The organism is Variovorax sp. UC74_104 (assembly GCF_044055375.1).
Classification (GTDB): domain Bacteria; phylum Pseudomonadota; class Gammaproteobacteria; order Burkholderiales; family Burkholderiaceae_C; genus Variovorax.
Genome location: NZ_CP171978.1, coordinates 4932567 through 5044417 on the forward strand (window position 1 = coordinate 4932567; position 111851 = coordinate 5044417).

Here is a 111851-nt window from a genome sequence, read left to right on the forward strand (position 1 = left end):
AGTTCGAAAACCGCAATCGACTCGACGTGCGCCGTGTGCGGGAACATGTTGACCACCCCCGCATGGGTGCAGCGATAACCCGCCTGATGCACAAGCAGGCCCGCATCGCGCGCGAGCGTCGACGGGTTGCAGCTGACGTAGACGATGCGCTTCGGCGGCGTCCAGCCGTCGGTGCGCAATTCGGGTTGCTGGTGAAGATCGGCAATGGCCTTGGCCAGCGCGAATGCGCCTTCGCGCGGCGGGTCGACCAGCCATTTGTCGGCGCTGCCGTCGGCCACCAGCATCTCAGGCGTCATCTCGAACAGGTTGCGCGCCACGAAGGTCGCGGGCGACAACTCACGGCGAGCCGAAGTGGCTGGCTGATTCCTCTTGAAGTTGTCGGTCGCACGCGCCACCAGCGTGTCGCTGCCTTCGATGCCCAGCACCTCGCGCGCCCTGCTCGCCAATGGCAAGGTGAAATTGCCAAGGCCGCAGAACCAGTCGATCACGCGCTCGTCGGGCTGCACGTCGAGCAGGCGCAGCGCCTTGCCCACCAGCGCCCGGTTGATGTGCGGGTTGACCTGCGTGAAGTCGGTGGGCTTGAACGGCATCGTGACGCCGAACTCCGGCAGCCGGTACGCCAGCGGCGTGCCGCCCTCTTCCAGCAGCTTCACGGTGTCCGGCCCCTTGGGCTGCAGCCACCATTGCACGCCTTCGTTCCTGGCCGCAAATGCCTTCAGCTGGTCGATGTCGGCGCGCGAGAGCGGTTCCAGGTGCCGCAGCACCAGGGCGATCGTGCCGAGCCGCGTGGAATCGGGCGCGTCGCCGCAGGCCAGTTCGATCTGCGGGCAGGTGTCGCGCGCGTCCATCGAGCCGATCAGCTCGCGCAGCGGCATGAGCATTTCGCTGACCTGCTTCGGCAGCACCGGGCAGACCTGCATGTCGGCCAGGTAGCGGCTCTTGCGCTCGTGAAAGCCGATCAGCACCGTGCCCTTCTTGACCACGTGGCGCACCGAGAGGCGCGCACGGTAGCGGTAATGCCAGGCCGGGCCTTCGAGCGGCCGCAGCAGGTTCTCCGGCTTGACCTTGCCGAGGTGCCAGAGGTTGTCTTCCAGCGCACGCTGCTTCACCGCCACCTGTGCGGCCGCATCGAGGTGCTGCATCTTGCAGCCGCCGCACGCGCCCGTGTGCAGGCCGAAATGGGGGCAGCCCGGGCGCACCCGCTGCGACGATTCGCGGCGGATGGTGGTGACCGTGCCCTGCTCCCAGTTGTTCTTGCGGCGATGGACGTTGAACCGCACTTCCTCGAAAGGCAGCGCGCCTTCGATGAACACGACCATGCCGTCGGCCTTGTGCGCCACGCCCTGCGCGTCGAGGTCGAGGGACTCGACCTTCAGCCATTCTTCACCGGGATACGCGGGGATCGCGGGGACTTTCTTTTCTTCGATGGATTCCGTCATCCCCCGATTGTCTCAGCGTGGCCGGATGCCCCTAGAACAGCGCGTCGCGCCCCACGCCGGAGCGGGCCAACTGGCGCCGCATCTTGGCCAGTGCCTCGTTCTGGATCTGCCGCACGCGCTCCCGCGTGAGCCCCAGGCGCACGCTCAGCACCTCCAGCGTTTCGGGCTCGCGGTCGTGCAGGCCGTAGCGGCCCTCCAGCACTTCGCGCTCGCGTGCGTCGAGGGCATGCACCCACTGGTCGAGCAGGCGCTCCACCTCGCGCGTGTGCGCCACGCCGGTCGGGCTGCCGTGCTCGTCTTCGGACGCCACGGTGTCGGCCAGCGTGAAGCCCTCGTCGCCCCGGGAATCGCCCGCGTCCAGCGAGCGCGGGGCCTCGGAGAGGGCCAGCAGATCGGCCACCGCCTGCACGTCGCGGCCCAGCAGCGCGGCAATGTCTTCCACGCGCACGCCGTCGGGCCGCTGCGCGATGAATTCGGCGTCGCCCTCGAGCGTGCGGCGAGCCTTCAGCACCTGCTGCAGCTCGCGCACCACGTGCACTGGCAGCCGGATGGCGCGCGCCTGCGTCATGACCGCGCGCTCGACGGACTGGCGGATCCACCAGGTCGCATAGGTGGAAAAGCGGAAGCCGCGCTCGGGCTCGAACTTGGTGATCGCGTGCATCAGCCCGAGATTGCCCTCCTCGATGAGGTCGGACAGCGGCACGCCCCGCCCCAGGTAGCCCTTGGCGATGTTGACCACCAGCCGCAGGTTGTGCTCGATCATCGACTGCCGCGCGGCGAAGTCGCCCGCGCGTGCGGCGCATGCGGTCTGGTATTCCTCGGCAGGCGTGAAGAGCTCGGTGCGGCGGACCTGGCGCAGGTAGATGGTCAGCGCATCGGCGCCTTCGCCCCCGACCAGCTCGCCCGCGGCGCCCATGGCGCTGTTCGCGGGCAGCGCAGCGTCTGCCGCTGATGCGTCTACGTCTTCTTCGGGAGCGTGCGCACTCTCGCCGTCAGGCTCCGGATGGCCGTTGCCCGAAGGCATGCTGCCTCTGCCCGCCGACCCGCGCGCAGGCAACAGCGTGCGGCGGGAGCGGGAGGCAGCCATGGCATCACCGGCTGGGCAGGTAGCGCGAGGGATCGACGGGCTTGCCCTGGCGGCGGATCTCGAAATGCAGCTTCACGCGATCGGCATCGCTGTTGCCCATTTCGGCGATCTTCTGGCCCTTCTGAACCGACTGGTCTTCCTTCACGAGCAGCGCCTGGTTGTGCGCATACGCCGTGAGGTAGGTGTTGTTGTGCTTCAGGATGATGAGGTTGCCGTAGCCGCGCAGGCCCGCGCCCGCATAGACCACACGGCCATCGGCGGCAGCCAGCACGGGGTCGCCCGCCTTGCCGCTGATGTCGTAGCCCTTGTTCTTGGCTTCGTCGAAGCCTGCGATCAGCGAACCGCTCGCGGGCCAGATCCATCCGAGGTCTTCGTCACCCGAACCGCCGCTGCCGGGGCTGGCCGGCGAAGCCGTGACCGGCGGCGGCTTGGTCGCCCCGCTGGACGTCGAAGGCACCACCACGGGCTGCGGCGTTACAGGCCTCGTGACGGCACCGTCGGGAGAAGAAGCGCCGGGTGCCGATGCCGCGGGAGCCGCCGCAACGGCAGTTCCCGAGCCGGCGGGCGGAATCACGCGCAGCACCTGGCCGACTTCGATCAGGTCCGGGTTGTCGAGGTTGTTCCAGCGCACGAGGTCCTGCCAGCGCTGGCCGGTCTCGATGCCGATGCGGCGGATGGTGTCGCCGGGGCGCACGGCGTAGTAGCCGGGCTTGCCATAGTTCTCGATTCCGGCAAGCGGCTTGCCGTTGGCGTCGGTGGTGATGGGCGGGCCGCCGGGCACGGTCGCGCCTGGCGCGCGCGTCATGGTGCCGCGGTCTTCGACTGGTGCCGGCCCGCGAGGTGTGGAACAGCCCGCGATCACGAGCACAAAGGCCAACGTGACGCCAGCGAACCAACTCCGATTGCCAAAACCCTGCATTTGTTATTCCTTCAAGCGATTCCGGATTTTAGGGGGACAAAGTGAACGGCCTCAAGAATGAGCCGCTCCAGTCCGCGGGGGGTCTTGTCGATGACGACGAGGGCCTGGCCACCCTTCGCGGAATGGGTCGGCGCGACGATGCGTCCACCCACCGCGAGCTGCTCGATCCATGCCTGCGGCACCGCCTCGCCGCCTGCCGCGGCGATGATGCCGGCATAGGGCGCGCCCTTGGCGTAGCCGATCATCCCGTCGCCCAATATCAGGTGCACGGTCGCGAGCCGGAAGTGCCTCAGATTGGCCCGGGCCCGCTCGTGCAGACCGCGCAGGCGCTCGATGCTGTAGACCTCGGTCGCCACATGATTCAGCACGGCCGCCTGATAGCCACAGCCCGTGCCGATCTCGAGCACCCGGCCCAGCTTGGCCTCGGGCTTTCCCACGAGGGCGGGAGCGCCCATCAGCAGCTCGATCATGCGGGCCACCACGTTGGGCTTGGAAATGGTCTGCCCCAGGCCGATCGGCAGGCTGGTGTCTTCGTAGGCCTGGTTGACCAGGGCGCTGTCGACGAAGCGATGCCGCTCCACGGCGCCCATCGCGCGCAGCACACGGGCATCGGAAATACCCTGCGCCGCCAGCTTCTGCACCATGCGCGCGCGCACGGCGTCGGAGGCCATCGAGGGCGTGGACGCCACCACCGGCTTGACCGGCGCGGCAGGCATGCGCCCGCGCGTGGCGGCCGAGGCGGTGGGTGTCAGGCGAACGGGGAAACCGGGCCGCTGCGTGGCCATGTCAGTTGCCGAGACGGGCCACCGTCTCGCGCCATTGGCCAAGGTTGGCGTGGTCTGTCAGGTCGATCTGCAAGGGCGTCAGCGCGATGTGGCCGGCCGCGGTGGCATGGAAGTCGGTGCCTTCGCCGCTGTCCTTGGCGCCGCCGGCACCGGCGATCCAGTACATGGTCTCGCCGCGCGGGCTGTCCTGCGTGATCACCTTCTCCGCCGCATGGCGCCGGCCGAGCCGGCAGACCTTGACGGGCTTCAGCTCCTCGAAAGGCAAGTTCGGCACGTTCACGTTGAGCAGGAACGCGCCGCCTTCGAGCATACGCTCGCGCTCGATCTGCTGCACAAGCCGCCGCGCCACCTGGGCCGCGGCATCCACATGCGCCCAGCCCTTTTCGATCTGCGAGAAGGCAATCGCCGGAATGCCGAACAGGTAGGCCTCCATTGCCGCGCCCACGGTGCCCGAATAGATAGTGTCGTCACCCATGTTGGCACCATTGTTGATGCCGGAAACCACCAGGTCGGGTCGGTAGTCGAGCAGGCCCTTGAGCGCGATGTGCACGCAGTCGGCCGGCGTGCCGGTCACATAGCGGAAACCGTTGTGCGCCTCGCGCACGTAGAGCGGCGCCGCCAGGGTCAGCGCGTTCGACTTGGCGCTGTTGTTGTGCTCGGGTGCGACCACCTCGACTTCGGCGATGTCCTTGAGTGCGTCGTGCAGAGCGACGATGCCCGGCGCCTGGAAGCCGTCGTCGTTGGAAATAAGTATCTTCATGGTGCTTCTGGATGCACCGGATTGTAGGCTTCGGGTGCGTCGCAGCAGGGACAAGGCCACCCCGCCGCGGCCCCTATCATCGCCCGCTTCATTGCCCCAACATTACCTGTCTGAAGGAGACCCTGGCATGCACGCATGGCTTTGCGAGAACCCCGTTGGCGTCGACGCGCTGACCTGGAAGGAATTGCCCACCCCCACGCCCGGGCCGGGCCAGGTGCTCATCGAGATCAAGGCGGCCAGCCTGAATTTCCCCGACCTGCTGATCGTGCAGAACAAATACCAGATGAAGCCGCCACTGCCCTTCGTGCCCGGCTCCGAGTACGCGGGCGTCGTGCAGGCGGTCGGCGAAGGCGTGACGCACCTCAAGGTGGGACAGAACGTGGCCTGCCTTTCCGGCACCGGCGGCTTCGGCACCCATACGCTGGCGCCCGCGGCCCTGTGCATGCCGCTGCCGGAAGGCTTCGGTCATGTCGACGCGGCAGCCTTCATCATGATCTATGCCACTTCGTGGCACGCGCTGATGGACCGCGCACAGCTCAAGGCCGGCGAAACCGTGCTGGTGCTCGGTGCGGCGGGCGGCGTGGGCACGGCGGCCATCCAGATCGCGAAGGCGGCCGGAGCCAAGGTGATCGCGGCCGCCTCCACCGACGAGAAATGCGAGCTCTGCCGCTCCATTGGCGCCGACGCGACGATCAACTACACGACGCACGCACTGCCAAACGGTTTTCGCGACGCCGTCAAGGCCGCCACCGACGGCAAGGGACCCGATGTCATTTACGACCCGGTAGGCGGCGATTTTGCGGAGCCCGCGTTTCGCTCCATCGGGTGGCGCGGCCGTTATTTGGTCGTCGGTTTCGCATCGGGCCCGATTCCGTCCCTGCCATTGAATCTGATGCTGCTGAAAGGCGCCTCGCTCGTCGGCGTGTTCTGGGGCGATTTCGCGAAACGCGAGCCCAAGGCCAATGCGCAGATGATGGCGGAATTGGCACAGTGGTATGGCCAGGGAAAGATCAAACCGGTGATCGACAGCACGATGCCGATGGCGGAATTGAAGGCCGCGTACGCCCACATGGGTTCGCGCGGCGTCAAAGGAAAACTGGTGATGGTGAACTGAGCGCGCCACGCCGCTTCATCTCCAGCGCCCGATAAAAAAGCCCGCTCATGCGGGCTTTTTTTATTGGGCATCTGCCCAGAGGAAACAGGGCACTTACTTGATCTCGTAATCGGAAAGCGACTTGCCCGCGGCCAATGCCTCGGTCACCCAGCGCGGCTTGCGTCCGCGACCGCCAGACCAGGTTTCGCCGGTCGGGCTGCGATATTTAGCAGCCGCCTTGGCCGGCGCAGCAGTTGCGCTGCGCTTGGCGGAGCCCACGCGGCCGGTCAGCTTCAAGTCGGAAGCGGTCAAACCATATTCGGCAATCTTCCTGCGCAACTCCTCGATCACACCAGCGCGCTCCTGGTTACGCAGGTCTTCGGCCTGCTTGCGCAATTGCGCAATCTGCTCGTCATGCTTCTTGATCTGGGAATTGATATCGGCGAGGGTCGAAGCCATTGTTGGACTCCTGGAATTGAAAACGGGGCGATTTTAATTCAGTTTACATTTGCCACAAGTGCCTTACCACGCGAAAAAATTGGCGGCGCATTGCATTAGTGCAACAACTCGCAACGTAAAGTGCACGCCGCGGTTGACGTCTTATATGCAGGCAGGATGGAAAAAGAGTCTTCGGCGCGCAGGCAACAGGAGATGCGACGGCCGGAAATGACAACGCCGGGACAAGCCCGGCGTCGAGATCCTTTGAACGCCGCTATTGCGCAATAGCGGCAAGGAGATATTTTTTGGGGTGGCTGATGGGACTCGAACCCACGACGACCAGAATCACAATCTGGGACTCTACCAGCTGAGCTACAGCCACCGCAGAGCCTACGATTCTAGCGTCAAAAATCGCTGTTTTGGTTGGCCGCATCGATCAAACAGCTCGAAAGCCACATTTCGCCCCGCAAACACCGGGCCGCCCAGGGTCACTGCGACGTATTTGTAGGACACCAGGCAATGCACGCGCCACGAAGTCAGGCACAAATTCCCGCGCGCCCGCTCGATGTTCGCAGCCTTCGCTGACACGCGCATCGCTCCGCTATCATGAATGCGCCCTGCACAGACGGGGCGTGGCTTCCGGCCAACTCCCCCTTCACCACACCAAAGGAATTCTTCATGAGCATCGTCTGGACCATCCTGATCGGGTTCGTCGTAGGTCTTGTGGCACGGGCGGTCAAGCCGGGCGACGACTCGGCAGGCTTCATCGTCACCACCCTCATCGGCATCGCAGGCTCGCTGATCGTCACGTACGTCGGCCAGTCGCTGGGCTGGTACACCGCCGGACAGGGCGCGGGCTTCATCGCCTCGGTGCTGGGCGCGATCGTGCTGCTCTTCGTCTACGGCCTGATCAAGCGCAAGAGCTGATCGAAATAGAAGAATAGAGAAAAGGCCGTGCCGCGTGCCACTGCGCGCACATGGCCGCTGCTGTGATGCCCCGCAAGGCACGCGCCAAGCATCATGTCTATGTGGTCGAGCTGGACGACCGCGTATGGAACAACGGCCGCTTCAGGCGCGCCAACCCCGACTACCAGCTCGGCAAGCCTTTCGTCTACGTCGGCATGACCGGCCTGGACCCAGACATTCGTTTCGACAAGCACAAGGCCGGCATCCAGGCCAACAACTTCGTGCAGGAGTTCGGCCTGCGGCTGCTGCCGGCACTCTACGAACGCTACAACCCCATGACCTACGAGGACGCGCGCCTGATGGAGGTCGACCTCGGCATCGCGCTGCGCAAAGCCGGCTACGGCGTCTGGCAGGCCTGACGCCGGATGCCGCCGTCTTTCTTCAGGAGTAGGTGATCCAGTCCTCGTAGGCCGGACCGTCCAGGTGCGGCAGCGTGTTGTACGTCACGAGCATGTGCCGCTTGGGCGTGAAGGCGAACTCGGTCACCGATGTGTTGCGGATGCGCAGGTTGAGCTCGATCGTCGTCTCGGCGCTCGTGCCGAGCACGTGCCCCACCGCCGTGCTGATAGGCCCTCCGCTGGACACCACCAGTACCTTCGCGCCGTGATGCCTGTCTCGCACATGGTCCAGCGCCGTCGTCACTCCGGCCAGAAAGTCGACGTAGCTCGGCATTCCCACCGGCGCCGTCTTTCCCTGCATCCAGGCGCCCAGTCCTTCGCGCAGCAAGCGGAAGTGGTGCCTGTACATCTCGGGTGAATCGGGCTTCTCCAGCTTGCCCTCGTGGATGGTGGCAATGACCGCCTCGCTGTCGTACTCGTTGAGCCCGGGCCATGGCAGCACATCGTCGTGTTCGAGACCGAGCCCCTTGGCGATGCCTTCCCAGGTCTGCCGATGGCGCTTCAGCGTGCCGGTGATGACGGCATCGAACTTCATGCCGCGCTCGCGCCAGTACTCGCCGAGGCGAACGGACTGGCGGTGTCCGAGTTCGCTCAGGTTGTCATAGTCGGCGGCACCGAAGCTGGCCTGCCCGTGGCGCACGAGGTAGAGGGTTCCCATGGGCGGGATTCTGGCAAGAAGCCAACGCGCAAGTTGTCCCTCGTGCGACCTGCCTGCGCCCCATGAAAAAAGCCCGAGCCATCGGCTCGGGCCTTGCGTCTGGCGACGTACGGTGCGTGCGTCTCAGCGCGCAGCGGGAGGCAGCGTCTCCGCGGGCTTCGGCACCAGGATCTCTGCCTTGAAGCGGTCCTTCAGGAGGGCGTAGTAAGCGGCATCCTCGGCAGCCGCGATGGACTGGCCGACCTGCGACTGCTCCTGCTTGGCGAGTTCGGCCGGAGGCGGCGTGCGCGGCACGACCTTGGTCACGCGCACCACCGTGTAGCCCTGGGCGCCCAGGTCCACGCCGACGAGCACGGGCAGCTTGGCGGGGTCGGCACGCAGCGCGGCGTCGATGACCGGCAGCGGCTGCGATTGCGCGTCTCGACGCGACACCGTCACGGGCGCGCCGAAGGTCGCGCCATCGGCCTTCGCGGTCCAGGCAGCGAGCTTTGCTTCGCCTTCGGTCTTGGCCAGCACTGCGGCACGCTCCGCAACCAGCTGGGCGCGGATCTTGTCCTTCACGTCGGCCAGCGGCACCGGATGTGCCGGCGAGTACTTCGTCACGCGGCCCGACGCGAGCTGGCTGGGGCCGACTTCGATCGCCTCGGTGTTCTGCTTGCGTTCGAGCGAGTCGGCAGCGAACAGCGCATTCAGGAAGTTGCGGTTCGCCAGCGGACCGGTGGCGCCCGGCGCCGCGGTACGCGCGACGTTGTCGGCCGTCTTGATCGTGAGCTTGAGCTTCTCGGCCGCGGGCTTGAGGCTGTCGGGCGTCTGGTAGACCGCATCGGTGAAGGTCTCGGCAGCCTTCGCGAATTCCTGCGTCGCCTGCTGCGAGCGCATGTCGTTCTCGATGGTCGCGCGCACCTGCTCGAACGGAGGCACCACCGCCGGCTTGATATCGGTCAGGTGGATGATGTGATAGCCGAATTCGGTCTCGACGACGTTGCTGATCTCGCCCTTCTTGAGCGCGAACATCGCATCCTCGAAAGGCTTGACCATCGCGCCCTTGGTCACGAAGTCGAGGTCGCCGCCCTTCTCCGCCGAGCCCGGGTCCTGCGAATTCTTGCGAGCAACGTCGGCGAAGGTATTGGGGGCCTTCTTCACTTCGGCCAGCAGCTGCTCGGCCTTGGCCTTGGCCTTCTCGCGCTCGGCGGCAGGCGCGCTGGCCGGCGCGGTGATCAGGATGTGGCTCGCGCGACGCTCTTCCTTGGTGCCGAAGCGCGAGGCGTTCTGCTCGTAGTAGGTCTTGAGGTCTGCCTCGTTCACGACGACGTTCTTCTTCGCCGCATCGAGGTCGAGCACCAGGTATTCGATGCTGGCCTGCTCGGGCGCCTGGAACTGCGCGGCGTGGTCCTTGTAGTAGGCCTCGATGTCGGCATCGCTCACCGTCACCTTCGAGGCAAAGCTGTCGGGAGTGAAGCGGGCGACCTGGATCTCGCGCGTGTCGTAGAAGGCGTTGATGGTGGTGGCGGCCAGAGCGGGCGGCGTGAAGGCCGTGCTCGAGATGCCCAGCAGCACCTGCTGCGTCGCCATCTCGGCGCGGACGGAGGCTTCGTACTGTTCCGGCGTGCGGCCGGTCACGCGCTGGAAGGTCTCGCGGTCGAACTTGCCGTCGGGCGTGCGGAAGCTGGCCAGGCCCGGGTCCTGCGCGAAGATGCGCGACAGGCGGTCTTCGGACACCGTCATGTTGGCCTTGGCAGCCGCTGCGGCCAGCACGCGGTCGCGCACCATGCGCTCCAGCGTGGCATAGCGCAATGCATCGGACTCGAGGAGCGTCGGGTCGACGTTGGGCGACTGCTGGCGGATGCGATCCGTCTCGACGCGGTGCTGCTGATCCCACTCGGGCTTCGTGATGTCATGCCCTTCGACGCGTGCGACCTTCTCGTCGCGGCCGAAGCCCTGATAGCGCTCGACACCGAAGAACACGAACGAGGGAATGATCAGCAAGAACAAGAAAATCATCACGACTTTGTTGTACTTGCGGAAGGTATCAAACATGCTTGAACACTCTTTTTCGACAGCAGTCGGACGGCAATAAAAAAGGCGAACTTGTGGTTCGCCTTTGCATCGGGTGGTGGTGGGTGCTGAGGGGCTCGAACCCCCGACCTACGCCTTGTAAGGGCGCCGCTCTACCAACTGAGCTAAGCACCCCACCGGAAATACTCTCCGAGTCTAACGCCTCAGTTCAGCGCGTCTTTCAGCGCCTTGCCGGGACGGAACTTCGGAATCTTGGCTGCCTTGATTTTAATCGCGTCGCCCGTGCGGGGATTTCGGCCGGTGCGGGCCGCGCGTTTGCCTACTGCGAAAGTGCCGAAACCGACGAGCGAAACGGAGCCGCCCTTCTTGAGCGTGGTACGAATGGCGCCGATGGTGGATTCGAGCGCGCGGGTCGCTGCGGCTTTGGAAATGTCGGCGTTCTTTGCGATGTGCTCAATCAGTTCGGTCTTGTTCACAAGGGCCCCTTGTAGAAAAAAATGTTGGTCGGCTTTCGTCAGCTGCGACCTGGCCGCAAACGGTGCGACACAAGAACCCGGCAGGCCTGACGCCCCGGCAGCGCGCTGCCAGCGAGGATTACAACCACTGGTCTGCAGGGTGTCAATAAGACACGAGGCCATGCCGAGCAGCGGAGCGCGCGATTTTAGGGGCGTTTCGTGAAGTCCTTTTTCGTCGCGGCTCAAAGCGCATCGGCGATGGCCTTGCCCAGGTCGGCGGTGCTGGCGTTGCCGCCGATGTCGGGCGTGCGCGGTGCTCCGCTTTGGGGCGCGAGCACCTTCTCGATGGTCGACAGGATGGCGTCGTGCGCCTGCTTGTGGCCCAGGAACTCCAGCATCATCGCGCCGCACCAGATCTGCCCGATCGGGTTGGCGATGCCCTTGCCGGCGATGTCCGGCGCCGAGCCGTGCACCGGCTCGAAGAGCGACGGCATGGTGCGCTCGGGGTTGAGATTGGCGCTGGGCGCGATGCCGATGGTGCCCGTGCAGGCCGGCCCCAGGTCCGACAGGATGTCGCCGAACAGGTTGCTCGCGACCACCACGTCGAAGAAGTCGGGCCGCTGCACGAAGTGGGCGGTGAGGATGTCGATGTGGAACTTGTCGAGCCTGATGTCCGGGTAGCTCTTGCCCATCTCGGCCACGCGCTCGTCCCAGTACGGCATGGTGATGGAGATGCCATTCGACTTGGTGGCGCTCGTGAGATGCTTCTTCGGCCGCGACTGCGCGAGCTCGAACGCGAACTTCAGCACCCGGTCGACGCCCACGCGCGACATCACGGTTTCCTGCACCACGATCTCGCGCGGCGTGCCCTGGTACATGCGCCCGCCGATGCTGGAGTATTCGCCCTCGGTGTTCTCGCGCACGATGTACATGTCGATCTCGCCGGGCTCGCGCGGCGTGCCGTCGCGGCGCACCACGGGGGCGATGATGCCGGGCATCAGGCGCGCGGGACGCAGGTTGATGTACTGGTCGAACTCGCGGCGGAACATCAGCAGCGAGCCCCACAGCGACACGTGGTCGGGGATCTTCTCGGGCCAGCCCACCGCGCCGAAGAAGATGGCGTCGTGCCCGCCGATCTGGTCCTTCCAGTTGTCGGGCAGCATCTGGCCGTGCTTCTCGTAGTAGTCCCAGCTCGAGAAGTCGAAGTGGTCGAACTTCAGGTCGATTCCGAACTTGCGCGCCGCGGCATCCAGCACGCGCAGCCCTTCTGGCATGGTTTCCTTGCCGATGCCGTCGCCGGCGATGACTGCGATTCTGTGGGTGCTCATGGATTGGCTCCTGCGTGTGCTTGTTGCAAAGGTGAAAAGAAGGCCTGGGCTTCGGCGAGCAGCTCGTCCGGAGCCTCTTCGGGAACATAGTGGCCGCACGGCAGCGCGCGGCCCGACACCTCGGCGGCACGCTCGCGCCACAGCGCCAGCACGTCGAAGGCCTTGCCGACGGCGCCATGCTCGCCCCACAGCACGCGCAGCGGCAGCGCAAGCCGCCGGCCCGCGGCGATGTCGGCTCGGTCGTGCTCGAGGTCGATGGTGGCGGAGGCGCGGTAGTCCTCGCAGATGGATTCGGCCGTGCCCGCGATGGCGGCGCAGCGCTCGTATTCGGCCAGCACCTCGGGCGCGAAGGGCGCGAGGCCCGCGTGCCGCCCGCCCATCACACTGCGCACGTAGCGCACCGGGTCGGACGCGATCAGCGCCTCGGGCAGCGGCGGCGGCTGGATGAGAAAGAACCAGTGCCAGTAGGCTTTCGCGAAGGCTTCGGAAGTCTGCTCGTACATCGCGAGCGTGGGGGCGATGTCGAGCAGCAGCATGCGCTCGACGGCCCCGGGATGATCCGCCGCGAGCCTGTGCGCGACGCGCGCGCCCCGGTCATGCGCCAGCACGCCGAAGCGCTCGAAGCCGTGGTGCCGCATGGCGGCGAGCGCGTCGAACGCCATCTCGCGCTTGCTGTAGACAGCGTGTTCGGCATCGGGTGCCGGCCGGCCCGAATCGCCGTAGCCGCGCAGGTCGAGCGCAATAACCGTGAACTTCTCGGCCAGGGCGGGCGCCACGCGATGCCAGATCGCATGCGTCTGCGGATGGCCGTGCAGCATCAACAGGGGAGCCCCCTGTCCGCCGATGCGCCCATGGACGCGCACGCCGTCTCGCTCGATGTCGAAGGTGGGAAAGGATAGGAATGAGGCCGTCACGGCGCCGATTGTGCGTTGCGCCCTGCCGTCCATCAAGCAACAATCAGCCAATTCATACTTTCCGATCTGGCATGAATCAAGCTTCGATGGAACGCAGCGACTTGGCACTCGTGCTCGCGATCCGCGACCAAGGCAGCCTGGCGGGCGCGGCAGCCACGCTCGACGTCGTGCCCTCCGTCGTCACCAAGCGGCTCGGCGCGCTGGAGGCCCGCCTGGGCCAGCGCCTGTTCGAGCGCACCACCCGGCGCCTCAGCGCCACGGCCGAGGGCGAGGCGGTCTGCCTCCACGCAAGGACATTGCTCGACGGCTTCGCTGCGCTGGAAAGCGAATTGGGCGAGCGGCAGAACGAACTGAGCGGCACGGTCCGGCTGGCCGCCACCTTCGGCTTCGGCCGGCTCTGGCTCGGCCCGGCGCTGGCCGCCTTCCAGGCCCGGCACCCGGCGCTGCGGATCGAGCTGTCGCTCACCGAGCAACTTCCCGATCTCGGCGCCGAGGGCTACGACGGCGCGGTGTGGCTCTGGGCCGTGCAGCAGCGCCACGCGGCCGACTGGGTCTCGCGGCGCATCGCGCGCAACCAGCGCGTGCTCGCCGCCTCGCCCGGCTACCTGAAGCGCCGAGGCACACCGGCAACCGTCGAGGCACTGGCCTCTCACGACTGCCTGGTCGCACGCGAGAACGGCGAGGCCGGCCAGCGCCAGCACGCCGTGTGGACCCTGCGCCACGCGCGCGACGGCAGCACGGCGCGCGTGCGCGTGCAGGGGCCGCTGGCCAGCAACTCGGGCGAGATGGTGCGCGACTGGTGCCTGGCCGGACACGGGATCATGTTGCGCAGCCTCTGGGACATCGCACCGCAACTCGCCAGCGGCGAACTTGTGCGCTTGCTGCCGCAGTACGCGATGGCGGAAGCCGACATCCACTGGATCGCGCCCTGGCGCCCGAAGACGCCGCGCCGGGTGCGCCTGCTGGTCGATCACCTCGTCGAGCAGTTCCGCGGCGAGCCCTGGAAGCCGGGCAGGAACGGGGCGCGCTAGATAGATATAAGAAGGCAGCTCAGCGGCCGCCGCTGCGCACCACGAGGCTCACGCCCACGGCCGTGAGCCCGATGCCCAGCACCGTCATCAGCGTGATCGGCTCAGAGAACAGCAGCCAGGCCATCACCGCCGTGCAGGGCGGCACCAGGTAGAGCAGGCTGGTGACGGCGGTGGCGGTTCCGCGCTGGATCAGCATGTAGAGCAGCGAGCTGCCGCCCAGCGACAGCGCCAGCACCGACCAGGCCATCGCCCCGCCCGAATACAGGTTCCACTGGATGCCGTCCGTCTCCAGCGCCGCGAACGGCAAGGTGACGAGCACGGCAGCAGCCATCTGCACCGCGCTCGCGCTGCGCACGTCGCAGGGCGCGACAAAGCGCTTCTGGTACAGCGTGCCCGCGGTGATCGACACCAGCGCCATCAGCGCGAGCGCCATCGTCTGCACGCTAACCTCGCCGCCCTGCCCCAGCTTGCGCAGCACCACCAGCACGAGGCCGGCGAAACCCAGCCCCAGCCCGACCCACTGGCGCCCCGTGATGCGCCCGCCGGTGAACGAGAGCCAGACGGCCGTCAGCACAGGCTGGATGCCGACCAGCAGCGCCACCAGCCCGGCGCCCATGCCCTCGCGCACCGCAGCCCAGACACCGCCGAGGTAGCCCGCGTGCATCAGGACGCCGGTGACGGCCAGGTGCGCCCACTGGGCCCGCTGCTTCGGCCACTCGACCCGCGCCAGCGCGACCCATGCGGCAAAGCACGCAAGCGACAGCGCGAAGCGCACGGCGAGGAACTTGAGGGGCGGCGCGTACGGCATGCCGTAGCGCGCGACGATGAAGCCCGTGCTCCAGATCAGCACGAAGACCGCGGGCATCGCCCGCAGCCAGCCCGAGCCGCCGGCCGGGGTCGCGGGCGTCATTTGGTTCTGGCCCGGATTTCCGGAATGGCCTTCTGAAGGTAGTACACCATCGACCAGATGGTGAGCACGGCCGAGATCCAGATCAGCCACTGGCCCCAGGCGCCGGTGTCGATCACACCGAACAGGCGCCCGTCATAGAGCAGGAAGGGAATGGCGATCATCTGCACGGTCGTCTTGACCTTGCCGATCATGTGCACCGCCACGCTCTTGCTGGCGCCGATCTGCGCCATCCACTCGCGCAGCGCCGAGATGGCGATCTCGCGGCCGATGATGATCAGTGCCACGAACACGTCGGCCCGGTTCAGGTGCACCAACACCAGCAGCGACGCGCACACCAGGAACTTGTCGGCCACCGGATCGAGAAAGGCCCCGAAGGCCGAGGTCTGGTTGAGCCGGCGCGCCAGGAAGCCGTCGAGCCAGTCGGTGGCGGCGAAGACGATGAACATGACCGTGGCGATCAGGTTGCGCATCGGCTCGGCCATCGGCAGGTAGAACACACCGACGATCAAAGGGATCGCGACGATGCGCGTCCAGGTCATGATGGTCGGCAGGGTCCAGAACATCGCGTGATTGTGTCATGGCCGCGGTAACCCCCTGCGGGGGTCGCGCGATCGAGCGGTCAGTGCAGCGCCTTGTAGATTTCTTCCGCCAGGTCGGCGGCGATGCCCTCGACCGAGGCGATGTCCTCGATGCTCGCCGCCGCCACGCCCCGGATGCCGCCGAAGCGCTGCAGCAAGCGTGCGCGCCGCTTCGGCCCGATGCCCGGGATGTCCTCCAGCTGGCTGCCGCCCACCCGCACTTTGGCGCGCTTGGCCCGCATACCGGTGATGGCGAAGCGGTGCGCCTCGTCGCGGATCTGGGCCACCAGCATCAGCGCGGCCGAGTCCTTGCCGAGATAGACCTTCTCGCGGCCGTCGGCGAACACCAGTTCCTCGAGGCCGACCTTGCGGCCCTCGCCCTTCTCGACGCCGACGATCAGCGACAGCGGCAACCCCAGCTCGCCGAACACCTCGCGCGCCATCGACACCTGCCCCTTGCCACCGTCCACCAGCACCAGGTCGGGCATGCGCGCGGTGCGCGGCTTGGGCGGCGCCGCGCTGCCGTCGCTCTCGGCATCGCCCGGCGGCAGGGCGTCGGTCTCGGCTGCCATGGCCTCGGCCAGCTTGCCGTAGCGGCGGTGCAGCACCTGGCGCATCGCGGCGTAGTCGTCGCCGGGCGTGATGCCCTCGATGTTGTAGCGGCGGTATTCCTTGTTCTGCATCGCGTGGTGCTCGAACACAACGCACGAAGCCTGCGTCGCCTCGCCCGCGGTGTGCGAGATGTCGAAGCATTCGACGCGGAAGTTGTCGAGGTCGTCCGAGGCCAGTTCCAGCGCGTCGGCCAGCGCACGGGTGCGCGCCTGCTGCGAGCCCTCTTCGGCCAGCAGCCGGGCCAGCTGCAGCTTGGCGTTGGTCTCGGCCATCTCCAGCCAGTGGCGGCGCTGCTCGCGCGGCTGGAACACCGCCGTCACGCGCGAGCCGGCCTGCTGCGAGACCGCCTCGATCAGCTCGCGGCTCACCTGCTCGCTCAGCACCAGCGTGGCGGGCACGGGCACGTCGATGTAGTGCTGGGCGATGAAGGCCTCGAGCACCTGCACCTCGACCGGATCAGCGACCGCGGGCGGCGCGCCCTCCTCGTCGTCGAGCTCGCCGTGATGGATCTGCGCCGCGTCTTCCACGTGCACCGGGAAGTACGGCCGGTCGCCCAGGTGCCGGCCGCCGCGCACCATCGCGAGATTCACGCAGGCCTTGCCGCCCTGCACCTTCACGGCGAGGATGTCCACGTCCTTGTCGGATGCGATCTCGATGGACTGCTGGTGCAGCACGCGCGAGATCGCCGACATCTGGTTGCGCAGCTCGGCCGCCTGCTCGAACTCGAGCTTCTCTGCGTGCGCCGTCATGCGCTGCTCGAGCTTGGAGAGCACGAACTGCGTGTCTCCCATCAGGAAGGCCTCGGCGCTGGCGACGTCCTGGGCGTATGCCTCGGGCCCGATGTGGCCCACGCAGGGCCCGCTGCAGCGCTTGATCTGGTAGAGCAGGCAGGGCCGCGTGCGGTTGGCATACACCGTGTCCTCGCAGGTGCGCAGGCGGAACACCTTCTGCAGCAGCTGGATCGATTCCTTCACCGCCCAGGCGCTGGGATACGGTCCGAAATAGCGGTGCTTCTTGTCGACCGCGCCGCGGTAGTAGGCCAGCCGCGGAAACTGGTGCGAGGCGATCTTGAGGTAGGGATAGCTCTTGTCGTCGCGAAACAGGATGTTGTAGCGCGGCTTGAGCGTCTTGATGAGGTTGTTCTCCAGCAGCAGCGCCTCTGCCTCCGAGCGCACCACCGTGGTCTCCATGCGCACGATCTTCGAGATCATGTGCCCGATGCGTGTGCCGCCGTGGTTCTTCTGGAAGTAGTTGGCGACCCGCTTCTTCAGGTTGCGAGCCTTGCCCACATAGAGCACCGCCCCGGCCGCGTCGAAATAGCGGTACACGCCGGGCAGTTGCGGCAGGGCCGCGACTTCGCTGAGCAGTTGTTCGGAATGCACGTCTGACATGGCGGCTATTGTGGCGCGCGGCATGGGGCCCGGCAGCCACTCGCGCGCAAACCCTCGGGTGCCCGAGCCGGGCACCCGAGGACTCAGGCGAGAACTACTTCGCCAACTCGCTCACCAGCCTGTACAGGAACTCCCGCCCGTCGTACAGCCGCTGGATCTCGATGCGCTCGTCCAGCCCGTGCGCGCGGGCGTCGGACGGCTCGAGAAACATGCCGGTCACGCCGTACATCGGGATGCCGGCGTTGCGCATGAAGCGGCTGTCGGTGGCGCCGGTGCTCATGGCGGGCACCACCGGCACGCCGGGCCACATCTGCTGCGTGATCGATTCCACCGTCTTCACCAGGTCGCCGTTCAGCGGCGACGCCGGACTGCGCAGCGGCTTGCCCAGGTTGCGCACCACGATCTTGTCGTTGCCGACGGCCTGGGTCAGCAGGCGCTCCACCTCGTCCGGGTCGTCGTGCGGCAGGATGCGGCAGTTGACCGTGGCCTTGGCCGACTGCGGCAGCGCGTTCTCGGCATGGCCGGCCTGCACCATCGTCGCCACGCAGGTGGTGCGGAACTGGGCGCTGTAGGCCGGGTTGGCCGACATGCGCTCGATCACCGACGGATCGGGGTTGCCGTTGCCCACGGCGCGCATGTCGTCGGCGAGCTGGCCGGTGGCAAACGGTGCGCTGCGCGCGAAGTAGGTCCTGGTGACGTCCGCGAGCTTCACCGGGAAGCTGTAGTTGCCCAGCCGCTCCAGTGCCGCCGAGAGCGCATAGATGGGGTTGGTCTTGGTCGGCACCGAGCTGTGGCCGCCCACGTCGCGCGCCTCCAGCATGTAGGTGGTGTACATCTTCTCGGCCACCTGCATGCGGTGCAGGTTGGGCTTGCCGCCGCGCAGCTCGCCGCCGCCGCCTTCGTTGATGCCGAACTCGGCCTGCAGCAGCTCGGGCTTGTTGTTGATGAGCCAGAAGGCGCCGTTGCTCAGCGCGTCGCCTCGTTCCTCGTCGGCGGTCAGCACCAGGATCAGGTCGCGCTTGGGCTTGAAGCCTTCCTGCTTGAGCTGCCCCACCACGGAGACCAGCGACGCGGCCATCGCCTTGTCGTCGATGGCGCCACGGGCGGTGAAGTAGCCGCCGGTTTCCTGCAGCTTGAAGGGATCGGTCTTCCAGTCTTCGCGGCGGGCCTCGACCACGTCGATGTGGGCCAGCAGCAGCAGCGGCTTCTTGCTGCCGTCGCCCTTGAAGCGGAGCACCAGATTGCCCTTCTTCGGGAACGGTTCGAAGATCTGGATGTCCCCCGGGGCGAAGCCGTACTCGACCAGCCGCTTTTCCATGGCCCGCGCCGCCGCGGTGTTGTCGCCCACCGAATGGGTGGTGTTGATCTCGATCAGCTCCTTGTAGATGTCGTGGAAACGCTGCTGCTGCGGCGTGAGCGACGGCGGAGTCTGCGTCTGCGCCACGGCGGCGGCCATGCCGCAAAGCGCCAGGGAGACGGCGAGCACGGTTTTCGCGGCACGGAAGGTCTTCGTCCTCATGGGTTCTCTCTCTCCGGTGGTGGTTGTGCCGAACAGCATAGCAAGCGCCATCCGCGAACGCGGGCACACTCGCGACCATGCAATCCATGCGATGGGACATCTTCTGCAAGGTCATCGACAACCACGGCGACCTCGGCGTGTGCTGGCGGCTGGCCTCCCAGCTGGCCGGGCTCGGCGAACGGGTGCGGCTGTGGGTCGACGACGCGACGGCACTCGGCTGGATGGCGCCGTCGGGCCATGACGGCGTGGAAGTGGTCGACTGGCTCGATCCCTCGGCCCTGCGGGCGGCCGTGGCGCAGCCGGCGCCCGACGTGCTGATCGAAGGCTTCGGCTGCGACCCGGCGTCGGAGCTGGTCGCCCGTTTCGCCGAACGGCCGGGCATTGCCTGGATCAACCTCGAATACCTGTCTGCGGAGCCGTACGTGGAGCGGCTGCACGGCCTGCCCTCGCCCGTGTTCAAGGGTCCCGGCGCCGGACTGGCCAAGCGCTTCTTCTACCCCGGCTTCACGAGTGCCACCGGCGGCCTGCTGCGCGAGCCCGACCTGATGGAGCGAAGGTCGGGCTTCGATCGCGCATCCTGGCTGTCGGCACGACAGATCCCTTGGCGGCAGGACGAGCGCCTCGTCTCCCTCTTCTGCTACGAGCCCCCGGCGCTGGCCGGGCTGCTGGCGCGCCTCAGCGAAAGCGGCCAGCCCACGCGCCTGCTGGTGACGGCGGGCCGCGCCGCACGGGCAGTCCAGACTCTTTTCAACAATGCCCCTTTGCCTCATGGCCGCGGCGCGCTATCAATTTCATACCTGCCCTATCTCACGCAGCCGGATTTCGACCACCTGCTATGGGCCTGCGACCTGAACTTCGTGCGCGGCGAGGATTCGCTGGTGCGCGCCCTCTGGGCCGGCGCGCCGCTGGTCTGGCAGATCTACCCGCAGGACGACGACGCCCACCACGAGAAGCTGAACGCCTGGCTCGACTGGCTCGGCGCCCCGCCCTCGCTGAGGCTTTTCCACCACGCGTGGAACGGCTTCGGCGACGCTGCCCTGCCCGAGCCGGAAATGCACGGCCCGTGGCTGGAAACAGCCCTGGACGCCCGCGCGCGGCTGCTCGCCCAGGACGACCTGGTTACCCAGTTGCGGAAATTCGTCACCCAAAAAAGCTAAAATAGCGGGCTTTGCGGATTTCGACCCGGATTTCATCGATCCGGAATGTCTTCCGCTAAACCTGCCGCGGGACATGTACCGCGGGGCCAGCCGAACGGCAGACGAAAGCCCCGCGCACCGAGCGGCCAACATCCAGAGACCCTGTTATGAAAATCGCTCAAGAAATCCGCGCCGGCAACGTCATCATGCACGGCAAGGACCCGATGGTCGTCCTCAAGACCGAATACAGCCGCGGCGGCCGCAACTCCGCCACCGTGCGCATGAAGATGAAGAGCCTGATCGCCAACTTCAACACCGAAGTGGTCTTCAAGGCCGACGACAAGATCGACCAGATCGTGCTCGACAAGAAGGAGTGCACCTACTCCTACTTCGCAGACCCCATGTACGTCTGCATGGACACCGAATACAACCAGTACGAAGTCGAAGCCGAGAACATGGGCGACGCCCTGAACTACCTCGAGGACGGCATGGCCGTCGAAGTGGTGTTCTACGAAGGCAAGGCCATCTCGGTCGAACTGCCCACCAGCGTCGAGCGCGAAATCACCTGGACCGAGCCGGCCGTCAAGGGCGACACCTCGGGCAAGGTCATGAAGCCCGCCAAGATCGCCACCGGCTTCGAAGTGCCGGTTCCGCTCTTCGTCTCGCAAGGCGACAAGATCGAAATCGACACGCGCACCGGCGAATACCGCAAGCGCGTCTGAGTCCCGGTTTCCCGGCTGACCACCACCCCGACGAAGGCTCCGCAAGGAGCCTTTTTCGTTTCCGGGCATGATGGTTGCGACGCTGCACAATCACTCGGGACAACCTGTCCGTTTTCTCCATGAACAACACGCACAACCTTCACGACAAGCGCCTGGCCGATGCCTGGGCCACGCTCCAGGCCCATGCGGACCAGGGCCTCCCGCTCGATCCCGATCCCTCGCGCATCGCCTTCGCCGACCCCGAATTCCTGCTGCGCCGCGAAACGCGCGGCATCCGCATGCAGCTCGAGCTGATGAAGCCCGACATCGAGCAGCGCGCCCACGGCATCGAGAACACCGTGGTGGTCTTCGGCAGCGCGCGCTTTCGCAGCGAGGAAGACGCCGCAGCCATGATCGCGCAGGCCGAACTCAGCGGCGACACCGCCGCATCGGAGCGCTGGCGCCGTCTGGCGCGCAACTCGCACTACTACGAGAAGGCGCGCGCATTCGGCAAGCTGGTGGCCCAGTACAGCAACGACAAGGAACCGCAGGACAAGCTCTTCATCTGCACCGGCGGCGGCCCCGGCATCATGCAGGCGGCCAACCGCGGCGCGCACGAAGGCGGCGGGCTTTCGGTGGGCCTGGCCATCGCGCTGCCGATGGAAGAGGAAGCCAACCCCTACGTCACGCCCGCGCTGAGCTTCAAGTTCCACTACTTCGCCATCCGCAAGATGCACTTCATGATGCGTGCGAAGGCGCTGGTGGCGTTCCCCGGCGGCTTCGGCACGCTCGACGAGCTGTTCGAGGTGATCACCCTGGTGCAGACCAAGAAGTCGAAGCCGGTGCCGATCGTGCTCTTCGGCTCCGACTACTGGAAGCGCCTGATCGACTTCGACTTCCTGGTCGACGAGGGCGTGATCTCGCCGGGCGACGTGAAGCTCTTCGAGTACGTGGACGCGCCCGAGGATGCCTGGAGCGCGATCAAGCGCTTCTACAAGCTCTGAACCGGGCCCGCGACGGGGTCCGTCGCATCAGTCGGCGCTGTCGTCCTCATCCTCCGCGGGATGCAGCGCCTGCTCGAAGAACCTCGTGAGCGCCCGAGCGCGGCGCTTGCGCTCCGAAGCGCCGGTCTGCCCCGTCGCCACGGCATCGTCGGCCACGCCGTGCAGCGCATTGAAAAGGATCACGGCCGTGAGCGTCGCGTCCTCCACGTCCCAGAAGCCGGCGCCATCGCCCTGCTTCAGCAAGCCGGTCAGCTGCGCGATGACGGCGTTGTCGTTGCGCATGCGGCGGTCTTCGGGGCGGTATTCGTGGAAGACGACGTCGTGCAGCGCGACGTTGTCGAGGTAGATCTTCGAGCCCCGTCTCCACCCAGGCCTTCAGGCGGGCGTGATAGTTGCCGGGCCGCTGGCGGTCCATGGCTTCCTGCAGGCGCTCGCAGAAGATGTCGACGAAGCGCTGCTGCAAGGCGCCGAGCAGCGCCTCCTTCGATGGAAAGTACAGGTAGAAGGTGCCCTTTGCCACCTGCGCGCCGGTGGCGATGTCGTCGATGCTAGTGGCCGCGATGCCCTTGTCGATGAAGAGGCGCTGGGCCGCCTCCATCAGCGCGGCGGCGCGTGTCTCGGGGGCCTTGGTGCGCCGGCGCTGGGAAAGCCGCCATCGGCACCGGGGGGATTCGTGGCGGTGTCGCCGCTCGGGGTCATCTATCGTCGCCTTCAGGTCATTGATGAAGGCCCGGATACTGACTTCGAGTCAGTAAGTTGTCAAAGAGACGGGAAGTACTCGTGTCCCGGATGTGGATTACGCGCCCCGCGCCCGCCGGATCAAACCTTCAGCCCCCACGTCGCCCTCGCCCCGATCGCCACGACGCCGCCCACCACCCAGAACACACCGGCGATGCCGATCAGCGCGCCGAGAGAGCCGAACAGCATCGGCATCGCCACGCTCGACGCGTTGATGGTCATGAGCCGCAGGCCCAGCGCCTCGCCGTGGCGGGCGTGCGGCGTGATCTGGTGCAGCATGCTCATCACCATCGGCTGCACCGCGCCCAGCGCGAAGCCGAGCACCACCGAGCAGATGCCCATGGTCCAGGCCGAATCCAGCAGCGGATAGACCGCGAAGACCAGCGCCGTGACCGCCGTCGACGCGAGGATCACGTTGCGCTCCGAGGCGCGCGAGGCGATCACCGGCAGGATCACTCGGATCGCCGCCGCCGCGATGGCGAAGGCGCCGAGGATCGAGCCGATCACCGAGGCGCTGATGCCCCGGTCGTGGCCCAGGATCGGCAGCACGAAGGCATGCACGTCCCAGCTCGACGACTGCAGCCAGTTCACGAACAAGAGGCGCCGGAACATCGGCTCGCGAAGCAGGTCCCAGGCGCGCGTCGGCTTGGCACCCGCCACCGGCGGCGCGGGCGGCTGCTCATGCGCGCCGCGCGCGAGCAGCCAGCAAAGAATGGGCAGCGCCGCCATCACGCCGAAGGAGATGCGAAAGGCCAGCATGTCGGCAGGCGCACGGCCCGCGTGGTCGATCAGCATGCCCGCCAGGAAGGGCCCGACGAAGTTGGCCACGGCCGGCGCGATGGCCAGCCAGCTGAACACGCGCTTGAGCTGCGTCGGGTTGGTGGCTGAGCGGCCCACGTGCCGCTGCAGCGCGATCACCGTCGCGCCGGTGGCGCCGCCGGTCAGCAGCGCCGCGAGGCACATCACCGGAAACACCGGGAAGATCACCACCAGCCCCGCGCCGACGACCGCCGCGATCACGGAAAGCCACAGCGGCCGCTTGAAGCCGTACCTGTCGGCAAAGCGCCCCGCCGGCAGCGCCAGAAAGACCTGGGTCAGCGCGAACAGCGAGATCAGCACGCCGACGGCGGCTGCGCTGTAGCCCTGTTGAAGCGCCAGCAGCGGCGTGGCGAGCCGCATGCCGGCCATGGTCGCGTGCAGGCACACCTGGGCGCCGATCACACGCAGCAGTTCGGAACCTTTCACGGGGAGTTCTCGCCCTCTTCTTTCTCGTTGTTGTCGGCGTCGGCGCCGGAGGTGGTGGGCGGCAGCAGCGCCTGGGCCTGCGCCTCGGGCAGTGCCTCGACCTTGCGCAGCGCCAGGCGCATCTGCCGGGCGCGCGTGTCGGCCTTGTCGATGGTGTCGGAGGCCTTGGCCACCTGCTCCTTGATACGGGCGACCCATTCGCCGTAGCGCTCGAATTCGGTCTTGACCGCGCCCAGCACCTTCCAGACTTCAGACGCCTGCCGCTCCAGCGCCAGCGTGCGAAAGCCCATGTGCAGGCTGTTGAGCATGGCGAGCAAGGTGGTCGGGCCGGCCAGCGTCACGCGGTGCTGGCGCTGCAATGCGTCCATCAGGCCGGGCCGGCGCAGCACCTCGGCGTAGAGGCTTTCCACCGGCAGGAACAGGATCGCGAAATCGGTGGTGTGCGGCGCCGCGAGGTAGTTGTCGGCGATCGACTTGGCCTCGGTGCGGATGCGCGCCTCCAGCGCCTTCGCCGCAAGCTCGACGCCCGCGGCATCGGCGCGCTCGTGCGCGTCGATCAGCCGCTCGTAGTCGTCGCGCGGAAACTTGGCGTCGATCGGCAGCCACACCGGCGCGCCGTCGTCGCCTCGGCCCGGAAAGCGGATGGCGAAATCCACGCGCTGCCCGCTGCGCGGCTTGGTCTCGATCTGCCTGGCGTACTGCTCGGACGTGAGCACCTGCTCGAGCAGCGCCTTCGAGCTGCACTTCGCCGAACATGCCGCGCGTCTTCACGTTGGTCAGCACGCGCTGCAGGCTGCCGACGCCCACGGCCAGCGTCTGCATCTCGCCCAGGCCCTTGTGCACCTGCTCGAGCCGCTCGGCCACCTGCCTGAAGCTCTCGCCCAGGCGCGCCTCCAGCGTGGTCTGCAGCTTCTCGTCGACGGTCTTGCGCATCTCATCGAGCTTGGCGGCGTTGGTCTGCTGCAGCTGCGCGAGCTGCGCCTCCATGGTGGCGCGCACTTCCGAAAGGCGCCGCGCGTTCGATTCGCTCAGCCCCTGCAGCTGGTTGTTGAGCGTGTCGGCCAGCGTCTTCTGCAGCGAGGCGAGCTGCAGCGCGAAAGCGTCGAGCTGCGCGTTCTGCGTGCGCGTGGCCTCGGCGCCCTGCTGCACCAGCGCCTGCTGGAAGGTGGCGAAGGCCTGCGCGGTCTCCTGGCGCGCGCCGCGCGAGCTTTCCGCGATCTCGCGGCGCAGTTCGCGCTCGGTGCGCTCGTTGGCCGCGCCCAGCGTGGCCAGCATGCGCGTGAGGTCGGCGTTGTCGGGTGGAGGTGGGCGGCGCGCGAGCAGCCAGATCACCAGCACGAGCTGGATGAGTGCGAGTACTCCGAGTCCGACGAGGATCAGCGATGGGTCCAAGGTCCGCGTGCGCCCTCTTCTTCTGCTTGCCCGCTTGCTTACTTGCCGGCCGCCGGAACCGGCGTCACGGGCGTGAGCGGGCCCTTGCCGCCGAAGTACGCGATGAGGTTGTCCGCCGCGAGATCGGCCATGGCACGGCGCGTGGGCACCGTGGCGCTGGCAATGTGCGGCGTGAGCACCACGTTGGGCACGGTCAGCAGGTCGGGATGCACCTTGGGCTCGCCCTCGAACACGTCGAGGCCGGCGGCTGCAATGCGCTTCTCGCGCAGCGCCACGGCCAGCGCAGCGTCGTCGACGATGCCGCCGCGCGCGATGTTGACGAGCGTGGCGGTCGGCTTCATCAGCGCGATCTCGGCCGCGCCGATGGTGTGGTGCGAGGCCGGCGAGTAAGGCACCACCAGCACCACGTGGTCGGCCGTCTTCAGCAACTCTTCCTTGCTCAGGTAGCTGGCCTTGCATTCGGCCTCGAGTGCAGCGTCGAGCCTGGAGCGGTTGTGATAGACCACCTTCATGCCGAAGCCATGCGCGCCGCGCTTGGCGATGCCCTGGCCGATACGGCCCATTCCGATGATGCCGAGCGTGGATCCGTGGATGTCGGAGCCCGCGAACATGTCGTAGCTCCACTTCTGCCACTTGCCGGCACGCAGGAAATGCTCGCTCTCGGAGATGCGGCGCGCCGTGGCCATGAGCAGCGCGAAGCCGAAGTCGGCCGTGGTCTCGGTCAGCACGTCGGGCGCGTTGGTGCCGAGCACGCCGCGCGCGGCCATGGCGTCGACGTCGAAGTTGTTGTAGCCCACGGCCATGTTGGCGCAGATCTTCAGGTCGGGGCAGGCGTCGAGCACCGCGGCGTCGATGCGCTCGCTGCCGGTAGTGAAGGCGCCCTGCTTGCCCTGCAGCTTCGCGATCAGCTGCTCCTTGGTCCAGCTCTCGTCCGACTGGTTCGACTCGACCTCGAAATGCTGCGACAGGCGCTCGATGGTCTCGGGAAAGATCGCGCGCGCGACCAGGATCTTGGGCTTGCTCATGATTTGTATGTCTCTCAGCGGAAGAAGAGGAAGGTGGACAGTACGAACAGCGGAACCAGGATGGCGACGGACCACGCCATGTAGCCGAAGAAGCTCGGCATGCGCACGCCGCGGCTTTCTGCGATGGCCTTGACCATGAGGTTCGGCGCGTTGCCGATGTAGGTGTTGGCGCCCATGAACACGGCGCCGGCGGAGATGGCGGCGAGCGTGCTCGCGTAGGTGGTCATGAGCGCCGCCGGATCGCCGCCCGCGGTGTTGAAGAACACGAGGTAGGTGGGCGCGTTGTCCAGGAAGGAGCTCAGCACGCCGGTGGCCCAGAAGTACATCGCCGGATCGGGCTGGCCGTCGGCACGGGTCACGGCCGAGACGATGGCGCCGAACGGCCCCTGCGTGCCTGCCTTGAGCATCGCGATTACCGGGATGATGGTCAGGAAGATGCCCGCGAAGAGCTTGGCCACCTCGGCCATCGGGCCCCATTCGAACTGGTTGTCGGCATGCACCTTGGGCGAGGTCAGCTTGTACGAGACCACCGCGATCGCGATCAGCCCGACGTCGCGCACCAGCCCCGGCAGGCCGACCTCGGTGCCGAAGACCTCGAAGACCACCGGCGACTTCCAGAAGCCGCTGAGCAGCACCAGCGCGACCACGCCGCCCAGCAGCCAGAAGTTGGCGGCGCCGTCGAAGCCGATGCCGCCCGGCGTGTCGGGCGTGGGATCGACCGGCAGCACGCCTTCCTTGCCGTAGTAGTGGCGGTCGATCGCGTAGAAGAGCGCCAGCAGCACGGCCAGGATGAAGAGCGTTTCCCAGAGGATGTGCTGTGCCGTCCAGAAAAAGCCCACGCCCTTCAGGAAGCCCAGGAACAGCGGCGGATCGCCCAGCGGCGTGAGCGCGCCGCCCGCGTTCGACACGATGAAGATGAAGAACACGATCACGTGCACCTTGTGCACGCGGTCGTCGTTGGCGCGGATCAGCGGCCGGATCAGCAGCATCGACGCCCCCGTGGTGCCCATGAAGCTCGCCAGCACCGCACCGATGGCAAGAATGGCCGTGTTCAGCCCCGGCGCGCCGCGCAGGTTGCCGCGGATGTGGATGCCTCCGGCCACGGTGAAGAGCGCGGTCAGCAGGATGATGAACGGGATGTACTCGGCCACCAGCGCATGCACGAACTGCACGCCCGCAAAGCCCACGCCGAAGTTCGCCGCGAAGGGCAGCAGGAAAGCCAGCGCCCAGGCGGCCGACACCTTGCCGTAGTGGTGGTGCCAGAAGGCCGGCGCAAGCAGCGGCAGCAGCGCGATCGACAGCAGGATGCCCGCGAAGGGCACGCCCCACAGCGGCGAGAGGCTGCCGCCGTCGAATTCGGCGGCCGAGGCCAGCGCGGGGAACAGGAACAGCAGCGGCAGCGCGGCCGCCTTCGGTCGGGTCTTTTTTCTGCATGGGGAGGCCGTACCGTACCAGAGAGGTCAGTACAGCCTTCACGCCGGGGGTTGTTCGATCTCGAAGACCTGGCGCAGGTAGGCCAGGTACTTCTCGTCCTCGCACATGTTCTTGGAAGGCGTGTCCGACAGCTTGGCCACCGGCTGGCCGTTGCACTCGATCATCTTGATGACGATCTGCAGCGGCTCGTAGCCCAGGTCGTTGGTGAGGTTGGTGCCGATGCCGAAGGCCAGCTGGCAGCGGCCGCGGAACTGCTGGTAGAGCTCGATGGTGCGCGGCACCGTGAGGCCGTCGCTGAAGATCAGCGTCTTGGTGCGCGGGTCGACCCGGTTGGCGATGTAGTGCGCCAGCATGCGCTCGCCCCAGACGAAGGGGTCGCCGCTGTCGTGGCGGGCGCCGTCGAAGAGCTTGCAGAAGTACAGGTCGAAGTCGCGCAGGAAGGCGCTCATGCCGTACACGTCGGACAGCGCGATGCCCAGGTCGCCGCGGTACTCGCGCGCCCAGCTCTCGAAGCCGAAGATCTGGCTGTCGCGCAGCCGCGGGCCCAGCGCCTGGCAGGCCTGCAGGTACTCGTGCGCCATGGTGCCCAGCGGGATCATGCCGAGCTTCATGGCGTACAGCACGTTGCTGGTGCCCGCCAGCTGCGGCAGCCGCGCGCCGGGCGGCGCCTGCACCGGCGGCGAGGTGACGGCGCCCAGGCGCGCGGCCGCCGTGCGCAGCACCTCTTCGTGCCAGTCCTTGGAGAAGCGGCGGCGCGTGCCGTAGTCGGCGATCTTCAGGTCGCCGAGGCCGGCTTCCTGCAACTGGGCGATCTTGGTCTCGAGCCGGCGGCGGCCCTCCTGAAAATTGGGGTTCTTCTGCGTGTTGCGGAAGTAGACCTCGTTGACGATGGCCAGCACCGGAATCTCGAACAGGATGGTGTGCAGCCACGGCCCCTTGATGCGGATCTCGAGCTCGCCCGAGGGCTGGGGAATGATGTTGATGTACTTCTCGTTGAGCCGGAAGAGCCCGAGGAAGTCGACGAAGTCGCTCTTGATGAAGCGCATGGAGCGCAGGTAGGCCAGCTCGGCGTCGCGGAACTGCAGCGAGCACAGCCCGCGCACCTCTTCGCGGATCTGCCCGGCGAACTGGGCGAGGTCGACGCCGGGGTTGCGGCACTTGAAGCGGTACTCGACCCTGGCCCCCGGGAAGTGGTGCAGGACCACCTGCATCATCGTGAACTTGTAGAGGTCGGTGTCGAGCAGGCTGTGAATGATCATGGTGCTGGGCGCGTTGTCTCAATCTTTCGGCGGCCGTTCGATTATCACGGCGCGCGTCGGCCTCTGCCTACGGGGGGCGAACAGCACGTCCTACCGGCAGGGCGAATCGTTGAAGCCACATTGCTTTCACGGCGGCGGACACAGCCCGCCGGATCAACAGTCCCAAAGGAGATTCGCATGAACAAGGACACCATCGAAGGCAACTGGAAGCAGCTCAAGGGCAAGGTCAAGGAGCAGTGGGGCAAGCTGACCGACGACGACTTCGACGTCATCGCCGGCAAGCGCGACCAGCTGCTCGGCCGCATCCAGGAACGCCACGGCATCAGCCGCGACGAAGCCGAGAAGCAGGTCAAGGACTGGGAATCGCGTGACGGCCGCTCGCCGGACGCGCTCTGGTTCGAGCGCAACTGAGCGCCGTCGGACATCCCCTGACTCCCCTGCCAATCCGATCCATCCAATCCTCGAAGGAGAACATCCCATGAAAAAGCACCTTCTCATGCTGGCCCTCGCATCCACCTGTTTCGTCGCCACCCAGGCCAGTGCCATGACCAAGGACGAATACAAGGTCGCCAAGGAAAAGATCGAAGCCGACTACAAGGTCGCCAAGACCCAGTGCGACACGATGAAGGACAACGCCAAGGACGTCTGCATGAAGGAAGCCAAGGGCAAGGAAGACGTTGCCAAGGCCGAGCTCGAGCAGCAGTACCAGCCCAGCGACAGCCACGCACGCAAGGTGGCCGAGGAAAAGGTGAAGGCCGCCTACGAAGTCGCGAAGGAAAAGTGCGACGACCAGAAGGGCGAGGCCAAGACCGCCTGCGAGAAGCAGGCCAAGGCTGACGAAGCCCAGGGCAAGGCCGAGATCAAGGCCATGAAGAAGACCATGTAACAGCCTTCAGGGCTTTTACGTAATCGACGGCGCCCTCGGGCGCCGTCTTTCGTTGGCCGTTTCGTTGCCCGTTGCCCGGTCAAGCCTTGAGCGAATCGACCACCTGCTGCAGCGCCTGCGGCAGCGGCACCGGGCGCTGAGTGGCACGGTCCACGTAGACGTGGATGAAATGGCCCTGCGCCGCCGCGGTATCGGAGCCTTCGGCGAAGAGCGCGATCTCGTATCTCACGCTCGAGCGCCCCGCCTGGGCGACCCGCACCCCCGCCTCCACCGTCTGGGGGAAGGCGATCGGCGCGAAGTAGTTGCACTGCGTCTCCACCACGAAGCCGATGGTCTGGCCCTGGTGGATGTCCAGCGCGCCGCGCTCGATCAGAAGCGCATTCACCGCCGTGTCGAACCAGCTGTAGTAGACGACGTTGTTGACGTGGCCGTACATGTCGTTGTCGGCCCAGCGCGTTGGAATGCTGCGGAATGCGCGATAGCCGCTGCGCGCGTGGGGGGTGGGTTTGGGGGTCGGGGCGCTCATCGCGCGGCATTTTGCCAGCGGCTTCCGAGGCGGAAAGCCACCTTGGAGACCCGCCGGCAGCCGAATTTAGAAGGCGGCTTCTAAATTGCTGCAGAGCAACAAAAACCGCTTGATCGCAAATCTCAGCTGCCTATACTTGAGCCCATGCTGCACCGCAACATTGACGGCGAGACAGCGCAACGTGAACCGACCACTCAATCATCCCTTCTGGAGATCCCAAATGGCCCTGACCGCTGACCAAATCCTCGCCGCTCAAAAAGCAAACCTCGAAACCCTCTTCGGCCTGACCACCAAGGCTTTCGAAGGCGTCGAGAAGCTCGTCGAACTGAACGTGACCGCTTCGAAGGCCGCCCTGACCGAAGCCCAGAACACCGCCCAGGCCGCCCTGAGCGTGAAGGACGCGCAAGAACTGCTGACGCTGCAAGCCAGCCTGTTCCAGCCCCTGGCCGAGAAGACCGCCGCCTACAGCCGTCACCTGTACGACATCGCCCAAGGCACCGGCGCCGAATTCACCAAGGCCTTCGAAGCCAAGGCGACCGAAGCCCAGCAAGCCTTCGTCGGCCTGGTCGACAGCGCTTCCAAGAACGCTCCTGCCGGTTCGGAAACCGCCGTTGCCGTCCTGAAGAGCGCCGTGGCTGCCGCCAACAACGCTTTCGAATCGGTGCAAAAGGCCGTCAAGCAGGCGTCTGACGTCGCCGAAGCCAACTTCAACGCCGTGTCGACCCAAGCCGTCGCCGCTGCCAAGACCGCTACCGCTTCGCGCAAGCGCTAAGCAACCGACCACCACCAGTTGTCTCCTTGGGTCCTCACGGATCCAATTCAGGGCCTCATCCTCGGATGAGGCCTTTTTTATACCTGTTGCTCGCCCCCAGGCTGCGCGCACTTCGTGTCGCTTCGCGCCCCCTACCGGGGGCATCACTTGCGGCCCGACGAAGCCGGTCCCGCGGTGTTCCTGGCCTGTGCTTCGCGTCTTCGATAATGAAAGGCTCATCTCAGGAGACTTTTATGCAGATCGACGGCAAGGTTTTTATCGTGACCGGTGGCGCCTCGGGCCTCGGCGAAGGCACGGCTCGCATGCTGGCCGCCAACGGCGCCAAGGTGGTGATCGCCGACATGCAGGCTGAAAAGGGCGAAGCCGTTGCCAAGGAAATCGGCGGCGTGTTCGTCAAGTGCGACGTGAGCCAGGAAGCCGACGGCCAGGCGGCCGTGGCGGCAGCCGTCAAGCTCGGCAAGCTGGTCGGCCTCGTCAACTGCGCCGGCATTGCGCCCGCCGAGAAGACGGTGGGCAAGAACGGCCCGCACGCGCTGGCCACCTTCAGCAAGACCGTCACGGTCAACCTGATCGGGAGCTTCAACATGATCCGCCTGGCCTCCGACGCCATGAGCAAAAACGAGCCCGAGTCCACCGGCGAGCGCGGCGTGCTGATTTCCACCGCCTCCGTAGCCGCCTACGACGGCCAGATCGGGCAGGCGGCCTACAGCGCCTCGAAGGGCGGCGTGGTCGGAATGACCCTGCCCATCGCCCGCGACCTCGCGCGCAGCGGCATCCGCAACATGACCATCGCTCCCGGCATCTTCGGCACGCCCATGCTCTTCGGCATGCCGCAGGAGGTGCAGGACGCGCTGGCCGCCAGCGTGCCCTTCCCTTCCCGCCTGGGCACGCCCGAGGACTACGCCAAGCTGGCGAAGCACATCATCGAGAACGACATGCTCAACGGCGAGGTGATCCGCCTGGACGGAGCGATTCGACTGGCTCCCCGCTGACCTTTTCCGACTCCGGCAGCTTCGTGCTGCCAGTGCGGTCCAGCCGCTCGTAGTTCGCGATCACCTGAGCCCCCAGAAGCACCAGCGTGGCCGCGATCTCCAGACTCAGCAGCACGACGATGGCTGTGGTGAGCGAACCGTAGACCACGTTCACCTGCGACAACGTCGAGAAATACCAGATCAGCACCCGCCGCGTGGCCTCCCACAGCAGCGCGGCCGTCACGCCGCCCAGCAGCGCATGCCGCAGCGACATGCGCCCGGCCGGCATCACGAGATAGAGCGAGGTCAGCATGAAGATCTCGCCACCCAGCCCCAGCAGATACAGCAGCAGCCCCGAGACGCCCGACAGCGACCAGCTGCGTCCCAGCAGGTCGACGCTTTCCTGCCCCACCAGCTGCAGCGCCCCCGACACCAGCGTGACCAGCAGCAGCCCCACGCACAGGCACAGGATGTAGACGTAGGGCATGGCCACCGACACCAGGAAGTGCCGCTTGTGGTCCGCCTTGCGGTGGTGAAAGATCACCGCCATCGCGCTTTCGAGCACGCTGAAGGCCAGCGAGCTGAAGAAGATCATCGTCACCAGCAGCACCGGCCCGAGCACGTCGCGGTGGTCGAGAAAGCTCGACAGCTCCGCCACGATCGCCTTCGACTGGCCCGGCAGCAGCCATTCGAGGTATCGCCCGATGGTGCGCAGCAGCTCGGCCTGTTCGATGACGTGCGACAGCGCGATCACGCTCACGATCAGCAGCGGCACGATCGACAGCAGCGCGTAGTACGCCACCGCGCCCGCGAGCAGCAGACCCTGGTTGGCGCGGAATTCCTTGAGGGCATCCCAGAAGAATCTGAGGGGGTGGCGCAGCAGCGGCGCGACGTGTTGCAGCGGTTTGGGCGTCGTCATGCGTGGATTCCGGTCGCTTTCAGTATGCCGTTTGGCGGTGAACCTTCGGCTGCTTGCGTATGATTTGCCGCTCTTCGCCTACATGACCATCCCCGCTTCATTCATCCAGGAACTCATCGCGCGCGCCGATGTGGTCGAGATCGTCGGCCGCTATGTGCAGCTCAAGAAGGCCGGCGCCAATTTCATGGGGCTGTGCCCGTTCCACGGCGAGAAATCGCCCTCCTTCTCCGTCAGCCCGACCAAGCAGTTCTATCACTGCTTCGGCTGCGGGGTGCATGGCAACGCCATTGGCTTCCTGATGGAACACGCGGGCATGGGCTTCGTCGAGGCGGTGCACGACCTTGCCGGACAGTACGGCATGCAGGTGCCCGAAGATGACGTCTCCCCCGCCGAACGCGCCCGCGCCGCCAGCCAGCGCCAGAAGCAGGCCACGCTGACCGACGTGCTCGAAAAGGCCGGCGACGCCTATCGCAAGCACCTGCGGCAGGCCCCCGGCGCCATCGAATACCTGAAGGGCCGGGGCGTCTCGGGCGAGGTGGCCAAGCAGTTCGGCATCGGCTATGCGCCGGCCGGTTGGCGCGCACTGGCGAGCGTGTTCCCAGACTACGACGACCCGCTGCTCGCCGAGAGCGGCCTGGTGATCGTCAACAACGAGGAAGGCAAGCTCAGCGACGAGGAAGCCAAGCGCTACGACCGCTTCCGCGACCGCGTGATGTTCCCCATCCGCAACGTGAAGGGCGAATGCATCGGCTTCGGCGGCCGGGTGCTGGGCGACGAGAAGCCCAAGTACCTGAACTCGCCCGAGACGCCGGTGTTCAGCAAGGGCCGCGAGCTCTACGGCCTCTACGAGGCCCGCGCGGCCTTCCGCGACAAGGGCTACGCGCTGGTCACCGAGGGCTACATGGACGTGGTGGCGCTGGCGCAGCTCGGCTTTCCGAACGCGGTGGCCACGCTGGGCACGGCCTGCACCACGGAACACGTGCAGAAGCTCTTCCGCTTCACCGAATCGGTGGTGTTCAGCTTCGACGGCGACGCCGCCGGCCGCCGCGCCGCGCGCAAGGCGCTCGACGGGGCCCTGCCCTATGCCACCGACGTGCGCAGCATCAAGTTCCTGTTCCTGCCGGCCGAGCACGACCCCGACAGCTTCATCCGCGAACACGGCGCCGAGGCCTTCGCACGCTTCGTCAACGAGGCCACGCCGCTGTCGCGCTTCATGATCGAGGCCGCCCGCGAAGGCTGCGACCTGACCACCGCCGAGGGCCGCGCCCACATGACGAGCAACGTGCGCCCGCTGTGGAACGCCATGCCCGACGGCGCGCTCAAGCGACAGCTGCTGAGCGAAATTGCGACCCTGGTTCAGCTCGACGCATCCGCGCTGTCGGAACTGTGGGCCTCCACGCCCGGTCTGCGCAAGGCCGGCGGCGCGCCCGCGCAGCAGCGGCGCCACGACGAGCCCCCGGGCTACGGCGACGCTGGCGGAGACGACTACTACCCGGACATGCCTCCGCCGCAGGACTATGAGCCGCCGCGCTATGAAAACGATAGCAAGCCCAAGTTCCAGCAGCGCAAGTTCACGGGCAAGGGCGGCAGGCGCTGGGGCGGCAAGTTCGAGGAGCCCATCGAGCCCCTGCGCGGGCGCGGCGCACCGCCGAGCCGCCCCGACGTGGCGGTGCGGCTGCTGCTGTCGAACATGGCCCAGTGGGAGGCGCTGTCGCATGAACTCCACGTGATGCTGTGCGACCTGCCGGGCCAGCACGGTGCCCTCTTCACCTGGCTCGACAGCCAGCTGCACGAGCACGGCGTACAACCCTGGGCGGCCTTGCGCGAAGGCCTGCGCGGGCTCGAATTCGAACCCCTGGCCGAGCGGCTGATGTCCGTCGCCGAAGCCGGACCGGTTCCGCAGGGCGAGGAAGCGCAGCACCTGGCCGACTCCGCGCGCGAATTGGCCAGTGTGCTCGACTTCATGCTCGAGGAACTCTTGAAAAAGCAGGAAAGCGAAGCAATTGCTGCTTTCGGGAAAGACCCGGATGCGCCGGGCCGTTTCAGGGCGATTCAGGCAAGACGGCTCGAATTGCGCGCCCGATTGCGCGCTTCAGGTTCGGAAACTGCTTGAAATTTGCGCAACACGCTATAATGTAGGGCTTCGCAACTGGCGAAATTAGGCAAGAGCGACAGCAGCACCTCCGGGCCGGCCCCTAGCGCAACGCACTCCAACGGTAGATTCCGGCGGAAAGGGCCAATAACCGCAAGGACTGCACACCAAATGTTCGCCCGACATCTTGCCTGTTGAGGAATCACTTCCTCTTTCCCATTTGTTTCCAGTCCGTGCCTGTGCACGGGCTCGGTGGCGCCGTCCGCGTGGCGGTGCGCCTGTGATTCCGCTTGTCTTTTCTTGCCGTAACGAGGTCGTATGCCCAGTTCAAAGAAGCCTGCTCCTTCACTTGCCAAAAGCGTCGCCACCAAGCCCGCAACAGAAAAACCGTTGAAAGCCGGTGCGAAACCGGCAACCAAGACGGCCGCCGCCGCATCCAAATCGGCCGCCGCTACGAAAGTGAAAACCGTGCCCACGAAATCGACCTCCCTCGAAGATCCCAAGAAGGCAGCCGCTCCGGCCGCCAAGAAGGTCGGCCGCCCGCCCAAGGCCGCCGGCGTCGCCTCGTCCACCACCGGTGCCAAGCGCGGCCGCAAGCCCAAGGCCGACAAGGAAGCCCCCGAGAGCGACGTCGACCTGTCGGACATCGAGGACGATCTGGCGGGTGACGAGCCCGCGGCTGCCACGGCAACCGAAGAGAAGGTCAAGCCGCTTCGCATGAAGATCAGCAAGGCGAAGGAACGCGCCTTGATGAAGGAGTTCGGCCTCGACGAGACCGTGCTCTCCGAGGAAGACCTGGCCAAGCGCCGCTCGCGCCTGAAGACCCTGATCACGCTGGGCAAGACCCGCGGCTACCTCACGCACGGCGAAATCTCCGACCACCTGCCCGACAAGCTGGTCGACGCCGAGACCATGGAAGTCGTGGTCACCATGCTCAACGACATGGGCGTGGCGGTGTACGAGCAGACGCCCGACGCCGAGACCCTGCTGCTGAACAACACCGCGCCCACCGCCACCACGGTGGAAGAAGCAGAGGAAGAAGCCGAGGCGGCGCTCTCCACGGTGGACAGCGAATTCGGCCGCACCACCGACCCCGTGCGCATGTACATGCGCGAGATGGGCACGGTCGAGCTGCTGACGCGCGAAGGCGAAATCGAGATCGCCAAGCGCATCGAAGGCGGCCTGATGGCCATGATGGAGGCCATCTCGGCCTCCCCCGCCACCATCGCCGAGATCCTGCGCCTGGCCGGCGAGATCCGTGAAGGCAAGGTCGTCATCTCGACCATCGTCGACGGCTTCTCCAACCCCAACGAGGCCGACGACTACGTGGCCGAGGAAGACTTCGACGAATTCGACGAGGAAGACGACGACGACGGCAAGGGCGGCTCCAAGGCCCTGACCAAGAAGCTGGAAGAGCTCAAGAACGAGGCTCTCTCGCGCTTCGACCGCATCGCCGAGCTGTTCGAGAAGGTCCACAAGATCTACGACAAGGAAGGCTACGGCACGCCCGCCTATGCCAAGGCCCAGCAGGCCCTGTCGGACGAGCTGATGACCATCCGCTTCACCGCCCGCACCATCGAGAAGCTGTGCGACCTGGTGCGCACGCAGGTGGACGACGTGCGCAAGAAGGAACGCGAGCTGCGCCGCATCATCGTGGACAAGTGCGGCTTCCCGCAGGACGAGTTCATCCGCGACTTCAGCGGCTTTGACAAGAACGGCAACCGCGTCGCCTCCAACCTGCTGAACCTGAAGTGGGTCGAGAAGCAGGCCGCCGCCGGCAAGCCGTGGAGCGCCGTGCTCGCGCGCAACATTCCGCCGGTGCAGGAACTGCAGCAGAAGCTCGCCGACATCCAGTCGCGCGTGGTGGTGCCGCTGTCGGAGCTGAAGGACATCAACAAGCGCATGAACGAGGGCGAATCGTCCTCGCGCGATGCCAAGAAGGAAATGATCGAGGCCAACCTGCGCCTCGTGATCTCCATCGCCAAGAAGTACACGAACCGCGGCCTGCAGTTCCTCGACCTGATCCAGGAAGGCAACATCGGCCTGATGAAGGCGGTCGACAAGTTCGAATACCGTCGCGGCTACAAATTCTCGACGTATGCGACGTGGTGGATCCGCCAGGCCATCACCCGCTCGATCGCCGACCAGGCGCGCACCATCCGCATCCCGGTGCACATGATCGAGACGATCAACAAGATGAACCGCATCTCGCGCCAGCATCTGCAGGAGTTCGGCTTCGAGCCCGACGCCGGCATCCTGGCTGCGAAGATGGAGATTCCGGAAGACAAGATCCGCAAGATCATGAAGATCGCGAAGGAGCCGATCTCGATGGAAACCCCCATCGGCGACGACGACGATTCGCACCTGGGCGACTTCATCGAGGACAGCAGCAACACGGCCCCCATCGAGGCCGCGATGCAGGCCGGCCTGCGCGACGTGGTCAAGGACATCCTCGACTCCCTCACGCCGCGCGAGGCCAAGGTGCTGCGCATGCGCTTCGGCATCGAGATGAGCACGGACCACACGCTGGAAGAAGTCGGCAAGCAGTTCGACGTGACCCGCGAGCGCATCCGCCAGATCGAGGCGAAGGCCCTGCGCAAGCTCAAGCATCCGTCGCGTTCGGACAAGCTGCGCAGCTTTATTGATACGCTCTGATCCGGTCTCCCGGTATTTCCCCACGAGGAGGCGCCCGCAAGGGCGCTTTCTTTTTGGTACCCGCAATACCTGCGGTACTTGCAATAAGAAGAATGGAGCAACCCTCACCATGAATCCCGACGCAGACAAACTCTGGCAGGCCCCGCGCTGGGCGCTTGCCGTGCTGCTCGCAGTGCTGGGCATGCTCGGGCCCTTCTCCATCGACACCTACATCCCGGCCTTCTCGGGCATCGCGCGCTCCATCGGCGCGACGCCGGCCGAGATGCAGCAGACGCTCTCGGCCTACCTCTTCGGCTTTGCGTTCATGAACCTGTTCCACGGCGCGCTGTCGGACAGCTTCGGCCGCCGCCCCGTGGTGCTGTGGGGGTTGGCGGTGTTCACGCTGGCCTCGCTGGGCTGCGCGCTCTCGCAGAACATCACGCAGCTGGTGCTGTTCCGCGGGCTGCAGGGCCTGTCGACCGGCGCGGGCATCGTGGTCTCGCGCGCTGTGATCCGCGACATGTTCCCGCCGGCCGAAGCGCAGCGGGTGATGAGCCAGGTCACGATCTACTTCGGCGTGGCGCCGGCCATTGCGCCCATCGTGGGCGGCTTCCTCTTCGTGCATGCGGGCTGGCACGCGGTGTTCTGGTTCCTGGTGGCAGTGGGCGTGGTGCTGTTCGCGGCCAACTACAAGCTGCTGCCCGAGACGCTGCACAAGGACCACCGCCAGCCCTTCCAGGTGCGGCACCTGATGCGCGGCTACTGGGACCTGTGCTCCGACCCGCGCTTCCTGCTGCTGGCCTTCGCCAGCGGCGTGCCCTTCAACGGCATGTTCCTCTACGTGCTGGCCGCGCCGGCATTCCTGGGCGATCACCTGGCGCTGCAGCCGCAGCAGTTCTTCTGGTTCTTCCTGCTGACCATCGGCGGCATCATGCTCGGCGCGCGCGCCAGCGGGCGCATGGCCGGCAAGGTGGCGCCCAAGCGGCAGATCCGCGACGGCTTCGTGATCATGCTGACCACCTCGGTGGTCAACGTGGTGGCCAACACCTTCTTCCAGGCGCACGTGGCGTGGGCGCTGTGGCCGCTGGCGGTGTTCGCCTTCGGCTGGGCGCTGATGGTGCCGGTGGTCACGCTGCTGGTGCTCGACCTGCACCCCGAGCGCCGCGGCATGGCGTCGTCGCTGCAGGCGGTGATCGGCTCCACGGCCAACGGCATCGTGGCCGGCGCGGTGGCGCCGCTGGTGATGCATTCCACGCTCGCGCTGGCGCTGACCTCCATGGGCATGCTGGGCATCGGCCTCGTCGCCTGGGTGTGGCTGCATGACCGCTGGCCCGACATCGGCCGGAAGGTGGCGCACGAGGGCTGAGAACGAGCATGCGCTTCGACGCCCTCCTCACCCACGCGCGGGCCTGGCTGCCGGGCCGCACCACCGTCGATGCGCGCGAGCGGCTGCGCGCCGTGGTCGGCGCGGGCATCGGCCTGCTGGTCGCCGCGCTGCTGTCGCACTGGCTGGCCGGTCCCTTGCACGCATCGGTCTGGCTGATCGCGCCGCTGGGCGCGAGCGCCGTGCTGGTTTTCGCTGTGCCGGCGAGTCCGCTGGCGCAGCCCTGGTCGGTGATCGGCGGCAACACGCTGTCGGCGGTGGTGGGCATCGCGGCGGCCAACTGGGTTCCGAGCCCCGAGCTGGCCGCCGCCGTCGCCGTGGCGGGCGCCATCGGCCTGATGTTCAGCACGCGCTGCCTGCATCCGCCCGGCGGCGCCGCGGCGCTGCTCGCGGTGCTGACGCACACCACGCATTTCTCGTCGGCGCTCTTCCCCTTCTTCACCAACTCGCTGCTGCTGGTGCTTGCGGGCGTGGCCTACAACACGCTGACCGGACGGCGCTACCCGCACGTGCAGGTGGCGCCGCGCCCGCCGGGCTCGGACGCGCGCTTCAGCCAGGCCGACATCGACGCCGTGCTTGCGCGCTACAACCAGGTGCTGGACATCAGCCGCGACGATCTCGAATCGCTGATCCGCGAGACCGAGCTGGAGTCGTACAAGCGCCGCCTGGGCACGCTGAGCTGCGCGGACATCATGTCGAAGCAGCCCATCTCGGTGGAGTTCGGCACGCCGCTGCAGGAGGCCTGGGCACTGATGCACGAGCGCCGCATCAAGGCCCTGCCCGTCACCGACCGCACGCGCCGCGTGGTGGGCATCGTCACGCAGGCCGACTTCTTCCGCCAGCTCGACCTGCAGCACCACGAGGGCATCGCGGCCAAGCTGCGCGACCTGATCCGCGCGACCCGCACGGTGATGTCGAACAAGCCCGAGGTGGTCGGCCAGATCATGACGCGCCAGGTGCGCGTGGCCAGCGCCGACCGGCCCGTGGTCGACCTGGTGCCGCTGTTCTCCGAGGGTGGGCACCACCACATCCCGATCATCGATGGTGAAAAACGCCTCGCGGGGATGATCACGCAGTCGGACTTCGTGCGCGCGCTCTACCGCGCGGTGGCGCCGGCATAGAGCCCGCATTCCTCCCTCCTCCCGGTGGAAGGAGCCGATCCTTCATTCCACGACGACGTTCGCCTTCTTCACCAGCGCCGCATAGCGCGCGGCCTCGCTGCGGAAGTAGCTCGCGGCCTGCTCCGACGTCGTCGGCCTGACGACGTTGCCCTGCTTGTCCATCGCCTCGCGCACCTCGGCGCTGTTGAACGCGGCGACCACCGCGTCGTGCACGCGAAGCACATCGGCCGGCTGCATCTTCGCCGGCCCGATCACGGCGAACCAGCCTTCCACCGCGTAGCTGGGCAGGCCCTGCTCGGCGATGGTCGGAATATCCGGCGCGGCCGGCGAGCGCTGCGCACCGCACAGGCCGATGGCGCGCAGCGTGCCGCTCTTGATGTGCTGCTGCACCGCCGGCAGTGCCACCACACCCAGCTCGACCTGTCCGCCGATCATGTCGGTCACCATCGGCCCGGTGCCCTTGTACGGGATATGCCGCGCCTTCACGCCGGCCTCGTCCATGAACATCTCGCCCGCGAGATGGAGGATGGTGCCGTTGCCCGACGAGGCGTAGTTGTAGGCGCCCGGCTTCGCGCGCAGCAACGCGACCAGCTCGGGCACGTTCTTCGCCGGCAGCTTCGGGTTGGCCAGCAGCACCAGGGGCGTGGCGCCCACCACGCTGATCGGGGTGATGTCGTTGATCGCGTCGAACGGCATCTTCCTGAACACGGCCGGGTTGATGACGTGGTTGTTCGACACCATGCCCAGCGTGAGCCCGTCCGGCGCCGCCTTGACGATGGCCGCCGCGCCGGTGATGCCGCCGGCGCCCGGCAGGTTCTCGATCACAACCGGCTGGCCGAAGGCCTTGCCCAGCGCAGGCGCCGCGGCGCGCGCGATGGTGTCCACGCCCGAGCCGGCGCTGATCGGCAGGATCAGGCGGATGGGCTTGTCCGAGCCCTGCGCGAGCGCGGGGCATGCGGCCACCGCCGCGGCGCTGGCGCCGAGGCCGAGCAGCGTGCGGCGGTTCATCTTCAGTGGAAGCGTGTCGTTCGTCATGGTCTTGTCTCTCTTCTTTATGTTTCTGGAAAAAGGCGGCGGGCGTCTCGCTAGGCCACGGCCGACCTCGCATGCAGTTCGTCGATCTGCTCACGCCCATAGCCCAGTTCCGCCAGCAGCTCGCGGGTGTGCTCGCCCAGCGTCGGCGGATGCAGCCGCACGCCCAGCCGCTCACCGTCCAGCGTGATCGGGAACAGCGTGGTCTGCGCGATCTCCCCGGCACGATCGCCGTCGGGCAGGCGGATGTCGGCGAGGCCGCCCGTGGCCTTGAGGTGCGGATCGGCGTAGAGGTCCTCGGGCCGCGTGATCGGCGCGAACGGCAGGCCCTTGGCCTCGAAGATCGCCGACAGCTCCGCCGCCGGGCGCTGCGCGAGGCGCTGGCGCAGGTCGGCCAGCAGCGTGGGACGCATGCGCACGCGGTCGTTGTTGGTGGCCAGCGCCGGGTCGGCCTTGAGGTCGTCGAAGCCGAGCGCGTCGCAGAAGGTCTTCCACTGCGCGTCGCTCACTGCGGCCAGGAAGATCTGCTCGCCGTCCTTCACCGTGAACACGTCGTACAGCGCCCAGGCCGAGATGCGCTCGGGCATCGGCGCGGCCGCCTGGCCGGTGATGGCGTACTGCAGCATGTGCTGGCCGACGAGGAACACGTTGTTCTCGAAAAGCGCCGACTTCACCTCCTGCCCCTTGCCGGTCTGCATGCGCTGCATCAGCGCGGCGATCGCGCCGATGGCGCCGAACATGCCGCCCATGATGTCGTTCACGCTGGTGCCGGCGCGCAGCGGATCGCCGGGGCGCCCCGTCATGTAGGCGAGGCCGCCCATCATCTGCACCACCTCGTCGAGCGCGGTGCGGTGCTCGTAGGGGCCGGGCAGGAAGCCCGCGTGGTCCACGTACACGAGGCGCGGATTGAGCTTGCCCAGCGCGGCGTAGCCCAGGCCGTACTTGTCCATGGTGCCGGGCTTGAAGTTCTGCGCCACCACGTCGGCGCTCACGCACAGACGCAGCGCGGCTTCGAGCCCCTGCGGATTGCGCAGGTCGAGCGCGATGCTCTTTTTGTTTCGGTTGAACATCGGGAAGAAGCCCGCGCCCGCGCCCAGCAGGTGCCGCGTGCGGTCGCCATCGATGGGCTCGACCTTGATCACTTCCGCGCCCAGGTCGGCCAGCACCATGCCGCAGGTCGGCCCCATCACCATGTGCGTGAACTCGACCACGCGGATGCCCGCGAGCGGCAGGCGCCTGGCTTGCGTATCGCTCGTGCTCATGCCGCGATGCCTTCCGTGGCCGTGAAAGTCTTCGGAAAGCCTGCCCGCCACACGGTGCCCTGCAGCGTCTCGCCTTCGAGCCAGCCGGCCACGCGCCTGCGCAGGTCGAGCAGCTTCGGCAGGTCGACGCCGGTCGCCACGCCCATGCTCTCGAGCATGAAGACCAGGTCTTCCGTGTCGACGTTGCCGCTGGCGCCGGGCGCATGCGGGCAGCCGCCGATGCCGGCGAGGCAGGCGTCGAAGCGGGTGATGCCGACTTCGAGCGCGGCATAGGCGTTCGCGAGCCCCATGCCGCGCGTGTCGTGGAAGTGGCCGCACCACAGCCGGTCGCCCGCGATGCGCAGCGCGCGCTCGAACAGGCTGCGCACCATCGCCGGATCGGCGTAGCCCACGGTGTCGGCGAGGCTCACGCGGTCGGCGCCGGCGTCGAGCAGCGCCTGCATCAGCCGCAGCACCTCGTCGGGATCGACGTGGCCCTGAAGCGTGCAGCCGAAGGCCGTGCCCACGCCGCCGTCGATGAGCGTCTTGGAGCCCGCGGCATCGCGCGCCGCGCGGATGCGGCCGACCTCGGCGACCACCTCGTCAGGCGTCTTGCGCAGGTTGGCCAGGCTGTGCGCGTGGCTGGCCGACAGCGGCACCATCACGAGGTCGGCGCCGCCCTCGATGGCACGCTCGGCGCCCTTGAGGTTGGGCACCAGCACCGAGGCGAAGAGCCCCGGCAGCGTCTTCGCGTAGGCCAGCAGTTCGGCCGTGTCGGCCAACTGCGGCAGCAGCCGCGCCGGCACGAAAGAGCCGACCTCGATCTCGCGCTGGCCGGCGGCGTGCGCGTCGCGGATCCATTCGAGCTTGTGTTCGGTGGAAAGCACGCGCGCGATGCTCTGGAGGCCGTCGCGCAGGCCAACTTCGCGGACGACCGCACGCGGCGGCAGGAAGGCGTGAATCAAGTCTTGTCTCCGTGGTGATGCTGGGTGATGTGGGCCAGGGCATCGATGGTAGGAGTTCCAATTCGACTCAGAAGGTATATTTTGGAAGCCATCTGATTCCAGAACGGAACATCATGCGAGACCTCGACCTCACCACCCTGCGCCTCTTCGTCGCCGTCTGCGAAACGCGCAGCATCGCGCGCGCCGGCGAGCAGGCCAGCATCGTCGGCTCGGCCATCAGCAAGCGGCTGGCCCAGCTGGAGGAAACCGTCGGCACGCCGCTGCTGCTGCGCAAGCGCCGGGGCGTGGTGCCCACGCCGGCTGGAGAAACGCTGCTGGAGCACGCCCGCGCGATGCTCGGCAGCGTGAACCGCATCGAGCGCGACATGGCGGCGTACGCCGGCGGCGTGCGCGGGCACGTGCGCATCCTGGCCTCGGCCTCGGTCATGGCCGAGTCGCTGGCCGAGGACGTGGCCGACTTCCTGCAGGACCCGGCGCACCGCAACATCCGCGTCGACATGGAAGAGCGCGTGAGCCCCGAGATCGTGCGCGGCATCCGCGAGGGCAGCGCCTCCATCGGCCTGTGCTGGGACGCCGCCGACCTCGAAGGCCTGGAGCGGCGGGACTACCGCAGCGACCACCTCGCCATCGTGGCGCACCCTTCGCATCCGGTGGCGCAGCGCGAGAGCGTGCGCTTCGAGCAGGTGCTGGACCACGAATTCGTCGGCATGCCGGCTCTCAGCGCCGTGCAGCTGATGCTCGCGCGCGAAGCGGCGGTGGCGGGCAAGCCGCTGGTGTACCGGGTGTTGGTGTCGAACTTCGACGCGGCGCTGCGCGTGGTGCGCGCCGGACTGGCGATCAGCGTGGTGCCGGCGGAGGTGGCGCGCCCGTTCGCCCAGACCTTCGGGCTGCGGCTGATGCCGCTGACCGACCCGTGGGCGCGGCGGCGCTTTGCGATCTGCTTCCGGGGCGGCACGGAGCTGTCGCCCTCGGCGCAGTTGCTGGTGGCCCATCTGGAACGGCGTGCCACCGACTGATTCGACCGGATTCGGAAACTATTCGTTGTGGATCGTCAGGTTTTTGTTTCTATTCGCGCAACCTAACATTCGTGGCATTCAGCGCTGTCACCCATCCACCCAGTCGAATCACACAGAGAAAGCCCGCCACCATGTTCCGCAGAACCCTCATCGCCTGTGCTCTCGCCCTCGGTTTCAGCCTCTCCGCCCAGGCTGCCGAGACTGCCCCGGCGCTCAAGCTCGACGTGTACAACCCCGGCGCGAAGTCGATGTTCCCCGTCTCCTCCGAGATCGTCACCGGCCAGGCCGACGCGGTGCTGATCGACGCCCAGTTCCAGCGCAACGACGCCGAGGCGCTGGTGCAGAAGATCAAGGCCACGGGCAAGAAGCTCACCACGGTCTACATCAGCCACAGCGACCCCGACTACTACTTCGGCCTCGACGTGATCCAGGCCGCCTTCCCCGACGCGAAGATCGTCGCCACGCCGCAGACCGTGGCCGCCATCCAGGCCTCCAAGGACGGCAAGCTCGCGCACTGGGGCCCGATCCTGAAGGACAACGCGCCCAAGGCGCTGGTGGTGCCGCAGCCGCTGGCCGGCGACAGCATCGAACTCGAGGGCCGCAAAATCCAGGTCGTCGGCCTCGACGGTCCCACGCCCGAACGCAGCTTCGCGTGGATTCCCTCGCTGAAGGCGGTGGTCGGCGGCATTCCGGTGTCGGCCAACATCCACGTGTGGGTGGCCGACACGCAGACGCCCGAATCGCGCCGCGACTGGATCAGGACGCTGGGCCGCATCGAGGCGCTGCATCCGAAGACCGTCGTGCCCGGCCACTACCTGCCGAACGCGAACGGCAGTGCCCCTTACTCGCTCGCGTCGGTGAAGTTCACGCGCGACTACCTCAAGGCCTTCGAGGCCGAGGCTGCGAAGGCCAAGGACTCGACCGCGCTCATCGCCGCAATGAAGAAGCGCTATCCGAAACTGGAAGACACCTCCTCGCTGGAACTCGGCGCGAAGGTGATCAAAGGAGAAATGAAATGGCCGCAATGAACGACGCAGCAGATGCAAGGGGCGCAGGCGCCACGCTGCACTACATCTTCGATCCGCTGTGCGGCTGGTGCTACGCCGCCGCGCCGCTGGTCGACGCGGCGCGCGAGGTGCCGGGCCTGAAGGTGGAGTTCCACGGCGGCGGCATGATGACCGGCGCCAACCGCCGCGCCATCACGCCGCAGTGGCGCGACTACGTGATGCCGCACGACCACCGCATCGCCGAGATGACCGGCCAGCCCTTCGGCGAACGCTATTTCGAGGGACTGCTGCGCGACACCGGCGCGGTGATGGATTCCGAACCGCCGACCACCGCCATCCTCGCGGCCGAATCGCTGCGCCCGGGCGGCGGGCTGGACATGATCCACGCCCTGCAGCGCGCGCACTACGTCGATGGCCGCCGCATCGCCGACGTGGAAGTGCTGAAGGCGATCGCCGCCGAGCTCGGCTTCGAGGCGCAAGCCTTCGCCTCGGCCTTCGAGCGCCAGTCGGGCGAAGCCACCTCGCGCCATATCGCCGAGAGCCGCCAGTTCCTGCAGCGCGCGGGCGGCCAGGGTTTTCCGACCTTCGTGCTCGTGCAACCCGACGGCAGCGCCGGCCGCGTCGACATCGGCCCGTGGCTCGGCCGTGCGGAAGACTGGAAGGCCCAGCTCGGTGCGTTCGTCGCGCCGCCGCAGTCGCCCTCCGCGGAGCCCAACGCATGCGGGCCGGACGGCTGCGCGATCTGACGCGTCAGAAGCTTCGCCCTTGCCCCCGCGCTACCTGCTGCACTGGAAGCTCGCCGCCTGCGAGGCATCGCCGCCCACGTAGCGCGGCCACAGCGGCCATTCGCACAGCGGACGCGCGCGCGTGACCTTGAACGGCGGCTGCACCTCCTGCTCCACCAGCTGCAGCCCGCCCGGCGCCTTGCCGCGCTCGACCCAGTCGGCCAGCGCGCCGAGCATGTCGACATTGGCCGGCGCGCCGCTTCCCACGTGATCGACGCCGGGCGCGGTGTACAGGCGCATGAAGCGGTCCACGTTGTCGCGGCCCAGGCGCGCGACCACCGACTCGTAGTAGCGGATGCCCGCGAAGGGGCTCTGCGCGTAGTCGGCCATGTGCTCGAGCATGAGCAGCTTGCCGCCGCGTGCGTTGAACGCGCTCAGGTCGGGGTTGGTCGAATCCATGAGCTGCGACACGGTGGCGATGCGCGCGGCGTAGTCTTCCGCGCGGTAGTTGCGCACGTCGAGCGAGGGATTGCGCGCGTAGAAATACTGCAGCGCGCCGCTGCCGTAGAACCACGCGATGCCGTTGCTGGGCTGCGGCGGCACGGTCGGCGCGGCGGTGCCGGTCCACCATGCGTTCCAGCCGCCTGTCGAGGCGAAGGCCGGCGTCGCCTCGCCGCCGATGCCCCAGCCGGGGTACTCGTTGATGCCGTTGGCCAGCGGCACCGGTGCGCGCCACGGCGAGCGCAGCGTGCGCACCGCCTGCACCTGCGCGTCGTTGAGGCAGTTGTCGCCGCTCGTGCCCGCCGCGCAGCGCAGACTGGCCGGGTCGAAGCGCTGCAGGCAGGCCACCGGGTTCGAGACGATGCGGTCGGCCACGCCATCGGCCGCATCGCACGACGCGAGCACCGCGTCATGCACCAGCTGCACCTGCGCCGGCCGCAGCCAGCCCTCGCCGAAAGTGGCGATGCCGTTGCGCGTGCCGGCATGCTGCAGGCCCGTCCAGTTGATCACCGGCACGCGGCTGAAGATGCCGTCGAAATCCTGCGGATAGCGCTGCGCCATCGTGAGCGCCTCGCGTCCGCCCTCGGAGCTGCCCATGAAGTACAGCTTCTGCGGCGCCTGCCCGTACGCGCGCTGCATCAGCGCCACGGCCACGTCGCGCACCTTCTTGTACGAGGCGTGCGCGAAGTTGGTCAGCGCCTCGTCGTTGAGCGCGAAGGCCTGCGGCGGCTGGCCGGCCACGTTCTGGTGGCCGGAGTCGGTGCCGTAGGTCACATAGCCCTGCGCCAGCGGCGTGGGCAGGTCGAAGCGCGCGGCCGGCACCAGCGAGAGGCCGGTGATCAGCACGCCGTTGAAGCCTCCGCCGCCGTATTGCACGCTGCGCCCGTTCCATGCGAGCGGCAGGTTGACCTGGAACATGATGGGCGGCGCGCTGGCATCGATCGGTGCGATGCGGCCCAGCACCTTGCAGAAAGAGGGCATAGCCGGCGTGATGCGCGACGGGGGCGTGGGCCCGCGCTCTGCCACCGCGAGCGCGGAAGCTGGAACCAGCGTCGCGGAATCGATGGTCGCCGCGCCGCTGGGCAGGCCGATCGCCGACGCAGCGACGGGCGCAACCAGCGCCGCGCAGGCCGTCGCCGGATTGCCGCCGAGCGAGAGGCTCTTCGGGCCGGTGGTGGTGCCGCAAGCCGCGAGCAACAACGCGGCGGTCGCCAGCGTGGCGCCCCCGCTGAATACTGTCTTCGGGGTCGCCATCTGTCTGTCTCCTTTTTTGCTTGTCGTATCTGTCTGCTACCGCGCCACGCCCAGCAGCCGGTCAAGCACCTGCGGCTGGCTGCGCAGCGCCGCCGCGCTGTCGGTGTGCACGATGGTCCCGTGGTCGAGCACCACCGCCTCGTCGGAGATCGCGAGGATCGCCTGCGGATGCTGCTCCACGATGATCGCGGCCAGGCCCTCGTCCTGCGTGATGCGGCGGATGGCGCGCAGCAGCTCTTCCACAATGATGGGCGCTAGGCCCTCGAGCGGCTCGTCGAGCAGCAGCAGCTTGGGGTTGAGCACCAGCGCACGGCCCACGGCCAGCATCTGCTGCTCGCCGCCAGAGAGCTGCGTGCCCAGGTTGGTCTTGCGCTCGGCAAGGCGCGGGAACATCTCGTACACGCGCTGCGGATTCCACTTGCCCGGCCGCTCCACCGCCGTGAGGTTCTCGTGCACGGTGAGCGACTTGAAGATGTTGCGCTCCTGCGGCACCCAGCCGATGCCGGCCGCCGCTCGCAGGTGCGGCGCGATCTTGTGCAGTGCCTGGCCGCCTAGCGAGATGCTGCCGCCGTGCTGGCGCGTCGCGCCCGCGAGCGTGTTGATCAGCGTGGTCTTGCCCGTGCCGTTGCGGCCCAGCAGCGCCAGCGTCTGGCCCTCGCCAAGCGTGAAGGCCACGTCGTGCAGCACCACGGCCTCGCCGTAGCCGGCGCTCAGGTTTTCTATTCTCAGCAGCTCAGACATGGGCAGCCTCTCCGTGGCCCAGATAGACCTCCTTCACCTTCGGATCGTTGGCGATGGTCTCCGGGTCGCCCTCGGTCAGCAGGGTGCCGTTGACCAGCACGGTCATGCGGTCGGCGAAGCTGAACACCAGGTCCATGTCGTGCTCGATCAGCAGCACCGACACGTCGGCCGGCAGCGCGGCCACGGTCTGCAGCAATTCCTCGCGCTCGCCAGCGGGCACGCCCGCCACAGGCTCGTCGAGCAGCAGCACGCGCGGCTCGCAGGCCAGCGCGATCGCGATTTCGAGCAGCCGGCGCTTGCCGTAGGCCAGGTGCTTCACCTGCTGCTGCGCCACGTCGCTCAGGTGGAACTGCTCCAGCAGCTGCGCCGCGCGCTCGGCGATGGCCTTGCTCGACCCCAGCGGCTTCCACCATTGCGCGCCCGCGCCCTGGTGCTGCGACACCACCAGCGCCAGCGTCTCGAGCGGCGTCATGGAATCGAACAGCTGGTTGATCTGGAAGGTGCGCACCAGCCCGCGCGCCACGCGCTTGTGCGGGGCGAGCGTGGTGATGTCCTCGCCCAGCAGCGTGATGCGGCCCTCGGTGGGCGTGAGCACGCCCGTGAGCTGGTTGATGAGCGTGGTCTTGCCCGCGCCGTTCGGGCCGATGAGCGCATGGCGAGCGCCGCGCCGGAGCTCCATCGACACATTGTTGGTGGCCGTGATGCCGCCGAAGCGCATCACGAGGCCGTGGGTGGAAAGAACGGTGTCCGCGCTCATGCCGCGCCGCCTTTCTTCTTGCCGACGCCGAACCATGCCCAGGGCTTGAGCAGCCGGTCGCGCCCGACCAGCACCAGCAGCACCAGGATCAGGCCGATCCAGAACATCCAGTACTGCGGCGTCACGGCCGACAGCCATGTCTGCAGCAGCTTGAAGACGATGGCGCCCGCCACGCCGCCATAGAGCCAGCCCACGCCGCCGATGACCAGCATCAGCAGCACGTCGGCAGAGCGGTCGAAGGCCAGCACGTCGAGCGAGGCGAAGCCGGTGGTCTGCGCCAGCAGCGCACCCGCGGCACCGGCGATGCCCGCCGCCACGGTGTAGATCACCACCAGCCGCGACACCACCGGAACGCCGATGGCCATGGCGCGCAGCCGGTTGTCTCGGATGGCCTTCAGCGTGGCGCCGAAGGGCGAGTGCACGAGGCGGCGCATCAGCAGGAACAGCACCAGCATCACCGCCAGCGAGTACCAGGCGGCCGTGCGGCCGAAGAGGTCGAACTCGAACATGCCGAGTACCGGCCCCATCACCACGCCCTGCAGGCCGTCGGCGCCGCCGGTGAGCCAGTCGAGCTTGTTGGCGAGTTCGAGCAGCAGCAGCGCCGTGCCCAGCGTGACCATCAGCCGCGTGAGGTCGCTGCCGCGCAGGATCGTCACGCTCGCCACCATGCCCAGCAGCGCGGACAGCACCGTCGCAAACAGCAGGCCCACGGTCGGGTCGGGCATCACCAGCTTGGCGAACAGCGCCGCCGCATACGCGCCGAAGCCGAAGAAGGCGGCATGGCCCAGCGACACGATGCCGGTGTAGCCCAGGATCAGGTCGAGCGACATCGCGAACAGCGCAACGATGGCGATCTCGTTGACCAGCAGCGAGTGCGAGGGCATCGCCAGCGGCAGCGCGAAGGCCACCGCCCAGACGACGAATTCGAGCGGGCGCCAGCGCGCCTTGCGCAGCAGGGCCGACTGGAAGTCGGCGACGACGGGAGAAGGCGTGCTCATTCAGCGGCCCCCTTTGCGCGTGAACAGGCCCTGCGGGCGCCACATCAGGATCAGGATCATCAGCAGGTAGACGGTGAACGCGCCCATCTTCGGAATGAAGTACTTGCCCGCCACGTCGGCGATGCCCAGCAGCAGCGCCGCCGCGAGCGGCCCGGTGATCGACGAGGTGCCGCCGACGGACACCACGATCAGGAAATAGATCATGTACTTGAGCGGGAAGGTCGGATCGAGCCCCAGGATCTCGGCGCCCAGCGCCCCACCCAGGCCCGCGAGGCCCGAGCCCACTGCAAACGTCAGCAGGAACACGACGTTCACGTTGATGCCCAGCCCCGCCGCCACGCGCGGGTCATCGACAGCGGCGCGCAGCCGGCTGCCGAAGCGCGTCTTCGACAGGATCAGCTGCAGCACCACCGTGAGCACCGCGCACACGCCGATGATGAAGAGCCGGTAGTGCCCCATGCCCAGCAGCAGCGCGCCGTCGCCGATCTCGGTGCGGCCGCGCAGCCATTCGGGCAGCTGCACGTTCTGCTGCGACGAGCCCACGAAGTAGTCGACCGCCGCCACAGCCATGAAGGCCAGGCCGATGGAAAACAGCACCTGGTCGAGGTGCGGCTTGCCGTACATCGGCCGGTAGAGCGTGCGCTCCAGCACCGCGCCGGCCAGCGCGACGACGATGAACGCGAGCGGCAGGCACGCCAGGAATGGCACGCCCAGCTTCTGCATGGCGAACACAGTGAGATAGCCGCCCGCCATGGCGAAGGCGCCGTGCGCGAGGTTGATGAAGTTCATCAGCCCGAGCGTCACGGCCAGCCCCACGGCTAGCACGAAGAGCAGCATGCCGTAGGCGATGCCGTCGAAAAGGATGGTCAACATGACAGTTTTTTCATTGCGCTGTGGCGTTTGGGAGGCACTTGTCCGGGGCGTGTGCGAAGGCCACCGGGTAGCTCCCTCCGCGAATGTCCCCCGGCCTGCGGCCTCCTCCTTTATTTCGCTGCGGGAGCCACCCGGCGCCCTTCGCACATGGACGCCGCAGTGGTGCCGCTCGATCAACAAGGGCTCTGAACGGTCACGCCGGCGGTGGGCTTCTTTTCACGAAATAAAGGAGGAGGCCGCAGGCCGGGGGACATTCGAGAAAAGAAGCACACCGTCGGTGTGATCGCGCCCCGGACAAAAGCGTCCGGAGCCAGAAAGAAATTACTTGGCCTTGCCGGGGTCTTTCACGCCCTTGATCACGTCGAACTCGACGTTGTAGAGCTGCCCATCCTTCTTCTCGACCTTGCGCAGGTACACGTCCTGCACGATGTCGCGGGTCTGCGCGTCGATCAGCACCTGGCCGCGCGGGCTCTCGAAGACCTGGCCCTTCATGGCGCCCAGCAGCGCCTCGCCGCCGCCCTGGCCCTTGGTGGCCTTGAGCGCCTCGTAGATGATGCGCATGCCGTCATAGCCGCCCACGGCCATGAAGTTGGGGCGCATCTTGGGGTTGGCCTTCTCGAAGGCCTCGACGAACTTCTTGTTCAGTGCCGAGGGGTGCGCCGTCGAGTAGTGGTGCGAGGTGACCACGCCCAGCGCGCCGTCGCCCATGTCGTTGAGCTGGTCGTCGTCGGTCACGTCGCCGGTGGCGATCATCTTGATGCCGGCCTTGTCCATGCCGCGCTCCAGGAACTGCTTCATCACCGCGGCGCCTGCGCCCGAGGGCACGAAGACGAAGAGCGCGTCGGGCTTCACGTCGCGAACCTTCTGCAGGAAGGGCGCGAAGTCAGGGTTGCGCAGCGGCACGCGCAGCTTGTCGAGCACCTTGCCGCCGTTGAGCTGGAAGCGCTCGGTGAAGAACTTCTCGGCGTCGTTGCCCGGACCGTAGTCGGCCACCAGTGTCACGACCGTCTTCACTCCGTTCTTCGGCGCCCAGTCGCCCATGGCCACCGAGACCTGCGGCAGCGTGAAGCTAGAGCGGACGATGTAGGGCGATGCCTCGGTGATGCTCGACGTGGCGGCGGCCATCACCAGCTGCGGCGTCTTCGACTGGGTGGCGATGGGCGCCACCGCGAGGGCCAGGGGCGTCAGGCCGAAGCCGGCGAGCACGTTGACCTTGTCGTTCACTACCAGCTCCTGCGCGAGGCGCTTGGTCACGTCGGGCAGGCCGGTGTCGTCCTTGATGATGAGTTCCACCTTCTTGCCGGCCACAGTGTCGCCGTTCTGGGCCATGTACAGGCGGGCTGCGGCTTCGATCTGGCGGCCGGTGGAGGCCGACTGGCCCGTCATCGGAAGGATCAGGCCGATCTTGAACTTGTTGTCCTGGGCACTGGCCAGCGACATCGAAAGTGCAAGAGCCGACAGGGCGGCGGTCTGGATGAGATGGCGTCTTTGCATGTTTTTTCCTTTGAGGACGGAACGCGAACCGGCGCTATTTTGAACACTTTGCAACATCCGGCGCTGCAGGCAATCACCTAGCCGGCCACAGTCGCTGACCTTTGTTGCGCGATTGACAAATGAACTGCGCGATCATCGCGCAGGGTGCATTCCAGGAACGACCCCGATCAGCTCTCTGCGCGATAGGCGGAGTCGAGCGTGAGCGTACCCACAGCGCGTGACACGCAGGCGCAGATGCGCGTGACCGACTTCTTCTCGTGCTCGCTGAGAAACACGTCGCGGTGATCGACTTCGCCGTCGATGGCGATCACGTCCATCGCGCACAGGCCGCATTCGCCGCGCCTGCAGTCCGACAGCGTCTGCACGCCGGCCGCGTCGAGCGCATCGAGCAGCGTGCAGTCGGCCGGCACGGTGATGGTCAGGTCGTGGCGCGGAATGCGCACCTCGAAGGACTGCGTGGCCAGCCGGCCGCTGCTGCCGAAGGTCTCGAAACGCAGGTCGGCGATGGGACGGCCCGCCGCGTGCCAGGCGCGCTTGAGGGCTTCGAGCATCGGCACCGGGCCGCAGGTGTAGAGCTGGCCGCCGGGCGGCAGCGCGGAGATGGCGGCGGCGAAGTCGATGGGCGCGGCGCCCTCGTGCGCCGCCACGCCGCTCTCGCCCAGCGCGTCGCGCAGGTGCGAGAGATAGCCGAACTCGTCGGCGTTGCGCGCGCCGTAGAGCATCTTCACCGGCACGCCGGTGCGCTTCGCGTGCGCGGCCAGGCGCTGCGCCATCAGCACCAGCGGCGTGATGCCGATGCCGCCGGCCACCAGCAGGTAGCCGGGGGCCGAGAGGTCGAGCGGAAAGTGGTTCTGCGGCGCGCTCACCTGCAGGCGATCGCCCACGGCGAGCCGCCACATCGCGAGCGAGCCTCCGCGGCCGTCGTCCAGGCGCTTGACGGCGATGCGCCAGCAACTGCCGTCGCCTTCGCCCACCAGCGAATAGGAGCGCGTCTGCACCCTGCCCTGCGCGGTCAGCACCTGCACCTGGAGGTGGGCGCCGGGCTCATGGGAGGCGGCGAATCCGCTCTCGGGGCGCAGCTCGAACTCGCGCACGGTGGGCGTTACGTCGCGCAGCGCGACGACCTGCGCCTGCATCCATTGAAGATCGCTTTTCATCGGGGAACACCAAGGGAGAAAAAGAAAGAAGCAGGAAGAGGAAGGGAAATCAGCCGCGCCGGCGGATCAGCTGCACGCCCGGCAGCGGACGCTGCTCGGCGGTGGGCGTGCCGTGCAGCGCCTCGCGCAGGTTGCGCCGCGCGATGCGGCTGTGCTCGCGCATCAGCGCCTCGGCGCGCGAACCTTCGCCGGATTCGATGGCGTCGAGCACCTGCACGTGCTGGTCCTGCGCGACCACGAGCATGTCGCGCGCGGCCGGCGAATTGGCCTGCACCACGACGAAGCCCGAGGGCGAGGCGAAAGGCAGGTTGATCACGCGCTCCAGCTGCTGCGCGATGACGGGGCTGGCCGCCATTTCGCAGAGCAGCGCGTGGAAGCGCTCGTTGTGCGTGACGTAGCGCGAGAAGGCGGCGTCGTCGAGCGCGGGTTCGCGCAGCAGTTCGTCGATGCGCTGCAGGCAGGCGCGCGCCTCGCGCAGCACCACCGGCGCCGCGCCGCGTTCGGCGGCGAGCCGGGCCACCAGGCCTTCGAGCGTGCCGCGCAGCTCGATGGCATCGGCCACGTCGCGCTCGGAGAAGGTGCGAACCGCATAGCCGCCGTTGGGCAGCGCCTCGAGCAGGCCTTCCTGTTCGAGCCGCATGAGCGCGGTACGCACCGGCGTGCGCGACACGCCGAGCTGCTCGGAGATCGCCACCTCGGCGATGCGCGCGCCGCCGGGCAGCTCGCCCGCGAGGATCATCTCGCGCAGCCGCAGCTGTGCCTTCACGGCCTGCGAGCTGCCGCTGTCGCCGGGCTCGGCGGCAGCGGAGACGGCCGCGACCTTCACACGGCTCACGCGGCCTCCTTCTCGGCCGGCCGGATCGGGATCGCCGCGCGCGCGGGCTTCTCCTTCTCGATCATGCGGTCGATGAGCTTGCGCGCCCACATCGAGCCGGCGTCGATGTTGAGGTTGTAGAACTTGTGATCTGGGTGCTCGTCCATGGCCTTCTGCTGCGCCTCGAGCACGAGCTCGTCCTCGCGGAAGATGCCGGCGACGCCCTCGCGCAGCTCGTGCGTGAGGCGCTGCTCGCCCAGGCAGTAGTTGCGCGCGAAGGCCCAGAAGTAGAGGCAGGTCTTGTCGGTCTCGGGCGTGATGGTGTTGAGCACGTAGCCGTTGACGCCCTTGCTGCGGTCGCCCGGGTTTCCGTTGGAGGGCACCGCGCCGCTGCCGGCCTCGGCCACGCCGACGTCGATGTTCACCGTGCACGGGCCTTCGAAGCGGATGATCTGCCAGCGGTCGACCTTGCCGGTGTAGCCGCGCGCGTGGCGAATCTGGCCGCCCCAGAACGGCGGCGGATCGATGTTCTCCATCCAGCGCGTGACGGTGGCCGAGCGGTCGCCGTGCGTGGCGACGAAGGGCGCCTCGGCCACTTCGCGGTTGCCGATGGAGGAGCCGTGCACGAAGGTCTCGTGCGTCAGGTCCATGAGGTTGTCGACGACGAGGCGGTAGTCGCAGTGGACGCGGATCATCTTGCCGTCGCCGGCCCAGGCCGGGTCGTCGTTCCAGTGCATGTCGGGGATGAGCGCCGGGTCGGCCTTGGCCGGGTCGCCGGGCCAGATCCACACGAAGCGGTGCTTCTCCGCCACCGGAAAGCTGCGCACGCAGGCCGAGGGGTTCAGCGTCTCCTGGCTGGGCATGTGCGTGCAGCGGCCCTGGGCGTTGTAGACGAGGCCGTGGTAGCCGCAGACCACCTCGTCGCCCTCGAGGCGGCCGAGCGACAGCGGCATCAGCCGGTGCCAGCAGGCGTCCTCGAGCACGGCGACCTGCCCGTCGGTGCGACGGAACAGCACCACTTTCTGGTTGCAGATGGTGCGTGGCAGCAGCGCGTGTCGCACTTCGACGTCATAGGCGGCGGCGTACCAGGCGTTCAGGGGGAAGGCGGGCGTGGGCGTTTTCATGAATACTCAATGTATACAGAAATAGCGAAATTTCCAGCGTTTTCAGCCTATTCGAGGGTAAACACCGAGATCACTGTATACAGTCATCGCCGTTTCGATGGCGATACGATGCTCCGTTCGTTTCCCCCGATCACGATCACGACGGAGCCATCCATGACACAGCACGCCGCCTTGCCTGCCCGCTACGACCACGTGGGCAGCTTCCTGCGCCCCAAGTACCTGCTCGAAGCCCGCGAGCAGAAAGCCAAGGGCGAGATCACCCCCGAGCAGCTTCGTCTCGTCGAGGACAAGGCGATCACCGAGATCGTCAAGTTCCAGGAAGACATCGGCCTGAAGAGCATCACCGACGGCGAGTTCCGCCGCACGTACTTCCACATCGACTTCCTCGACCAGCTCGGCGGCGTGAAGACCGACATCCCGGTCACCATCCGCAAGCCCGACGGCACCGAGGAGCTGGCCCCGCCGGCGATGCGCGTGATTGACAAGGTCCGCCACGTCAAGGACATCCAGCTCGCCGACTTCCAGTACCTCAAGAGCCAGGTTTCGGCGGGACGCACGCCGAAGGTGACGATCCCCTCGCCGACCATGCTGCACTTCCGCGGCGGCCGCGCCGGCATCAGCAAGGACGCCTACCCCGAGCTCGACCCGGTCTTCTACGACGACGTGGCCAAGGCCTATGGCGACGAGCTGCGCTCGCTGGCCGCCGCCGGCTGCACCTACGTGCAGATGGACGACACCAACCTCGCCTACCTGTGCGACGAGCACATGCGCGAGGCCGCCCGCAAGCGCGGCGACGACCCCAACGAACTGCCGCACCGCTACGCCGCCTTCATCAACAAGGTGGTGGCGCAGAAGCCGCCGGGCATGCTGCTGGCCATGCACCTGTGCCGCGGCAACTTCAAGAGCACGCACGCCGCCGCCGGCAACTACGAGCCGGTGGCCGAGGCGCTGCTCAAGGAGATGGACCTCGACGCCTACTTCATGGAATACGACGACGCCCGCTCCGGCGACTTCAAGCCGCTGCGCTACCTGCCCAAGGGCAAGACGGTAGTGCTCGGCCTGGTGACCACCAAGTTCGGCGAGATGGAAGACAAGGACGAGCTCAAGCGCCGCATCGAGGACGCCGCCAAGTACGCCTCGCTCGACCAGCTCGCGCTGTCGCCGCAGTGCGGCTTCTCCAGCACCGTGCACGGCAACAACATCGCGGTGGAAGCGCAGCGCAACAAGCTGCGCCTGGTGGTCGAGACGGCGCAGGAGGTCTGGGGCTCGACCTGACACGCCGTTTCTGTTGAAGTCGGGGACATGACGACTCACATCTACTCAGGTCCCCTCAGCATGTTCGGCGCCAAGGTCGAGATCGCGGCACGCGAGAAAGGCGTGCCCTTCAAACTGGTCATGGTGCCCTTCGCCAAGGGCGACGTGTACGAGCCCAAGCACCCCGAGGTGCTTCGGGTCAACCCCGTCAAGCAGCAGGTGCCGGTGCTGGTCGACGACGAGGTCTCGCTCTTCGACTCGACTCAGATCTTCGAGTACCTGGAAGACCGCTACCCCAGCCCCGCGCTGTGGCCCGAAGGCATTGCCGAACGGGCCCGCGCGCGTCAGCTGGAACAGAAGTCCGACGAGGTCTTCTTCCCGAACGTGATCAAGCTCTTCGGCCTGCAGGAGGCCATGCAGAGCGCCCCGGCGATCGCGGCCTGCGCCGGCTGCGCGCGCTTCTACGACGAGATGGAAGGCCTGCTCGCCACGCGCGAGTACCTGGCGGGGCCCTACTCCTTCGCCGACATCGCCTTCTACATGGCCTGCGTCTTCGCCGACCGCAAGGGCGCGGGCATGACCGGCGCCGCGCCGCGGCTGCTGGCCTGGCGCACGCGCGTGGGCGACCGGCCCGCGGTGCGCGCGGTGGTCGATCCGATGATGCGCTTCCTCGCCTCGGAGGGACGCGAGGTGCCGGCCTTCCTGCAACGCTGAAGGGACACTGAAGGCGCCGCCCTCAGCGCTGAGGCATCATCGATTCATGCCGACCAAAGAGTTCGACTGGCTGCCCACTCCCTCGCAGCACTTCCTCGTCGTCACTTTCGCGCTGCTGGTCTACGTGCTGACCACGCGCGCGCGCCGCGAGCAGCGCGCGCCCACCACCGCCATCGCATGGGTCATGGGGCTGGTGCTGATGCCCTATTTCATCCTGCCGATGTACCTGCTGTTCGGGCAGCGCAAGCTGCGCCCGGCGGGTTCGCCGCGGCCGCCGCGCTCGGTGCCGCCGGGCCACTGGGCCGCCGACCTGATCGAGAGCTTCGGCCTCGCGCCGCCGGGGCGCTGCGCGATCCGCCTGCATGCCGACGGCGAGGCCGCGCGCGACGCGCTGTGGCAGGTGATCGACGGCGCGCGCGAGCGCATCGACGTATGCACCTTCATCATCGGCGACGACCCGCTCGGCCATTCGGTGCTCGACCGGCTGGCGCAGCGGGCGCGCGAGGGCATCAAGGTGCGGGTGCTGCTCGACGGCTTCGGCGCGCTCTCGCTGCCGCGCCACCACTTCGACCGGCTGCGCGCGGCCGGCGGCGAGGTGGCGGTGTTCCGCCCCTTCTTCAGCCTGCGGCGCATCGGCCCGCGCAACCTGCGCAACCACCGCAAGTTCACCATCGCCGACGACGGCTGGCTCTGGTCGGGCGGGCGCAACCTCGCTGGCGAATACTTCACCGGCAACGAAAAGCATCCCGAAGCCTGGCGCGATCTCTCCTTCGACCTGCGCGGCAGCGTGGCTGCCGCGGCGGCGCGCCAGTTCGACCACGACTGGGCCTCGGTGCGCAGCCGCAAGGCGCGCGCCATCACCGCCCCCGACGTCGAAGGCCCCGGCACCGCCATGGCCCAGTTCCTGCCGAGCGGCCCCGACCAGACGGAGGACACGGCGCATGCGCTGCTGATCGACGCCTGCTTCCGCGCCGAGCACCGCATCCTCGCCATCACGCCCTACTTCGTGCCCGGCGACGGCCTGCGCGACGCGCTGCGGCTGGCCGCGCGGCGCGGCGTGCAGGTGACCATCGCGATGCCCGCGCAATCCAACCACCGGCTGGCCGACTTCGTGCGCGCACGCGCCATGCGCGACCTGGCGCGCGCGGGCGTGAGCTTTCGCATGCTGCCCTTCATGGCGCACGCCAAGGCGGTGGTGGTGGACGACGAGCTGGCCATCTGCGGATCGATCAACCTCGACCTGCGCAGCCTGCTGCTGAACCACGAGGCGGCCGTGGTGTTCTACGGGCAGGACCACATCGAATGGCTGGCCGAGTGGATCGAGACCACCGCTTCGGCCGGCGAGCCCTACCGCGCGCGGCGGCCGGGGCTGCTGCGCGACGTGGCCGAGGGGCTGCTGCTCACTGTTGCTTTCCAGCTCTAGGTGCCCAGTGCCGGCGCGGCTCTGTAATCCAGGATGTACAAATGCAACAAAACTGAAACCAATTGAACAAGCACACTAAAATACCCACCGGTTTCGGGGATTGACAAACCTTCCTGCCCCACCGGTCACCCCCCCGGACGGACGCTGACGGATCTCCCGGCACCCCCTGCCTGGCGGGGTAGCCCGCTCGGATGCGGCCTTTCAAGAGGCCGGCCCGGGCGCCGTTCGTTGGAGTCTTGCGCCCCGATCCCCGGGGAAAACCGATGCGAGCTTTCTTCTCGCTGCGTGCCCTGGCGAACCTGGCGTTTGCGGTCCTTCCAACAGTGTTCGCGCTGTCTGGAATTGCAACGCCCGCTTTCGCCGCCATGGACGAGATCGGCCGGGCTCCCCCGAGCACCCATCGCCTGAAGTTCATCGTCGATCCCGAACTCGCCGCCGACATCGGCCCCGCCGAGGCCGGCCGCCGGCTCGCCCAGTACGTGGCCGACGTCAACACCGTGTTCACGCGCGAGACGGTGCGCAGCTTCGCCTTCGACCCCGCCGCCGACCTGCAGCTGGTCGCGCCCGCGAACGCGCCGCAGTGCGCCTACAGCGGCCTGGTCAATGGCGAGGTGGTGGTGTGCGTCTCGAAGTCGACGCGCGGCTACAGCCACGGCGGGCTTTCCATGAGCTGGACCTTTCCGCAGAAGGGCGTGGCCTGGAACCTCAACTGGATCGCCATCCACGACCCGCTGCGCCTTTCGCGCGCGCCCACGCCGGGCGCCCCCGAATCCACCGAGAAGGACTACCTGGGCCGCCAGCTCAAGACGCTGATGCACGAGCTGGAGCACGTGTTCGGCGCCGGCGCGGGCGAGTACTACAACGGCATCGCCGTCACCGACACCACCGGCGTCGCGCCCGTCACCGATCTCTCTCTGGCCAGCGAAAGCGACCGCTACTGGTGGAGCCGCCAGCACTGGCGGCTCGACCCGCTGCTGGGCACCGTCTTCGAGCAGCGCCGCGATCCGGCGGCCAATCGCGTCGCCACGCTGGAGCTGACCCGCTTCACCGAAGGCACCAGGGCCAACATCAATACCGACTGGACCGACTGGCCCAAGCTCGGCAGCTCGAAGTTCATGGCCGGCACCACCGCCACCCAGGTGCGCGTGACCGACCGAGACACCGGTGCCGCCCTGCCCGGCGCGCAGGTGTCGGTGTGGCGCAACCCGGGCGCCGGCAAGCCGCTGGCGATGCTGGTCACCGGCGTGGCCGACGCCTCCGGCCGCTTCGTGTTCGACTGGGACTGCGGCTTCAGCTGCTTCGCCACCGGCAAGACCACGCTGCTGGTCAAGGCGCGCGCAGCCAGCCGCGCGCCCGGCGCCACGTGGTTCACCATCTTCGATGCCTTCGAGCAGAAGGCGGTGCAGGGCCAGCAGATGTTCACCATCGACCTGGCGCTCGGCAGCCCCGACGCGACGGCGCCCACCGTGTCGGTGGCCGCGCCCTCCATGGCCACGGTGGGGCAGCTCACCGTGATCGCGCCCGCGGTGGTGGACAACGTCGGCGTCGTCGGCGTGAAGGTAGTGGGCCGCGACAGCATCCCGATCTGCACCTTCACCGCCCCGCCCTACACCTGCAGCTGGACGCCGGGCACGCCCGGCATGCAGACGATCCGCGTCATCGCGCTCGACGCGGCGGGCAACTCGGCGGTGGCTTCCGCCAACGTGATCGTCAACCCGCCTTCCGACACCGTGCCGCCGGCCGTTTCGCTGGCCGCGCCCCAGAGCGTGCCCGCGGGCGCGGCCGCGAGGTTCTCCGCCACCGCATCCGACAACGTCGGCGTGGCCGAGCTGAAATTCATCGTCGACGGCAGGACCGCCTGCACGCTGCGCGCCGCGCCGTACGTCTGCGCATGGACGCCGAAGCGGCCCGGCTCTGCGAACGTGGAAGTGCGCGCGACGGATGCGGCCGGCAACGTCGCCAGCGCCTCCGCCAGCATGCGCGTCGAGGGCCCGCGGCCGAGGACCTCTGACTAGGGCCTGTTGGTGAAGCTGGCGTTGCCCAGCCCCGTGCCGATGGTCAGCACGCCCCAGTGGCGCACGTCGCGCATGAAGGGCAGTTCGCTCAGGCCCTGCACCACGGCGTCGTTGTGCATCAGCACCAGCGTCGGGCCCGAGCCCATCATCGGCATGCGGCGCCACAGCTGGCTGGGCAGATGGAAGGCGTGGCTTTCCCAGTCGCCGGGCAGGTTCTGCGCGCCGCGCGCGATGGAGCCGTCGGGCCGAATGAGCCCCGGGCAACCGATGCCGATGAAGGGCGCGAGCCGGATCTTCCTGCGCTCGCTGTAGCGCACCATGTCTTCCAGCATGCCGGCGATGTGGTCGACCATGTCGCCCCGGTTGGGGCCTTCATCCGCATGGCGCCACTTCTCGCGGCGCACCACCTTCGCAAGCGAGAAGTCGGGCGCCTTGCGGTGGCGTGTCTTGACGATGCCGCAGCGCACGTTGGTGCCGCCTATGTCGACGGCGAGGATCGCGTCGTGCCCCTTGAGCATGTGGCGCGGCACCAGGTGCACCCAGCCGATCAGCCCGCCGTCGTCCACGTCGTGCGAAAGGCGGGCGATCTGCACGTGCGGGCCGAGCTCCTCCAGGATGGCGGCGGTCTGCAGGATCGCGCGCTCGCCCACGTCGCTTTCGGGAAAGCCGCCGCCGATCACGATGCGCTCCACCTTCTTCCATGAGGGCTGGCGCATGAAGCGCTGGATCACCGACGCCAGCTCCTGCGCGAACTCCTCGATGGCCACGTGCATCAGGTCGGTGGCTTCGGAAGCCTTCTTCTCCTGCAGCACGCGGTCGAGTTCCTTCTTGGCGAGGTCGCGCGAGTGCGATTTGCCCAGCGGGTCCTTGCCCTTCCTGCGGCGGCGCTTGCGCCAGTGCTCGAGCAGTTCGCGGAATGCCGTCTGGCTGGCCTGGTCGCCGACGAAGCCGTCCTTGTCGCGCAGCTGCAGGCTGTAGCCGTCCACCTGAAGGCCGGGCAATTCGCGCAGGCCGTGGACGTTGGGGCCGGGGAGGTCGTGGTCGTCGCTCGCGGGTGGGGTCTTTTTCTTCATCGCGACCAACTTTGGCCCCGAACGGCAGCCGGCCCCATCGGCACCGCACGCCAGGGTTTGTAGGAGATCGACGGGTGCGCGGGACGGGGCGTTGTCTATACACTGGCCCGGATGCAACTGCCCCGCAGCCTTCGCATCCTCGCGCGCGCCACCCTGCTCCTCGCCCTCGCCTGGCTTGCCTTGTGCGGCGCCGCGAAGGCGGCGGACGAGACGCTGCGCGTCGGCTCCAAGCGCTTCACCGAGTCGTACATCCTGGCCGAGCTGCTGGCGCAGACTGCCGCGCCGCACACGGCCACGCCGCCCGTCCTGCGGCAAGGGCTGGGCAACACAGCCATCGTCTACGAGGCCCTGCGCTCGGGCGCCATCGACCTCTACGCCGAATACACCGGCACCATCGCGCTCGAGATCCTCAAGGGCGCACCGGCCGATACGCGCGAGGCGATGAACGCCGCACTCGCGCCGATGGGCCTGGGCGTGGCGATTCCGCTGGGCTTCAACGACGGCTACGCGCTCGCGGTGCGCGCCGCCGACGCCGACCGGCTGGGCCTGCGCACGCTAAGCGACCTCGCGAAGCACCCCGAGCTGAAGTTCGGCCTCTCGAACGAGTTCATCGGCCGCGCCGACGGCTGGAAGGGCCTGGCCGGGCGCTACGGCTTCACGCAGGCGCCCACCGGCCTCGACCACGGCCTGGCCTACGACGCGGTGGCCGCCAAGCAGATCGACGTGATCGACATCTACACCACCGACGCCAAGATCGACCACCTCGGCCTGCGCGTGCTGGAGGACGACAAGAAGTACTTCCCGCGCTACGACGCGGTGGTGCTCTACAAGCTCGACCTGCCCAAGCGGCTGCCCAAGGCCTGGGCCGCGCTGCAGGCGCTGGAAGGCAAGGTCGACGAGCACGCCATGATCGCGATGAACGCGCGCGCCGAACTGCAGAGCGTGCCCTTCGACGTGATAGCGCGCGACTTTCTCGCGAGCACGGGCAACAAGGATGCAAAGGCGCAACCGAAGGAAGAACGCCGGGGCTTCGCGGCCAAGCTGTTCGGACCCGACCTGTGGAAGCTCGCGCGCCAGCACCTGCTGCTGGTGGCGTTGTCGGTGGGCATCGCGATCCTCGTCGGCGTGCCGATCGCGATCCTGGTGTTTCCGCACGTGCGGCTGCGCGCCCTTGTGCTGGGCTTCGCGAGCCTGCTGCAGACCGTGCCCTCGCTGGCGCTGCTGGCCGTGCTGATATCGATGCTGGGCGCCATCGGCGCGCTGCCGGCGCTGATCGCGCTCACGCTCTACTCGCTGCTGCCGATCATGCGCAACACGGTGACGGGGCTGGCCGAAGTGCCCAACGGCCTGCGCCTGGCCGGCACGGCACTTGGCATGACGCCGCCGCAGAGCCTCCGGCTGGTGCTGCTGCCGCTGGCGCTGCCCACGCTGCTGGCGGGCGTGCGCACCGCCACGGCGATCGCCATCGGCACGGCAACCATCGCGGCCTTCATCGGCGCGGGCGGTTTCGGCGAGCGCATCGTGACGGGCCTGGCCCTCAACGACCGCGAACTGCTGGTCGCGGGCGCGCTGCCGGCCGCCGCGCTGGCGCTGCTGAGCGAAGGCGTGTTCGAGCTCGTCGAATACCTCATGCGAAGACGCCGCCGCGCGCCGCCGTCTTCGCTTCCGCCCGCCTGAAGATCGGTCTCAGGCCAGCGTGTAGGCCGTCTTCACCGTGGTGAAGAACTCCTGCGCATAGTGCCCCTGCTCGCGCGGACCGTAGCTGGAGCCCTTGCGGCCGCCGAAGGGCACGTGGTAGTCGACACCCGCCGTCGGCAGGTTGACCATCACCATGCCGGCCTGACTGTGGCGCTTGAAGTGCGTGGCGTACTTCAGCGAGGTGGTGGCGATGCCGGCCGAGAGGCCGAACTCGGTGTCGTTCGCCGTGGCCAGTGCCTCCTCGTAGTTCTTCACGCGAATCACGCTGGCCACCGGACCGAAGATCTCTTCCTTGTTGATGCGCATCGAGGCGGCCGATTCACTGAAGAGGGCCGGCGACATGTAGTAGCCGTCCGTCTCCAGCTTCAGCAGCTCGCCGCCGGCCGCCAGCGTGGCGCCTTCGCTCTTGCCGATGGCGACGTATTCCATGTCCTGGTCGAGCTGCGACTTCGACGAGACGGGCCCCATGTCGGTGCCCTGCGCAAGCGCGTCGCCCACCTTGATCTTCGCCATGCGTTCCTTCATGGCTTCGATGAACTTCGGGTAGATGCCTTCGGTCACGATGAGCCGGCTCGACGCGGTGCAGCGCTGTCCGGTCGAATAGAAGGCGCTCTGCACGCTGAGCTCCACGGCCTGCGCGAGGTCGGCGTCGTCAAGAATCACCTGCGGGTTCTTGCCGCCCATCTCGAGCTGCACCTTCTTGTGGTTGGTGACGCACTGCACCGCGATGTTGCGGCCCACGCCCACCGAGCCGGTGAAGCTGATCGCATGGATGCCCGGGTGGTTGACCAGCGCATTGCCGATCACGCTGCCGCGCCCCATCACCAGGTTGAACACGCCGGCCGGAATGCCCGAGCGGCTGATGATCTCCGCGATCGCCCAGGCGCAGCCCGGCACGAGGTCGGCGGGCTTGAGCACCACGCAGTTGCCGAAGGCCAGCGCGGGCGCGATCTTCCAGGCCGGAATGGCGATCGGGAAGTTCCACGGCGTGATGAGGCCGACCACGCCGACCGGCTCGCGCGTGATTTCCACGCCGATGTTCGGCCGCACCGAAGGCAGCACCTCGCCCGACAGGCGCAGGCACTCGCCCGCGAAGAACTTGAAGATGTAGCCCGCGCGCGCGGCCTCGCCGATGCCCTCGGCCTTGGTCTTGCCCTCTTCCCGCGAGAGCAGCGTGCCCAGCTCTTCCTTGCGCGCGAGGATTTCATTGCCGATCTTGTCGAGCGCGTCGGAGCGCGCCTGCACGCTGCCGGTGGCCCAGGCCGGGAAGGCTGCGGTGGCGGCGGCCACGGCCGCATCGACGTGCGATGCATCGCCCTGCGTGTACTGGCCGATCACGTCGGACAGATTGCTCGGATTGACGTTGGGGCTGTAGCCGGCGCCTGCACGCCATTCGCCGCCGATGAGGTTGTCGAAGTTCTGCATCTTCGGGTTCCTTGCTGCTCGATGGATGAAAAAAAGAAAGAAGCCGGAGCGAGGGCTCCGGCTGCGGGATGTGAGAAACGAAGCCTACGCCTCTACCTGATCATGCAGGGTTTCTTGTTGTCGAAAGTCCACCCCGGGATCAGGTACTGCATCGCCTGTGCATCGTTGCGCGCCCCAAGGCCGTGCTTCAGGTACAGCTGGTGCGCCTTCTCCACGGCATCCATGTCGAGCTCCACGCCCAGGCCGCCGCGCGTCGGCACCTTCACGAAGCCCTCTTCGATCTTCAGCGGCGCCTTGGTCAGATGCTGGCCGTCCTGCCAGATCCAGTGCGTGTCGATGGCCGTCACCTTGCCCGGGGCGGCTGCGGCCACATGGGTGAACATCGCGAGCGACACGTCGAAGTGGTTGTTCGAATGCGAGCCCCAGGTCAGGCCCCACGCCTGGCACAGCTGCGCCACGCGCACCGAGCCCTGCAGGGTCCAGAAGTGCGGATCGGCCAGCGGGATGTCGACCGACTGCAGCGAGAGGCTGTGCACCATCTCGCGCCAGTCGGTGGCGACCATGTTGGTCGCGGTGGGCAGGCCGGTGGCGCGGCGGAACTCGGCCATCACCTCGCGGCCCGAGAACACGCCCTCGGCGCCGCACGGGTCTTCGGCGTAGGCCATCACGCCGTGCAGGTCGCGGCACAGGCGGATCGCGTCCTGCAGCAGCCAGCCGCCGTTGGGGTCTAGCGTGACGCGGGCATTCGGAAAGCGCTCGTGCAGCGCACGGATCGCCTCGACCTCTTCCTCGCCGCGCAGCACGCCGCCCTTGAGCTTGAAGTCGGTGAAGCCGTAGCGTGCATGCGTGGCCTCGGCCAGGCGCACGATGGCCTCGGGCGTCATCGCCTCCTCGTGGCGCAGGCGGAACCAGTCGTTGTCGGCGCCAGGGTCGCTCTCGTACGGCAGATCGGTCTTGCTGCGGTCGCCCACGTAGAAGAGATAGCCGAGCATCTGCACCGCATCGCGCTGCTGGCCTTCACCGAGCAGGGCCGCCACGGGCACTTCGAGGAACTGGCCCAGAAGGTCGAGCAGCGCAGCTTCGACGGCCGTGACCGCGTGGATGGTCACGCGCAGGTCGAAGGTCTGCAGGCCGCGCCCGCCGCTGTCGCGTCCGGCGAAGGCGCTGCGCATGCTGTTGAGGATCGCGTTGTGCCGGCCGATGGGCTGGCCGACGATCAGGTCGCGCGCATCCTCCAGCGTCTGGCGGATCTTCTCGCCGCCGGGCACTTCGCCCACGCCGGTATGGCCGGCGCTGTCGGTCAGGATCAGCAGGTTGCGCGTGAAGAACGGGCCGTGGGCGCCGCTCAGGTTCATCAGCATGCTGTCATGGCCCGCAACGGGGACCACACGCATGCCGGTGACGACGGGAGCGCCCGACGGCGACGAAGTGGAATCTGAAAGCGTCATCGTTAAATCATCCAAAACCTTGCAGTGCCCTTCGGGGAACGCCGGGAACCGGCTTTGCCGGGCCGCAGGTGTTGCCCCCGGCGAGGGGGTTGGCGAAGCGACACGAAGTGCGCGAAGCCTGGGGGAGAGTCACTAGTCCGAGGTGATGTGGCGGGCGTCGATCAATGTCTTCCAACGCGTCCATTCGCGCAACTGGAAAGCGGTGAATTCCTCGGGCGTGCTGGCGACGATCTCCAGGCCCTGGTCGAGCATGCGCTTCTTCGTCTCCGGGTCCTGCATGGCGGCGATGACCGCGTCGCTCAGCTTCTTCTTCACGGCGGGCGGCAGACCCTTTGGCGCGGCCATGCCCTGCCATGAATAGACCTCGGCGCCCTTCACGCCGGCCTCGGCCAGCGTAGGCACATCGGGCAGCACCGGCGAGCGCTTGTCGCCCGTGACGGCAATGGCGCGCAGCTTGCCGCCTCGGATGTGCGGCAGCACCGCGTTCACGTTCTGGAACGAGAAGTCAACTTGGTTGCCGAGCAGGTCGTTGACCGCCGGCGCGCCGCCCTTGTAGGGCACGTGCACGCCTTCGGTCTTCGTCTGCTGCCAGAAGAGCTCGGCCGAAAGGTGGTCGGACGAGCCGTTGCCTGAGCTCGCGAACGAGACCTTGCCCGGCGTCTTGCGCAGCAGCGCGAGCACGTCGTCCACCGTGCGCTCCGGCCGCGCGACATTCGCGACGAGCACGTTGGGCGCCTGCACGGGCACGCTGATGTAGTCGAAGTCTTTCGTCGCGTCGTAAGGCACGCTCTTTTGCAGGTGCGGCGTGACGACGAAAGCGCCGAGCGAGGACACCAGCAGCGTGTAGCCGTCGGGCGCCGCGCGCTTGACCTGGCCGGTGCCGATGGTGCCCGTGGCGCCGGGCCGGTTGTCGACGACGAAGCTGCCGCCTAGCTTGTTCTGCAGCTGCAGCGCAATGGTGCGGGCGACCATGTCGGTGGAACCGCCGGCCGGGAACGGCACGACGATGGTCACCGGCTTCTGCTGGGGCCATGCGTCGGCCTGCGCCGAGGCAGGCAGGGGCAAAAACGCGGCCGAGGCGGCCGCGAGGGCGGCCCCGAGAAGGACTCTCTTCTTCATTCGGACTAGATCCTCACGGCCTGGCGGGCCAGCAGCTTCCAGCTGCCGCCCTGCTTCTGCCACACGCCGAGGATCTTCAGCGCCACCTTGCCGGGCTTGCCCGAGTCGTTGGTGTCGGCGGTGAGCGTGTGGCGCACGATGGCGGTGTTGCCGTCGACCACCTTCACGGTCTGGTCGGTGATGGCGATGGTCACGAAGTCGGACTTGCCGTCGAGCAGGTCGGCGATAAAGCTGGCCTTGGTGTCTACTTTGCCGCCGGAGTGGCCGTAGCTGAGGTCGTCGGCCACCAGCGCGCCGAGGGCGGGCGCGGTGGGGTCGATCATCGCGATGCGCAGGCGCTCGGCGGCCGCGGCAACCTCGGGCGCGGCCGACGCGGCATTGCCCGCGGGCATCACCGAGCAGGCCGAGAACAGCGCCGCCGAAGCGGCGACCAGGAAGAGCTTCTTGAGGAACATGGCGTCTTGTCTCCGTTGTTGTGATGGGTCTTCTTCCGCCAGCGGCCGGCTTACTGCGGGCCGAGCGAGTCGATCAGCGCCTTGAGCTGCTCCATCTCGGCGGGCGTGAGGTCGGTGAGCGGCGCGCGCACGGGGCCGGCATCGTGGCCGACGATCTTGGCGCCGGCCTTCACGATGCTCACGGCGTAGCCCGGCACGCGGTTGCGCAGCTCGAGATAGGGCATGAAGAAGTCCTTCAGCAGGCGGTGCTGCGTCGGCAGGTCGTCGGCGGCGACGGCCCTGTAGAAGTCCATGGCGGTCTTCGGAATGAAGTTGAAGACGGCCGACGAATACACCGGCGTGCCCATCGCCTTGTAGGCGGCGGCGTAGACCTCGGCGGTGGGCAGGCCACCCAGGTAGGCGAAGCGGTCGCCCATCTTCTGGTAGATGGCGACCATGGCCTCGATGTCGCCCACGCCGTCCTTGAAGCCGACGAGGTTGGGGTTGCGCTCGGCCAGCGCGGCCAGGGTGTCGGGCTTCAGGCGGCTGGTGGCGCGGTTGTAGACGATCACGCCGAACTTCACGCTCTTGCACACGGCCTCGACGTGCGCGGCCAGGCCTTCCTGGCCGGCTTCGGTGAGGTAGTGCGGCAGCAGCAGGATGCCGTGCGCGCCGGCCTTCTCGGCGGCTTGAGCGCACTGGATGGCGAAGCGCGTGGGGCCCCCGGCGCCCGCGATGATCGGCACCACGCCGCGGCAGGTGTCGACTGCGGTCTTGATGATGCCGGGGTACTCGTCGCCGGTGAGCGAGAAGAACTCGCCCGTGCCGCCGGCCGCGAACAGCGCGCTCGCGCCGTACGGGGCGAGCCATTCGAGGCGCTGCTCGTAGCCCTTCTTGTTGAAGTCGCCGTTGCTGTCGAAGTCGGTCAGCGGAAACGAGAGCAGGCCGGAGCCCATGATGGTCTTGAGTTCTTGCGGGTTCATCGGGAAGAGTCCAGTGAAGATGAGGAAAAGGAGAAGGAAATGCTGCGGGCGATGCGGCCGCCGCCGGGCCGCCCCAAGGCGAGCCGCGCCTCCCCCTCGGGGGGTGGCGAATTACACGGAGCGCAGCGAGTGAAAAGCCGGGGGGCGGGCATGACTAGTCGAGCCTGACGTTGGCTTCCTTGATGACCTGGGCCCAGCGCGCGCGCTCCTTGGCGAAGAACTGGTCCTGCTCGGGCGCGGTCATGGTCACGACCTCGGCCCCCTGCCCCGCGAGGCGGGCGCGGATGTCGGCGGTGCGGATGATGCGCACCAGCTCGCGGTTGAGCCGGGCGACGATCGCGTCGGGCACGCCGCGCGCGGCGACCATACCCTGCCAGGTGCCCGACTCGTAGCCGGGAGCGCCCTGCTCCGCGATGGTCGGCACGCTGCCGATCAGCGGCATGCGCGTGGCCTTGGACACGGCGATCAGCTTGAGCTTGCCGGCCTGTACCTGCGGGTAGGTGGCGAGCATGCCGTTCATCAGCACCTGCGTCTGGCCCGAGACGGTGTCGAGCACGGCCTGCACGCCGCCCTTGTAGGGCACGTATTCCCACCTGGCGCCGATGCGGCGCTGCAGTTCGATGCCCGCGAGGTGCGCGGTGCTGCCGCTGGCAGTGACGGCGAAGTTGAGATCGCTCTTCTTCGAGAGCTCGACCAGCTCCTTCAGCGTGTTCGCCTGCACCGAGGGATGCACCACCAGCAGGTGCGGCGAATAGGCCAGCATGGAAACGCTGCGCAGGTCCTTCGACGGATCGAAAGGCAGCTTGGGGTACAGCGACGGGCTGATGGCCAGCGCGCCCAGGTCGCACAGCATCAGCGTGTAGCCGTCGGCCGGGGCCTTGGCCAGCAGGTCGGCGCCGAGGTTGCCGTTCGCGCCGGCCTTGTTGTCGATGACGACGGGCTGGCCCAGCGCCTCCGACAGCGGCTGGCTGATGGCGCGCGCAATGATGTCGGACGAGCCGCCCGGCGGGTACGGAACGATGATCCGGATCGGCTTCGAGGGCCAGTTGCCGGTGCCGCCCTGCGCGCCCGCCGCGGCTTGCGCGAAGGAGCGCGCCGGCAGGCTGGCGGCCAGGGTCGTGGCCAGCGCGGCGCCCAGTGCGCCGCGTCGGGAGATGGTCATGCTGCCTCCTGTTGTTCGATGGTCGTCACGGCCTTGTGCGCAACGAGCCGCACATGTTATCAGTCATCGTACAACCAGGGAGACGACTTGTCCAGCAGGCCGGACAAGAAAAATATCAGTGGGACGAAGCGGCGTCGGAAGACGGCGAGGACGCATCGGCCCCACCGCCCCCTGCCGCGGCGGCATCGGCCTTCGCTTTCTGCTGCGCGGCTTCCTGCGCCATGCGCAGCCGCTCGCGGCTGTTCGTCAGGTGGATGCGCATCGCGGCGCGCGCCGACTCGGGGTCGCGCCGCGCGATGGCCGCGTAGATCTCTTCGTGCTCGCGGTTGACGCGGCTCAGGTAAGGCGCCCCGCCCTCGTGCGTGCGGATGGCGCTGATGCGGGTGCGCGGGATGAGCGTGGTACCCAGGTGCCGCATGATGTCCGCGAAGTACGGGTTGCCGGTCGACTCGGCGATCTGCAGGTGGAAGCGGAAGTCCGGCCCCACCGTGTCGCCCGCCACCACCACGTTGCGCTCGAAGTCGTCGAGCGCCTGGCGCATGGCGACCAGCTGCTCGTCGGTGCGGCGACTGGCGGCGAGGCCGGCCGATTCGGTCTCCAGGCTGATGCGCAGCTCGAGCACGGCGAGCACGTCGACCGACGCGGCGATCTCGCCCGGGTCGAGGCGGAACACGCCGCCGGTGCGCGGCTGCAGCACGAAGGTGCCCACGCCGTGCAGCGTCTCGACCAGCCCCGCGGCCTGCAGCTTCGACAGCGCCTCGCGCACCACGGTGCGGCTCACGCCATAGGCCTGCATGATGGCCGACTCGGTCGGCAGCTTGTCGCCCGGCCGCAGCGACTGGCTGCGGATCTTCTCGCCCAGGTCTTCCACCAGCCCGTGCGCGAGTCCGCGCGCGCGCTGGCGCGGACGCCCCACGAAAGACGGCGCCGAAGAGGCCGCCTCCGCCGGAGCATCCGACACCAAGGGATTACCCGCAGTCGTCTGAACCATGGCCACGATGATAATCCCCAAACTAGTTGTACGACAACAGATAACTTATCACTCAACTTCCAAGTGTCGCGGGCGAATCCGCCTGCGGCCTGCGGTTTCCACGGCACCGAAATGCAGCGCCTTTTCGACCTCGCGACCTCGACCTTGCTTCCACGGCATCGTACCGGCCGCTCCAGCGAAACCGCCGTAGCGGCTGCCCCTCGGAAACCATGACTCCGGCATTCAAGGACTGGCAACCATGACAGACAACAACAAGATGAATCGCCTGCTGCTGACCGGCGCTGCCGGCGGCCTCGGCAAGGTGCTGCGCGAGCGGCTCAAGCCTTTTGCGAACGTGCTGCGGCTGTCCGACATCGCCTCGCTGGCGCCCGCCGCCGGCGCCGACGAGGAAGTCGTGCCCTGCGACCTCGCCGACAAGGCCGCGGTGCACGCGCTGGTGGAAGGCTGCGACGCCATCGTCCACCTGGGCGGCGTGTCGGTGGAACGGCCGTTCGAGGAGATCCTCGAGGCCAACATCAAGGGCGTGTTCCACATCTACGAGGCAGCGCGCCGCCACGGCGTGAAGCGCGTGGTGTTCGCAAGCTCCAACCACGTGATCGGCTTCTACAGGCAGAGCGAACGCATCGACGCCCACGCCGCGCGCCGGCCCGATGGCTACTACGGCCTGTCGAAGTCCTTCGGAGAAGACGTCGCCCAGTTCTACTTCGACCGCTGGGGCATCGAGACGGTGAGCATCCGCATCGGCTCGTCTTTCCCCGAGCCCGCCAACCGCCGGATGATGAGCACCTGGCTCAGCTACCGCGATCTGACCTCGCTGATCGAGAAGTCGCTCTTCACGCCCGACGTGAAGCACACCGTGGTCTACGGCATGTCGAACAACCGCGACGTGTGGTGGGACAACAGCGCGGCAGCGCACCTGGGCTTCGTGCCGCAGGACAGCTCCGAAGTGTTCCGCGACAAGGTCGAGCAGCAACCGCCGGTCGCCCCCACCGACCCCAACGCCATCTACCAGGGCGGCGCCTTCACCGCACAGGGCCCATTCGGCAATTAAGGCGATTCAGGCGATGCAAGCTGAACTCGTCCTCGACGCGCGCAACGGCACCGGCGAAAGCCCGGTGTGGCATGCCGCGCAGCAGGCGCTGTACTGGGTCGACATTCCGGCGCGGACGCTGAACCGCTGGCACGCGAGCGAAGGCCACGCGCAGTGGAAGGCCGACGAGATGATCGCCTGCATCGCGCCGCGCGCCGACGTACCCGGCGAGTGGATCGCCGGCATGGAAAGCGGCCTCTTCTCGCTGAAGCCGCAGGCCGACGGCACGCTGTCCGCCACCCCGCTCGCACCCGTCGAGCACGCGGCACCCGCCATGCGTTTCAACGACGGCCGCTGCGACCGCCAGGGCCGCTTCTGGGCCGGCACCATGCTGCTCGACATGGCCGCAGGCGCCCGCGTCGGCCGCCTCTACAGCTACGGCAAGGGCGACGGCAACGCCGCCCTTCGCCTCGACGACCTCATCGTGCCCAACGGCCTGGCCTTCAGCCCCGACGGCCGCACGATGTACCTCTCGGATTCGCACCCCACTGTGCAGGCCGTCTGGGCCTTCGACTACGACACCGCCACCGGCACGCCCAACAACCGCCGCCTGTTCGTCGACATGAAGCCCCTGCCCGGCCGCCCCGACGGCGCCGCCATGGACACCGACGGCTGCTACTGGATCTGCGGCAACGACGCCGGTCTGGTGCACCGCTTCACGCCCGACGGCCGGCTCGACCGATCGCTCGAAGTGCCGGTGAAGAAACCTGCCATGTGCGCCTTCGGCGGCGCAGGCCTCGACACCCTGTTCGTCACCTCGATCCGCCCCGGCGGCATCGACCTGTCGGACCAGCCGCTCGCCGGCGGCGTCTTCGCGCTGCGGCCCGGCGCGCAGGGCGTAGCAGAACCGGCCTTCGGCAGCTGACCCCTTTTTCAACAACCACCAAGCAAGAGGACGAGACAAATGAAATTCGCCAAGAAGACCCTGATCGCAATTTCCGCGTGCGCAGCAGCCGCGCTGACCACCATGGCTGCACACGCCACCGAGTTCCGTTCGGCCGACATCCACCCCGACGACTACCCCACCGTGACCGCGGTGAAGTTCATGAGCGAGCGCCTGAAGGCGCTGTCGGGCGGCAAGCACAGCATCAAGGTGTTCAACAACAGTTCGCTGGGCAGCGAGAAGGACACGATCGAGCAGACCAAGATCGGCGCGCTGCAGATGGTGCGCGTGAACATCGCGCCAATGAACAACATCTGCCCCGAGACGCAGGTGCCGACCATGCCTTTCCTGTTCCGATCGGTGGACCACCTGCACAAGGTGCTCGACGGCCCGATCGGCGAAGAAATCCTGAAATCGTGCGAGAAGCAGGGCTTCGTGGGCCTGGCCTACTACGACAGCGGCGCGCGCTCGATGTTCACCGCCAAGAAGCCCGTGCGCAGCTTCGCCGACATGAAGGGCCTAAAGGTGCGCGTGCAGCAGTCCGACCTGTGGGTGTCGATGCTCGAAGCCATGGGCGCCAACGCCACGCCCATGCCCATGGGCGAGGTCTACACGGGCCTGAAGACCGGCTTGATCGACGCCGCCGAGAACAACTACCCCACTTATGAAAGCGCCCGCGCCTTCGAGGTGGCCAAGTACTACAGCAAGACCGAGCACTCGATGGCGCCCGAGATGCTGCTGTTCTCCAAGCGCGCGTGGGACAAGCTCTCCGCCGAGGAGCAGGGCTGGATCCGCCAGGCCGCGAAGGAATCGGTGCCCTACATGCGCAAGCAGTGGGAGGAGCGCGAAGTGAAGTCGCTGGCCACGGTGAAGGCCGGCGGCGCCGAGATCATCGAAGTGGACAAGGCGCCGTTCCAGGCAGCGATGAAGCCGGTGTACGACAAGTTCATCACCGACGCGAAGCTGAAGGACCTGGTCAAGCGCGTGCAAGAGACGAAGTAAGCGAACCGCCCTGCTGAACCAGCTCCTTCCCCCTCTGGGGGAAGGCCGGGATGGGGGCACGACGGCGCTGGCATAGGGACGCCGCTTGCCCCCATCCCGGCCCTCCCCCAGAGGGGAGGGAGAAAACAGAGAAAAACCTTCATGTACACCAAACTCTGCCGCACCCTCGCGCGTGCCTGCATGTGGTTGGGCATCCTCGGCCTCGTCGCGGTGATCTGCGCCGTGAGCTGGCAGGTGTTCGGCCGCTACGTGCTCAACAACACACCCACCTGGGCCGAAAGCCTCGCGCTGCTGCTGGTGCTCTACGTCACCATGCTCGGCGTGGCGGTGGGCGTGCGCGACGCGGGCCACATCGGACTCGAATCCTTCCTCGTCCTCGCACCCGACTGGCTGCGGCTGAAGATGGAATACCTCATCCACGCACTGATCCTGCTGTTCGGTCTGGCCATGGCCTGGAACTGCGCCGAGCTGGCCGGTTCGGTCTGGGACTACCGGCTGCCCACGCTGTGGATCTCCGAAGGCTGGAAGTACGTGCCGGCCGCCGTCTCGGGCGTGCTGATCGTCCTCTTCTCCATCGAACACATCATCGCGCTCGCCCAAGGCCGCGAAGTAGAACCCGCCTGGGGATAACGAATGCACACCCCCAGGCTTCGCGCACTTCGTGTCGCTTCTCCAACCCCCTTGCAGGGGGCAATGCCTGCGGCCCGGCAAAGCCGGTTCCGCGGCATTCCCCGAACAGTCCATAGCGCCCCCACCACCGGCGAGGCGGCCAGATCATGACCATTCCCCTTTTGATTCTCTGCCTCTCGTTCACGCTCTTCCTGTTGCTGGGCGTGCCGGTGGCTTTCTCCATCGGCCTGTCGGCCCTGGCCACGCTGCTGTATGAAGGCCTGCCGCTGGCGGTCGGCTTCCAGCAGATGACCTCGGGCATGGGCATCTTCTCGTTCCTGGCCATTCCGTTCTTCATCTTCGCGGGCGAGCTGATGCTCTACGGCGGCATCGCGGACCGCATCGTCAACCTGGCGCGCGACCTGGTGGGCCACGTGCGCGGCGGCCTGGGCATGTCGAACGTGGTGGCCTGCACGCTGTTCGGCGGCGTCTCGGGCTCGCCCGTGGCGGACGTCTCGGCCATGGGCGCGGTGATGATCCCGATGATGAAGAAGGAGGGCTACCACGCCGACTACGCAGTCAACGTGACGACCCACGCGGCACTGGTGGGCGCGCTGATGCCGACCAGCCACAACCTCATCATCTATTCGCTCGCGGCGGGCGGAAAGGTGTCGATCGCGGCGCTGATCCTCGCGGCGCTGCTGCCGGCCGCGGTGCTCACCGTCAGCAACCTGGTGGCCGCCTACCTGGTGGCGGTGAAGCGCGGCTACCCCGCGGGCACCTTCCCCGGCTGGGCCATCGTGGGGCGCTCGTTCGCCGCGGCGCTACCGGGCCTGTTCGTGGTGCTGCTGATCCTGGGCGGCATCCTGTCGGGCGTCTTCACGGCAACCGAATCGGCGGCGGTGGCGGTGCTGTATGCGCTGGGCCTCACGATCTTCGTGTACCGCACGCTGAAGTGGGAGCACTTCATCAAGGCCGCCTCGAAGGCGGTGCGCACCACCGGCGTGATCCTGCTGCTGATCGGCATCTCCAGCACCTTCGGCTACCTCATCAGCCTGTACGGCGTGGCCGAGCTCACGGGCCAGATGCTGTCGCAGGTGACGAGCACGCCGTGGGTGATCTTCCTGCTCATCAACATCATCCTGTTCGTGCTGGGCACCTTCCTGGACATGGCGGCCACCATCCTGCTGTGCACGCCGATCTTCCTGCCCATCGCGCAGCAGTACGGCATGACCTCGGTGCAGTTCGGCATCGTGATGCTCATCAACTGCGCGCTGGGCCTGAACACGCCGCCGGTGGGCACGACGCAGTTCGTGGGCTGCGCGATCGGCGGGGTGTCGGTGGGCACGGTGATGCGCACCATCTGGCCGTTCTACGGCGCATTGATCTTCGCGCTCGGCGTGGTTACCTTCGTGCCGGCCTTCTCTACCTGGCTGCCCAGCATGTTCATGGTGGTGAAATGACGCACACCCCCAGTCTTCGCGCACTTCGTGTCGCTTCGCCAACCCCCTTGCAGGGGGCAACACCTGCGGCCCGGCAGAGCCGGTTCCGGCGGTGTTCCACGAAAAGACCGCGCTTTTTCTGCCGCCTTCGAAGCCTGATATGCCCGACGCCGCAAGACCTCCGCTCTACATCCGCATCCACGCGGCCGACAACGTGGCCATCGTCGCCAACGACGGCGGGCTGAAGGCCGGCGCGGAGTTCGCCGACGGCCTGCGGCTGGTGGACAACGTGCCGCAGGGCCACAAGGTCGCGCTGGTCGACCTGGCCGAAGGCGACGCCATCCGCCGCTACGACGTGGTGATCGGCTACGCGCTGAAGGCGCTGCCGCGCGGCAGCTGGGTGCACGAGCGCGTGATGCGCATGCCGACCGCGCCCGAGCTCGACGGCCTGCCCATTTCGACGGTCAAGCCCCCTGCCCTGCCGCCGCTGGAGGGCTACACCTTCGAGGGCTACCGCAACGCCGACGGCTCGGTGGGCACGCGCAACATCCTGGCCATCACGCAGACAGTGCAGTGCGTGGCGGGCGTCACCGAGTTCGCGGTGCAGCGCATCAAGGCCGAGCTGCTGCCGAAGTACCCGAACGTCGACGACGTGGTGGCGCTGGAGCACACCTACGGCTGCGGCGTGGCCATCGACGCACCGGACGCCGTCGTGCCCATCCGCACGCTGCGCAACATCAGCCTCAACCCCAACTTCGGCGGCGAGGTGATGGTGGTGAGCCTGGGCTGCGAGAAGCTGCAGCCCGAGCGCCTGCTGCCGCCGGGCAGCATTCCCATCGCCGACCAGCGCGGAGGCACCACGCCCGATGCTGCGCTCGACGTGGTCTGCCTGCAGGACGACGCGCACGTCGGCTTCATGTCGATGATCGATTCGGTCATGCGCCAGGCCGAGGAACACCTCGCCCGCCTGAACGCCCGTAGGCGCGAGACCGTGCCCGCCAGCGAACTGGTGGTGGGCGTGCAGTGCGGCGGCAGCGACGCCTTCTCGGGCGTCACCGCCAACCCGGCCGTGGGCTTCTGCACCGACCTGCTGGTGCGTGCGGGCGCCACCGTGATGTTCTCCGAAACCACCGAGGTGCGCGACGGCATCGACCAGCTCACCTCGCGCGCGTCCACGCCCGAGGTGGCCGAGGCCATGATCCGCGAGATGGCCTGGTACGACGCCTACCTGAAGAAGGGCATGGTCGACCGCAGCGCCAACACCACGCCGGGCAACAAGAAAGGCGGGCTCTCCAACATCGTCGAAAAGGCGATGGGCTCCATCGTCAAGTCGGGTTCCGCGCCGATCAGCGGCGTGCTCGCGCCCGGCGAGAAGGCCGCGCACAAGGGTCTGAACAAGGGCCTGATCTACACCGCCACGCCCGCCAGCGACTTCATCTGCGGCACGCTGCAGCTGGCCGCCGGCATCAACCTGCACGTGTTCACCACCGGCCGCGGCACGCCCTACGGGCTGGCCGAGGTGCCGGTGATCAAGGTCGCCACGCGCAGCGACCTCGCGCGCCGCTGGCACGACCTGATGGACGTGAACGCGGGCCGCATCGCCGACGGCGAGGCCACCATCGAGGACATCGGCTGGGAAATGTTCCGCCTGATGCTCGACGTGGCCAGCGGACGGAAGAAGACCTGGGCCGAGCACTGGAAGCTGCACAACGCGCTGGTGCTTTTCAACCCCGCACCCGTGACCTGAGCAAGGCGCCGCGCGACGCGCGGGTTCACGTCTTTCTGATTTCCTTTCTCAGACCTGTCTCTTCATCAACGGAGCCCCTCATGGAAGACCTCAAGGACAAGACAGCCCTCGTCACCGGCGCCAGCACCGGCATCGGCGCGGCGGTGGCCATCGCCTTCGCCGCGCGCGGCATGCGCGTGGCGGTGCACTACAACAGCTCCGCCGACGCGGCGAACCAGGTGGTCGACACGATCCGCTCGGCCGGCGGCACCGCCTTCGCGCTGAAGGCCGACGTGCGCGACACGGGCGCGATCCGCGAGTGCGTGAAGCAGGCCTCGGCGCAGTTCGGCGGCCGCATCGACGTACTGGTGAACAACGCGGGCAGCCTGGTCAAGCGCGTGCCCATCGCCGAGTTCGACGACGCGCTCTTCGACGAGGTGCTGCACATCAACGCGCGCTCGGTGCTCGCGTTCTGCCGCGAGGTGGTTCCGCTGATGCGCAAGAGCGGCGGCGGCAACATCATCAACGTGACCTCGGTCGCGGCGCGCACCGGCGGCGGCCCTTCGGCCTACCTGTACGCGGGCTCGAAGGGCTTCGTGAGCACGGCGACGCACGGGCTGGCGAAGGAACTGGTGGGCGACCGCATCCGCGTGAACGCGGTGGCGCCGGGCGCCATCCAGACGCCCTTCCAGGACCGCTTTTCCACGCCCGCGATGCTGGAGAACTTCCGCGCCGGCATTCCGATGGGCCGCATCGGCACGCCGGACGAATGCGTGGGCGCATTCCTCTATCTCGCCTCGGAACAGCTGTCGGGCTATGTCACCGGGCAGGTGATCGAGGTGAACGGCGGGCAGTACATGCCCTGACGCACACCCACACCTTTCAACACTTCAACGCTCACCCACAACAACGGAGACAACGACATCATGAAACGCAAGCAGTTCATTCGCGGCATCGCCGCCCTCTCGGCCACGGCCGCGCTCTCGCTCGGGCTGGCGGCACCGGCTGCCGCGCAGGCTGATTTTCCGAACCACACCATCGAGCTGCTGGTGCCCTACCAGCCCGGCGGCGGCACCGACGGCCTGGCGCGCGCCTTCTCGGAGGCGAGCCGCAAGCACATCTCGCAGAGCATCGTGATCATCAATCGCCCCGGCGCGGGCGGTGCCATCGGCTGGACGGAGGTGATCAACGCCAAGCCCGACGGCTACAAGCTCGCTGTGCTCACCGTCGAGCTGCTGACGCTGCCGCACCTGGGGCTGGCCAAGTTCAACTACGACGACTTCCAGCCCATCGCGCAGCTCAATGCCGACCCGGCCGCCATCACCGTGAAGGCCGACGCGCCGTGGAACACCATCGAGGAGTTTCTGGCCGCCGCGAAGAAATCGCCGGAGAGCGTGCGCGTGGGCAACTCGGGCAACGGCTCGATCTGGCACCTTGCCGCCGCCGCGCTGGAAGACAAGACCGGCGCGAAGTTCGGCCACATCCCGTTCCAGGGTGCGGCCCCCGCGGTGCTGGCGCTGCTGGGCGGCCACATCGAAGCCGTGGCCGTGAGTCCGGCCGAGGTGACGACGCACGTGCAGGGCGGCAAGCTCAAGGTGCTGATGGTGATGGCCGACAAGCGCGTGAAGGGCTTCGAGAAGGTGCCCACCGCCAAGGAGCGCGGCATCGACCTGTCGATCGGCACCTGGCGCGGCCTGGGCGCGCCGAAGAACACGCCGCCCGAAGTGATGGCGAAGCTGCGCGAGATCACCGCGAAGACCGCCGCCGAACCGCTGATGCACGAGGTGATGGACAAGCAGAACCTGGGCTATGTCTACACCGACGGCGCGGTGTTCAAGGAGACGCTGGCGAAGGACAACGTGTACTTCAAGCAGCTCATCACAAAGCTCAACATCAAGCCCTGAGCCCCCGGCCATGAAGAAAACGACCATCGCATCGCTGCTGTGGCTGGCCGCGGCGGTGCCCGCATCGGCAGCCACCTGGGTCTACGTGTCGAACGCCGACAGCCAGGAAATCTCGGTGCTCGAGCTCGACCGCACGCAGGGCGCGCTCAAACCGGTGCAGACGCTGAACGTGGGCGGCACGGTGATGCCGATGGTGGTGAGCCGCGACAAGCGCGTGCTGTACGCCGCGCTGCGCTCGCAGCCTTTCCGCGTGGCAGCGCTTTCCATCGACGGCGCCAGCGGCAAGCTGCAGAAGCTCGGCGAGGCGCCGCTGGCCGACAGCATGGCCAACATCGACCTCGACGCGAGCGGCAAATGGCTATTCGCGGCGTCATACCAGGGCGGCAAGATCACGGTGAACGGCATCGGCAAGGACGGTGCCGTGGGCCCCATCCACCAGCTGATCCAGACCGAGCCCAACGCTCACGCCATCCACGCGGACGCGAGCAACCGCTTCGTGCTCGCCACCAGCCTGGGCGGCGACAACGTGTCGAGCTGGCGCTTCGACGCCGAGAAAGGCCTGCTCTCGCCCAACGATCCGCCGCTGACCAAGACCGCCGCGAAGTCGGGCCCGCGCCACTTCGTGTGGGACAAGGCGCAGCGCCACGTCTACCTGCTCGACGAGCTCGACGCCGCGCTGCACGTGTTCGCCTGGGACGCCGCGCGCGGCACGCTCAAGCTCGAGCAGAGCACGACCACGCTGCCCGCCGGCTTCGCCGGCAAGCCCTGGGCCGCCGACCTGCACCTGACACCCGACGGGCGCTTCCTCTACGCCTCGGAGCGCACGTCGAGCACGCTTTCCGCGTTCAAGGTCGATGCCACCACCGGGCAGCTGCAGCCCCTGGGCCAGACGCCGACCGAGAAGGGACCACGCGGCTTCGCCATCGACTCCACCGGCCGCTACCTGATCGCGGCGGGACAGGAATCGAACGGCATCTCGCTCTATGCCATCGACGGCGACACCGGCGCGCTGGGCAAGCCCCAACGCCTGGACGTGGGCAAGAACCCGAACTGGATCGAGATCGTCGACGTGCCCTGACACGCCCCCGACGCATCCGAACCATCCGACAACCAAGGAGACTTTCATGCAACGCCGCACACTCATCCGCACCGTCCTCGCCTCTTCGATCGCCGCCACGCTTCCGGCAGCCTTCGCGCAAAGCGGCAACTGGCCTACGGGCAAGCCCATCACGTATCTCGTGCCGTTCCCGGCGGGCGGCACGACCGACGTGCTGGGCCGGCTGATCGGGCAGAAGCTGGGTCCTGTGCTGGGCACCACAGTGATCATCGACAACAAGGGCGGCGCGGGCGGCAGCGTGGGCTCCGAGATCGGCGCGCGCGCCGCACCCGACGGCTTCACGCTGGTGGGCGGCACGATCAGCTCGCACGCGATCAACATCAGCCTGTATCCCAAGCTCGGCTACGACCCGCAGAAGTCGTTCGCGCCGGTGACGCTGATCGGCACCAATCCGGTGGTGCTGGTGGTGAACCAAGCGAGCCCGTACAAGACGCTGAAGGACGTGATCGCAGCCAGCAAGGGCAAGGCGGGCGGGCTCTCGTCGGCCTCGGCCGGCACGGGCACCTCGCAGCACCTGGCGCTGGAACTGCTGGCCTACAAGTCGGGCGTGAAGTTCACGCACATCCCGTACAAGGGCAGCGGCCCGGCGATCCAGGACGTGATCGGCGGACAGGTCGACATGATGTTCGACACCACCGTGGTGGCCGGCCCGCACATCCAGAGCGGCAAGCTGCGCGCGATCGCCGTCACATCGGCGAAGCGGCTGGCCTCGATGCCGGACGTGCCGACGGTGGCGGAGTCGGGCGTGCCGGGGCTGCAGGACTTCGAGGTGGTGTCGTGGCAGGCGATCTTCGTGCCCGCGAACACGCCCGCGCCGGTGGTCGACCGGCTGCACACCGAGATCCGCAAGATCCTCGCGACACCGGAGATGCAGGACAAGCTCAAGGGCTTCGGCATGGAGCCGGCCGACCTGAGCACCACGCAGATCGCGGCCTTCCAGAAGGCCGAGGTGGAGAAGTGGGCGCAGGTGATCAAGGCGGCGGGCATCAAGCCGGACTGACGCCCCCGTGGAAGGCGGGCCGAACCAAGGGAAGCTTCCTACGCCCCGGGCGAAAAGCCCTTTATAGAATGCCCCTCCGATCCGCTTTCCAGATCCTTCCCACGTGTCCGACCGCTCCGCCGTACTGCCCCAATACCTGTTTCCCAAGCAGGCCCTGACCAATTTCGCCGGCTGGGTCGCGGGCAAGGAGCGGGGCGCCGTGACGACGTGGATCATCCGGCGCTTCGTGGCCAAGTACGGCGTGGACATGGGCGAGGCGCTCGAGTCGGACATCCGCCACTACAAGAGCTTCAACCAGTTCTTCACCCGCGAGCTCAAGCCCGGTGCGCGGCCCATCGCGCAGGCCGACCTGATCTGCCCGGTGGACGGCGCGATCAGCCAGTTCGGCGCCATCGAGGGCGACCAGATCTTCCAGGCCAAGGGCCACAACTACACGACCACGGCGCTGGTGGGCGGCGACGCCACGCTGGCCGCCAAGTTCGCGCACGGCAGCTTCGCCACGCTCTACCTGAGCCCGAAGGACTACCACCGCATCCACATGCCCTGCGACGGCCGGCTGGTGCGCATGATCCACGTGCCGGGCGACCTGTTCTCGGTGAATCCGACGACGGCGCGCGGCGTGCCCGGCCTCTTCGCGCGCAACGAGCGCGTGGTCTGCGTCTTCGAATCGGCGCGCGGGCCCTTCGTGCTGGTGCTGGTGGGCGCCACCATCGTCGGCAGCATGGCCACCGTGTGGCACGGCGTGGTCAACCCGCCGCGCGTGGGCGAACTGCGCGAGTGGCACTACACCGACCAGCAGATCGACATCCGCAAGGGCGACGAGATGGGCCGGTTCTTGCTGGGCTCCACCGTAGTCATGCTTTTCCCGGCGCCCGCGCTGGCCTTCAACCCGCAGTGGTCTCCAGGCCGCGCGATCCGGCTGGGCGAAGCCATGGCCGACTACGCCAATTTGTGAGGCTTTGTCTCACAACCCGCACCCAGATTGCCTTCACAGCTACAAAACTAGTAGCATCCTCATCGATTGAGCTATAGTCCCCGGCCAACGAGACGGTTCGTACCAACCACAAGAACGCGAGGCGTCGCCCTGCCCCACAGGCCGACGGCCCGCCCAGCTTCGAGGAGATGATGTCGATGAGTACCAAGGAAACCGCAGCCGTCAGCCAGTTGCTCGCCCTGCTCGAAGCCCGCTACGCACTGCGCGTGCTCTGGGCGCTGCGCGACGGCCACGCGCAGACCTTCCGCCTGCTGCAGGACAGCGTCGGCGGCATCACTCCCAACACGCTCAACACCCGCATCAAGGAACTGCGCGAGGCCGGCCTCGTCGGCCACGGCAGCGACGGCTACAGCCTCACGCTCAGCGGGCAGGACCTGCTCAAGCGCCTGTCCGACCTGCAGGCCTTTGCCGGCAAGTGGCAGCTCGGCCAGATGAAGAAGGCCGCGGCGACCACGCCCGCCGCACCCGCCGCCGTACCCACCGCTGCCGCCCCGGCCACCTCGGCCGCCCCCGCCGCAACCCCGGTCGCGCCGGCTGCAGCCCCCTCTCCCGATCCCCTCGCGGCGCCTGCGCCTACGCCCGCGGCGCCCGGCGACGACACCAGCCACGGCTGACGGACGGCAGGGCCGCCTGCCGGGCCTCGGTAAACTCCGCGCCTTCGATCCACGGATCTCACATCGACGCAAGGAGCGTTTCCCATGCCCACCACTCCCTCCGGCCTGCAATACGAAGACACCGAAGTCGGCACCGGCGCCGAAGCCAAGGCTGGCCACCACGTGCACGTGCACTACACCGGCTGGCTCTACAACGACGGCGTGCAAGGCGCCAAGTTCGACTCCAGCCGCGACCGCAACGACCCCTTCGCGTTCTCGCTGGGCGCAGGCCAGGTCATCAAGGGCTGGGATGAAGGCGTGGCCGGCATGAAGATCGGCGGCAAGCGCACGCTGATCATTCCCGCATCGCTGGGCTACGGCGCTCGCGGCGCGGGCGGCGTGATTCCCCCGAACGCGACCCTGAAGTTCGACGTCGAACTGCTCGACGCCCACTGAGCCTCCCAGCTGACGGCTCCAAGGCCCGGTTCCGGGCCTTTTTCGTGTCTCCAAGGCCGTTTTAGCCTCATTTTTTCGCTTGAAATGCCTCTGGCCAGCCCCAAGTGGCTGGCTATCGTTTGTTTTCCGGCACGTGCCGGTTCTTTGAAAAATGTCTGACCCGCAACAATCCGCACAGAATTCTCAAATGCTGCAAGGCGAGCCAAGCCCCGAAGAACTGGAGGCAGCGCAAGCCGCCAATGAAGCCGAGGCGCTGGACGCGCTGGCCGTCGCCCAGGGCGAACTCGCCGCGCTGCAGACCAAGAATGCCGAGCTCGCCGACCAGTACCTGCGCGCCCAGGCAGACGTGCAGAACGCCCGCCGCCGCGCCGACGAGGAAGTCAGCAAGGCCCGCAAGTTCGCCGTCGAGGCCTTCGCCGAAAGCCTGCTGCCGGTGACCGACAGCCTGGAAGCCGGCCTGGCCGTCAAGGACGCCACGCCCGAGCAGATCCGCGAAGGCGCCGAAGCCACGCTGCGCCAGCTCAAGAGCGCGCTCGAACGCAACAAGGTGATCGAGGTGGCCCCCGCCCCCGGCACCAAGTTCGACCCGCACCAGCACCAGGCCATCTCGATGGTGCCCGCCGACCAGGAACCCAACACCGTGGTGAGCGTGCTGCAGAAGGGCTACACCATCAACGACCGCGTGCTGCGCCCGGCGCTGGTCACGGTCAGCGCGCCGAAGTGAGCCCCGCGGCATTCACCGGCGCACAAGATTCCCACAGGAAATCCCCGCTTCATGCCTTGAATCGCGACGGGTTATCCACAAGTTCATAACAACATATTTTTCAGGCTTTCAGGAGTAAGAACATGGCAAAGATCATCGGCATCGACCTCGGCACCACCAACTCGTGCGTGGCGATCATGGAAGGCAACACCACGCGTGTGATCGAGAACTCGGAAGGTGCGCGCACCACGCCGTCGATCGTCGCGTACCAGGAAGACGGCGAAGTGCTGGTCGGCGCCTCGGCCAAGCGCCAGGCCGTCACCAACCCCAAGAACACCCTGTACGCGATCAAGCGCCTGATCGGGCGCAAGTTCGAGGAAAAGGAAGTCCAGAAGGACATCGACCTGATGCCCTACACCATTGCCAAGGCCGACAACGGCGACGCATGGGTGGAAGTGCGCGGCAAGAAGATGGCCCCGCAGCAGGTCAGCGCCGACATCCTGCGCAAGATGAAGAAGACCGCCGAAGACTACCTCGGCGAGACCGTGACCGAAGCCGTGATCACGGTGCCGGCCTACTTCAACGACGCCCAGCGCCAGGCCACCAAGGACGCCGGCCGCATCGCGGGCCTCGACGTCAAGCGCATCATCAACGAGCCTACCGCCGCTGCCCTGGCCTTCGGCCTCGACAAGCAGGACAAGGCCGACCGCAAGATCGCCGTGTATGACCTCGGCGGCGGTACCTTCGACGTGTCGATCATCGAGATTGCCGACGTGGACGGCGAGAAGCAGTTCGAAGTGCTGTCGACCAACGGCGACACCTTCCTGGGCGGCGAAGACTTCGACCAGCGCATCATCGACTACATCATCGGCGAGTTCAAAAAGGAACAGGGCGTCGACCTGAGCAAGGACGTGCTGGCCCTGCAGCGCCTGAAGGAAGCCGCTGAAAAGGCCAAGATCGAGCTGTCGAACAGCGCTCAGACCGACATCAACCTGCCGTACATCACGGCCGATGCATCGGGTCCGAAGCACCTGAACATCAAGCTCACCCGCGCCAAGCTGGAAAGCCTGGTCGACGAGCTGATCGAGCGCACCATCGCTCCCTGCCGCCTAGCCATCAAGGACGCCGGCATCAGCGTGGGCGACATCAACGACGTGATCCTGGTCGGCGGCATGACCCGCATGCCCAAGGTGCAGGAAAAGGTGAAGGCCTTCTTCGGCAAGGAGCCGCGCAAGGACGTGAACCCCGACGAGGCCGTGGCCGTCGGCGCCGCCATCCAGGGCCAGGTGCTCTCGGGCGACCGCAAGGACGTGCTGCTGCTGGACGTGACCCCGCTGTCGCTGGGCATCGAGACCATGGGCGGCGTCATGACCAAGATGATCGCCAAGAACACCACGATCCCGACGAAGTTCGCGCAGACCTTCTCGACCGCGGAAGACAACCAGCCGGCCGTGACCATCAAGGTGTTCCAGGGTGAACGCGACATCGCCGCTGGCAACAAGCTGCTGGGCGAATTCAACCTCGAAGGCATTCCGCCGGCAGCGCGCGGCACGCCGCAGATCGAGGTGAGCTTCGACATCGACGCCAACGGCATCCTGCACGTCGGCGCGAAGGACAAGGGCACCGGCAAGGAAAACAAGATCACCATCAAGGCGAGCTCGGGCCTGTCGGAGGACGAGATCCAGAAGATGGTGAAGGACGCGGAGCTGAACGCGGCCGACGACAAGAAGAAGCTCGAGATCGTGCAGGCGCGCAACCAGGGCGAAGCCATGGTCCACAGCGTGAAGAAGTCGCTGGGCGAACATGGTGCCAGCCTCAAAGCCGCAGAGAAGGAAGCGATCGAGACCGCGATCAAGGACCTGGAAGAAGCCCTCAAGGGTGAAGACAAGACCGCGATCGAGGAAAAGACCAACGCGCTGATGACCGCGAGCCAGAAGCTCGGCGAGAAGATGTATGCCGAATCGCAGGCCGCCGCTGGCGCCTCGGCCGCTTCCGGTGCGGCTGGCGCAGAAGCTGCATCGCATGCACAGGCAGACGACAACGTGGTCGACGCCGAAGTGAAGGAAGTCAAGAAGGGCTGATCTCCAGCCCGCCGACCAAGGCTGGAACACCTGAAAGGGTGCTCCAGCCTTTCTCGCTTCAAGTTACCCGAGTTCCAGCTGCTTCCCCTGATCTCCCGATCGACCTGCCATGGCCACCAAACGCGACTACTACGAAACCCTCGGCGTCCCCAAGAACGCCAGCGAGGAAGAAATCAAGAAGGCTTATCGCAAGCTCGCGATGAAGCACCACCCTGACCGCAACCACGGCGACACCTCGAAGGAGGCCGAGGCCAAGTTCAAGGAGGTGAAGGAAGCCTACGAAATGCTGTCCGACGGGCAGAAGCGCGCGGCCTACGACCAGTACGGCCATGCCGGCGTCGACCCCAACATGCGCGGCGGCCCGGGCGCTGAAGGCTTCGGCGGCTTCGCGGAAGCCTTCGGCGACATCTTCGGCGACGTGTTCGGCGGCGGCCGGGGCCGCGGAGGCGGCCGGCAGGTCTTCCGCGGCAGCGACCTGAGCTACGCGATGGAGATCACGCTCGAGGAAGCCGCAGAGGGCAAGACCACCGAGATCCGCATTCCCACCTGGGACGAATGCGAGACCTGCCACGGCTCGGGCGCGAAGCCCGGCACCAAGCCCATCACCTGCACCACCTGCCACGGCGCGGGCGCGGTGCAGATGCGCCAGGGCTTCTTCAGCGTGCAGCAGACCTGCCCCACATGCCACGGCAGCGGCAAGATCATTCCCGAGCCCTGCACCGCATGCCACGGCCAGGGCAAGATCAAGCGCAACAAGACGCTCGAAGTGAAGATCCGCGCCGGCATCGACGACGGCCAGCGCATGCGCGTGACCGGCAGCGGCGAGCCCGGCGTCAACGGCGGCCCGCCGGGCGACCTCTACATCGAGATCCGGCTCAAGAAGCACGACATCTTCGAGCGCGACGGCGACAACCTGCACTGCGTGGTGCCCGTGAGCGTGACCACCGCTGCACTGGGGGGCGAGATCAACGTGCCCACGCTCAAGGGCGCGGCGGCCATCGACATTCCCGAAGGCACGCAGAGCGGCAAGCAGTTCCGCCTGCGCGGCAAGGGCATCAAGGGCGTGAACTCGAGCTACCCGGGCGACCTGTACTGCCACGTGCGCGTCGAGACGCCGGTGAAGCTCACCGAGTTCCAGCGCAAGCTGCTCAAGGAGCTCGACGAGTCGCTCAAGAAGGGCGGCGAGAAGCACAGCCCGACCGACAAGGGCTGGTTCGACAAGGCGAAGGAATTCTTCAGCTAACGAATCGAAAAGCACCAAAGGCGTGCAAGGAGGGGCAGCCCAGGGGCTGTTCCAGTGCGCCATCCGGTGCTGGCGCGATGCGCCGATCCTTCTCCGCGTCGGGCATGTAGCACCTGAGACTTCACTCCTCGCGGGACCACCCGCTTCCAGCAAGGGCCGCACTGCGGCCCTTTGCCGTTTCAGGGCCTCCATGTTGGTGCATGCGGGCCTTCCAGCCTTCAGGCAGGCACGCCGCCAGTGCGCTTCGCACCTTCCCACCTCGCAGAACATGCCGGCTCACTCCCGGGCGAGCCGGCCTCCCACACAGGTTCGCGCAAGCGACCCATCGCAAAGTGGCGCGAGGATTGCTTTTATATTTTTTTGAGCTGAACAATAAACCGAACGGCAGATCGCGCGTTATTGCAACAGGAGACGCTCTTTTTTTGAGCTGCGAAGCTCAATAGGCGATTTTTTCCCGGAGAAAAGCCAAAGGCGGACGATGGCCATTCGGCATAGGTGTTTCACCCGGAGAGAATTAGGAAAGCGAGCCTTTGAATTTACCTGAAATCCGGAAATTTGTTCCTTGTTTTTTGTTGAACTTTACTTGGCGTCGTGGTTCTGAATTAACAAATGATTTGCCGGGTTCAATCTTTGCTTTATGCTGATTGTTAGCAGATTGTTGTAAGGGAGTTTTCCGCGGCATGCAGCCATGGGCAGGCACACCTTTTAATGTTGCGCAAGGCCCCTGCTGCACGCCATCGGGCATAAAGCCCATCGACCTGAAGGAGGCGTGACCATGGATGTGATCAGCAACTTTGCCGCCCGCTACGAGCGCACCCGCGAGGAAGTCATCTCGCTGCAGGACTACCTGGACATCTGCAAGCGCGATCCCATGGCTTACGCCACGGCTTCCGAGCGCATGCTCAAGGCCATCGGGGAGCCCCAGCTGGTCGACACCCGCAACGATCCCCGGCTTTCGCGGATCTTCGCCAACAAGGTCATCAAGATCTATCCGGCGTTCAAGGAGTTCTATGGCATGGAAGACGCCATAGAGCAAGTGGTGTCCTATTTCCGCCACGCCGCGCAGGGGCTGGAAGAAAAGAAGCAAATCCTTTACCTGCTGGGCCCGGTGGGCGGCGGCAAGAGCTCGATCGCCGAGCGCCTGAAGCAGCTCATGGAGCACGTTCCCTTCTACGCGATCCAGGGCTCGCCGGTGAACGAATCGCCGCTGGGCCTCTTCGATACGGTCGAGGACGGCGAGATCCTTGAAAAGGAATACAGCATCCCGAGCCGCTACCTGAATCGAATTCTCTCGCCCTGGGCCGTCAAGCGGCTCGAGGAGTACGGGGGCGACATCCGCCAGTTCAAGGTGGTCAAGCGCTACCCGTCGGTGCTTCGGCAGATCGCGGTCGCCAAGACCGAGCCGGGCGACGAGAACAACCAGGACATCTCCTCGCTGGTCGGCAAGGTCGACATCCGCAAGCTCGAGACCTTCGCCCAGGACGACCCCGACGCCTACTCCTACTCCGGTGGCCTGTGCCTGGCCAACCAGGGCCTGCTGGAGTTCGTGGAAATGTTCAAGGCGCCGATCAAGGTGCTGCACCCGCTGCTGACCGCCACGCAGGAAAGCAACTTCAAGGGCACCGAAGGCTTCGGTGCCATTCCCTTCGACGGCATCGTGCTCGCGCACAGCAACGAGAGCGAATGGAAGGCCTTCCGCAACAACAAGAACAACGAGGCCTTCCTCGACCGGATCTACATCGTCAAGGTGCCCTACTGCCTGCGCGCCTCGGAAGAGATCAAGATCTACGAGAAGCTGGTGCGCAACTCTTCGCTGGCGAAGGCACCCTGCGCCCCCGGAACGCTGCGCATGATGGCCCAGCTCTCGGTGCTCACGCGCCTGAAGGAGCCCGAGAACTCCAGCACCTTCAGCAAAATGCAGGTGTACGACGGCGAGAACCTCAAGGACACCGACCCGAAGGCCAAGTCCATCCAGGAGTACCGCGACTACGCGGGCGTGGACGAGGGCATGAGCGGCGTTTCCACCCGCTTCGCCTTCAAGATCATCTCCAAGGTGTTCAACTTCGACAGTTCCGAGGTCGCCGCCAACCCGGTGCACCTGATGTATGTGCTCGAGCAGCAGATCGAGCGCGAGCAGTTTCCGCCGGAAGTCGAGCAGAAGTACATCAGCTACATCAAGGAGCTGCTGGCGCCGCGCTATGCGGAGTTCATCGGCAAGGAGATCCAGACCGCCTACCTAGAGAGCTACAGCGAGTACGGCCAGAACATCTTCGACCGCTACGTCACCTACGCCGACTACTGGATCCAGGACCAGGAGTTCCGCGACGTGGACACCGGCGAAGTCTTCGACCGCGCCTCGCTCAACGCCGAGCTCGAGAAGATCGAGCGGCCCGCCGGCATCGGCAACCCGAAGGACTTCCGCAACGAGATCGTCAACTTCGTGCTGCGCGCGCGGGCCGGCAACGCGGGGCGCAACCCGGCGTGGACCAGCTACGAGAAGCTGCGCTCGGTGATCGAGAAGAAGATGTTCTCCAACACCGAAGAGCTGCTGCCGGTGATCAGCTTCAACACCAAGAGCAGCGCCGACGAGCAGAAGAAGCACGAAGACTTCGTGACCCGCATGGTCGAGAAGGGCTATACGGCCAAGCAGGTGCGCCTGCTCTGCGAGTGGTATCTGCGGGTGCGCAAGAGCTCATAGAAAAACGGCCCTTCCGTTCGTTCTCTCTTTGCAAGGAGCGTTGACAACATCGTGGCCATCCTGCAGCAGATCATCGACCGCCGGCTATCGGGCAAGAACAAGTCCATTGGCAACCGCGAGCGCTTCCTCAGGCGCTACAAGGGGCAGATCCAGGAGGCGGTGAGGCGCGCCGTCAGCGGCCGCAACATCCGCGAACTGGAGCAAGGCGAAGACGTGACCCTGCCGCGCCACGACGTGTCCGAGCCCGTGTTCGGCCACGCCCGAGGCGGCGACCGCGAATACGTGCACCCGGGCAACCAGGAATACCTGAAGGGCGACCGCATCAAGCGCCCCGAAGGCGGCGGCGGAGGCGGCTCCGGCAGCGGAGAAGCGAGCGACAGCGGCGAAGGCGAGGACGACTTCGTCTTCCGCCTCACGCGCGAGGAGTTCATGCGCGTCTTCTTCGACGACCTGGCGCTGCCCCACCTCATCCGCACGCAGATCGCCGACGTGCCCGAGTGGAAGAGCCACCGGGCCGGCTTTACCAGCGACGGCTCGCCCAACAACCTGCACGTGGTGCGCTCGATGCGCGGCGCCCTCGCCCGCCGCATTGCGCTGGGCGGCGAACCGCGCAAGGAACTCAAGCGGCTAGAGGCGCACCTCGAAAGCCTGCGCAAGCATCCGCAGGTCGAGCAGCCCTTCATCCAGAAGGAAATCCGCGAGACGGAAGAGCGCATCGCCGAGGTGCGCCGAACCATGCGGCACGTGCCCTACATCGACCCCATCGACCTGCGCTACCGCAACCGCGTGAAGACCCCGGTGCCCAGCGCGAAGGCCGTCATGTTCTGCCTGATGGACGTGTCAGGCTCGATGGACGAGGCGCGCAAGGACATGGCCAAGCGCTTCTTCATGCTGCTGTACATGTTCCTCACGCGGCACTACGAGAAGATCGACCTGGTCTTCCTGCGCCACCACACGCAGGCGCAGGAGGTGACGGAGGAAGAGTTCTTCCACGCCACCGAGACCGGCGGCACGGTGGTGTCGAGCGCGCTGGTGCTGATGGACGAGATCATCAAGGCGCGCTACCCCAGCGGCGAATGGAACGTCTACGGCGCGCAGGCCAGCGACGGCGACAACTGGCACCAGGACAGCGGCCGCTGCCGCGAGCTGCTGGTCGAGAACATCCTGCCGGTGGTTCGCTACTACGCCTACGTGCAGGTGGCAGAGACCGAGCAGAACCTGTGGCAGGAATACCAGCAGCTCGAGGGCGTGGAGCCCAACTTCGCGATGCGCAAGGTGTCCGACGCGCAGGACATCTACCCGGTCTTCCGCGACCTGTTCAAGAAGGAAGGGGTCACGTCATGAACACCGCCATCTCCGCCCCTCCTCCTGCCACCAGCCTGCCCCGGCTGGAGCGCCTGCCCAGCCCGTCGGACTGGACCTTCGAACTCATCGAGACCTACCACTCCGAGATCGCCAAGACCGCCCGCGGCTACGGCCTGGACGTCTACGCGAACCAGCTCGAAGTCATCACGGCCGAGCAGATGATGGACGCCTACGCGAGCGTGGGCATGCCCATGATCTATCGCCACTGGTCGTACGGAAAGCAGTTCATCTCGACCGAGAAGAACTACAAGCGCGGCCACATGGGGCTGGCCTACGAGATCGTCATCAACTCCGACCCCTGCATCGCCTACCTGATGGAGGAGAACACCATGGCCATGCAGGCCCTGGTGATCGCGCATGCGGCCTACGGCCACAACAGCTTCTTCAAGGGCAACTACCTGTTCCGGATGTGGACGGACGCCTCGTCCATCATCGATTACCTGGTTTACGCGCGGCACTACATCGCCGAGTGCGAGGAGCGCCACGGACTCGATGCGGTCGAGGAGCTCCTCGATTCATGCCATGCGCTGATGAACTACGGCGTCGACCGCTATCGCCGCCCGCAGAAGCGCTCGCTGGCGCAGGAGGCCGCCCAGCGCGCCGAGCGAGAGCGCCACATGCAGCAGCAGGTGAACGACCTCTGGCGCACGCTGCCGCGCAAGAGCGAGCAGGCCGCCGAGGCCGATGCGGCCAAGCGCTTTCCGGCGGAACCGCAGGAGAACCTGCTCTACTTCATCGAGAAGAACGCCGCGCTGCTGGAGCCGTGGCAGCGCGAGGTAGTGCGCATCGTGCGCAAGATCGCGCAGTACTTCTACCCGCAGCGCCAGACCCAGGTCATGAACGAAGGCTGGGCCACCTTCTGGCACTACACGTTGCTCAACACCATGTACGACCGCGGCCAGCTCGCCGACGGCTTCATGATGGAGTGGCTCAGCTCGCACACGGGCGTGATCTTCCAGCCGCCGGTGGGCCACCGCGCCTACAGCGGCATCAACCCGTACGCGCTGGGCTTCGCGATGTACACCGACCTGCGCCGCATCTGCGAGAAGCCCACCGAGGAAGACCGCCGCTGGTTCCCCGACTTCGCCGGCACCGACTGGCTGCGCACGCTCGACTACGCGATGCGCAACTTCAAGGACGAGAGCTTCATCGGCCAGTTCCTGAGTCCGAAGACGATGCGGGACTTCCGCCTGTTCTCGATCCGCGACTTCCAGAGCGAGTCAGAACTGGAGGTTTCCGCCATCCACGACGACAGCGGCTACCACGCACTGCGCGAATCGCTGTCACGCCAGTACGACATGGGTAGCCGCGAGCCCGACATCCAGGTGTGGAACGTGGCCATGCGCGGCGACCGCTCGCTGACGCTGCGCCACACGCAGCGCAACAACCTGCCGCTGCACGACACGGCGGAAGAGGTGCTCAAGCACGTCGCACGGCTCTGGGGCTTCGACGTGCACCTGGAGAGCATCGACAGCCAGGGCCGGATCAGCCGCAGCTGGAAGGCCTCGGCGCCCAAACAACAGTATTAGGCTACCCCCCAGGCTTCGCGCACTTCGTGTCGCTACGCCACCCCCCTTGCAGGGGGCAACACCTGCGGCCCGGCAAAGCCGGTTCCGCGGTGTTCCACGAAGAACTTCCTCTCAGGAAACCAACGCCGTGATGGCGAGGATGTAGCCCTTCACACCCAGCCCCACGATGATGCCCTTCGCCGCGGGCGAGATGTATGAGTGGTGGCGGAACTCTTCACGCGCGTGCACGTTCGAGATGTGCAGCTCGATCAGCGGCACGCTCGCGCCCTTGATGGCGTCGTGCAGCGCGATCGAGGTGTGGGTGTAGGCGCCGGGGTTCATCACCACGCCGATCATGTTGCCTGCCGCCACCTCGCGGCCGGCTTCCTGGATCCAGTCGATCAGCACGCCTTCGTGGTTCGACTGACGGCATTCGATCTCGACGCCGAACTTCGCGCCCGTTTCCTTGCACAGGCGCTCGACGTCGGCCAGCGTGTCGCGTCCGTACTGTTCGGGCTCGCGCGTGCCGAGCAGGTTGAGGTTGGGGCCGTTGAGGACGAGGATCTTCTTCATGATGGTTGTCTGGCGGAATCTGGCGAACGGAGGCCGATTATGTTCTCGCGGCCGTCCTGCGCCTACGCGCTGCGGTCGAGCCGACGTAGTAGTTGTACGAATCGATGTCGACCACGCAGCGCGCCATCAGGTCGACGAAGGAGCGCAGCTTCTGCCCCATGTAGCGCTGGCGCTGGTAGGCGCAGTAGATGCGCCGCGGCTCCGGCTGCCACTGCGGCAGCACGGGCACCAGCACGCCCTGCTCCAGCTCGGGCCGCACGAAGAAGGCGGGCAGCAGCGCGACGCCCAGGCCGTCGATGCAGAAGGTCTTCATCACCCAGTGGTCGTTGGTCTCGAAGGCCGGCTCGGGCCTGAAGGCGAAGCTGGCCGTGCCCGACACCAGCAGCACCTGCGAGCGCCCTGCCGATTCCTTCATCACGATGGACTGGTGCGCCGCCAATTCGTCGGGCGACGAGGGCGTGCCGTGCCGCGCCAGGTACTGCGGGCTCGCGTACAGCCCGTAGTTCAGCCGCCCGAGCAGCCGCGCCACGAGATTCGGCGCATCGGGCGGTTCGGAACACACGTAGCAGTCGACATCGGCGATGCGCGGCGCATGGAAGCCGTTGGCCACGTCGAGCTGGCAGCGCACGTCCGGATGCGCCTCCAGGAACAGCTTGACCACGTGGCAGACGAAGGAGGTGCTGAACTGCGTGTCCGACAGCAGCGCCAAGCTGCCCGACACGCCCGTGGTCAGCGCGTGGATCTCGGTGCTGGCTTCTTCCAGCCGGCCCTTCACCTCGTCGAGCAGCCCTTCGCCGCGCGCGAGAAAGGCGTGTCCGGCCTCGGTGAGCGAGATGCGGCGCGGGCTGCGCAGCAGCAGCTGTGCGCCCAGCTGCTCCTCCAGGCGCGTGAGCTGCCGGCTCAGGGTGGCCTTGGAGACGCCGGAGAGGCTTTCGGCCTTGGTGAGGCTGCCGCTTCGGGCAATGAGCACGAAAGCCTCGACCAGGGCGAGATCGATGCGGCTCATGCGGCCCAGCGTTGCAGGAATGAAAAGCAGCGTCTCTTCATGTGACTTTCATCGGTGCGGCGGAAACGGTACGGTATCACCGGCGAACAGTTCGCTTCCCACGATCCATCCATGAACATTCCACAAGACACGGCCACGTGGCACCCCGTCGCGCGCTCGGCCGACCTGCGCCCGGGCGCCAACATCGTCGCCGGCTTCGCCGAAGGCCAGGAACTCGCCCTCTGGCGTGCGGCCGACGGCACCGCCCAGGCCTGGGAGAACCGCTGCCCCCACCGCAGCGTGCGCTTCACGCTCGGGCAGGTCATCGACAACCGGTTGGCCTGCGCGTACCACGGCTGGCAGTACGAGGCAGGCAGCGGGCAGTGCACCAGCATTCCGGCGCACCCGGCCATGCAAGCGCCGCGCAACGTCTGCGCGAAGACCTTCGGCACGGCAGAGACGGCCGGCATGCTGTGGGTGAACCTGTCGCCCGAGGCTCCTCCGGTTCCAGACGAACTGCGTGATGCAGTCCCTGGCGGCTGGCATTTCTGCCGCACGCTGACCGTGCGCGCGCCCGCCGCCACGGCGCGGGCGGCGCTCGTGCAGCACGGCATGACGGCCGCCTCGCCAGGCTGGCGCGGCCGGCTCGGCGGCGCGGAAACCCTCGCGCTCGTCCTCGACGCCCAGCCCGGCCTCGCCTTCATCCACCTCTGGACCGAAGCGGCGCCCGGCTCGGCCGCCATGAAGGCCCTGCATGCGGCAGCCCGCCAGTTGCGCACCGACATCGAAGCCCTGCCCCGCGGCTGAAGAAAGAGAGATCCATGCCCTTCGCCACCAACGATCCCAACATGCTCGACGACTGGCTGGTCGTCGGCCCCGCGCCGGCGCCATCGGCCTCGCGCACCACCCGCCTGCTCGGCGAGACCGTGCAGCTGTCGACCGACGCCGACGGCACGCCAAGCTGCAGCCTCGGCGACACGCCGCTCGCCGTGCAGCAACGCTACGGTTATCTCTGGGTCTGCCCGAGCGGCCGCCCGGCCCGCGCGCTCTTCGACTTTCCCGAATACGGCGAACCGGGCCGCCGCCTTGTCGACTGCGGCGGCATCGGCGTCGCGGTGTCGGGCCTGCGCGTGATCGAGAACTTCCTGGACATGGCGCACTTTCCGTTCGTGCATGCCGACTACCTCGGCAAGGTGCCGCACACCGAGGTGGCGCAGTACCAGGTGCAGGTGGAGCCCGCCACTGGCGAGATCTGGGCCACCGACTGCCGCTTCTGGCAGCCGCGCGCCTCCGCGGCTCACGATTCCTCGGGCAGCGAGGTCATCTACAAATACCGCGTGATGCAGCCCTTCTCGGCCATGCTCTACAAGAGCAGCTTCCGCGCGGGCGAGCTCGATGCGATCGGCCTCTTCCTGCAGCCCGTCGACGAGGAGCACGTGATCGCCCACACCCTGCTGGCCTGCTACGACGACCACTCCACCGACGCTGAGCTCATCGCCTTCCAGCACACCATCTTCGGGCAGGACAAGCCCATCCTGGAGAACCACGCCTTCAAGCGCATGCCGCTCGAAGGCCGCGCCGAGACGCCCACGCGCGGCGACACCTCCTCCGTCACCTACCGGCGATGGCTGCGCGAGCGCGGCATGCGCTTCGGCGTGAGGGCTGCGGCATGACGACGGCGACGCTGAAGCTCTACGACTACCCGCTGTCGGGCAACTGCTTCAAGGTGCGGCAGATGGTGGCCTGGCTGGGCGTGGCGTACCAGACGGTGCCGGTCGATTTCTTTCCCGGTCGCGAGCACAAATCGGCCGCGTTCCTCGCCAATGTCAATCCGCTGGGCCAGCTGCCGGTGATCGACGACGACGGCTTCGTGCTGCGCGACGCGCAGGCCATCCTGGTCTATCTCGCGAGCCGCTACGACCCGCAGGGCCGCTGGTATCCCGCCGACGCGAAGCTGCGCGGCGAGGTCGCCCAGTGGCTCGCCACCGCCGACGAGATCACCCGCACCGCCTCGGCCGCGCGGCTGCACGACGCGCTGGGCTACCACAACCTCGACATCGATGCCTGCCGCGCGGGCGCGCGCGCCGTGTTCCGCGTCCTCGACGACCACCTCGCCGAACGCGCCACCGAAGGCCTGCGCTGGCTCGCATCGGCGCCCGATCCGACCGTTGCCGATCTCGCCTGTTTTCCCTACGTGGCGCTCGCGGGCGAAGGCGGCATCTCGCTCGACGAGTTTCCGGCGCTGCGAAACTGGGTCTGGGATTTCCGCCACCTGCCGGGGTTCATCGGCATGTCGGGTATCTTCCCTGCAGGCCCTGCCTGAGAATCCTCTCCCATCACCGCTTCCGAGACCGAACATCATGAAGACCAAAGCCGCCGTCGCCTGGAAATCCGGCGCCCCGCTCACCATCGAAACCGTGGACCTCGAAGGCCCGAAGTTCGGCGAAGTGCTCGTCGAGATCAAGGCCACCGGCATCTGCCACACCGACTACTACACCCTCTCGGGCGCCGACCCCGAGGGCATCTTCCCCGCCATCCTGGGCCATGAGGGCGCGGGCATCGTGGTGGACGTCGGCCCCGGCGTCACCACGCTCAAGAAGGGCGACCACGTCATTCCGCTGTACACGCCCGAATGCCGCCAGTGCAAGTTCTGCCTGAGCCGCAAGACCAACCTGTGCCAGCTCATCCGCGGCACGCAGGGCAAGGGCCTGATGCCCGACGGCACCAGCCGCTTCAGCCTCGACGGCAAGCCCATCGCCCACTACATGGGCACCAGCACCTTCAGCAACTACACCGTCGCGCCCGAGATCTCGCTGGCCAAGATCCGCGAGGACGCGCCTTTCGACAAGGTCTGCTACATCGGCTGCGGCGTGACCACCGGCATCGGCGCGGTGATCTTCACAGCCAAGGTGGAAGCCGGCGCCAACGTGGTGGTGTTCGGCCTGGGCGGCATCGGCCTGAACGTGATCCAGGGCGCCAAGATGGTGGGCGCCGACAAGATCATCGGCATCGACCTGAACCCCGCGCGCGAAGAGATGGCGCGCAAGTTCGGCATGACGCACTTCCTGAACCCGAAGGACCACGAGAACATCGTCGACGCGATCGTGCAGCTGACCGACGGCGGCGCCGACTACAGCTTCGAGTGCATCGGCAACACCAAGGTGATGCGCCAGGCGCTCGAATGCACGCACAAGGGCTGGGGCCGCAGCATCATCATCGGCGTGGCCGAGGCCGGCGCCGAGATCAGCACGCGCCCGTTCCAGCTGGTCACCGGCCGCAAGTGGGAAGGCTCGGCCTTCGGCGGCGCGCGCGGGCGCACCGACGTGCCGAAGATCGTCGACTGGTACATGGAAGGCAAGATCGACATCGACAGCCTGATCACGCACACCATGCCGCTGGAGAAGATCAACGACGGCTTCGACCTGATGAAGCGCGGCGAATCGATCCGCGGCGTGGTCATCTACTAGCCCCCAGGCTTCGCGCACTTCCGCGGTGTTCCTGGCAAAGGCATCTACTCATTCACTGGAGATGATCTCGTGATGGAAAGAATGGAACCCCTGCGCAGGATCGAGGCGGGCGTCCTCGAAGTCGCCTACTACGAGGCCGGCCCCGCCGACGGTCCGCCGGTGCTGCTGATGCACGGCTTTCCGTACGACATCCACACCTATGCCGAGGTCGCGCCGATGCTGGCCGATGAGGGTTGCCGGGTGATCGTGCCGTACCTGCGCGGCTACGGTCCCACGCGCTTCCTGAACGAAGCGACGCCGCGCTCGGGCGAGCAGGCTGCGCTGGGCGCCGACCTGCTTGCGCTGCTCGACGCGCTGAAGATCGAGCGTGCCGTGCTCGCCGGCTACGACTGGGGCGGCCGCGCGGCCTGCGTGGTCGCGGCGCTGTGGCCCGAGCGCTGCGCGGGGCTGGTGTCCCTCAACAGCTACAACATCCAGAACATCGCCAAGGCGATGGAGCCCGACACGCCCGAGAACGAATACAGCCTCTGGTACCAGTACTACTTCCATAGCGAGCGCGGGCGCGCCGGCCTGCACAAGGACCGCAAGGCGTTCACGAAGTTGCTGTGGAAGCTCTGGTCGCCCACCTGGAAGTTCGACGACGCCACCTTCGAGCGCAGCGCCGCCGCCTTCGACCATCCCGACTTCGTGGACGTGGTGATCCAGTCGTACCGCCACCGCTTCGGCCTGGTGCCGGGCGATCCGGCCTACGCCGACATCGAGCGCCGCCTCGCGGCCCAGCCCACCATCACCGTGCCCGCCATCACCTTCGACGGCATCGACGACGGCGTGCGCCCGCCGGCCGACGCATCCGCCCACGCCCACCGCTTCGGCGGCCCGCGCTCGCACCGGCTCGTGCCCGGCGCCGGCCACAACCTGCCGCAGGAAGCGCCGCGCGCCTTCGCCGACGCCGTGCTCGAACTCGTGCCCGCCCTGCGCGGCAAGAAAACCCAGCAATGACCGACAACACACCGAAGATTCTTTCCGAGCACCGTGCCTTCGGCGGTACGCAGCGCTTCCTCGAGCACCGCTCGCTGGAGATCGGCCTGCCGATGCGCTTTTCGATCTACCTGCCGCCGCAGGTCGCGCACGAGCGCGTGCCGGCCCTGCTCTACCTCGCGGGGCTGACCTGCAACGAGGAGACCTTCGCCATCAAGGCCGGCGCGCAGCGCATGGCGGCCAGCCTGGGCATCGCGCTGGTCGCACCCGACACCAGCCCGCGCGGGCCGGAGGTTGAAGGCATTCCCGGCTCCAAGGACAACTGGGACTTCGGCATCGGCGCCGGCTTCTATCTCGACGCGCTGGCCGAGCCATGGGCCACGCACTGGCGCATGGAAAGCTGGATCGTGCACGAGCTGCTGCCGCTGGTGGCCAGGCACTTTCCCATCGACGGCGAGCGCATCGGCATCTTCGGCCACTCGATGGGCGGCCACGGGGCGCTGACGCTGGCACTGCGGCATCCGGGGCGCTTCAGGTCGCTGTCGGCCTTCGCGCCGATCTGCGCGCCCACGCAGTGCCCGTGGGGCGAGAAGGCCTTCGCGGGCTACCTGGGCGAACCCGGCGCCGACCGCGCGCAATGGCTGGCGCACGATGCCAGCGCGCTCATGAAGTCGCAGGTCACGGCGCCCTATCCGCAGGGCATCCTCATCGACCAGGGGCTGGACGACAAATTCCTGGCCGAGCAACTGCACCCCGAAGCCTTCGAGGCCGCCTGCTTCGCCGCCGGCCAGCCGCTCACGCTGCGCCGCCATGCGGGCTACGACCACGGCTACTACTTCATCCAGAGCTTCATGGCCGACCACATCGCCCACCACGCGCAGACCTTGCGCGCCTGAGCGTTCGCAGTCCGCCTCATCGACCGCGGCGCCACTGCGCCGTATCATGAAACACATCATGTCCGCCGCCCAGATTCCGGCTTTCCACCTGCGGTCGCGCAAAGGCGGCGCCGAGGAGAACATGGTGCTGGCGGGCATCTGGCGTCGCGCGTGGATGTCTGCCAACCGCGACGCCGCCCGCGTCGAGCCCATCGCCCACTGGCTGCACCGCGTGCACACCGAATTCGGCCCACCCGCCGAGGTGGTGGTGGCCGAGCGCGAAGGCCAGGTGCTGGCCTTCATGGTGCTGCTGGCGCGGCGCGAGTACGTGGCCCAGCTCTTCGTCGAGCCGCACCTGCGCAACCAGGGCCTGGGCAAGGCGCTGCTCGACGAGGCCTGCGTGCGCATTCCCCACGGCTGGCGGCTGCACGTCGCGGCCACCAACACATCGGCCCAGCGCTTCTACGAACGCTACGGGCTGGAGCGCGGCGCGACCGATTTCCACCCCACGAGCGGACGCGAACGCATCGCCTACCATTGGTCGCCTTCGCGCCCGCCGTGGCGCATCGGCTGAACATCCTTCATTCTTCGCCGCCCCATGCGCATCGACCACATCGCACTCTGGACCACCGATCTCGAACGCTGCAAGCGCTTCTACGTCGACTACTTCGGCGCCACCGCCGGCGCAGGCTACGTCAACCCGGCCAAGGGCTTCGCCTCGTGCTTCCTGAGCCTGGGCGACGGTGCGCGCATCGAGGCCATGACCACCAGCACGCTCGCGCCCGTGCCTGCCGAGCCTGGCGCGCAGCGCATGGGCTGGACGCACCTGGCGATCAGCGTAGGCTCCGACGCCGCCGTGGATGCGCTCACGCAGCGCCTGAAGGCCGACGGCTACCCGCTGCTCGACGGCCCGCGCCGCACCGGCGACGGCTACTACGAGAGCGTGGTGCTGGACCCGGACGGCAACCGCATCGAGATCACCGCCTGAACGCGCCGCGCGGCCATCTTTTCCAGGACTTCACCGTGCACTACCTGCTGATCTACGACACAGCCCCCGACTACCTCGAACGCCGCGGCGAGTTCCGCGACGCGCACCTGGCGCTCGCCTGGCAGGCCGTGGAGCGCGGCGAGCTGCTGCTCGGCGGCGCCACCGGCAATCCGCCCGACGGCGCGCTGCTGCTCTTCGAAGCCGACTCGCCCGACGTGCCCGCAGCATTCGCGAAGCTCGACCCGTACGTGCTCAACGGCATCGTCACCGGCTGGCAGGTGAAGGCCTGGAATACGGTGGTCGGCGCGCAGGCGTCGACACCGGTGCGGCCTGCAGCGAGCGTTGCGGGCGCTGCGCGATGAGCGAGTTCGTCCAAAGCCTGCACGAGGTCTTCGAGCGCCTGGGCCGCATCGAGACGAAGCGCATGTTCGGCGGCCACGGCGTGTGGCATGAGGGCCGCATGATCGCGCTGGTCGCTGGCGAGACGCTCTACCTCAAGTCCGACGCGGAAAGCGCCGCGCACTTCGACAGGCTGAACCTGCAACCCTTCACCTACATGCGTCAGGGCAAGGCGATGCCGATGTCCTACCGGCTCGCCCCGGCGGACCTCTTCGAGGACCGCGAGGAGGCCGCGCGCTGGGGCCGGCTCGCCTACGAGGCGGCGCTGCGCTCGGGCCAGCCGCCCAAGCCGAAGAAACCCAAAAAAGCGCCAGCTGCAAAGAAGGCGGCGGCCAAGAAAGCACCCGTGAAGAAGAAAAAGACGACGACGAAAGCAGCCTCCCGGTGAACGAGCGCCGCGCCAACCCCACGCTCCCGCCCCTGCTCGAGCGCGAACAGATCGCGCTGCTCGATCCCTTCGAAAGCCTGGCCACGGCGAACATCGTGGTCGTCTCCACCCTGCAGGAAGCCGAGCGCGCCGCCGCCACGCTGCTGGCGGCCGGCATCGCGGGCTTCGACACAGAATCGAAGCCCACCTTCGCGAAGAACGAGGTGTCGGGCGGGCCGCACGTGGTGCAGTTCGCCACGCGCGATGCGGCTTGGCTGTTCCAGTTGCACCGCACCGAGTGCAACCCGGTGGTGGCTGCGCTGATCGCCTCGACCGAGTTGCGCAAGGTCGGCTTCGGCCTGTCGGGCGACCTCACGCTGATCCGCAACCGGCTGAACATCGAGCCGAAGGCGGTGTTCGACATCGACGACGAATTCCGCCGCCGCGGCTACCGCAGGTCGGTGGGCGTGAAGGCGGCGGTGGCGCTGGTGTTCGGCCGCCGCTTCGTCAAGTCGCGCAAGGCGACCACCTCGAACTGGGCCAACCGGCAGCTCACCGAGGCGCAGATCCGCTACGCGGCGAATGACGCCTGGGCGTCGATCCGCGTGTACGACGCGCTCTTCGGCGGCGCCGGCTGAACTGAAGGGCTCAGTCGCGCCCGGCCTCGATGATGGCCTGGGCGAGCCGCTTGGGATTCGAGAAGAACATCTCATGGCTGCCCGGGCACTCCACCAGCCGGAACAGGCCCAGCCGCTCCGACAGGCGCGGATGCCATGGCAGGCCGTGCGGCATCGCGGTGTCCTGCTGGCAGTTGAGGTACGACTTGCCCAGCGCCAGCGCGGCCAGCGGCTGGCTCAGGCGGATCTTGTCCGTGAAGGTGCGATACGGATGGGGATTGAGCTTCTCGTAGGCGGCCTGCGCGGTCGCGAGGTCGGCGTCGTTGATGAAGGCCTCGCGCCAGATCTCGAAGGGCAGCGTCACCGCGTTGCCGTTGCCCGCGGCGACGGCGTCGAACATGGTCACGTAGTGCGGCGGCACCATGTCGTTGAGCGATTCGCCGTCCAGCGGCACGAAGGCGTTGATGTACACCAGCCGCTTGAGCCGGTGGGCGATGCGGTCGGCCACGCCGGAGATCACCATGCCGCCATAGCTGTGACCCACGAGGCGCACCTGCGTGAGGTCTTTCTCCTCGATGTAGCGCACTGCGGAGGCGATGGCGTCTTCCAGGCCGGTGCTGGAACGGTCGTCGCCGGGGTTGTTGCCCGCCAGCGTGGGGCAGTACACGGTGTGGCCGGCCGCGCGCACGCCGTCGGCCACGGCTTCGATCTCGGCGCCGGTGTGCCACGCGCCGTGGACCAGGACATAGGTATCGGACATGGGAAGTCTCTTTCGTTGTTTCGATGCAGAGGGACTTTAGGAACGGGGCGATGCCGCGAATGGCCGATGCCTGCCACGCGGATGGCCGGTTCGCGCCAGTTCAGCGCCTGCGCCGCAGTTCGCCGGGTGTGGCGCCCAGGTGCGCACGGCATTGGCGAACAAAGTGTGAAGCATCGGCCAGGCCCACGCGATACCCGATTTGGGCGATGCCCAGACGGTCGAAACGTGCATCGGCCAGCATGCGGCGCGCGGCTGCCATGCGGAAACCGGCGAGCGCGGCGGCGAAGGTGGTGGGCCCCTCCGCGCTGCCTTCGCCGGCAGCCAGGCAGCGGTGCAGGCTGCGTTCGCTGATGCCCAGCCCGCGCGCCACGCTCGCCGCGGTGAGCCCGCACTCGGCGTGCCGCTCGCGCGTGGCATCGAGCACGCGGCGGCGCAGCGCCGCCCTGCCCTTGTCCGGCGCATCCGCGGCGCCGCTTCCCGTGGCCAGGGCGAGCAGGCTGCCGAGCTGGTCGCTCAGCAGCTCGGCGGGCATAGGGGGCTTCGCCGCCAGCTCGGGCGTCAGCTGCCGCACGAAGCCGCTGAGCACGCCGCCCCAGCCCGAGTGCCCGTCGATGCGCCGCGCCACCTGGTCGCCGGCATCGGGAATCCAGGCATCGACCCAGGCAGTGGGCAGCTCGATCGAGATGGTGTCGGCCGACTGCAGCAGGTGGAATTCGTAGAGCCGGCGCGAATCGACCAGCACCGCGTCGCCCGGAAGCAGGCGCGCCGAGCGGCCGTCCTGCACCGCCACCCAGGCCGAGTCGGCCTTGCACAGCAGGTAGAAGTAGTTGTTGCGGCTGTGGGCGATGGCCCGGCGCGTGCGGTAGACGTCCTGCGCGCTGCCGCGCACCTGGTTGACCACGATGGGCCCCAGCGGCGCCGATTCGAGCGTGGCGCCGAAGCTGCCGGCCGCGGGGCTGGTCACGTCCATCTCCAGGAAGCCCTCGCAGACGGCGCCCACCCAGTAGTCGAGCCGCTGCGGGGGCGGCACGGCGTCGGTGGACCAGCGGTGGATGGCGTCGTGGCTCATGGGGGCATGAACATAGCCAAGGCGGACCCACTTGCCAATCGGGTTTAGACCACCTCCGACGCCCCACCGGGCGACACATCGGCACAATGGCCCTCGAATCAAACCGGTGCGCCGGGCGCCGCCCCGCATGCATACACACACGAAGGAAGGACAACACAGGCCATGAGCAACAAGCAAAGCGACTTCGGACTGATCGGCCTGGCCGTGATGGGCCAGAACCTCGTTCTGAACGTGGAAAGCCGCGGCTTCCAGGTCAGCGTCTACAACCGCACCGAGGCCACCACCGAGGCCTTCATCGCAGCCAACCCCGGCAAGAAGCTGGTCGGCGCGAAGACGCTGGAGGAGTTCGTCCAGAGCCTGGCCAAGCCCCGAAAGATCCAGATCATGGTGAAGGCCGGCGCGCCGGTCGACCAGGTGATTGAGCAGCTCATTCCCCTGCTGGACAAGGACGACATCGTCATCGACGGCGGCAACAGCCTCTACACCGACACCGAGCGCCGCGACGCCTACCTCGCATCCAAGGGCCTGCGCTTCATCGGCGCGGGCGTGTCGGGCGGCGAGGAAGGCGCGCGCAAGGGGCCTTCGATCATGCCGGGCGGGCCGCTTTCCACCTGGGAGGTGATGAAGCCGATCTTCGAGAGCATCTCGGCCAAGGTGGACGGCGAGCCCTGCGTGATTCACATCGGCCCCGGTGGCGCGGGCCACTACGTGAAGATGGTGCACAACGGCATCGAGTACGGCGACATGCAACTCATCTGCGAGGCCTACAGCCTGTTCAAGGCCGCCGGCTTCAGCACCGACGAGATGGCCGCCATCTTCAACGAATGGAACGAGGGCGAGCTGCAGAGCTACCTGATCCAGATCACCGCCAAGGCGCTGGAGCAGAAAGACCCGGAAACGGGCAAGCCGATCGTCGACGTGATCCTCGACAAGGCCGGCCAGAAGGGCACGGGCCAATGGACGCTGATCAACGCGGCCGAGAACGCGGTGGTCATCAGCACCATCAACGCCGCCGTGGAAGCGCGCGTGCTCTCCTCGCAGAAGAAGGCGCGCGTGGCCGCCAGCAAGCAGCTGCAGGGGCCGAAGATCGAACTCTCGGTGGAGAAGAAGGCGCTGGTGGCCAAGGTGCACGACGCGCTCTACGCCTCGAAGGTCATCAGCTACACGCAGGGCTTCGACCTCATCAAGACCATGGGCGACAAGAAGGGCTGGGGCCTCGACCTGGGCGGCATCGCGTCGATCTGGCGCGGCGGCTGCATCATCCGCGCGCGCTTCCTCAACCGCATCACCGACGCCTTCCGCACCGACCCCGCGCTGGCCAACCTGATGCTCGACCCGTTCTTCAAGGACCTGCTCAACCGCACGCAGCAGAACTGGCGCGAAGTGGTGGCGCTGGCGGTGAGCAACGGCATCCCGGTGCCGGCCTTCAGCGCATCGCTGGCCTACTACGACAGCTACCGCACCGAGCGCCTCCCAGCGAACCTGCTGCAGGCGCAGCGCGACTTCTTCGGCGCCCACACCTACGAGCGTGTGGACAAGCCCGAAGGCCAGTTCTTCCACACCGACTGGCCCGAAGTGATCGGCTGAAGATTGGCCCTGCACCGTGTGATGCCATGCCGGCCCTCGACTACCCCAGCCACCTGGTCGAGGACTGGCAACTGCCCGACGGCACCCCGGTGCGCATCCGCCCGATCCGCGCCGAAGATCTCGCGATGCACACCGCCTTCGTGAACGGCCTCTCGAAGGAAACCGGCTACCGGCGCCTGCTCTCGCCGCGAACGCCGCAGCCCGACGAGCTGTGGCGCATGACGCACATCGACTACGACCGGGAACTGGCGTTGATCGCGACCACGGCGATCGACGGCGCCGAACGGCAGATGGGCGTGGCGCGCTACGTGCGCGGCGACACGCCCGAAACAGTGCAGGTCGCCGAATTCGCCATCGTCATCGCCGGCGCCTGGCAGCACCACGGCCTGGCGTCCAGGCTCATGCGCAAGCTGATCGACGCCGCCAGGTCGGCTGGCGTGCAGCAGCTGGCCGACATCACCCTTTACGACAACACCGCCATGCTGGCGCTGGCGCGCAAGCTGGGCTTCAGCGTGCAGCGCGATCCGGGCAACCCGAACGTGACGCGGCTGCGGCTCGCGCTGGACCCGGCTGGCTGAGCTTCGGCCGGCCAGCGGCCGAACACCCCGCCATTCCGCCACCTTGAGCGCCCGGCCTCGGCCTGCCGCTGCACACCCGCACGCAGCCTTTTGGTAAAGCGCCACACCTCATTCGCAGGCGCCTGCAAACCTAAATCTACTTCCTTATGATGCAAAACCTTTTTCCGCCGGAAGCAGAGAGCCTTCGCCATGGTCCAGCTCGCGTTGCGTCGTCCGTACACCTTCATCGTCATGGCGATGCTGATCGTGCTGGCCACGCCCTTCGTGCTGGCGCGCATGGCGACCGACATCTTCCCGGAGATCAACATCCCGGTGGTCAGCGTCATCTGGAACTACACCGGCCTGCCGGCCCAGGAGATGGGCCAGCGCATCTCGGGCCAGGTGGAGCGCGGGCTGACCACCACGGTGAGCGACATCGAGCACATCGAATCGCAGTCGCTGGCGGGCGTGGCGATCATCAAGGTGTTCTTCCAGCCCACCGCCAACATCGAGATGGCCATCTCGCAGGTGGTGGCCTCGATGCAGGCGCAGGTGCGGCAGCTGCCGCCGGGCATCACGCCACCGCTGGTCATCAAGTACTCGGCCTCCAGCGTGCCGGTGATCCAGCTGGCGCTCTCCAGCCCCACCCGTTCTGAAAATTCTCTCTTCGACGCCACCGTCAACCAGCTGCGCCCGCAGCTCATCACGGTGCCAGGCGCTGCCATCCCCTTTCCCTACGGCGGCAAGAACCGGCTGATCTCGGTCGACCTCGACACCCAGGCGCTGCAGGCGCGCGGCCTCTCGCCGGCCGACGTGGTGAATGCGGTGAACACGCAGAACCTGATCCTGCCTTCGGGCACGGCCAAGTTCGGTGCCACCGAATACAACGTGCGCATGAACGGCTCGCCCGATGCCATCGCGGGCCTGAACGACCTGCCGATCCGCACGGTGAACGGCGCCACCACCTACCTGCGCGACGTGGCCTACGTGCGCGACGGCTTCTCGCCGCAGACCAACGTGGTGCGCCAGGACGGCGTGCGCGGCGTGCTGCTGTCGGTGCTGAAGAACGGCGGCGCCTCCACGCTGGACATCGTCTCCAACATCCGCGCGATGCTGCCCATCGCCGCCCAGACGATGCCGGAAGACATCAAGATCACCCCGCTGTTCGACCAGTCGGTGTTCGTGAAGGCGGCCGTCAAGGGCGTGGTGTTCGAGGCCATCCTGGCGGCCGCGCTCACTGCCGCGATGGTGCTGCTCTTCCTGGGCAACTGGCGCAGCACGCTGATCATCGGGCTGACGATTCCGCTGTCGATCCTTGCCTCGATCCTGGTGCTCTACGCGCTGGGCGAGACGCTCAACCTCATGACGCTTGGCGGCCTCGCGCTCTCGGTGGGCATTTTGGTCGACCAGGCGATCGTGACCATCGAGAACATCGAGCGGCACCTGCACATGGGCACGCCGCTGAAGGAGGCCATCGAGATCGGCGCGGGCGAGATCGGCTCGGCGGCCTTCGTCTCCACGCTGTGCATCTGCATCGTGTTCGTGCCGATGTTCTTCCTCTCGGGCGTGGCGCGCTTCCTGTTCGTGCCGCTGGCCGAGGCGGTGGTGTTCGCGATGATCGCGTCCTACCTGCTGTCGCGCACACTGGTGCCGACGCTGGTGATGCTGCTGATGGGCGGTTCGCATTCGGCGCAGACCGCTCAACAGGCCGAAGGCGCGAAGCAGAGCGCCCTGCAGCGCCTCTACCGCGCTTTCGACCGCCGCTTCGAGCGCGTGCGCCGCGCCTACACGCTGGTGCTGTCGGCGGTGCTTTCCAAGCGTGCCGGCTTCATCGGCCTCTTCCTCGGCTTCTGCCTGCTGTCCTGCCTGCTCTACCCCGTGCTGGGCCGTGACTTCTTCCCGACGGTGGATGCCGGCCAGATCCGCCTGCACCTGCGCGCGCCCACCGGCACGCGCATCGAGGAAACTGCCCGCCTCACCGACCGCGTCGAGGCCGCCATCCGCGAGCTGGTGCCGCCCGACCAGCTGGAGACCATCCTCGACAACCTGGGCGTGCCCAACAGCGGCATCAACCTCTCGTACAGCAACGCCGGCACCATCGGCACCTTCGACGGCGAGCTGCTGCTGTCGCTGAAGGAGGGCCACAAGCCCACCGAGCAGTTCGTGTCGCTGCTGCGCGCAGAGCTGCCCAAGCGCTTTCCGGGCACGGAGTTCTTCTTCCAGCCGGCCGACATCGTCACGCAGATCCTGAACTTCGGCCTGCCGGCGGCCATCGACGTGCAGTTCAGCGGCAACGACATGGCCGGCAACGCGGCGCGCGCGGCCGAGCTGACCAAGGCGATCCGCAAGATCCCCGGCGCGGTCGACGCCCACGTACACCAGCGCCTGGACGGCCCCGCGCTGAGCCTGCAGATGGACCGCACGCGGCTGCAGCAATACGGTCTCACAGCCTCCAACGTGGGGCAGAACGTGCTCATCGCGCTGTCGGGCAGCTCGCAGACGGCGCCCGCCTTCTGGCTGAATCCGGCCAACGGCGTGGTCTACAGCATCGCGGTGCAGTCGCCGCAGTACGTGGTCGACTCGCTGGATTCGCTGCTCAACATCCCGGTGGGCGCCAGCGGCACGCCGGCGGCGGCAGGCGGAGGCTCGCAGCAGCTGCTGGGCAACCTGGTCGACGCGCAGGCCGCGCGCCAGCCGGCCGTGATGTCGCGCTACAACATCGCGCCGGTGATCGACGTCTACGTGAGCGTGCAGGGCACCGACCTCGCCAGCGTGGCCTCGAAGGTGCAGAAGCTGGTCGACGAGATGCGGCCCACGTTGCCGCGCGGCAGCCGCGTCGAGATCCGCGGGCAGGTGCAGACGATGCAGTCGTCCTTCATCGGCCTGGGCGTGGGGCTGGCGATGGCCATCGTGCTGGTGTACCTGCTGATCGTGGTCACCTTCCAGTCGTGGCTGGACGCGGCCATCATCATCACGGCCCTGCCGGCCGCGCTTGCGGGCATCGCGTGGATGCTGTTCATCACCGGCACCACGCTGAGCGTGCCGGCGCTGACGGGCGCGATCATGACCATGGGCGTGGCCACGGCCAACTCCATCCTGCTGGTGTCGTTCGCGCGCGAGCGGCTGGCCGCGGGCATTCCGCCGCTGTCGGCCGCGCTGGAAGCGGGCGCCACCCGCATCCGCCCGGTGCTGATGACGGCGCTGGCGATGATCATCGGCATGATCCCGATGGCGCTGGGCCTCGGCGAAGGCGCCGAGCAGAACGCGCCGCTGGGCCGCGCGGTGATCGGCGGCCTGGTCTTCGCCACGGTGTCGACATTGTTTTTCGTGCCTGCCGTGTTCGCGGGAGTGCACAGTCGGCTTGCGCACCGCCGGGCGGCGCGCGAGGCCGCGCAGCACCAGCACCAACCGCCAGCGGGCACGGTCGCCCCCCAGGAGAACTGATTCCATGACGGAGCAACGCCATTCGGCATTGGCCATCCACCCCATCGCCGCCGAGGAAGGCGAGGGCGAATTGCTGCGCCGCCGGCAGATCGTGCGGCGCACACGCTGGCTGGTGCTGATCGTCCTGGTGCTGCTGGCGCTGGGCGCGGCGCGCACGGTGTTCGTGCGCATCGCCAACGCCCGCGCCCTGGAAGCCGGCACCGCCGAGCGCGCGAAGCAGTACGTGCAGACCGCCCTGCCCCGCGTGCCCACCGCGGGCCAGACGCTGTCGCTGCCCGGCACGCTGCAGGGCTTCGTGCAGTCGCCGATCTCGGCGCGCGCCAGCGGCTACCTCAAGCGCTGGACCAGGGACATCGGCAGCCGCGTCGAGAAGGGCGAGCTGCTCGCCGAGATCGAGACGCCCGAGATCGACCAGCAGCTCTCGCAGGCCGTGGCCGCGCGCGCGCAGGCCGCCTCGGGGCTGGAGCTGGCGCGCAGCACCGCAGAGCGCTGGGAGGCGCTGCGCAAGAAGGACGTGGTTTCGCAGCAGGACCTGGACGAGCGCCGCAGTGCCGTCGCGCAGGCCACCTCCAACGTGGCTGCGGCCGATGCCAACGTGCAGCGGCTCAAGCAGACCGAGGGCTTCAAGCGCGTGTTGGCGCCCTTCGCGGGCGTGATCACGCGGCGCAACGTGGACGTGGGCGACCTGATCGACGCGGGTGCGGGCGGCGGCGCCGGGCGCGCGCTCTTCATGCTGGCGCAGACCGATCCGCTGCGCGTGTACGTCAACGTGCCGCAGGCCTACGCGCAGCTGGTGA

The 111851-nt window shown here is 67.3% G+C and carries 102 protein-coding genes, 2 tRNA genes and 4 pseudogenes (2 of these 108 cut by a window edge); 57 read left to right on the forward strand and 51 right to left on the reverse strand.

Annotated elements, in window-relative coordinates:
* The 5 genes in view from rlmD to surE are tightly spaced (at most 31 nt apart) and all read right to left on the reverse strand, a layout consistent with a single transcriptional unit that may run on beyond the window.
* Positions 1 to 1439 carry the 5' portion of a 23S rRNA (uracil(1939)-C(5))-methyltransferase RlmD gene (rlmD, locus tag ACHMXA_RS23205; RefSeq protein ID WP_395316447.1) on the reverse strand. 7 nt of this gene lie to the left of the window's left edge, so the window shows 1439 of its 1446 coding nt (coding positions 1-1439); its start codon is at positions 1437 to 1439; the stop codon falls past the left edge of the window.
* A 31-nt stretch (positions 1440 to 1470) separates the two neighbouring features.
* Positions 1471 to 2526, reverse strand: coding sequence for a sigma-70 family RNA polymerase sigma factor (locus ACHMXA_RS23210; protein WP_395316448.1), 1056 nt, complete (start codon positions 2524 to 2526; stop codon positions 1471 to 1473).
* A gap of 4 nt (positions 2527 to 2530) precedes the next feature.
* The gene (locus ACHMXA_RS23215; protein ID WP_395316449.1) at positions 2531 to 3445 is read right to left on the reverse strand and encodes a peptidoglycan DD-metalloendopeptidase family protein; all 915 of its coding nucleotides are present in this window, start codon (positions 3443 to 3445) and stop codon (positions 2531 to 2533) included.
* 11 nt (positions 3446 to 3456) lie between these two features.
* Positions 3457 to 4230 carry a protein-L-isoaspartate(D-aspartate) O-methyltransferase gene (locus ACHMXA_RS23220; RefSeq protein WP_176667009.1) on the reverse strand — a complete coding sequence of 258 codons (774 nt, stop codon included), beginning with the start codon at positions 4228 to 4230 and terminating at the stop codon, positions 3457 to 3459.
* Between the two features lies 1 nt (position 4231).
* Positions 4232 to 4990, reverse strand: coding sequence for a 5'/3'-nucleotidase SurE (gene surE, locus ACHMXA_RS23225; RefSeq protein WP_395316450.1), 759 nt, complete (start codon positions 4988 to 4990; stop codon positions 4232 to 4234).
* A gap of 127 nt (positions 4991 to 5117) precedes the next feature.
* Between surE and ACHMXA_RS23230 the strand changes: the two genes are divergently transcribed.
* Positions 5118 to 6104, forward strand: coding sequence for an NADPH:quinone oxidoreductase family protein (locus tag ACHMXA_RS23230; RefSeq protein WP_395316451.1), 987 nt, complete (start codon positions 5118 to 5120; stop codon positions 6102 to 6104).
* A gap of 93 nt (positions 6105 to 6197) precedes the next feature.
* Here the strand turns inward: ACHMXA_RS23230 and ACHMXA_RS23235 are convergent, their stop codons facing one another.
* Together ACHMXA_RS23235 and ACHMXA_RS23240 are read right to left on the reverse strand one after the other, a co-directional pair.
* Positions 6198 to 6542 carry an H-NS family nucleoid-associated regulatory protein gene (locus ACHMXA_RS23235; RefSeq protein WP_395316452.1) on the reverse strand — a complete coding sequence of 115 codons (345 nt, stop codon included), beginning with the start codon at positions 6540 to 6542 and terminating at the stop codon, positions 6198 to 6200.
* Positions 6543 to 6827: 285 nt separating this feature from the next.
* Positions 6828 to 6903 (reverse strand) — tRNA-His (locus ACHMXA_RS23240).
* A gap of 296 nt (positions 6904 to 7199) precedes the next feature.
* Between ACHMXA_RS23240 and ACHMXA_RS23245 the strand changes: the two genes are divergently transcribed.
* Together ACHMXA_RS23245 and ACHMXA_RS23250 are read left to right on the forward strand one after the other, a co-directional pair.
* A complete protein-coding gene (locus ACHMXA_RS23245; protein WP_395316453.1) occupies positions 7200 to 7448 on the forward strand; it encodes a GlsB/YeaQ/YmgE family stress response membrane protein in 249 nt (82 codons plus the stop codon).
* Between the two features lie 65 nt (positions 7449 to 7513).
* Positions 7514 to 7846 (forward strand): hypothetical protein, encoded by a 333-nt coding sequence (locus tag ACHMXA_RS23250; RefSeq protein ID WP_395316454.1) that lies wholly within the window; start codon positions 7514 to 7516, stop codon positions 7844 to 7846.
* Positions 7847 to 7868: 22 nt separating this feature from the next.
* Here ACHMXA_RS23250 and ACHMXA_RS23255 read toward each other — a convergent pair whose 3' ends face one another.
* The 6 genes from ACHMXA_RS23255 to ACHMXA_RS23280 form a co-directional block, all read right to left on the reverse strand.
* Positions 7869 to 8543, reverse strand: coding sequence for a histidine phosphatase family protein (locus tag ACHMXA_RS23255; protein WP_395316455.1), 675 nt, complete (start codon positions 8541 to 8543; stop codon positions 7869 to 7871).
* Between the two features lie 123 nt (positions 8544 to 8666).
* Positions 8667 to 10580, reverse strand: a complete 1914-nt coding sequence (locus tag ACHMXA_RS23260) for a SurA N-terminal domain-containing protein (RefSeq protein WP_395316456.1) — start codon at positions 10578 to 10580, stop codon at positions 8667 to 8669.
* Positions 10581 to 10657: 77 nt separating this feature from the next.
* Positions 10658 to 10733 (reverse strand) — tRNA-Val (locus tag ACHMXA_RS23265).
* Between the two features lie 29 nt (positions 10734 to 10762).
* Positions 10763 to 11035 (reverse strand): HU family DNA-binding protein, encoded by a 273-nt coding sequence (locus ACHMXA_RS23270; RefSeq protein ID WP_007830705.1) that lies wholly within the window; start codon positions 11033 to 11035, stop codon positions 10763 to 10765.
* 221 nt (positions 11036 to 11256) lie between these two features.
* Positions 11257 to 12342 carry a tartrate dehydrogenase gene (locus tag ACHMXA_RS23275; RefSeq protein ID WP_395316457.1) on the reverse strand — a complete coding sequence of 362 codons (1086 nt, stop codon included), beginning with the start codon at positions 12340 to 12342 and terminating at the stop codon, positions 11257 to 11259.
* Complete coding sequence (locus ACHMXA_RS23280; protein WP_395316458.1) at positions 12339 to 13256, reverse strand: alpha/beta fold hydrolase; 918 nt, start codon at positions 13254 to 13256, stop codon at positions 12339 to 12341. The genes ACHMXA_RS23275 and ACHMXA_RS23280 overlap by 4 nt, the downstream gene beginning before the upstream one ends.
* A 71-nt stretch (positions 13257 to 13327) precedes the next feature.
* Here ACHMXA_RS23280 and ACHMXA_RS23285 point away from each other — a divergent pair, with 71 nt between their 5' ends.
* Complete coding sequence (locus ACHMXA_RS23285; RefSeq protein ID WP_395316459.1) at positions 13328 to 14287, forward strand: LysR substrate-binding domain-containing protein; 960 nt, start codon at positions 13328 to 13330, stop codon at positions 14285 to 14287.
* A 19-nt stretch (positions 14288 to 14306) separates the two neighbouring features.
* Here the strand turns inward: ACHMXA_RS23285 and ACHMXA_RS23290 are convergent, their stop codons facing one another.
* The 4 genes from ACHMXA_RS23290 to ACHMXA_RS23305 form a co-directional block, all read right to left on the reverse strand.
* Entirely contained in the window at positions 14307 to 15197 is an 891-nt protein-coding gene (locus ACHMXA_RS23290; protein ID WP_395316460.1) for a DMT family transporter, read from the reverse strand.
* Positions 15194 to 15760: a CDP-diacylglycerol--glycerol-3-phosphate 3-phosphatidyltransferase gene (pgsA, locus tag ACHMXA_RS23295; RefSeq protein WP_126184980.1), complete on the reverse strand. Its 567-nt coding sequence runs from the start codon at positions 15758 to 15760 to the stop codon at positions 15194 to 15196. Before pgsA ends, ACHMXA_RS23290 begins: the two co-directional genes overlap by 4 nt.
* 56 nt (positions 15761 to 15816) lie before the next feature.
* On the reverse strand, positions 15817 to 17778 hold the full coding sequence (uvrC, locus tag ACHMXA_RS23300; protein WP_395316461.1) for an excinuclease ABC subunit UvrC: 1962 nt from the start codon (positions 17776 to 17778) through the stop codon (positions 15817 to 15819).
* 94 nt (positions 17779 to 17872) lie between these two features.
* The gene (locus ACHMXA_RS23305) at positions 17873 to 19297 is read right to left on the reverse strand and encodes a M20/M25/M40 family metallo-hydrolase (RefSeq protein ID WP_176667083.1); all 1425 of its coding nucleotides are present in this window, start codon (positions 19295 to 19297) and stop codon (positions 17873 to 17875) included.
* 77 nt (positions 19298 to 19374) lie between these two features.
* Between ACHMXA_RS23305 and earP the strand changes: the two genes are divergently transcribed.
* The 3 genes from earP (at position 19375) to ACHMXA_RS23320 (ending at position 22138) form a co-directional block, all read left to right on the forward strand.
* Positions 19375 to 20454, forward strand: coding sequence for an elongation factor P maturation arginine rhamnosyltransferase EarP (gene earP / locus ACHMXA_RS23310; RefSeq protein ID WP_395316462.1), 1080 nt, complete (start codon positions 19375 to 19377; stop codon positions 20452 to 20454).
* A gap of 146 nt (positions 20455 to 20600) precedes the next feature.
* Positions 20601 to 21155 carry an elongation factor P gene (gene efp / locus ACHMXA_RS23315; RefSeq protein ID WP_176667085.1) on the forward strand — a complete coding sequence of 185 codons (555 nt, stop codon included), beginning with the start codon at positions 20601 to 20603 and terminating at the stop codon, positions 21153 to 21155.
* A gap of 119 nt (positions 21156 to 21274) precedes the next feature.
* Positions 21275 to 22138, forward strand: coding sequence for a TIGR00730 family Rossman fold protein (locus ACHMXA_RS23320; protein WP_176667086.1), 864 nt, complete (start codon positions 21275 to 21277; stop codon positions 22136 to 22138).
* A gap of 27 nt (positions 22139 to 22165) precedes the next feature.
* Here ACHMXA_RS23320 and ACHMXA_RS23325 read toward each other — a convergent pair whose 3' ends face one another.
* From ACHMXA_RS23325 to pncB, 7 genes and pseudogenes are all read right to left on the reverse strand, one after another.
* A complete protein-coding gene (locus ACHMXA_RS23325) occupies positions 22166 to 22420 on the reverse strand; it encodes a hypothetical protein (RefSeq protein WP_395321426.1) in 255 nt (84 codons plus the stop codon).
* Positions 22421 to 22658: 238 nt separating this feature from the next.
* Positions 22659 to 22736 (reverse strand): annotated as a pseudogene (locus tag ACHMXA_RS23330) (TetR family transcriptional regulator); the annotation flags it as partial.
* 221 nt (positions 22737 to 22957) lie between these two features.
* Positions 22958 to 24121 carry an MFS transporter gene (locus ACHMXA_RS23335; protein WP_395316463.1) on the reverse strand — a complete coding sequence of 388 codons (1164 nt, stop codon included), beginning with the start codon at positions 24119 to 24121 and terminating at the stop codon, positions 22958 to 22960.
* A pseudogene (locus ACHMXA_RS23340) lies at positions 24118 to 25513 on the reverse strand (DNA recombination protein RmuC). The gene ACHMXA_RS23335 and the pseudogene ACHMXA_RS23340 overlap by 4 nt, the downstream one beginning before the upstream one ends.
* 38 nt (positions 25514 to 25551) lie before the next feature.
* The gene (locus tag ACHMXA_RS23345; protein ID WP_395316464.1) at positions 25552 to 26538 is read right to left on the reverse strand and encodes a 2-hydroxyacid dehydrogenase; all 987 of its coding nucleotides are present in this window, start codon (positions 26536 to 26538) and stop codon (positions 25552 to 25554) included.
* Positions 26539 to 26552: 14 nt separating this feature from the next.
* A complete protein-coding gene (locus ACHMXA_RS23350; RefSeq protein ID WP_395321358.1) occupies positions 26553 to 27938 on the reverse strand; it encodes a sodium:proton antiporter in 1386 nt (461 codons plus the stop codon).
* 72 nt (positions 27939 to 28010) lie between these two features.
* Positions 28011 to 29231, reverse strand: a complete 1221-nt coding sequence (pncB, locus tag ACHMXA_RS23355; RefSeq protein ID WP_093203434.1) for a nicotinate phosphoribosyltransferase — start codon at positions 29229 to 29231, stop codon at positions 28011 to 28013.
* 177 nt (positions 29232 to 29408) lie between these two features.
* Here pncB and ACHMXA_RS23360 point away from each other — a divergent pair, with 177 nt between their 5' ends.
* Positions 29409 to 29642, forward strand: coding sequence for a CsbD family protein (locus tag ACHMXA_RS23360; protein WP_126024924.1), 234 nt, complete (start codon positions 29409 to 29411; stop codon positions 29640 to 29642).
* Positions 29643 to 29709: 67 nt separating this feature from the next.
* Positions 29710 to 30117: a hypothetical protein gene (locus ACHMXA_RS23365; protein WP_176667092.1), complete on the forward strand. Its 408-nt coding sequence runs from the start codon at positions 29710 to 29712 to the stop codon at positions 30115 to 30117.
* 79 nt (positions 30118 to 30196) lie between these two features.
* Here the strand turns inward: ACHMXA_RS23365 and ACHMXA_RS23370 are convergent, their stop codons facing one another.
* A complete protein-coding gene (locus ACHMXA_RS23370; protein ID WP_395316465.1) occupies positions 30197 to 30643 on the reverse strand; it encodes an acyl-CoA thioesterase in 447 nt (148 codons plus the stop codon).
* 220 nt (positions 30644 to 30863) lie between these two features.
* On the opposite strand from ACHMXA_RS23370, the gene ACHMXA_RS23375 reads away from it, so the two are divergent.
* A complete protein-coding gene (locus ACHMXA_RS23375; protein WP_176667094.1) occupies positions 30864 to 31415 on the forward strand; it encodes a phasin family protein in 552 nt (183 codons plus the stop codon).
* 233 nt (positions 31416 to 31648) lie between these two features.
* Positions 31649 to 32407 (forward strand): 3-hydroxyacyl-CoA dehydrogenase, encoded by a 759-nt coding sequence (locus tag ACHMXA_RS23380; RefSeq protein WP_395316466.1) that lies wholly within the window; start codon positions 31649 to 31651, stop codon positions 32405 to 32407.
* On the opposite strand, the gene ACHMXA_RS23385 is transcribed toward ACHMXA_RS23380, so the two are convergent.
* The gene (locus ACHMXA_RS23385; RefSeq protein ID WP_176667096.1) at positions 32355 to 33305 is read right to left on the reverse strand and encodes a YihY/virulence factor BrkB family protein; all 951 of its coding nucleotides are present in this window, start codon (positions 33303 to 33305) and stop codon (positions 32355 to 32357) included. The two genes, ACHMXA_RS23380 and ACHMXA_RS23385, sit on opposite strands and share 53 nt — an antisense overlap.
* Positions 33306 to 33387: 82 nt before the next feature.
* On the opposite strand from ACHMXA_RS23385, the gene dnaG reads away from it, so the two are divergent.
* On the forward strand, positions 33388 to 35418 hold the full coding sequence (gene dnaG, locus ACHMXA_RS23390) for a DNA primase (protein WP_395316467.1): 2031 nt from the start codon (positions 33388 to 33390) through the stop codon (positions 35416 to 35418).
* Here the strand turns inward: dnaG and ACHMXA_RS23395 are convergent.
* Positions 35358 to 35873 carry a hypothetical protein gene (locus ACHMXA_RS23395; protein WP_395316468.1) on the reverse strand — a complete coding sequence of 172 codons (516 nt, stop codon included), beginning with the start codon at positions 35871 to 35873 and terminating at the stop codon, positions 35358 to 35360. The genes dnaG and ACHMXA_RS23395 overlap by 61 nt on opposite strands.
* Here ACHMXA_RS23395 and rpoD point away from each other — a divergent pair.
* The 3 genes from rpoD (at position 35866) to ACHMXA_RS23410 (ending at position 40536) form a co-directional block, all read left to right on the forward strand.
* Positions 35866 to 38052: an RNA polymerase sigma factor RpoD gene (gene rpoD / locus ACHMXA_RS23400; protein ID WP_395316469.1), complete on the forward strand. Its 2187-nt coding sequence runs from the start codon at positions 35866 to 35868 to the stop codon at positions 38050 to 38052. The genes ACHMXA_RS23395 and rpoD overlap by 8 nt on opposite strands.
* 109 nt (positions 38053 to 38161) lie before the next feature.
* Positions 38162 to 39397: a multidrug effflux MFS transporter gene (locus ACHMXA_RS23405; RefSeq protein ID WP_176667099.1), complete on the forward strand. Its 1236-nt coding sequence runs from the start codon at positions 38162 to 38164 to the stop codon at positions 39395 to 39397.
* Positions 39398 to 39405: 8 nt separating this feature from the next.
* Positions 39406 to 40536, forward strand: a complete 1131-nt coding sequence (locus tag ACHMXA_RS23410; RefSeq protein WP_395316470.1) for an HPP family protein — start codon at positions 39406 to 39408, stop codon at positions 40534 to 40536.
* Between the two features lie 42 nt (positions 40537 to 40578).
* On the opposite strand, the gene ACHMXA_RS23415 is transcribed toward ACHMXA_RS23410, so the two are convergent.
* Genes ACHMXA_RS23415 through ACHMXA_RS23425 form a run of 3 tightly spaced genes read right to left on the reverse strand, consistent with a single transcriptional unit; the run spans position 40579 to position 43774 of the window.
* Positions 40579 to 41571: a tripartite tricarboxylate transporter substrate binding protein gene (locus ACHMXA_RS23415; RefSeq protein WP_395316471.1), complete on the reverse strand. Its 993-nt coding sequence runs from the start codon at positions 41569 to 41571 to the stop codon at positions 40579 to 40581.
* Positions 41572 to 41621: 50 nt separating this feature from the next.
* Positions 41622 to 42830 carry a CaiB/BaiF CoA transferase family protein gene (locus ACHMXA_RS23420; RefSeq protein ID WP_395316472.1) on the reverse strand — a complete coding sequence of 403 codons (1209 nt, stop codon included), beginning with the start codon at positions 42828 to 42830 and terminating at the stop codon, positions 41622 to 41624.
* Positions 42827 to 43774, reverse strand: coding sequence for a hydroxymethylglutaryl-CoA lyase (locus ACHMXA_RS23425; protein ID WP_395316473.1), 948 nt, complete (start codon positions 43772 to 43774; stop codon positions 42827 to 42829). Before ACHMXA_RS23425 ends, ACHMXA_RS23420 begins: the two co-directional genes overlap by 4 nt.
* Positions 43775 to 43887: 113 nt before the next feature.
* Between ACHMXA_RS23425 and ACHMXA_RS23430 the strand changes: the two genes are divergently transcribed.
* From ACHMXA_RS23430 to ACHMXA_RS23440, 3 genes and pseudogenes are all read left to right on the forward strand, one after another.
* Entirely contained in the window at positions 43888 to 44790 is a 903-nt protein-coding gene (locus ACHMXA_RS23430; RefSeq protein WP_176667103.1) for a LysR family transcriptional regulator, read from the forward strand.
* 131 nt (positions 44791 to 44921) lie between these two features.
* Positions 44922 to 45812: pseudogene (locus tag ACHMXA_RS23435) on the forward strand (MBL fold metallo-hydrolase); the annotation flags it as partial.
* Positions 45806 to 46543, forward strand: a complete 738-nt coding sequence (locus tag ACHMXA_RS23440) for a DsbA family protein (RefSeq protein WP_395316474.1) — start codon at positions 45806 to 45808, stop codon at positions 46541 to 46543. The pseudogene ACHMXA_RS23435 and the gene ACHMXA_RS23440, both read left to right, overlap by 7 nt.
* A 30-nt stretch (positions 46544 to 46573) precedes the next feature.
* Here the strand turns inward: ACHMXA_RS23440 and ACHMXA_RS23445 are convergent, their stop codons facing one another.
* From ACHMXA_RS23445 to ACHMXA_RS23485, 9 genes are all read right to left on the reverse strand, one after another.
* Positions 46574 to 48277 (reverse strand): tannase/feruloyl esterase family alpha/beta hydrolase, encoded by a 1704-nt coding sequence (locus ACHMXA_RS23445; protein WP_395316475.1) that lies wholly within the window; start codon positions 48275 to 48277, stop codon positions 46574 to 46576.
* Positions 48278 to 48313: 36 nt separating this feature from the next.
* On the reverse strand, positions 48314 to 49018 hold the full coding sequence (locus ACHMXA_RS23450) for an ABC transporter ATP-binding protein (RefSeq protein WP_176667107.1): 705 nt from the start codon (positions 49016 to 49018) through the stop codon (positions 48314 to 48316).
* The gene (locus tag ACHMXA_RS23455) at positions 49011 to 49775 is read right to left on the reverse strand and encodes an ABC transporter ATP-binding protein (RefSeq protein WP_395316476.1); all 765 of its coding nucleotides are present in this window, start codon (positions 49773 to 49775) and stop codon (positions 49011 to 49013) included. Before ACHMXA_RS23455 ends, ACHMXA_RS23450 begins: the two co-directional genes overlap by 8 nt.
* Positions 49772 to 50773 carry a branched-chain amino acid ABC transporter permease gene (locus ACHMXA_RS23460; RefSeq protein ID WP_395316477.1) on the reverse strand — a complete coding sequence of 334 codons (1002 nt, stop codon included), beginning with the start codon at positions 50771 to 50773 and terminating at the stop codon, positions 49772 to 49774. The genes ACHMXA_RS23455 and ACHMXA_RS23460 overlap by 4 nt, the downstream gene beginning before the upstream one ends.
* Complete coding sequence (locus ACHMXA_RS23465) at positions 50774 to 51646, reverse strand: branched-chain amino acid ABC transporter permease (RefSeq protein ID WP_126024905.1); 873 nt, start codon at positions 51644 to 51646, stop codon at positions 50774 to 50776. It abuts the gene before it with no gap.
* Between the two features lie 321 nt (positions 51647 to 51967).
* Positions 51968 to 53140 carry an ABC transporter substrate-binding protein gene (locus tag ACHMXA_RS23470; protein ID WP_176667110.1) on the reverse strand — a complete coding sequence of 391 codons (1173 nt, stop codon included), beginning with the start codon at positions 53138 to 53140 and terminating at the stop codon, positions 51968 to 51970.
* Between the two features lie 167 nt (positions 53141 to 53307).
* Complete coding sequence (locus ACHMXA_RS23475) at positions 53308 to 54297, reverse strand: PDR/VanB family oxidoreductase (protein ID WP_395316478.1); 990 nt, start codon at positions 54295 to 54297, stop codon at positions 53308 to 53310.
* Between the two features lie 49 nt (positions 54298 to 54346).
* Positions 54347 to 55123 (reverse strand): GntR family transcriptional regulator, encoded by a 777-nt coding sequence (locus tag ACHMXA_RS23480; RefSeq protein ID WP_126024956.1) that lies wholly within the window; start codon positions 55121 to 55123, stop codon positions 54347 to 54349.
* Between the two features lie 5 nt (positions 55124 to 55128).
* Positions 55129 to 56235, reverse strand: coding sequence for a Rieske 2Fe-2S domain-containing protein (locus ACHMXA_RS23485; protein ID WP_395316479.1), 1107 nt, complete (start codon positions 56233 to 56235; stop codon positions 55129 to 55131).
* A gap of 153 nt (positions 56236 to 56388) precedes the next feature.
* On the opposite strand from ACHMXA_RS23485, the gene ACHMXA_RS23490 reads away from it, so the two are divergent.
* The 4 genes from ACHMXA_RS23490 (at position 56389) to ACHMXA_RS23505 (ending at position 61641) form a co-directional block, all read left to right on the forward strand.
* On the forward strand, positions 56389 to 57510 hold the full coding sequence (locus tag ACHMXA_RS23490; RefSeq protein WP_395316480.1) for a 5-methyltetrahydropteroyltriglutamate--homocysteine S-methyltransferase: 1122 nt from the start codon (positions 56389 to 56391) through the stop codon (positions 57508 to 57510).
* A gap of 27 nt (positions 57511 to 57537) precedes the next feature.
* Positions 57538 to 58203 (forward strand): glutathione S-transferase family protein, encoded by a 666-nt coding sequence (locus tag ACHMXA_RS23495; protein ID WP_395316481.1) that lies wholly within the window; start codon positions 57538 to 57540, stop codon positions 58201 to 58203.
* Positions 58204 to 58249: 46 nt separating this feature from the next.
* Positions 58250 to 59626 carry a phospholipase D-like domain-containing protein gene (locus tag ACHMXA_RS23500; protein WP_395316482.1) on the forward strand — a complete coding sequence of 459 codons (1377 nt, stop codon included), beginning with the start codon at positions 58250 to 58252 and terminating at the stop codon, positions 59624 to 59626.
* A gap of 365 nt (positions 59627 to 59991) precedes the next feature.
* Positions 59992 to 61641: an Ig-like domain-containing protein gene (locus tag ACHMXA_RS23505; protein WP_395316483.1), complete on the forward strand. Its 1650-nt coding sequence runs from the start codon at positions 59992 to 59994 to the stop codon at positions 61639 to 61641.
* On the opposite strand, the gene ACHMXA_RS23510 is transcribed toward ACHMXA_RS23505, so the two are convergent.
* The gene (locus ACHMXA_RS23510) at positions 61638 to 62714 is read right to left on the reverse strand and encodes an ROK family protein (protein WP_395316484.1); all 1077 of its coding nucleotides are present in this window, start codon (positions 62712 to 62714) and stop codon (positions 61638 to 61640) included. The two genes, ACHMXA_RS23505 and ACHMXA_RS23510, sit on opposite strands and share 4 nt — an antisense overlap.
* A 111-nt stretch (positions 62715 to 62825) precedes the next feature.
* Here ACHMXA_RS23510 and ACHMXA_RS23515 point away from each other — a divergent pair, with 111 nt between their 5' ends.
* Positions 62826 to 64391, forward strand: coding sequence for a glycine betaine ABC transporter substrate-binding protein (locus tag ACHMXA_RS23515; RefSeq protein ID WP_395316485.1), 1566 nt, complete (start codon positions 62826 to 62828; stop codon positions 64389 to 64391).
* Between the two features lie 9 nt (positions 64392 to 64400).
* Here ACHMXA_RS23515 and ACHMXA_RS23520 read toward each other — a convergent pair whose 3' ends face one another.
* The 7 genes from ACHMXA_RS23520 to ACHMXA_RS23550 all read right to left on the reverse strand — a co-directional run bounded on the left by ACHMXA_RS23520 (position 64401) and on the right by ACHMXA_RS23550 (position 71974).
* Positions 64401 to 65837, reverse strand: coding sequence for an aldehyde dehydrogenase family protein (locus ACHMXA_RS23520; protein WP_176667120.1), 1437 nt, complete (start codon positions 65835 to 65837; stop codon positions 64401 to 64403).
* Between the two features lie 92 nt (positions 65838 to 65929).
* Entirely contained in the window at positions 65930 to 67285 is a 1356-nt protein-coding gene (gene gudD, locus ACHMXA_RS23525; protein ID WP_395316486.1) for a glucarate dehydratase, read from the reverse strand.
* A 132-nt stretch (positions 67286 to 67417) separates the two neighbouring features.
* A complete protein-coding gene (locus ACHMXA_RS23530; protein ID WP_395316487.1) occupies positions 67418 to 68404 on the reverse strand; it encodes a Bug family tripartite tricarboxylate transporter substrate binding protein in 987 nt (328 codons plus the stop codon).
* 5 nt (positions 68405 to 68409) lie between these two features.
* Positions 68410 to 68859 carry a nuclear transport factor 2 family protein gene (locus ACHMXA_RS23535; RefSeq protein WP_395316488.1) on the reverse strand — a complete coding sequence of 150 codons (450 nt, stop codon included), beginning with the start codon at positions 68857 to 68859 and terminating at the stop codon, positions 68410 to 68412.
* 50 nt (positions 68860 to 68909) lie between these two features.
* Complete coding sequence (gene kdgD, locus ACHMXA_RS23540) at positions 68910 to 69821, reverse strand: 5-dehydro-4-deoxyglucarate dehydratase (RefSeq protein WP_395316489.1); 912 nt, start codon at positions 69819 to 69821, stop codon at positions 68910 to 68912.
* A gap of 154 nt (positions 69822 to 69975) precedes the next feature.
* Positions 69976 to 70983 carry a Bug family tripartite tricarboxylate transporter substrate binding protein gene (locus ACHMXA_RS23545; protein ID WP_395316490.1) on the reverse strand — a complete coding sequence of 336 codons (1008 nt, stop codon included), beginning with the start codon at positions 70981 to 70983 and terminating at the stop codon, positions 69976 to 69978.
* 115 nt (positions 70984 to 71098) lie between these two features.
* Entirely contained in the window at positions 71099 to 71974 is an 876-nt protein-coding gene (locus ACHMXA_RS23550; protein ID WP_395316491.1) for a FadR/GntR family transcriptional regulator, read from the reverse strand.
* Positions 71975 to 72212: 238 nt separating this feature from the next.
* Between ACHMXA_RS23550 and ACHMXA_RS23555 the strand changes: the two genes are divergently transcribed.
* The 19 genes and pseudogenes from ACHMXA_RS23555 to ACHMXA_RS23645 all read left to right on the forward strand — a co-directional run bounded on the left by ACHMXA_RS23555 (position 72213) and on the right by ACHMXA_RS23645 (position 94409).
* A complete protein-coding gene (locus ACHMXA_RS23555; protein ID WP_395316492.1) occupies positions 72213 to 73025 on the forward strand; it encodes an NAD-dependent epimerase/dehydratase family protein in 813 nt (270 codons plus the stop codon).
* 13 nt (positions 73026 to 73038) lie between these two features.
* The gene (locus ACHMXA_RS23560) at positions 73039 to 73929 is read left to right on the forward strand and encodes an SMP-30/gluconolactonase/LRE family protein (protein ID WP_395316493.1); all 891 of its coding nucleotides are present in this window, start codon (positions 73039 to 73041) and stop codon (positions 73927 to 73929) included.
* Positions 73930 to 73968: 39 nt separating this feature from the next.
* On the forward strand, positions 73969 to 74949 hold the full coding sequence (locus tag ACHMXA_RS23565) for a TRAP transporter substrate-binding protein (protein WP_395316494.1): 981 nt from the start codon (positions 73969 to 73971) through the stop codon (positions 74947 to 74949).
* Positions 74950 to 75090: 141 nt separating this feature from the next.
* Positions 75091 to 75579, forward strand: coding sequence for a TRAP transporter small permease (locus tag ACHMXA_RS23570; protein WP_395316495.1), 489 nt, complete (start codon positions 75091 to 75093; stop codon positions 75577 to 75579).
* Between the two features lie 146 nt (positions 75580 to 75725).
* Positions 75726 to 77021 (forward strand): TRAP transporter large permease, encoded by a 1296-nt coding sequence (locus ACHMXA_RS23575; RefSeq protein WP_395316496.1) that lies wholly within the window; start codon positions 75726 to 75728, stop codon positions 77019 to 77021.
* 139 nt (positions 77022 to 77160) lie between these two features.
* On the forward strand, positions 77161 to 78747 hold the full coding sequence (garD, locus tag ACHMXA_RS23580; protein WP_395316497.1) for a galactarate dehydratase: 1587 nt from the start codon (positions 77161 to 77163) through the stop codon (positions 78745 to 78747).
* Positions 78748 to 78827: 80 nt separating this feature from the next.
* Positions 78828 to 79592: an SDR family NAD(P)-dependent oxidoreductase gene (locus ACHMXA_RS23585; protein WP_395316498.1), complete on the forward strand. Its 765-nt coding sequence runs from the start codon at positions 78828 to 78830 to the stop codon at positions 79590 to 79592.
* 60 nt (positions 79593 to 79652) lie between these two features.
* On the forward strand, positions 79653 to 80630 hold the full coding sequence (locus ACHMXA_RS23590; protein WP_176667134.1) for a tripartite tricarboxylate transporter substrate binding protein: 978 nt from the start codon (positions 79653 to 79655) through the stop codon (positions 80628 to 80630).
* Between the two features lie 10 nt (positions 80631 to 80640).
* On the forward strand, positions 80641 to 81708 hold the full coding sequence (locus ACHMXA_RS23595) for a lactonase family protein (RefSeq protein WP_395316499.1): 1068 nt from the start codon (positions 80641 to 80643) through the stop codon (positions 81706 to 81708).
* A 46-nt stretch (positions 81709 to 81754) separates the two neighbouring features.
* Entirely contained in the window at positions 81755 to 82747 is a 993-nt protein-coding gene (locus ACHMXA_RS23600) for a Bug family tripartite tricarboxylate transporter substrate binding protein (RefSeq protein ID WP_395316500.1), read from the forward strand.
* 103 nt (positions 82748 to 82850) lie between these two features.
* The gene (gene asd, locus ACHMXA_RS23605; RefSeq protein WP_176667137.1) at positions 82851 to 83702 is read left to right on the forward strand and encodes an archaetidylserine decarboxylase; all 852 of its coding nucleotides are present in this window, start codon (positions 82851 to 82853) and stop codon (positions 83700 to 83702) included.
* A gap of 176 nt (positions 83703 to 83878) precedes the next feature.
* Positions 83879 to 84181, forward strand: a pseudogene (locus ACHMXA_RS23610) (winged helix-turn-helix transcriptional regulator); the annotation flags it as partial.
* Between the two features lie 258 nt (positions 84182 to 84439).
* Positions 84440 to 84790: an FKBP-type peptidyl-prolyl cis-trans isomerase gene (locus tag ACHMXA_RS23615; RefSeq protein WP_019655816.1), complete on the forward strand. Its 351-nt coding sequence runs from the start codon at positions 84440 to 84442 to the stop codon at positions 84788 to 84790.
* Between the two features lie 187 nt (positions 84791 to 84977).
* Positions 84978 to 85514 carry a nucleotide exchange factor GrpE gene (gene grpE, locus ACHMXA_RS23620; RefSeq protein WP_395316501.1) on the forward strand — a complete coding sequence of 179 codons (537 nt, stop codon included), beginning with the start codon at positions 84978 to 84980 and terminating at the stop codon, positions 85512 to 85514.
* Between the two features lie 122 nt (positions 85515 to 85636).
* Complete coding sequence (dnaK, locus tag ACHMXA_RS23625; protein ID WP_395316502.1) at positions 85637 to 87574, forward strand: molecular chaperone DnaK; 1938 nt, start codon at positions 85637 to 85639, stop codon at positions 87572 to 87574.
* A gap of 109 nt (positions 87575 to 87683) precedes the next feature.
* Positions 87684 to 88817, forward strand: a complete 1134-nt coding sequence (dnaJ, locus tag ACHMXA_RS23630) for a molecular chaperone DnaJ (protein ID WP_176667141.1) — start codon at positions 87684 to 87686, stop codon at positions 88815 to 88817.
* 775 nt (positions 88818 to 89592) lie between these two features.
* Positions 89593 to 91515: a PrkA family serine protein kinase gene (locus tag ACHMXA_RS23635; RefSeq protein ID WP_395316503.1), complete on the forward strand. Its 1923-nt coding sequence runs from the start codon at positions 89593 to 89595 to the stop codon at positions 91513 to 91515.
* A gap of 51 nt (positions 91516 to 91566) precedes the next feature.
* Positions 91567 to 92859 carry a YeaH/YhbH family protein gene (locus tag ACHMXA_RS23640; RefSeq protein ID WP_184641403.1) on the forward strand — a complete coding sequence of 431 codons (1293 nt, stop codon included), beginning with the start codon at positions 91567 to 91569 and terminating at the stop codon, positions 92857 to 92859.
* A complete protein-coding gene (locus tag ACHMXA_RS23645) occupies positions 92856 to 94409 on the forward strand; it encodes a SpoVR family protein (RefSeq protein ID WP_395316504.1) in 1554 nt (517 codons plus the stop codon). Before ACHMXA_RS23640 ends, ACHMXA_RS23645 begins: the two co-directional genes overlap by 4 nt.
* A gap of 111 nt (positions 94410 to 94520) precedes the next feature.
* Here ACHMXA_RS23645 and aroQ read toward each other — a convergent pair whose 3' ends face one another.
* On the reverse strand, positions 94521 to 94961 hold the full coding sequence (gene aroQ, locus ACHMXA_RS23650) for a type II 3-dehydroquinate dehydratase (protein ID WP_395316505.1): 441 nt from the start codon (positions 94959 to 94961) through the stop codon (positions 94521 to 94523).
* A 37-nt stretch (positions 94962 to 94998) separates the two neighbouring features.
* Complete coding sequence (locus ACHMXA_RS23655) at positions 94999 to 95967, reverse strand: LysR family transcriptional regulator (RefSeq protein WP_395316506.1); 969 nt, start codon at positions 95965 to 95967, stop codon at positions 94999 to 95001.
* Between the two features lie 111 nt (positions 95968 to 96078).
* Here ACHMXA_RS23655 and ACHMXA_RS23660 point away from each other — a divergent pair, with 111 nt between their 5' ends.
* From ACHMXA_RS23660 to ACHMXA_RS23710, 11 genes are all read left to right on the forward strand, one after another.
* Positions 96079 to 96753, forward strand: coding sequence for a Rieske 2Fe-2S domain-containing protein (locus ACHMXA_RS23660; protein ID WP_395316507.1), 675 nt, complete (start codon positions 96079 to 96081; stop codon positions 96751 to 96753).
* 14 nt (positions 96754 to 96767) lie between these two features.
* Positions 96768 to 97619 (forward strand): aromatic ring-hydroxylating dioxygenase subunit alpha, encoded by an 852-nt coding sequence (locus tag ACHMXA_RS23665; RefSeq protein WP_395316508.1) that lies wholly within the window; start codon positions 96768 to 96770, stop codon positions 97617 to 97619.
* Complete coding sequence (locus ACHMXA_RS23670; RefSeq protein ID WP_395316509.1) at positions 97616 to 98269, forward strand: glutathione S-transferase family protein; 654 nt, start codon at positions 97616 to 97618, stop codon at positions 98267 to 98269. Before ACHMXA_RS23665 ends, ACHMXA_RS23670 begins: the two co-directional genes overlap by 4 nt.
* A gap of 37 nt (positions 98270 to 98306) precedes the next feature.
* Complete coding sequence (locus tag ACHMXA_RS23675) at positions 98307 to 99413, forward strand: S-(hydroxymethyl)glutathione dehydrogenase/class III alcohol dehydrogenase (protein ID WP_019655804.1); 1107 nt, start codon at positions 98307 to 98309, stop codon at positions 99411 to 99413.
* A gap of 72 nt (positions 99414 to 99485) precedes the next feature.
* Positions 99486 to 100412 carry an alpha/beta fold hydrolase gene (locus tag ACHMXA_RS23680; protein WP_395316510.1) on the forward strand — a complete coding sequence of 309 codons (927 nt, stop codon included), beginning with the start codon at positions 99486 to 99488 and terminating at the stop codon, positions 100410 to 100412.
* A complete protein-coding gene (gene fghA, locus ACHMXA_RS23685) occupies positions 100409 to 101287 on the forward strand; it encodes an S-formylglutathione hydrolase (RefSeq protein WP_395316511.1) in 879 nt (292 codons plus the stop codon). Before ACHMXA_RS23680 ends, fghA begins: the two co-directional genes overlap by 4 nt.
* Positions 101288 to 101345: 58 nt before the next feature.
* Entirely contained in the window at positions 101346 to 101840 is a 495-nt protein-coding gene (locus tag ACHMXA_RS23690) for a GNAT family N-acetyltransferase (protein WP_395316512.1), read from the forward strand.
* A gap of 24 nt (positions 101841 to 101864) precedes the next feature.
* The gene (locus tag ACHMXA_RS23695) at positions 101865 to 102254 is read left to right on the forward strand and encodes a VOC family protein (protein ID WP_132751723.1); all 390 of its coding nucleotides are present in this window, start codon (positions 101865 to 101867) and stop codon (positions 102252 to 102254) included.
* 35 nt (positions 102255 to 102289) lie between these two features.
* Positions 102290 to 102616, forward strand: a complete 327-nt coding sequence (locus ACHMXA_RS23700) for a YciI-like protein (RefSeq protein WP_395316513.1) — start codon at positions 102290 to 102292, stop codon at positions 102614 to 102616.
* A complete protein-coding gene (locus tag ACHMXA_RS23705) occupies positions 102613 to 103041 on the forward strand; it encodes a TfoX/Sxy family protein (RefSeq protein WP_176667155.1) in 429 nt (142 codons plus the stop codon). The genes ACHMXA_RS23700 and ACHMXA_RS23705 overlap by 4 nt, the downstream gene beginning before the upstream one ends.
* Entirely contained in the window at positions 103038 to 103658 is a 621-nt protein-coding gene (locus ACHMXA_RS23710) for a 3'-5' exonuclease (RefSeq protein WP_395316514.1), read from the forward strand. Before ACHMXA_RS23705 ends, ACHMXA_RS23710 begins: the two co-directional genes overlap by 4 nt.
* Before the next feature lie 10 nt (positions 103659 to 103668).
* Here the strand turns inward: ACHMXA_RS23710 and ACHMXA_RS23715 are convergent, their stop codons facing one another.
* Positions 103669 to 104397, reverse strand: a complete 729-nt coding sequence (locus ACHMXA_RS23715) for an alpha/beta fold hydrolase (protein ID WP_176667157.1) — start codon at positions 104395 to 104397, stop codon at positions 103669 to 103671.
* Positions 104398 to 104497: 100 nt separating this feature from the next.
* A complete protein-coding gene (locus ACHMXA_RS23720; RefSeq protein ID WP_395316515.1) occupies positions 104498 to 105466 on the reverse strand; it encodes a helix-turn-helix domain-containing protein in 969 nt (322 codons plus the stop codon).
* A gap of 162 nt (positions 105467 to 105628) precedes the next feature.
* Here ACHMXA_RS23720 and gnd point away from each other — a divergent pair, with 162 nt between their 5' ends.
* From gnd to ACHMXA_RS23740, 4 genes are all read left to right on the forward strand, one after another.
* Positions 105629 to 107053 (forward strand): decarboxylating NADP(+)-dependent phosphogluconate dehydrogenase, encoded by a 1425-nt coding sequence (gnd, locus tag ACHMXA_RS23725; RefSeq protein WP_395316516.1) that lies wholly within the window; start codon positions 105629 to 105631, stop codon positions 107051 to 107053.
* Between the two features lie 26 nt (positions 107054 to 107079).
* Complete coding sequence (locus ACHMXA_RS23730) at positions 107080 to 107631, forward strand: GNAT family N-acetyltransferase (protein ID WP_395316517.1); 552 nt, start codon at positions 107080 to 107082, stop codon at positions 107629 to 107631.
* A 189-nt stretch (positions 107632 to 107820) separates the two neighbouring features.
* Complete coding sequence (locus tag ACHMXA_RS23735; RefSeq protein ID WP_395316518.1) at positions 107821 to 111054, forward strand: efflux RND transporter permease subunit; 3234 nt, start codon at positions 107821 to 107823, stop codon at positions 111052 to 111054.
* A 4-nt stretch (positions 111055 to 111058) separates the two neighbouring features.
* Positions 111059 to 111851 carry the 5' portion of an efflux RND transporter periplasmic adaptor subunit gene (locus ACHMXA_RS23740; protein WP_395316519.1) on the forward strand. The gene runs 464 nt beyond the window's last position, so 793 of the gene's 1257 nt are visible here — the first part of the coding sequence; its start codon is at positions 111059 to 111061; its stop codon lies off the right edge, out of view.

Bases quoted from the DNA above. Each gene is read 5' to 3' on its own strand.
- ACHMXA_RS23210 (WP_395316448.1), bottom strand. From the start codon at position 2,526: ATGGCTGCCTCCCGCTCCCGCCGCACGCTGTTGCCTGCGCGCGGGTCG.
- ACHMXA_RS23215 (WP_395316449.1), bottom strand. From the start codon at position 3,445: ATGCAGGGTTTTGGCAATCGGAGTTGGTTCGCTGGCGTCACGTTGGCC.
- ACHMXA_RS23220 (WP_176667009.1), bottom strand. From the start codon at position 4,230: ATGGCCACGCAGCGGCCCGGTTTCCCCGTTCGCCTGACACCCACCGCC.
- surE (WP_395316450.1), bottom strand. From the start codon at position 4,990: ATGAAGATACTTATTTCCAACGACGACGGCTTCCAGGCGCCGGGCATC.
- ACHMXA_RS23230 (WP_395316451.1), top strand. From the start codon at position 5,118: ATGCACGCATGGCTTTGCGAGAACCCCGTTGGCGTCGACGCGCTGACC.
- ACHMXA_RS23235 (WP_395316452.1), bottom strand. From the start codon at position 6,542: ATGGCTTCGACCCTCGCCGATATCAATTCCCAGATCAAGAAGCATGAC.
- ACHMXA_RS23245 (WP_395316453.1), top strand. From the start codon at position 7,200: ATGAGCATCGTCTGGACCATCCTGATCGGGTTCGTCGTAGGTCTTGTG.
- ACHMXA_RS23250 (WP_395316454.1), top strand. From the start codon at position 7,514: ATGCCCCGCAAGGCACGCGCCAAGCATCATGTCTATGTGGTCGAGCTG.
- ACHMXA_RS23255 (WP_395316455.1), bottom strand. From the start codon at position 8,543: ATGGGAACCCTCTACCTCGTGCGCCACGGGCAGGCCAGCTTCGGTGCC.
- ACHMXA_RS23260 (WP_395316456.1), bottom strand. From the start codon at position 10,580: ATGTTTGATACCTTCCGCAAGTACAACAAAGTCGTGATGATTTTCTTG.
- ACHMXA_RS23275 (WP_395316457.1), bottom strand. From the start codon at position 12,342: ATGAGCACCCACAGAATCGCAGTCATCGCCGGCGACGGCATCGGCAAG.
- ACHMXA_RS23285 (WP_395316459.1), top strand. From the start codon at position 13,328: ATGAATCAAGCTTCGATGGAACGCAGCGACTTGGCACTCGTGCTCGCG.
- ACHMXA_RS23290 (WP_395316460.1), bottom strand. From the start codon at position 15,197: ATGACGCCCGCGACCCCGGCCGGCGGCTCGGGCTGGCTGCGGGCGATG.
- pgsA (WP_126184980.1), bottom strand. From the start codon at position 15,760: ATGTTCTGGACCCTGCCGACCATCATGACCTGGACGCGCATCGTCGCG.
- uvrC (WP_395316461.1), bottom strand. From the start codon at position 17,778: ATGTCAGACGTGCATTCCGAACAACTGCTCAGCGAAGTCGCGGCCCTG.
- ACHMXA_RS23305 (WP_176667083.1), bottom strand. From the start codon at position 19,297: ATGAGGACGAAGACCTTCCGTGCCGCGAAAACCGTGCTCGCCGTCTCC.
- earP (WP_395316462.1), top strand. From the start codon at position 19,375: ATGCAATCCATGCGATGGGACATCTTCTGCAAGGTCATCGACAACCAC.
- efp (WP_176667085.1), top strand. From the start codon at position 20,601: ATGAAAATCGCTCAAGAAATCCGCGCCGGCAACGTCATCATGCACGGC.
- ACHMXA_RS23320 (WP_176667086.1), top strand. From the start codon at position 21,275: ATGAACAACACGCACAACCTTCACGACAAGCGCCTGGCCGATGCCTGG.
- ACHMXA_RS23325 (WP_395321426.1), bottom strand. From the start codon at position 22,420: ATGCGCAACGACAACGCCGTCATCGCGCAGCTGACCGGCTTGCTGAAG.
- ACHMXA_RS23345 (WP_395316464.1), bottom strand. From the start codon at position 26,538: ATGAGCAAGCCCAAGATCCTGGTCGCGCGCGCGATCTTTCCCGAGACC.
- pncB (WP_093203434.1), bottom strand. From the start codon at position 29,231: ATGATCATTCACAGCCTGCTCGACACCGACCTCTACAAGTTCACGATG.
- ACHMXA_RS23360 (WP_126024924.1), top strand. From the start codon at position 29,409: ATGAACAAGGACACCATCGAAGGCAACTGGAAGCAGCTCAAGGGCAAG.
- ACHMXA_RS23365 (WP_176667092.1), top strand. From the start codon at position 29,710: ATGAAAAAGCACCTTCTCATGCTGGCCCTCGCATCCACCTGTTTCGTC.
- ACHMXA_RS23370 (WP_395316465.1), bottom strand. From the start codon at position 30,643: ATGAGCGCCCCGACCCCCAAACCCACCCCCCACGCGCGCAGCGGCTAT.
- ACHMXA_RS23375 (WP_176667094.1), top strand. From the start codon at position 30,864: ATGGCCCTGACCGCTGACCAAATCCTCGCCGCTCAAAAAGCAAACCTC.
- ACHMXA_RS23380 (WP_395316466.1), top strand. From the start codon at position 31,649: ATGCAGATCGACGGCAAGGTTTTTATCGTGACCGGTGGCGCCTCGGGC.
- ACHMXA_RS23385 (WP_176667096.1), bottom strand. From the start codon at position 33,305: ATGACGACGCCCAAACCGCTGCAACACGTCGCGCCGCTGCTGCGCCAC.
- dnaG (WP_395316467.1), top strand. From the start codon at position 33,388: ATGACCATCCCCGCTTCATTCATCCAGGAACTCATCGCGCGCGCCGAT.
- ACHMXA_RS23405 (WP_176667099.1), top strand. From the start codon at position 38,162: ATGAATCCCGACGCAGACAAACTCTGGCAGGCCCCGCGCTGGGCGCTT.
- ACHMXA_RS23410 (WP_395316470.1), top strand. From the start codon at position 39,406: ATGCGCTTCGACGCCCTCCTCACCCACGCGCGGGCCTGGCTGCCGGGC.
- ACHMXA_RS23415 (WP_395316471.1), bottom strand. From the start codon at position 41,571: ATGACGAACGACACGCTTCCACTGAAGATGAACCGCCGCACGCTGCTC.
- ACHMXA_RS23420 (WP_395316472.1), bottom strand. From the start codon at position 42,830: ATGAGCACGAGCGATACGCAAGCCAGGCGCCTGCCGCTCGCGGGCATC.
- ACHMXA_RS23430 (WP_176667103.1), top strand. From the start codon at position 43,888: ATGCGAGACCTCGACCTCACCACCCTGCGCCTCTTCGTCGCCGTCTGC.
- ACHMXA_RS23440 (WP_395316474.1), top strand. From the start codon at position 45,806: ATGGCCGCAATGAACGACGCAGCAGATGCAAGGGGCGCAGGCGCCACG.
- ACHMXA_RS23445 (WP_395316475.1), bottom strand. From the start codon at position 48,277: ATGGCGACCCCGAAGACAGTATTCAGCGGGGGCGCCACGCTGGCGACC.
- ACHMXA_RS23450 (WP_176667107.1), bottom strand. From the start codon at position 49,018: ATGTCTGAGCTGCTGAGAATAGAAAACCTGAGCGCCGGCTACGGCGAG.
- ACHMXA_RS23455 (WP_395316476.1), bottom strand. From the start codon at position 49,775: ATGAGCGCGGACACCGTTCTTTCCACCCACGGCCTCGTGATGCGCTTC.
- ACHMXA_RS23460 (WP_395316477.1), bottom strand. From the start codon at position 50,773: ATGAGCACGCCTTCTCCCGTCGTCGCCGACTTCCAGTCGGCCCTGCTG.
- ACHMXA_RS23465 (WP_126024905.1), bottom strand. From the start codon at position 51,646: ATGTTGACCATCCTTTTCGACGGCATCGCCTACGGCATGCTGCTCTTC.
- ACHMXA_RS23470 (WP_176667110.1), bottom strand. From the start codon at position 53,140: ATGCAAAGACGCCATCTCATCCAGACCGCCGCCCTGTCGGCTCTTGCA.
- ACHMXA_RS23475 (WP_395316478.1), bottom strand. From the start codon at position 54,297: ATGAAAAGCGATCTTCAATGGATGCAGGCGCAGGTCGTCGCGCTGCGC.
- ACHMXA_RS23485 (WP_395316479.1), bottom strand. From the start codon at position 56,235: ATGAAAACGCCCACGCCCGCCTTCCCCCTGAACGCCTGGTACGCCGCC.
- ACHMXA_RS23490 (WP_395316480.1), top strand. From the start codon at position 56,389: ATGACACAGCACGCCGCCTTGCCTGCCCGCTACGACCACGTGGGCAGC.
- ACHMXA_RS23495 (WP_395316481.1), top strand. From the start codon at position 57,538: ATGACGACTCACATCTACTCAGGTCCCCTCAGCATGTTCGGCGCCAAG.
- ACHMXA_RS23500 (WP_395316482.1), top strand. From the start codon at position 58,250: ATGCCGACCAAAGAGTTCGACTGGCTGCCCACTCCCTCGCAGCACTTC.
- ACHMXA_RS23505 (WP_395316483.1), top strand. From the start codon at position 59,992: ATGGACGAGATCGGCCGGGCTCCCCCGAGCACCCATCGCCTGAAGTTC.
- ACHMXA_RS23510 (WP_395316484.1), bottom strand. From the start codon at position 62,714: ATGAAGAAAAAGACCCCACCCGCGAGCGACGACCACGACCTCCCCGGC.
- ACHMXA_RS23515 (WP_395316485.1), top strand. From the start codon at position 62,826: ATGCAACTGCCCCGCAGCCTTCGCATCCTCGCGCGCGCCACCCTGCTC.
- ACHMXA_RS23520 (WP_176667120.1), bottom strand. From the start codon at position 65,837: ATGCAGAACTTCGACAACCTCATCGGCGGCGAATGGCGTGCAGGCGCC.
- gudD (WP_395316486.1), bottom strand. From the start codon at position 67,285: ATGACGCTTTCAGATTCCACTTCGTCGCCGTCGGGCGCTCCCGTCGTC.
- ACHMXA_RS23530 (WP_395316487.1), bottom strand. From the start codon at position 68,404: ATGAAGAAGAGAGTCCTTCTCGGGGCCGCCCTCGCGGCCGCCTCGGCC.
- ACHMXA_RS23535 (WP_395316488.1), bottom strand. From the start codon at position 68,859: ATGTTCCTCAAGAAGCTCTTCCTGGTCGCCGCTTCGGCGGCGCTGTTC.
- kdgD (WP_395316489.1), bottom strand. From the start codon at position 69,821: ATGAACCCGCAAGAACTCAAGACCATCATGGGCTCCGGCCTGCTCTCG.
- ACHMXA_RS23545 (WP_395316490.1), bottom strand. From the start codon at position 70,983: ATGACCATCTCCCGACGCGGCGCACTGGGCGCCGCGCTGGCCACGACC.
- ACHMXA_RS23550 (WP_395316491.1), bottom strand. From the start codon at position 71,974: ATGGTTCAGACGACTGCGGGTAATCCCTTGGTGTCGGATGCTCCGGCG.
- ACHMXA_RS23555 (WP_395316492.1), top strand. From the start codon at position 72,213: ATGACAGACAACAACAAGATGAATCGCCTGCTGCTGACCGGCGCTGCC.
- ACHMXA_RS23560 (WP_395316493.1), top strand. From the start codon at position 73,039: ATGCAAGCTGAACTCGTCCTCGACGCGCGCAACGGCACCGGCGAAAGC.
- ACHMXA_RS23565 (WP_395316494.1), top strand. From the start codon at position 73,969: ATGAAATTCGCCAAGAAGACCCTGATCGCAATTTCCGCGTGCGCAGCA.
- ACHMXA_RS23570 (WP_395316495.1), top strand. From the start codon at position 75,091: ATGTACACCAAACTCTGCCGCACCCTCGCGCGTGCCTGCATGTGGTTG.
- ACHMXA_RS23575 (WP_395316496.1), top strand. From the start codon at position 75,726: ATGACCATTCCCCTTTTGATTCTCTGCCTCTCGTTCACGCTCTTCCTG.
- garD (WP_395316497.1), top strand. From the start codon at position 77,161: ATGCCCGACGCCGCAAGACCTCCGCTCTACATCCGCATCCACGCGGCC.
- ACHMXA_RS23585 (WP_395316498.1), top strand. From the start codon at position 78,828: ATGGAAGACCTCAAGGACAAGACAGCCCTCGTCACCGGCGCCAGCACC.
- ACHMXA_RS23590 (WP_176667134.1), top strand. From the start codon at position 79,653: ATGAAACGCAAGCAGTTCATTCGCGGCATCGCCGCCCTCTCGGCCACG.
- ACHMXA_RS23595 (WP_395316499.1), top strand. From the start codon at position 80,641: ATGAAGAAAACGACCATCGCATCGCTGCTGTGGCTGGCCGCGGCGGTG.
- ACHMXA_RS23600 (WP_395316500.1), top strand. From the start codon at position 81,755: ATGCAACGCCGCACACTCATCCGCACCGTCCTCGCCTCTTCGATCGCC.
- ACHMXA_RS23615 (WP_019655816.1), top strand. From the start codon at position 84,440: ATGCCCACCACTCCCTCCGGCCTGCAATACGAAGACACCGAAGTCGGC.
- grpE (WP_395316501.1), top strand. From the start codon at position 84,978: ATGCTGCAAGGCGAGCCAAGCCCCGAAGAACTGGAGGCAGCGCAAGCC.
- dnaK (WP_395316502.1), top strand. From the start codon at position 85,637: ATGGCAAAGATCATCGGCATCGACCTCGGCACCACCAACTCGTGCGTG.
- dnaJ (WP_176667141.1), top strand. From the start codon at position 87,684: ATGGCCACCAAACGCGACTACTACGAAACCCTCGGCGTCCCCAAGAAC.
- ACHMXA_RS23635 (WP_395316503.1), top strand. From the start codon at position 89,593: ATGGATGTGATCAGCAACTTTGCCGCCCGCTACGAGCGCACCCGCGAG.
- ACHMXA_RS23645 (WP_395316504.1), top strand. From the start codon at position 92,856: ATGAACACCGCCATCTCCGCCCCTCCTCCTGCCACCAGCCTGCCCCGG.
- aroQ (WP_395316505.1), bottom strand. From the start codon at position 94,961: ATGAAGAAGATCCTCGTCCTCAACGGCCCCAACCTCAACCTGCTCGGC.
- ACHMXA_RS23655 (WP_395316506.1), bottom strand. From the start codon at position 95,967: ATGAGCCGCATCGATCTCGCCCTGGTCGAGGCTTTCGTGCTCATTGCC.
- ACHMXA_RS23660 (WP_395316507.1), top strand. From the start codon at position 96,079: ATGAACATTCCACAAGACACGGCCACGTGGCACCCCGTCGCGCGCTCG.
- ACHMXA_RS23665 (WP_395316508.1), top strand. From the start codon at position 96,768: ATGCCCTTCGCCACCAACGATCCCAACATGCTCGACGACTGGCTGGTC.
- ACHMXA_RS23670 (WP_395316509.1), top strand. From the start codon at position 97,616: ATGACGACGGCGACGCTGAAGCTCTACGACTACCCGCTGTCGGGCAAC.
- ACHMXA_RS23675 (WP_019655804.1), top strand. From the start codon at position 98,307: ATGAAGACCAAAGCCGCCGTCGCCTGGAAATCCGGCGCCCCGCTCACC.
- ACHMXA_RS23680 (WP_395316510.1), top strand. From the start codon at position 99,486: ATGGAAAGAATGGAACCCCTGCGCAGGATCGAGGCGGGCGTCCTCGAA.
- fghA (WP_395316511.1), top strand. From the start codon at position 100,409: ATGACCGACAACACACCGAAGATTCTTTCCGAGCACCGTGCCTTCGGC.
- ACHMXA_RS23690 (WP_395316512.1), top strand. From the start codon at position 101,346: ATGTCCGCCGCCCAGATTCCGGCTTTCCACCTGCGGTCGCGCAAAGGC.
- ACHMXA_RS23695 (WP_132751723.1), top strand. From the start codon at position 101,865: ATGCGCATCGACCACATCGCACTCTGGACCACCGATCTCGAACGCTGC.
- ACHMXA_RS23705 (WP_176667155.1), top strand. From the start codon at position 102,613: ATGAGCGAGTTCGTCCAAAGCCTGCACGAGGTCTTCGAGCGCCTGGGC.
- ACHMXA_RS23715 (WP_176667157.1), bottom strand. From the start codon at position 104,397: ATGTCCGATACCTATGTCCTGGTCCACGGCGCGTGGCACACCGGCGCC.
- ACHMXA_RS23720 (WP_395316515.1), bottom strand. From the start codon at position 105,466: ATGAGCCACGACGCCATCCACCGCTGGTCCACCGACGCCGTGCCGCCC.
- gnd (WP_395316516.1), top strand. From the start codon at position 105,629: ATGAGCAACAAGCAAAGCGACTTCGGACTGATCGGCCTGGCCGTGATG.
- ACHMXA_RS23730 (WP_395316517.1), top strand. From the start codon at position 107,080: ATGCCGGCCCTCGACTACCCCAGCCACCTGGTCGAGGACTGGCAACTG.
- ACHMXA_RS23735 (WP_395316518.1), top strand. From the start codon at position 107,821: ATGGTCCAGCTCGCGTTGCGTCGTCCGTACACCTTCATCGTCATGGCG.